104 protein-coding genes, 3 tRNA genes and 1 other RNA gene (2 of these 108 only partly in view) are annotated in these 115,343 nt (G+C 51.8%); 59 read left to right on the forward strand and 49 right to left on the reverse strand.

The genetic code is table 11. The annotated features are described in order from the left end of the window. Both ACJJI5_RS06380 and ACJJI5_RS06385 read left to right on the forward strand, forming a co-directional pair. Positions 1-119, forward strand: partial view of a SapC family protein gene (locus tag ACJJI5_RS06380; protein WP_444958486.1) — the 3' portion only. 589 nt of this gene lie to the left of the window's left edge; the window shows 119 of its 708 coding nt (coding positions 590-708); the start codon falls outside the window, past its left edge; its stop codon occupies positions 117-119. A gap of 139 nt (positions 120-258) precedes the next feature. After that, positions 259-1,341, forward strand: a complete 1,083-nt coding sequence (locus ACJJI5_RS06385; RefSeq protein WP_444958485.1) for a sulfite exporter TauE/SafE family protein — start codon at positions 259-261, stop codon at positions 1,339-1,341. A 118-nt stretch (positions 1,342-1,459) separates the two neighbouring features. Here the strand turns inward: ACJJI5_RS06385 and ACJJI5_RS06390 are convergent. From ACJJI5_RS06390 to ACJJI5_RS06440, 11 genes are all read right to left on the reverse strand, one after another. Beyond that, positions 1,460-1,534 (reverse strand) — tRNA-Gln (locus tag ACJJI5_RS06390). A 39-nt stretch (positions 1,535-1,573) separates the two neighbouring features. Further along, positions 1,574-1,650: transfer RNA gene (locus ACJJI5_RS06395), tRNA-Met, on the reverse strand. 92 nt (positions 1,651-1,742) lie between these two features. Then, a complete protein-coding gene (locus ACJJI5_RS06400; protein ID WP_445355833.1) occupies positions 1,743-2,696 on the reverse strand; it encodes a DMT family transporter in 954 nt (317 codons plus the stop codon). Positions 2,697-2,754: 58 nt separating this feature from the next. After that, complete coding sequence (gene ychF, locus ACJJI5_RS06405; RefSeq protein ID WP_445355834.1) at positions 2,755-3,846, reverse strand: redox-regulated ATPase YchF; 1,092 nt, start codon at positions 3,844-3,846, stop codon at positions 2,755-2,757. A 205-nt stretch (positions 3,847-4,051) separates the two neighbouring features. Then, entirely contained in the window at positions 4,052-4,648 is a 597-nt protein-coding gene (pth, locus tag ACJJI5_RS06410) for an aminoacyl-tRNA hydrolase (RefSeq protein ID WP_444892988.1), read from the reverse strand. Between the two features lie 5 nt (positions 4,649-4,653). Next, positions 4,654-5,274, reverse strand: coding sequence for a 50S ribosomal protein L25/general stress protein Ctc (locus tag ACJJI5_RS06415; RefSeq protein ID WP_445355835.1), 621 nt, complete (start codon positions 5,272-5,274; stop codon positions 4,654-4,656). A gap of 191 nt (positions 5,275-5,465) precedes the next feature. Further along, positions 5,466-6,395 carry a ribose-phosphate pyrophosphokinase gene (locus ACJJI5_RS06420; protein ID WP_108735320.1) on the reverse strand — a complete coding sequence of 310 codons (930 nt, stop codon included), beginning with the start codon at positions 6,393-6,395 and terminating at the stop codon, positions 5,466-5,468. A 340-nt stretch (positions 6,396-6,735) separates the two neighbouring features. Further along, positions 6,736-6,810: transfer RNA gene (locus ACJJI5_RS06425), tRNA-Gln, on the reverse strand. Positions 6,811-6,821: 11 nt separating this feature from the next. Then, positions 6,822-7,745, reverse strand: coding sequence for a 4-(cytidine 5'-diphospho)-2-C-methyl-D-erythritol kinase (ispE, locus tag ACJJI5_RS06430; RefSeq protein ID WP_445355836.1), 924 nt, complete (start codon positions 7,743-7,745; stop codon positions 6,822-6,824). 68 nt (positions 7,746-7,813) lie between these two features. After that, positions 7,814-8,461 carry a lipoprotein insertase outer membrane protein LolB gene (gene lolB, locus ACJJI5_RS06435; protein ID WP_445355837.1) on the reverse strand — a complete coding sequence of 216 codons (648 nt, stop codon included), beginning with the start codon at positions 8,459-8,461 and terminating at the stop codon, positions 7,814-7,816. Beyond that, the gene (locus tag ACJJI5_RS06440) at positions 8,445-10,262 is read right to left on the reverse strand and encodes a tetratricopeptide repeat protein (protein ID WP_445355838.1); all 1,818 of its coding nucleotides are present in this window, start codon (positions 10,260-10,262) and stop codon (positions 8,445-8,447) included. Before ACJJI5_RS06440 ends, lolB begins: the two co-directional genes overlap by 17 nt. A 237-nt stretch (positions 10,263-10,499) precedes the next feature. Here ACJJI5_RS06440 and hemA point away from each other — a divergent pair, with 237 nt between their 5' ends. From hemA to ACJJI5_RS06460, 4 genes are read left to right on the forward strand one after another with little or no spacing between them, the layout of a single operon-like run. Next, positions 10,500-11,777, forward strand: a complete 1,278-nt coding sequence (hemA, locus tag ACJJI5_RS06445) for a glutamyl-tRNA reductase (RefSeq protein WP_444896326.1) — start codon at positions 10,500-10,502, stop codon at positions 11,775-11,777. After that, positions 11,774-12,856 carry a peptide chain release factor 1 gene (gene prfA / locus ACJJI5_RS06450; RefSeq protein WP_444918029.1) on the forward strand — a complete coding sequence of 361 codons (1,083 nt, stop codon included), beginning with the start codon at positions 11,774-11,776 and terminating at the stop codon, positions 12,854-12,856. Before hemA ends, prfA begins: the two co-directional genes overlap by 4 nt. A 50-nt stretch (positions 12,857-12,906) precedes the next feature. Beyond that, the gene (gene prmC, locus ACJJI5_RS06455; RefSeq protein WP_445355839.1) at positions 12,907-13,734 is read left to right on the forward strand and encodes a peptide chain release factor N(5)-glutamine methyltransferase; all 828 of its coding nucleotides are present in this window, start codon (positions 12,907-12,909) and stop codon (positions 13,732-13,734) included. 42 nt (positions 13,735-13,776) lie between these two features. Next, positions 13,777-14,676, forward strand: coding sequence for a cation diffusion facilitator family transporter (locus ACJJI5_RS06460; RefSeq protein ID WP_444892994.1), 900 nt, complete (start codon positions 13,777-13,779; stop codon positions 14,674-14,676). 11 nt (positions 14,677-14,687) lie between these two features. Here ACJJI5_RS06460 and ACJJI5_RS06465 read toward each other — a convergent pair whose 3' ends face one another. The 3 genes from ACJJI5_RS06465 to ACJJI5_RS06475 form a co-directional block, all read right to left on the reverse strand. Beyond that, complete coding sequence (locus tag ACJJI5_RS06465) at positions 14,688-16,154, reverse strand: succinylglutamate desuccinylase/aspartoacylase family protein (RefSeq protein ID WP_444933987.1); 1,467 nt, start codon at positions 16,152-16,154, stop codon at positions 14,688-14,690. A 121-nt stretch (positions 16,155-16,275) separates the two neighbouring features. Next, the gene (locus tag ACJJI5_RS06470; RefSeq protein ID WP_444933986.1) at positions 16,276-17,706 is read right to left on the reverse strand and encodes an MATE family efflux transporter; all 1,431 of its coding nucleotides are present in this window, start codon (positions 17,704-17,706) and stop codon (positions 16,276-16,278) included. Between the two features lie 172 nt (positions 17,707-17,878). Further along, on the reverse strand, positions 17,879-18,592 hold the full coding sequence (locus ACJJI5_RS06475) for an alpha/beta fold hydrolase (protein WP_445355840.1): 714 nt from the start codon (positions 18,590-18,592) through the stop codon (positions 17,879-17,881). Between the two features lie 132 nt (positions 18,593-18,724). Between ACJJI5_RS06475 and ACJJI5_RS06480 the strand changes: the two genes are divergently transcribed. The 3 genes from ACJJI5_RS06480 to ACJJI5_RS06490 all read left to right on the forward strand — a co-directional run bounded on the left by ACJJI5_RS06480 (position 18,725) and on the right by ACJJI5_RS06490 (position 22,314). Then, complete coding sequence (locus ACJJI5_RS06480; protein WP_445355841.1) at positions 18,725-19,354, forward strand: HvfX family Cu-binding RiPP maturation protein; 630 nt, start codon at positions 18,725-18,727, stop codon at positions 19,352-19,354. Between the two features lie 47 nt (positions 19,355-19,401). After that, positions 19,402-20,913, forward strand: coding sequence for an ATP-dependent RNA helicase RhlB (gene rhlB / locus ACJJI5_RS06485; RefSeq protein WP_445355842.1), 1,512 nt, complete (start codon positions 19,402-19,404; stop codon positions 20,911-20,913). Between the two features lie 252 nt (positions 20,914-21,165). Then, the gene (locus ACJJI5_RS06490) at positions 21,166-22,314 is read left to right on the forward strand and encodes a hypothetical protein (protein WP_413663062.1); all 1,149 of its coding nucleotides are present in this window, start codon (positions 21,166-21,168) and stop codon (positions 22,312-22,314) included. A gap of 53 nt (positions 22,315-22,367) precedes the next feature. Here the strand turns inward: ACJJI5_RS06490 and cysZ are convergent, their stop codons facing one another. The 5 genes from cysZ to gatC all read right to left on the reverse strand — a co-directional run bounded on the left by cysZ (position 22,368) and on the right by gatC (position 26,873). Then, positions 22,368-23,198 (reverse strand): sulfate transporter CysZ, encoded by an 831-nt coding sequence (gene cysZ / locus ACJJI5_RS06495; protein ID WP_413663061.1) that lies wholly within the window; start codon positions 23,196-23,198, stop codon positions 22,368-22,370. 43 nt (positions 23,199-23,241) lie between these two features. After that, the gene (locus ACJJI5_RS06500; RefSeq protein ID WP_413663060.1) at positions 23,242-23,538 is read right to left on the reverse strand and encodes a PA4642 family protein; all 297 of its coding nucleotides are present in this window, start codon (positions 23,536-23,538) and stop codon (positions 23,242-23,244) included. Between the two features lie 66 nt (positions 23,539-23,604). After that, on the reverse strand, positions 23,605-25,056 hold the full coding sequence (gene gatB, locus ACJJI5_RS06505; RefSeq protein WP_413663059.1) for an Asp-tRNA(Asn)/Glu-tRNA(Gln) amidotransferase subunit GatB: 1,452 nt from the start codon (positions 25,054-25,056) through the stop codon (positions 23,605-23,607). 11 nt (positions 25,057-25,067) lie between these two features. Next, positions 25,068-26,513 (reverse strand): Asp-tRNA(Asn)/Glu-tRNA(Gln) amidotransferase subunit GatA, encoded by a 1,446-nt coding sequence (gatA, locus tag ACJJI5_RS06510; RefSeq protein WP_413663058.1) that lies wholly within the window; start codon positions 26,511-26,513, stop codon positions 25,068-25,070. Positions 26,514-26,585: 72 nt separating this feature from the next. Further along, positions 26,586-26,873 carry an Asp-tRNA(Asn)/Glu-tRNA(Gln) amidotransferase subunit GatC gene (gatC, locus tag ACJJI5_RS06515; RefSeq protein ID WP_413663057.1) on the reverse strand — a complete coding sequence of 96 codons (288 nt, stop codon included), beginning with the start codon at positions 26,871-26,873 and terminating at the stop codon, positions 26,586-26,588. Positions 26,874-27,230: 357 nt separating this feature from the next. Here gatC and ACJJI5_RS06520 point away from each other — a divergent pair, with 357 nt between their 5' ends. The 7 genes from ACJJI5_RS06520 (at position 27,231) to msrB (ending at position 36,762) form a co-directional block, all read left to right on the forward strand. Then, positions 27,231-28,265 (forward strand): rod shape-determining protein, encoded by a 1,035-nt coding sequence (locus ACJJI5_RS06520; protein ID WP_020412569.1) that lies wholly within the window; start codon positions 27,231-27,233, stop codon positions 28,263-28,265. Positions 28,266-28,404: 139 nt separating this feature from the next. Next, the gene (gene mreC / locus ACJJI5_RS06525) at positions 28,405-29,247 is read left to right on the forward strand and encodes a rod shape-determining protein MreC (RefSeq protein ID WP_413663056.1); all 843 of its coding nucleotides are present in this window, start codon (positions 28,405-28,407) and stop codon (positions 29,245-29,247) included. Next, positions 29,234-29,713, forward strand: a complete 480-nt coding sequence (gene mreD, locus ACJJI5_RS06530; protein WP_413663055.1) for a rod shape-determining protein MreD — start codon at positions 29,234-29,236, stop codon at positions 29,711-29,713. The genes mreC and mreD overlap by 14 nt, the downstream gene beginning before the upstream one ends. 97 nt (positions 29,714-29,810) lie before the next feature. Beyond that, a complete protein-coding gene (locus ACJJI5_RS06535; protein ID WP_413663054.1) occupies positions 29,811-30,422 on the forward strand; it encodes a Maf family protein in 612 nt (203 codons plus the stop codon). Then, a complete protein-coding gene (gene rng / locus ACJJI5_RS06540; RefSeq protein ID WP_413663053.1) occupies positions 30,419-31,906 on the forward strand; it encodes a ribonuclease G in 1,488 nt (495 codons plus the stop codon). Before ACJJI5_RS06535 ends, rng begins: the two co-directional genes overlap by 4 nt. A 36-nt stretch (positions 31,907-31,942) precedes the next feature. After that, entirely contained in the window at positions 31,943-36,145 is a 4,203-nt protein-coding gene (locus ACJJI5_RS06545) for a YhdP family protein (RefSeq protein ID WP_445355843.1), read from the forward strand. A 74-nt stretch (positions 36,146-36,219) separates the two neighbouring features. Beyond that, positions 36,220-36,762 carry a peptide-methionine (R)-S-oxide reductase MsrB gene (gene msrB / locus ACJJI5_RS06550; protein ID WP_413663051.1) on the forward strand — a complete coding sequence of 181 codons (543 nt, stop codon included), beginning with the start codon at positions 36,220-36,222 and terminating at the stop codon, positions 36,760-36,762. A gap of 59 nt (positions 36,763-36,821) precedes the next feature. Here msrB and yjgA read toward each other — a convergent pair whose 3' ends face one another. The 12 genes from yjgA to ACJJI5_RS06610 all read right to left on the reverse strand — a co-directional run bounded on the left by yjgA (position 36,822) and on the right by ACJJI5_RS06610 (position 46,224). Next, the gene (yjgA, locus tag ACJJI5_RS06555; RefSeq protein ID WP_444896341.1) at positions 36,822-37,337 is read right to left on the reverse strand and encodes a ribosome biogenesis factor YjgA; all 516 of its coding nucleotides are present in this window, start codon (positions 37,335-37,337) and stop codon (positions 36,822-36,824) included. 46 nt (positions 37,338-37,383) lie between these two features. Beyond that, positions 37,384-38,751 carry a magnesium transporter gene (mgtE, locus tag ACJJI5_RS06560; protein WP_413663049.1) on the reverse strand — a complete coding sequence of 456 codons (1,368 nt, stop codon included), beginning with the start codon at positions 38,749-38,751 and terminating at the stop codon, positions 37,384-37,386. Between the two features lie 99 nt (positions 38,752-38,850). After that, positions 38,851-39,120 (reverse strand): HPr family phosphocarrier protein, encoded by a 270-nt coding sequence (locus ACJJI5_RS06565; RefSeq protein WP_444918013.1) that lies wholly within the window; start codon positions 39,118-39,120, stop codon positions 38,851-38,853. 19 nt (positions 39,121-39,139) lie between these two features. After that, positions 39,140-40,000: an RNase adapter RapZ gene (rapZ, locus tag ACJJI5_RS06570; RefSeq protein WP_444918012.1), complete on the reverse strand. Its 861-nt coding sequence runs from the start codon at positions 39,998-40,000 to the stop codon at positions 39,140-39,142. A 105-nt stretch (positions 40,001-40,105) separates the two neighbouring features. Next, a complete protein-coding gene (ptsN, locus tag ACJJI5_RS06575; RefSeq protein ID WP_444896344.1) occupies positions 40,106-40,567 on the reverse strand; it encodes a PTS IIA-like nitrogen regulatory protein PtsN in 462 nt (153 codons plus the stop codon). A gap of 3 nt (positions 40,568-40,570) precedes the next feature. Beyond that, a complete protein-coding gene (gene hpf, locus ACJJI5_RS06580) occupies positions 40,571-40,861 on the reverse strand; it encodes a ribosome hibernation-promoting factor, HPF/YfiA family (protein WP_108734230.1) in 291 nt (96 codons plus the stop codon). A gap of 196 nt (positions 40,862-41,057) precedes the next feature. Then, positions 41,058-42,524: an RNA polymerase factor sigma-54 gene (locus ACJJI5_RS06585; protein ID WP_444896345.1), complete on the reverse strand. Its 1,467-nt coding sequence runs from the start codon at positions 42,522-42,524 to the stop codon at positions 41,058-41,060. A 194-nt stretch (positions 42,525-42,718) separates the two neighbouring features. After that, positions 42,719-43,444, reverse strand: a complete 726-nt coding sequence (lptB, locus tag ACJJI5_RS06590) for an LPS export ABC transporter ATP-binding protein (RefSeq protein ID WP_444896346.1) — start codon at positions 43,442-43,444, stop codon at positions 42,719-42,721. 92 nt (positions 43,445-43,536) lie between these two features. Beyond that, a complete protein-coding gene (lptA, locus tag ACJJI5_RS06595) occupies positions 43,537-44,094 on the reverse strand; it encodes a lipopolysaccharide transport periplasmic protein LptA (RefSeq protein WP_413663043.1) in 558 nt (185 codons plus the stop codon). After that, the gene (gene lptC, locus ACJJI5_RS06600; RefSeq protein WP_445355844.1) at positions 44,081-44,647 is read right to left on the reverse strand and encodes an LPS export ABC transporter periplasmic protein LptC; all 567 of its coding nucleotides are present in this window, start codon (positions 44,645-44,647) and stop codon (positions 44,081-44,083) included. Before lptC ends, lptA begins: the two co-directional genes overlap by 14 nt. Continuing rightward, entirely contained in the window at positions 44,647-45,186 is a 540-nt protein-coding gene (locus ACJJI5_RS06605; RefSeq protein WP_445355845.1) for a KdsC family phosphatase, read from the reverse strand. Before ACJJI5_RS06605 ends, lptC begins: the two co-directional genes overlap by 1 nt. 66 nt (positions 45,187-45,252) lie before the next feature. After that, positions 45,253-46,224 (reverse strand): KpsF/GutQ family sugar-phosphate isomerase, encoded by a 972-nt coding sequence (locus tag ACJJI5_RS06610; protein WP_444896349.1) that lies wholly within the window; start codon positions 46,222-46,224, stop codon positions 45,253-45,255. Between the two features lie 409 nt (positions 46,225-46,633). Between ACJJI5_RS06610 and ACJJI5_RS06615 the strand changes: the two genes are divergently transcribed. From ACJJI5_RS06615 to hisD, 5 genes are all read left to right on the forward strand, one after another. Continuing rightward, positions 46,634-47,287 (forward strand): MlaC/ttg2D family ABC transporter substrate-binding protein, encoded by a 654-nt coding sequence (locus tag ACJJI5_RS06615; protein WP_444896350.1) that lies wholly within the window; start codon positions 46,634-46,636, stop codon positions 47,285-47,287. Positions 47,288-47,374: 87 nt separating this feature from the next. Then, complete coding sequence (locus ACJJI5_RS06620; protein ID WP_444896351.1) at positions 47,375-47,608, forward strand: BolA family protein; 234 nt, start codon at positions 47,375-47,377, stop codon at positions 47,606-47,608. Positions 47,609-47,652: 44 nt separating this feature from the next. After that, a complete protein-coding gene (gene murA / locus ACJJI5_RS06625; RefSeq protein ID WP_444896352.1) occupies positions 47,653-48,915 on the forward strand; it encodes a UDP-N-acetylglucosamine 1-carboxyvinyltransferase in 1,263 nt (420 codons plus the stop codon). Between the two features lie 50 nt (positions 48,916-48,965). Beyond that, on the forward strand, positions 48,966-49,604 hold the full coding sequence (gene hisG / locus ACJJI5_RS06630; RefSeq protein ID WP_444896353.1) for an ATP phosphoribosyltransferase: 639 nt from the start codon (positions 48,966-48,968) through the stop codon (positions 49,602-49,604). Positions 49,605-49,618: 14 nt separating this feature from the next. Continuing rightward, entirely contained in the window at positions 49,619-50,929 is a 1,311-nt protein-coding gene (gene hisD, locus ACJJI5_RS06635; protein ID WP_444896354.1) for a histidinol dehydrogenase, read from the forward strand. A gap of 37 nt (positions 50,930-50,966) precedes the next feature. On the opposite strand, the gene ACJJI5_RS06640 is transcribed toward hisD, so the two are convergent. The 3 genes from ACJJI5_RS06640 to ACJJI5_RS06650 all read right to left on the reverse strand — a co-directional run bounded on the left by ACJJI5_RS06640 (position 50,967) and on the right by ACJJI5_RS06650 (position 55,499). Further along, positions 50,967-51,401, reverse strand: coding sequence for a nuclear transport factor 2 family protein (locus tag ACJJI5_RS06640; protein WP_444896355.1), 435 nt, complete (start codon positions 51,399-51,401; stop codon positions 50,967-50,969). A gap of 20 nt (positions 51,402-51,421) precedes the next feature. Continuing rightward, on the reverse strand, positions 51,422-52,564 hold the full coding sequence (locus ACJJI5_RS06645; RefSeq protein WP_444896356.1) for a trypsin-like peptidase domain-containing protein: 1,143 nt from the start codon (positions 52,562-52,564) through the stop codon (positions 51,422-51,424). A 271-nt stretch (positions 52,565-52,835) separates the two neighbouring features. Continuing rightward, entirely contained in the window at positions 52,836-55,499 is a 2,664-nt protein-coding gene (locus ACJJI5_RS06650; RefSeq protein WP_445355846.1) for an RIFT barrel domain-containing protein, read from the reverse strand. A 407-nt stretch (positions 55,500-55,906) separates the two neighbouring features. Between ACJJI5_RS06650 and sat the strand changes: the two genes are divergently transcribed. Continuing rightward, complete coding sequence (gene sat, locus ACJJI5_RS06655) at positions 55,907-57,097, forward strand: sulfate adenylyltransferase (RefSeq protein ID WP_445355847.1); 1,191 nt, start codon at positions 55,907-55,909, stop codon at positions 57,095-57,097. An 88-nt stretch (positions 57,098-57,185) separates the two neighbouring features. Here sat and ACJJI5_RS06660 read toward each other — a convergent pair whose 3' ends face one another. Beyond that, entirely contained in the window at positions 57,186-57,626 is a 441-nt protein-coding gene (locus ACJJI5_RS06660; RefSeq protein WP_282933890.1) for a Z-ring associated ZapG family protein, read from the reverse strand. Between the two features lie 345 nt (positions 57,627-57,971). On the opposite strand from ACJJI5_RS06660, the gene zapE reads away from it, so the two are divergent. The 9 genes from zapE to ACJJI5_RS06705 all read left to right on the forward strand — a co-directional run bounded on the left by zapE (position 57,972) and on the right by ACJJI5_RS06705 (position 66,355). Next, positions 57,972-59,096 (forward strand): cell division protein ZapE, encoded by a 1,125-nt coding sequence (zapE, locus tag ACJJI5_RS06665; protein WP_444918002.1) that lies wholly within the window; start codon positions 57,972-57,974, stop codon positions 59,094-59,096. A gap of 114 nt (positions 59,097-59,210) precedes the next feature. Continuing rightward, positions 59,211-59,639: a 50S ribosomal protein L13 gene (gene rplM / locus ACJJI5_RS06670; protein ID WP_108734214.1), complete on the forward strand. Its 429-nt coding sequence runs from the start codon at positions 59,211-59,213 to the stop codon at positions 59,637-59,639. 15 nt (positions 59,640-59,654) lie between these two features. Continuing rightward, positions 59,655-60,047, forward strand: a complete 393-nt coding sequence (gene rpsI, locus ACJJI5_RS06675; RefSeq protein ID WP_413663030.1) for a 30S ribosomal protein S9 — start codon at positions 59,655-59,657, stop codon at positions 60,045-60,047. A gap of 302 nt (positions 60,048-60,349) precedes the next feature. Then, positions 60,350-60,949, forward strand: coding sequence for a ubiquinol-cytochrome c reductase iron-sulfur subunit (gene petA, locus ACJJI5_RS06680; protein WP_413663029.1), 600 nt, complete (start codon positions 60,350-60,352; stop codon positions 60,947-60,949). Continuing rightward, positions 60,946-63,147, forward strand: coding sequence for a ubiquinol-cytochrome c reductase (locus tag ACJJI5_RS06685; protein WP_444915737.1), 2,202 nt, complete (start codon positions 60,946-60,948; stop codon positions 63,145-63,147). The genes petA and ACJJI5_RS06685 overlap by 4 nt, the downstream gene beginning before the upstream one ends. Positions 63,148-63,254: 107 nt before the next feature. Beyond that, complete coding sequence (locus tag ACJJI5_RS06690) at positions 63,255-63,881, forward strand: glutathione S-transferase N-terminal domain-containing protein (protein WP_108734210.1); 627 nt, start codon at positions 63,255-63,257, stop codon at positions 63,879-63,881. Between the two features lie 25 nt (positions 63,882-63,906). Then, positions 63,907-64,302, forward strand: a complete 396-nt coding sequence (locus ACJJI5_RS06695; protein ID WP_108735312.1) for a ClpXP protease specificity-enhancing factor — start codon at positions 63,907-63,909, stop codon at positions 64,300-64,302. A gap of 134 nt (positions 64,303-64,436) precedes the next feature. Beyond that, on the forward strand, positions 64,437-65,624 hold the full coding sequence (locus ACJJI5_RS06700; protein WP_445355848.1) for a GGDEF domain-containing protein: 1,188 nt from the start codon (positions 64,437-64,439) through the stop codon (positions 65,622-65,624). Positions 65,625-65,731: 107 nt separating this feature from the next. After that, on the forward strand, positions 65,732-66,355 hold the full coding sequence (locus ACJJI5_RS06705; protein WP_413663026.1) for a Yip1 family protein: 624 nt from the start codon (positions 65,732-65,734) through the stop codon (positions 66,353-66,355). Between the two features lie 38 nt (positions 66,356-66,393). Here the strand turns inward: ACJJI5_RS06705 and ACJJI5_RS06710 are convergent, their stop codons facing one another. After that, positions 66,394-68,301 carry a M48 family metallopeptidase gene (locus tag ACJJI5_RS06710; RefSeq protein WP_445355849.1) on the reverse strand — a complete coding sequence of 636 codons (1,908 nt, stop codon included), beginning with the start codon at positions 68,299-68,301 and terminating at the stop codon, positions 66,394-66,396. A 2-nt stretch (positions 68,302-68,303) separates the two neighbouring features. Next, complete coding sequence (locus tag ACJJI5_RS06715; protein WP_444915740.1) at positions 68,304-68,900, reverse strand: LemA family protein; 597 nt, start codon at positions 68,898-68,900, stop codon at positions 68,304-68,306. Between the two features lie 174 nt (positions 68,901-69,074). Here ACJJI5_RS06715 and ACJJI5_RS06720 point away from each other — a divergent pair, with 174 nt between their 5' ends. After that, positions 69,075-70,265, forward strand: a complete 1,191-nt coding sequence (locus ACJJI5_RS06720) for an acetyl-CoA C-acyltransferase (RefSeq protein WP_444915741.1) — start codon at positions 69,075-69,077, stop codon at positions 70,263-70,265. A 70-nt stretch (positions 70,266-70,335) separates the two neighbouring features. Here ACJJI5_RS06720 and ACJJI5_RS06725 read toward each other — a convergent pair whose 3' ends face one another. The 4 genes from ACJJI5_RS06725 to ACJJI5_RS06740 all read right to left on the reverse strand — a co-directional run bounded on the left by ACJJI5_RS06725 (position 70,336) and on the right by ACJJI5_RS06740 (position 73,847). Continuing rightward, the gene (locus ACJJI5_RS06725) at positions 70,336-70,926 is read right to left on the reverse strand and encodes a BON domain-containing protein (protein WP_444893027.1); all 591 of its coding nucleotides are present in this window, start codon (positions 70,924-70,926) and stop codon (positions 70,336-70,338) included. A gap of 3 nt (positions 70,927-70,929) precedes the next feature. Next, a complete protein-coding gene (locus ACJJI5_RS06730; RefSeq protein WP_108734203.1) occupies positions 70,930-71,520 on the reverse strand; it encodes an SIS domain-containing protein in 591 nt (196 codons plus the stop codon). Between the two features lie 64 nt (positions 71,521-71,584). Then, a complete protein-coding gene (locus ACJJI5_RS06735; protein WP_444896363.1) occupies positions 71,585-71,947 on the reverse strand; it encodes a YraN family protein in 363 nt (120 codons plus the stop codon). Continuing rightward, on the reverse strand, positions 71,934-73,847 hold the full coding sequence (locus ACJJI5_RS06740; protein ID WP_444896364.1) for a penicillin-binding protein activator: 1,914 nt from the start codon (positions 73,845-73,847) through the stop codon (positions 71,934-71,936). The genes ACJJI5_RS06735 and ACJJI5_RS06740 overlap by 14 nt, the downstream gene beginning before the upstream one ends. A 39-nt stretch (positions 73,848-73,886) precedes the next feature. On the opposite strand from ACJJI5_RS06740, the gene rsmI reads away from it, so the two are divergent. The 21 genes from rsmI (at position 73,887) to mutT (ending at position 99,065) form a co-directional block, all read left to right on the forward strand. Continuing rightward, positions 73,887-74,729 (forward strand): 16S rRNA (cytidine(1402)-2'-O)-methyltransferase, encoded by an 843-nt coding sequence (rsmI, locus tag ACJJI5_RS06745; RefSeq protein ID WP_444907501.1) that lies wholly within the window; start codon positions 73,887-73,889, stop codon positions 74,727-74,729. Between the two features lie 59 nt (positions 74,730-74,788). Next, positions 74,789-75,145, forward strand: an RNA gene (gene rnpB / locus ACJJI5_RS06750) — RNase P RNA component class A. A gap of 455 nt (positions 75,146-75,600) precedes the next feature. Then, the gene (mraZ, locus tag ACJJI5_RS06755) at positions 75,601-76,044 is read left to right on the forward strand and encodes a division/cell wall cluster transcriptional repressor MraZ (protein ID WP_282933875.1); all 444 of its coding nucleotides are present in this window, start codon (positions 75,601-75,603) and stop codon (positions 76,042-76,044) included. A gap of 12 nt (positions 76,045-76,056) precedes the next feature. After that, a complete protein-coding gene (rsmH, locus tag ACJJI5_RS06760) occupies positions 76,057-76,989 on the forward strand; it encodes a 16S rRNA (cytosine(1402)-N(4))-methyltransferase RsmH (RefSeq protein WP_444907502.1) in 933 nt (310 codons plus the stop codon). A gap of 4 nt (positions 76,990-76,993) precedes the next feature. Next, positions 76,994-77,269 carry a cell division protein FtsL gene (gene ftsL, locus ACJJI5_RS06765; RefSeq protein ID WP_413663017.1) on the forward strand — a complete coding sequence of 92 codons (276 nt, stop codon included), beginning with the start codon at positions 76,994-76,996 and terminating at the stop codon, positions 77,267-77,269. A 188-nt stretch (positions 77,270-77,457) separates the two neighbouring features. Further along, positions 77,458-79,218 (forward strand): peptidoglycan D,D-transpeptidase FtsI family protein, encoded by a 1,761-nt coding sequence (locus ACJJI5_RS06770; RefSeq protein ID WP_444907503.1) that lies wholly within the window; start codon positions 77,458-77,460, stop codon positions 79,216-79,218. Next, entirely contained in the window at positions 79,215-80,747 is a 1,533-nt protein-coding gene (locus ACJJI5_RS06775) for a UDP-N-acetylmuramoyl-L-alanyl-D-glutamate--2,6-diaminopimelate ligase (protein ID WP_444893032.1), read from the forward strand. The genes ACJJI5_RS06770 and ACJJI5_RS06775 overlap by 4 nt, the downstream gene beginning before the upstream one ends. After that, positions 80,740-82,119, forward strand: coding sequence for a UDP-N-acetylmuramoyl-tripeptide--D-alanyl-D-alanine ligase (locus ACJJI5_RS06780; protein ID WP_444893033.1), 1,380 nt, complete (start codon positions 80,740-80,742; stop codon positions 82,117-82,119). The genes ACJJI5_RS06775 and ACJJI5_RS06780 overlap by 8 nt, the downstream gene beginning before the upstream one ends. Next, a complete protein-coding gene (gene mraY, locus ACJJI5_RS06785) occupies positions 82,119-83,204 on the forward strand; it encodes a phospho-N-acetylmuramoyl-pentapeptide-transferase (RefSeq protein WP_413663013.1) in 1,086 nt (361 codons plus the stop codon). The genes ACJJI5_RS06780 and mraY overlap by 1 nt, the downstream gene beginning before the upstream one ends. 8 nt (positions 83,205-83,212) lie before the next feature. After that, entirely contained in the window at positions 83,213-84,595 is a 1,383-nt protein-coding gene (gene murD / locus ACJJI5_RS06790) for a UDP-N-acetylmuramoyl-L-alanine--D-glutamate ligase (RefSeq protein WP_445355850.1), read from the forward strand. Further along, on the forward strand, positions 84,592-85,815 hold the full coding sequence (gene ftsW, locus ACJJI5_RS06795) for a putative lipid II flippase FtsW (protein WP_445355851.1): 1,224 nt from the start codon (positions 84,592-84,594) through the stop codon (positions 85,813-85,815). The genes murD and ftsW overlap by 4 nt, the downstream gene beginning before the upstream one ends. Beyond that, positions 85,815-86,912, forward strand: coding sequence for an undecaprenyldiphospho-muramoylpentapeptide beta-N-acetylglucosaminyltransferase (gene murG / locus ACJJI5_RS06800; protein ID WP_444896371.1), 1,098 nt, complete (start codon positions 85,815-85,817; stop codon positions 86,910-86,912). Before ftsW ends, murG begins: the two co-directional genes overlap by 1 nt. Before the next feature lie 29 nt (positions 86,913-86,941). Further along, the gene (murC, locus tag ACJJI5_RS06805; protein ID WP_445355852.1) at positions 86,942-88,405 is read left to right on the forward strand and encodes a UDP-N-acetylmuramate--L-alanine ligase; all 1,464 of its coding nucleotides are present in this window, start codon (positions 86,942-86,944) and stop codon (positions 88,403-88,405) included. 133 nt (positions 88,406-88,538) lie between these two features. Further along, complete coding sequence (locus ACJJI5_RS06810) at positions 88,539-89,225, forward strand: cell division protein FtsQ/DivIB (protein WP_413665884.1); 687 nt, start codon at positions 88,539-88,541, stop codon at positions 89,223-89,225. Between the two features lie 115 nt (positions 89,226-89,340). Further along, the gene (ftsA, locus tag ACJJI5_RS06815; RefSeq protein ID WP_282933862.1) at positions 89,341-90,576 is read left to right on the forward strand and encodes a cell division protein FtsA; all 1,236 of its coding nucleotides are present in this window, start codon (positions 89,341-89,343) and stop codon (positions 90,574-90,576) included. An 88-nt stretch (positions 90,577-90,664) separates the two neighbouring features. Then, positions 90,665-91,906: a cell division protein FtsZ gene (gene ftsZ, locus ACJJI5_RS06820; protein ID WP_413663008.1), complete on the forward strand. Its 1,242-nt coding sequence runs from the start codon at positions 90,665-90,667 to the stop codon at positions 91,904-91,906. Between the two features lie 394 nt (positions 91,907-92,300). Further along, positions 92,301-93,215 carry a UDP-3-O-acyl-N-acetylglucosamine deacetylase gene (gene lpxC, locus ACJJI5_RS06825; RefSeq protein WP_282933860.1) on the forward strand — a complete coding sequence of 305 codons (915 nt, stop codon included), beginning with the start codon at positions 92,301-92,303 and terminating at the stop codon, positions 93,213-93,215. Between the two features lie 157 nt (positions 93,216-93,372). Beyond that, a complete protein-coding gene (locus ACJJI5_RS06830) occupies positions 93,373-94,308 on the forward strand; it encodes a M23 family metallopeptidase (protein ID WP_413663007.1) in 936 nt (311 codons plus the stop codon). Between the two features lie 163 nt (positions 94,309-94,471). Further along, the gene (gene secA, locus ACJJI5_RS06835) at positions 94,472-97,222 is read left to right on the forward strand and encodes a preprotein translocase subunit SecA (RefSeq protein WP_445355853.1); all 2,751 of its coding nucleotides are present in this window, start codon (positions 94,472-94,474) and stop codon (positions 97,220-97,222) included. Between the two features lie 232 nt (positions 97,223-97,454). Beyond that, positions 97,455-98,657: a bifunctional glutamate N-acetyltransferase/amino-acid acetyltransferase ArgJ gene (argJ, locus tag ACJJI5_RS06840; RefSeq protein ID WP_445355854.1), complete on the forward strand. Its 1,203-nt coding sequence runs from the start codon at positions 97,455-97,457 to the stop codon at positions 98,655-98,657. A gap of 9 nt (positions 98,658-98,666) precedes the next feature. After that, positions 98,667-99,065, forward strand: coding sequence for an 8-oxo-dGTP diphosphatase MutT (mutT, locus tag ACJJI5_RS06845; protein ID WP_444896376.1), 399 nt, complete (start codon positions 98,667-98,669; stop codon positions 99,063-99,065). A 53-nt stretch (positions 99,066-99,118) separates the two neighbouring features. Here mutT and yacG read toward each other — a convergent pair whose 3' ends face one another. The 5 genes from yacG to pilB form a co-directional block, all read right to left on the reverse strand. Further along, positions 99,119-99,334 carry a DNA gyrase inhibitor YacG gene (gene yacG, locus ACJJI5_RS06850; protein WP_445355855.1) on the reverse strand — a complete coding sequence of 72 codons (216 nt, stop codon included), beginning with the start codon at positions 99,332-99,334 and terminating at the stop codon, positions 99,119-99,121. A 304-nt stretch (positions 99,335-99,638) separates the two neighbouring features. Continuing rightward, entirely contained in the window at positions 99,639-100,262 is a 624-nt protein-coding gene (gene coaE / locus ACJJI5_RS06855) for a dephospho-CoA kinase (RefSeq protein ID WP_445355856.1), read from the reverse strand. A gap of 111 nt (positions 100,263-100,373) precedes the next feature. Further along, the gene (locus ACJJI5_RS06860) at positions 100,374-101,258 is read right to left on the reverse strand and encodes a prepilin peptidase (protein WP_445355857.1); all 885 of its coding nucleotides are present in this window, start codon (positions 101,256-101,258) and stop codon (positions 100,374-100,376) included. An 11-nt stretch (positions 101,259-101,269) separates the two neighbouring features. Continuing rightward, the gene (locus ACJJI5_RS06865; protein ID WP_445355858.1) at positions 101,270-102,484 is read right to left on the reverse strand and encodes a type II secretion system F family protein; all 1,215 of its coding nucleotides are present in this window, start codon (positions 102,482-102,484) and stop codon (positions 101,270-101,272) included. 153 nt (positions 102,485-102,637) lie between these two features. Continuing rightward, on the reverse strand, positions 102,638-104,350 hold the full coding sequence (gene pilB, locus ACJJI5_RS06870) for a type IV-A pilus assembly ATPase PilB (protein WP_445355859.1): 1,713 nt from the start codon (positions 104,348-104,350) through the stop codon (positions 102,638-102,640). A 364-nt stretch (positions 104,351-104,714) separates the two neighbouring features. Here pilB and ACJJI5_RS06875 point away from each other — a divergent pair, with 364 nt between their 5' ends. Together ACJJI5_RS06875 and ACJJI5_RS06880 are read left to right on the forward strand one after the other, a co-directional pair. After that, entirely contained in the window at positions 104,715-105,188 is a 474-nt protein-coding gene (locus tag ACJJI5_RS06875; protein ID WP_445355860.1) for a pilin, read from the forward strand. A gap of 75 nt (positions 105,189-105,263) precedes the next feature. Next, on the forward strand, positions 105,264-105,932 hold the full coding sequence (locus tag ACJJI5_RS06880; protein ID WP_445355861.1) for a hypothetical protein: 669 nt from the start codon (positions 105,264-105,266) through the stop codon (positions 105,930-105,932). Between the two features lie 287 nt (positions 105,933-106,219). Here the strand turns inward: ACJJI5_RS06880 and ACJJI5_RS06885 are convergent, their stop codons facing one another. The 3 genes from ACJJI5_RS06885 to imuA all read right to left on the reverse strand — a co-directional run bounded on the left by ACJJI5_RS06885 (position 106,220) and on the right by imuA (position 111,710). Continuing rightward, a complete protein-coding gene (locus ACJJI5_RS06885) occupies positions 106,220-109,393 on the reverse strand; it encodes an error-prone DNA polymerase (RefSeq protein ID WP_445355862.1) in 3,174 nt (1,057 codons plus the stop codon). A gap of 82 nt (positions 109,394-109,475) precedes the next feature. Next, positions 109,476-110,981, reverse strand: coding sequence for a Y-family DNA polymerase (locus tag ACJJI5_RS06890; protein ID WP_445355863.1), 1,506 nt, complete (start codon positions 110,979-110,981; stop codon positions 109,476-109,478). Between the two features lie 21 nt (positions 110,982-111,002). Next, on the reverse strand, positions 111,003-111,710 hold the full coding sequence (gene imuA, locus ACJJI5_RS06895) for a translesion DNA synthesis-associated protein ImuA (RefSeq protein WP_445355864.1): 708 nt from the start codon (positions 111,708-111,710) through the stop codon (positions 111,003-111,005). A 206-nt stretch (positions 111,711-111,916) separates the two neighbouring features. On the opposite strand from imuA, the gene dcd reads away from it, so the two are divergent. The 4 genes from dcd to ACJJI5_RS06915 form a co-directional block, all read left to right on the forward strand. Beyond that, on the forward strand, positions 111,917-112,486 hold the full coding sequence (dcd, locus tag ACJJI5_RS06900) for a dCTP deaminase (RefSeq protein ID WP_282933840.1): 570 nt from the start codon (positions 111,917-111,919) through the stop codon (positions 112,484-112,486). A 33-nt stretch (positions 112,487-112,519) separates the two neighbouring features. Next, positions 112,520-113,728: a BaiN/RdsA family NAD(P)/FAD-dependent oxidoreductase gene (locus tag ACJJI5_RS06905; RefSeq protein ID WP_445355865.1), complete on the forward strand. Its 1,209-nt coding sequence runs from the start codon at positions 112,520-112,522 to the stop codon at positions 113,726-113,728. Between the two features lie 713 nt (positions 113,729-114,441). After that, positions 114,442-115,248, forward strand: a complete 807-nt coding sequence (locus ACJJI5_RS06910; RefSeq protein WP_152454496.1) for a TnsA endonuclease N-terminal domain-containing protein — start codon at positions 114,442-114,444, stop codon at positions 115,246-115,248. 2 nt (positions 115,249-115,250) lie between these two features. Beyond that, positions 115,251-115,343, forward strand: partial view of a TnsB C-terminal domain-containing protein gene (locus ACJJI5_RS06915; protein ID WP_152454495.1) — the 5' end (the start) only. The gene runs 2,052 nt beyond the window's last position; 93 of the gene's 2,145 nt are visible here — the first part of the coding sequence; the start codon lies at positions 115,251-115,253; its stop codon lies off the right edge, out of view.

A 115,343-nucleotide genomic window follows, 5' to 3' on the forward strand; every position in this document is an offset into this window, starting at 1 on the left:
AGTTGTCTGATGAAGACTTCCTGGAGCTGCGTAAGCGTGGAGCCCTGCCGGCAATCTACGCCTCTATGATGTCCTCTATGCAGGTTCAAAACCTGATTCGCAAGAAGCGCTTGAACTAATTGCGCTTTGCCCGGCAGCTGCGGCTGCCGGGCAACCCTCCTAACCGGAATAGGCGAACTCGCCAAATCTTGTCTTGATCCCATCTCACACTCGTACCACTATTGTCTCCCTCTGACGCTTTAGCTCACAAATAATAAGATGAAAAACGTGGCGCGATTCTCTCTTCGCTATTGGTTCGCTTGGTTGGTTCTGTTTTACGGTGTTTGGTTGTTCCTGATTTTACAGGGCGAGAACCTGGCCCTGGCACTCGAGCATTGGTCCATGGCCCTGGCGATGGCGCTGGGTAGCTATGCCGCTGGTTCTACGCCGATGGGAGGCGGGACAGTTGGGTTTCCCGTGCTGGTGCTGTTTTTTGATATGCCGGCAAGCCTGGGGCGCGACTTTAGTTTTGCAGTTCAATCGATAGGTATGGTCAGTGCCAGCTTGTTTATTCTCTGCCGGCGCCAGCAGCTGGCCTGGTCGATGTTGCGGGGGGCGCTGCTGGGCTCTCTTCTGGCGACTCCCGCCGGTATCCTGCTGTTTGCCCCTCTGATACCTGAACTCTGGGTGAAACTCTCCTTTGCCGTCCTCTGGGGCAGTTTTGGCATTTTTCATTTGTATCGCCTCAGCGAAATTACTGATTGTGAGCACGCGGGAGACCCCCAGTGCCCGACAGATTTTCGTGTCGGCTTGCTATTGGGTGCTTTTGCCGGCTTTTGCGTGGTGGCAGTTACCGGTGTGGGTGTAGACATGCTGGTGTATGCGGCTCTTGTGCTGTTGAGCAGGGTAGATCTTAAGGTGGCGATCCCTACATCTGTGGTGATCATGGCATTTTGTTCGGTACTCGGGGTAATAGTGAAGTCGCTGGCGGGAGATTGGCAGCCTGGCGTGTTTGGGAATTGGCTGGCAGCAGCACCGGTAGTGGCCCTTGGGGCGCCTCTGGGCGTTTTTGTGGTTAGCTTGCTGGGACGCAAGCCGACCCTGTTGATTGTGGCCTTCCTGTGCGTTGTGCAGCTTGTGTGGACTTGCATGTCCGAGAGTGAGGCTATGAAGGGATATGGCGGTCCGCTAGTGCTGCTGGCATTGCTGTGCTGCCTGGCGGGCTTCGAGTGGCTGCGGGCCCTGGGTTTGCGCAGGGAGCAAGTGCGAACGCCTGTAGCAACTTCAGGTACTGCTGGCCTGGAGCCCGATAGCGCCGAAGTGACAGTTATGGAAGCTAATGGTGTGGTGCTGCCGGAGTAGTTGATTTTTGGATTGCGTTCGCGGACGAGTTCTGGCGAGCTATTCGCAGAATCAGATAAAAAACGGTTGCGTTTTTGGTTGCTGCCCAGATTTGGGCCTGCTAGATAATTTAGGAAGATGGCTGGGGCGGAAGGATTCGAACCTTCGCATGACGGGATCAAAACCCGCTGCCTTACCGCTTGGCTACGCCCCAGTTTCAAGTTTCACAAAGAATAGTCTCTGTGATTTGAAATGGTAGCAAGGGGGAGACTCGAACTCCCGACCTCAGCATTATGAGTGCTGCGCTCTAACCGGCTGAGCTACCTTGCCATTTCTTTTGTTGTCTCGGCTGTCCCGAGGGCGCGCATTATTAAACGATGGGCCGGGGGTGTCAACATTTTTTTTGTATTCTTTTCAGATAGTTAGCGATTTTTTTCATCTGATGCTCGGGACTGCTCAGAACGGCGCCTGGAACTGATTGCGGCGAGGGCGGAACCGAGTACTACGGCGCCGGCGCCGGCCCAGCTGATCCAGTTGAGCGGCTCAACTGCAATATAGTCGGGCCAGATAGAGCTGATCAGCGTACTGAACAGAAGGGTGATGACTGGCACTAATGACAGGGTTGCGCTGACACTGGATGCCTCCCAGTGCGCTAGTGACTTGCTAAAAGCCCCATAGGCGATCAGCGTATTGGCGGTGAGAAATGCCAAAAGTACCCACTCGAGCCAGCCCAGGTGGGAAACCTTCATTGGCTCCGCCATGGGCAGGAAGAACAGGGTTCCTGCGATATAAATCACTACCAGTAAATCCTGGGGTGTTGCGCGGCTCAATATTTTTTTCTGGAAAAAGCCGTAAATCGCCCAGGTGACAGCGGCGATCAGGATATAGCCGAGCCCCAGCAGGTATTCGCCGCCGGCGCCACTGGTCAGCTCTTCCAGGCGCTGGTTAAAAAATAGCAGTAGCCCAATTACTACCAGTACTACGCCGCTCCACTGACGCGGCGAGAAGCGCTCGCCCAGCCAAAGTACGCTGGATATCAGCAGAAGCAGGGGAGCCAGCTGGATTACAACCTGGGCGGCGCCAGGGGTGATGTAATTGAGCCCGCTGGCGTAGGCAAGGTAGTTCACCAGGAGGCCGGCAACGGCGAGGATGGTGAAAAGCAGCAAGCCGCGACTGAAGAGTGGGCTGAGCTGCAACTTGCGCGCCTGCCCGTAATAGACGCCCGCCAACAACGCTGCACCGGCAAAGCGATACCAGGTAGCGGTACCGGGACTGATGTATTCGAGAAGCCCTTTAAGGGCGATGGGCAGGGTTGCCCACATAAATACGGTAATCAGTGCCAGGGGCAGGCCGACTTTCCAGTTTGATTGAGCCATGGAATTTACACTGGTAGGCGCGCCTCCCCGGGGTGGGGAGGCAAAAAAGGAGAGGCGGTTAGACGTTAAAGCGGAAGTGGATTACGTCGCCGTCGGCGACAATGTAGTCCTTGCCTTCCAGGCGCCATTTGCCGGCGTCTTTTGCTCCGGCCTCACCATTGTTGTCGATGTAATCGCTGTAGCCAATCACTTCAGCGCGGATAAAACCCTTTTCAAAATCAGTGTGGATTTTACCGGCGGCGTTGGGAGCGGTAGCGCCCAGTGGAATGGTCCAGGCGCGAACTTCCTTTACGCCAGCGGTGAAGTAGGTGTGCAGGCCCAGCAGTTGGTAGCCGGCGCGAATCACGCGGTTCAGCCCGGGCTCTTCCATACCCAGCTCTTCCAGGAACTCCTGCTTTTCTTCGTCGTCCAGCTCGGCAATTTCCGCTTCGAGTTTGTTGCAGATAGGTACCAGTACCGCGTTCTCTTCAGCGGCGATGGCTGCCACAGCATCCAGGTGCGGATTGTTCTCGAAGCCATCTTCGTCCACGTTGGCGATATACATGGTGGGCTTGATAGTGAGCAGGCTCAATTCGCGCAGGTCCGCCAGTTCGTCTTCTGAAAGCTCGAAAGAGCGCAGCGGCTTGGCTTCATCCAGGTGGGGCTGGATTTTTTCCAGCAACGCTTTCATCTTGATCGCGTGCTTGTCCTGCCCCTTGGCGGCGCGGGTAAAGCGCTGCAGGGCCTTTTCCACAGTGTCCAGGTCGGCCAGGGCTAACTCGGTATTGATTACCTCGATATCCGCTACAGGGTGTACCTGGTTTGCGACGTGGATAACGTTATCGTCTTCGAAGCAGCGCACAACGTGGGCGATAGCGTCGGTCTCGCGGATATTGGCAAGGAACTTGTTACCCAGACCTTCCCCCTTGGAGGCGCCCGCAACCAGACCGGCGATATCGGTAAATTCCATGGTGGTGGGAATTACCTTTTCCGGTTTGACGATCTCAGCCAGCTTGTCGATGCGGGGATCTGGTACCGGCACGACCCCAGCATTGGGTTCGATGGTGCAGAAGGGGAAGTTTTCCGCATCGATACCCGCTTTGGTCAATGCATTGAATAGGGTGGATTTGCCCACATTAGGTAGGCCGACAATACCGCAAGTAAAACCCATGGTGATATTTTTCCGTTTGCCCGAGGCGCATACAGCGCGCTCTGCTAATTGCGTTTGAGGTCCGGTAGTGGTTGCGCTGGCGGGATTTTGGATGGGCGGGATGTCTCGGCCACCTCAGGGTCCGGGCCAGCCGGGAAAATACCGGCAATTTAGCGCAGCACACTATCGAGATTTCCGCGGCAAAAGGCAAGCCGGCGGGTGGGATCTATTTGTTGGTGTGCAGCGTTTTCATGGCTGCGCCCCAGTCGCCGGAAGCGGCGGTGGGTAGAACGTCGATCGAGCGATCGATCGCATCAGCCAGTGTTTCCTGTTCCGCCCTGGGGGCTCGCTGGAGTACAAACCGGGCCACTTCGCTCGAGCTGCCGGGGTGGCCAATACCGAGTCGCAGGCGCATAAAGTTTCGGTTGTTGCCCAGTGCGGCAATGATATCCCGCAGGCCGTTGTGTCCACCGTGACCGCCGCCGGCTTTCAGGCGCGCGATACCGGGGGCTAGGTCCAGCTCATCGTGAGCGACCAGAATGGCTTCCGGGGGAATCTTGAAGAAGTTCGCCAGTGGGCCGACAGATTGGCCACTGCGATTCATATAGGTGGTGGGAATCAGCAGCCGGATATCCTGGCTGCCGACCCGCACACGGCCAGTGAGGCCGTGATACTTGCTGTCGAGGCTGAGCTGGGTGCCTTGTTGGCGGGCCAGCTCGACAACAAAGTCGGCACCGGCGTTGTGTCGCGTCCGATCGTATTCCGGTCCGGGGTTTCCCAGGCCGACAATCAACTGGATCGGAGTATCCGGTGCCGCAGCCAAGGCGATTACTCTTCGCCTTCGCCAGCTTCGGCTTCAGCTTCCACAGCGCCGCGAGGCTTGTGGATAGAAGCTACAACCAGGTCGTGGTCTGCACCGTGGCTCAGTGCCACAGACTCAACACCTTCCGGCAGTTTCAGGTCGGAGATGTGCAGTACGCCGTCCATATCCAGGTCGGCCAGGTCCACTTCGATGAACTCAGGCAGCTTGCCGGCAGGAGCGTTAACTTCCAGCTCGGTCAGGGTGTGGGAAACGATACCGCCAGCCTTAACACCTTTGCTGCTCTCTTCGTTCAGGAAGTGCAGAGGTACTTTAACGTGTACTTTGGTGTTGGCAGATACGCGTTGGAAGTCGATGTGCAGCAGCAGGGCTTTAGCCGGATGACGCTGCAGGTCGCGCAGAATAACTTTCTCTTCTTTGCCGTCTACGTCCACAGTCAGCATGGAGGAGAAGAAAGCTTCGTTTTCCAGAGCTTTGGTCAGGTCTTTGTGCAGCAGGGAGATAGAAGCAGGCTCTGCTTCACCGCCGTAGATGATACCGGGTACACGGCCTTCCAGGCGACGCAGGCGGCGGCTCGCACCTTTCCCTTCATCGCTGCGGGCAATGGCGTTCAATTTAATATCAGACATGGGATAAACCTCGGGTTGTCTGTCCAGAGTGACCTGCGACCGGACCGCTCTGGCATGGATGTTAAAATTGGGCACTGGGCCCAAAAGTAATTGCCCGGCAGTGCCGGGCGGGCGCGTATTCTACGGGAATCAGCGCTAAAGGCAAAGTGCCCCGGCATGCGGGGCGCAGAGATACCTTGACCGGCAAGCTCCTAGCGGAACATTGCGGACAGGGATTCCTCATTGCTGATACGGCGCATGGACTCGGCCAGCATGGCAGACAGGGTCAGCTGGCGAATTTTTGGTGCCTTCTCCATTTTGTCACCCAGGGGGATGGAGTCGGTAACCACCAGCTCATCCAGAACGGAGTTGTTCAGGTTGGTGATGGCGTTGCCGGACAGTACCGGGTGGGTACAGTAGGCCACAACTTTCTCGGCGCCGTGCTCTTTCAGGGCGTTGGCGGCGTTACACAGGGTGCCGGCGGTGTCGACCATGTCGTCTACCAGTAGGCAGGTGCGGCCGCTGACTTCACCGATAATATTCATGACTTCGGCAACATTGGCGGCCGGACGGCGCTTGTCGATAATGGCCAGGTCGCAGTCGAGGCTCTTGGCCACGGCGCGGGCGCGCACAACGCCGCCGATGTCCGGGGATACTACCACCAGGTTCTGGTACTTCTGGCGCTCGATATCGTCGAGCAGGACAGAGGAGCCGTAAACGTTATCCACAGGAACGTCGAAGAAGCCCTGGATCTGTTCCGCGTGCAGGTCGACGGTTAATACGCGGTCGATACCTACGCTCACCATCATATCGGCAACCACTTTTGCGGAAATCGGCACGCGCTGGGATCTTACGCGGCGATCCTGGCGGGCGTAGCCAAAGTAGGGGACTACAGCGGTAACGCGGCCGGCGGAGGCACGGCGCAGGGCGTCTACCAGCAGGATCAGTTCCATCAGGTTGCGGTTGGTGGGTTGGCAGGTGGATTGCACCACGAAAACGTCGCGGCCGCGCACGTTATCGGTAATTTCTACTGCAATCTCGCCGTCGGAGAAGCGCTTGACCGTGGCTTCACCCAGGGGGATCGCCATATGGTCGACAACCTTCTGTGCCAGTTCCGGGTTTGCGTTGCCGGTAAAGACCATTAAGTCAGCCACTGCGAGTTCCTTTAATTCTGTCTTGAAGTGAATTGAAGTGTAGATGCCTGCATATTTGCTAGCAGTCAGGGTTTTTGCTGCAACACTTTTGCGTTGAGCGGATAAAAACAGGGTTTTGGCCACAGTTTTTTTCCTTGCTCAACGGGTTGCTCTGGGTGCGTGCTCGCACAACCATCGGGCACTTGCATTCAAGTCTGCCTTCAGGATTCTTTAAAAATTGGGGAGTGGCTCTGTAAAGCCCTGTGCGAATGGCCTGGGCCGGCTGGATCAGCGTAGACTGAATCATGTCGGAACCGGTTTTTGACTGTGCCATTGCATATAAAGAAAGTGGCTGGGGCGGAAGGATTCGAACCTTCGCATGACGGGATCAAAACCCGCTGCCTTACCGCTTGGCTACGCCCCAGTAATGTTTCCTCAAAAATCTGAGGAGATTTTCGCTAGCGCTTGATGTGTCGGTGAAACCAATACACCCGCTGCTGTAAAACCCTGCCACGCTTCAGGCAGTTTGGCGTGTGCCTCAATGGCTGCCTCTGCCGTAGGGAATGCCGCAAAAATGCAGCCCCCGGTGCCGGTGAGTTGTGCTGGAGCAAATTGCTCGAGCCATTCTCTGGCATCGCGTATTTCAGGGTAGAGCTTTTCAACTAATGGCTGGCAGTCATTGCCGGAAAATGTTTCCAGTTTTTCGCTGCCGAGTCGCATCTCGTTGGCCCGCTCCTCGCGAAGGGCCGCTAATGTAATTGCGACTGAATCTCTTGTCAAACGTGAATCGCGAAAAATTTTTGCAGTGCTCACTTCGCAACCGGTTGAGACAACCAGATAGTGGTGTTGCTCGGTGGTTATTGGGGTTAATTTTTCACCAACCCCTTCCGCCCAAGCGGTGCGTCCGCGCACAAAAACTGGAACATCGGCGCCTAATTGTCGTCCCAGCTCTGCCAGTTTATCGATCGATAAATTGCACTGCCATAAGTGGTTGAGCCCGAGCAAAGTGGTGGCGGCATCGCTACTGCCTCCACCGATGCCGCCGCCGTGAGGCAACTTTTTTATCAACCGGATAGAGGCGCCGAGAGAATTTTGTCGGTCCGGCTCAGTTTGTTTGCGCAGTAATTGGGCTGCGCGATAAACCAGGTTGTCTTCTTCAGCTACATCCAGCTGGCCGGCATCGACACTGATAATGCCATCGCTGCGCTCACTGAATTCCAATAAGTCGCCGAAATCGAGCAGTTGGAACAGGGTTTGTAACTCGTGATAGCCATCCGGGCGACGGCCGAGAATGCGCAGAATCAGGTTGAGTTTTGCTGGGGCGGGCAGGGTTAGCAGCATGAGGCAAAAAGGGGTCAATCAATTACAAGATCGCCATAATACCTGCATGCTGCGCTTTGGGCATTGATAGAGTTATGCAAAACCCCCTACAAACCCCAGTCTTTAATCACCAGGGTGACGGATACCGGGCCAGTGGGACTGTTGGTTTGTGCTTTGATCCGTGTTGGCAGCATAAAGGGGCCTTCGCTGCGATATTCACTAAAACCCAAGGCCCAGCCGGATTGTCGCAAGCTTTGCAGCTGGCCCTGGGCGTTGCGCTGCTCACCACTCTTGGCGCCGGGCGCAGGAAGACCGCGCACCCAGTAGAACATCTCGCGGGCGGGCAGAGGCCAGCCCAGTGCTTCCTGGGTTAGCTGTGCCGGGTTGCGCGCATAAATTGGCGGCTCGCTACCGCGCACCAAACTGACTCCACCGGCTGAGCCGGTGATGACGGTAGTGCCCGCTCCGAGCGGACCGCTGAGATGCAGGCGAAAATTCTCCGCGCCGCCCTGAAGCCAAGCCAGGTTAGCGCTGCCGTTTTCTTTGGGGGAGCGAACACCCAGCTTGCCCTTGAGATTCCACTGGGTAAATTCAGCGACTGTTTGCGGTGCCGAATTTTGATTTTCAGTGGGGGAACCTGGCTCCGGTTCTTGTTTGGTTTTTTGTCCGGCACAGGCGGAAATCATTATTGCCAGACATGCCAGCCATAATAGATAGAATCTTCGCGCGGTTGTCTTGTCAGCTATCTGATGCATGTTGTTCCAGTGACTCTTCGATTTGTAGGCGCTTCATGGCAGCCGGAATAATTTTGCTGTGGGGATTCAGCAGAAGACCTTTTCTCCACATTTTCATGGCGGCTTCTCTGTTTCCCTGAACCCAGAGTACTTCACCGAGGTGTGCGGCAATTTCGTGGTCGGGCAACTTTTCCATCGCCTGCCGCAGATACTTTTCCGCAGCTTCGTGATTGCCGAGACGGTACTCTATCCACCCCATGCTGTCGATTATTGCCGGATCCTCAGGCTCGAGTTCCAAAGCGCGGCTGATCAACTGGTAGGCTTCTGCGTGCCGGGATTTATCTTCAATCAGTTTATAGCCGAGTGCGTTGAGAACTGTGGCGTTATCGGGATTTCTTTCCAGCAGGTTTCTCAAGTCCTTTTCGAATTGTTGTGCGTTGCCGAGTTGGTCATGCAACAGCGCGCGGGTGTACATCAAGCGACCGCTGGTGCTGTTGGTTTGTAATGCCTCGTCTACTCGCTGCAAAGCCATTCCGGCTTCACCACTTTTGCGAAGTAATTCGACCTCCATCAGGTAAAAATGTTCTTCCTGGGTGGGGTGTTTTTTTCTCAGTTCAGCAAACCACTGCCGGTTAGTGCTGTACTGTCCGAGGCTCGCCAGCAATTCCGTACCGCGAGTAATGGCTTCTACGTAATCACTGCCGGGCCCCACTTCGCGGAAATATTTAATTGCATGGGAAAAATCTCCAGATTTTTCTGCAATGTTGCCCAGGTAAAAATAGGCAGCGGATTCGTGTTGCTGTAATTCAAGTAGTTGGGTGAAGAGGACTTTGGCCTCTTCAGTTTGTTCGGTCTCGTACTGAATTAGGGCCAGCGACAAAATCAGGTTGCCATCTTCCGGGCGCTGCTTAACCAGTTCGGCAAACTGCTTGCGAGCCAGGGCCAGGTCCTCTCGAATCAGCAGGCGGGCGTATTGAAGGCGCAGGCGGCTCTCGGAGGGATGGATACCGACGAGCCGTTCGAGTAGGGATATGGCTTCTTTGCGCTTGCCCTGATCAACCAACAGGTGACTTTCTAGCAGTGGTGCATCCAGTTGGTCGGGATGGTGCTCCTGAACGCGGCGCACCAGGGATAAAGCGCGGGCGAATTCCCTTTCGGTGCGCAGTACCATGGCATAGGCGAGCACGACCTCGTCATCGAGGGGGTAGACTTTTGCCAGCCGGGCAAACTCCCGCTTGGCTTGATCTGTGAGTTGCTCGTGCCCAATAGCGGTTGCTGCGAGAGATTGCATGGGCGGGTTGCCGCCGAGTTCCAGGGTTTTACTGGCGTGAATCAGAGCTGTGTGTAAGTCGCCGGAAAGAGTCAGCTCGGCTGTGAGGGCCAACTGCGCATCGGCATTTTGTGGCTCAAGCTCTACCCATAGCCGGGCTGAATCCAAGGCGGCCTGGCGGGCATTTAAAAAGCGGGCAATGCGTGTAGCGCGGGCGGCAACCCCGGGATCTTTGGTGACCTCCGCCTGGTGGTAGTAATTGGCCAGTGCGACATCGTACTGTTCGCGGATACCGGCGACTTCGGCCACCAGAAGGGTGTAAAAGGTATCAATAGGGAAAGTTTTAGCTTCCGGCCCACCTGACTCAGTGGTTTCCTTACCCTTAAGGTTGCTCGGCTCCAGTGCTGTGCTCGCGATCTCTGCAGAGGGAGCCGCCGGCGTCTGGTGCTGGGTGCAAGAAACAAGCATTACGGATGCTACAAGGAAAGCGGCAAGCTTGAGCAAGTGGCTGGAAATTCGGGCTGGAAGCTGATGTGCGCGAGGTGGGAGCATAGATCGTGTCCATACGTTACGTTGTCGCTGAAAGCTGGGTATTACTGGCGTGTTTTAAACGATTATCGCCATATAATTCTAGTCGTGAATCGGGTTTGGAGCGGTAGTGGGCAGGGGCTCTTGCCAAATCGGCGGGCAATTTTACTGCCTCTTACGCTTGCAAGGGAGACGGCTGCCTATGAAAATGCGCTCCCAGTGCGGTTTCCGCCTTTTAAGATTTAATGCTAACGGAAGTCTATGCCAATTCTTACCCTGGGTATCAACCACGATAGCGCGTCGGTCGAAGTGCGCGAGCGGGTGGCCTTTGCCCCCGAGGTGATGCCCGGCGCACTGGGAGATGCGCGAAAAGCACTGGGGTGCCGCGAGCTGGCCATCCTGTCTACCTGCAATCGCACCGAAATATACGGAAATGTGGAGTCAGAAGCCCTGTTGCAATGGCTATCTGAATACCACCAAGTGCCCCTGGAGCAGCTCAAGGGCTGTGCCTATGTGTACAGCGATGAAGAAGCGGTACGCCATATGATGCGCGTTGCCTGTGGTCTCGATTCCCTGGTGTTGGGTGAGCCGCAGATCCTCGGCCAGATTAAGTCCGCCTATGCGGTGGCGCGGGAATCCGGCAGTGTGGGCAGTGAACTGCACCGGGTTTTCCAGCGGGTGTTTACCGTCGCCAAGAAGGTTCGCACCGAAACTGCAATCGGTGAAAACCCGGTTTCTGTTGCCTACGCCGCTGTTTCTCTGGCTTCGCGTATCTTCACCGACCTGAAAAAGCAGACTGCCCTGTTGATCGGTGCGGGAGAGACCGTGGAGCTGGTTGCCCGACATTTGCTCGATCAGGGAATCAAGCAGGTCATTGTTGCCAACCGCACATTGAGCCGGGCCCAGTTGCTCGCAGAGAGCTTTGGTGCCGAGGCAATCCTGCTTGCGGATATCCCCGAGCATCTGGCGCGCGCGGATATCGTTATCAGTTCCACCGCGAGCCAGCTGCCGATCCTGGGTAAGGGAGCGGTCGAATCGGCGCTGCGCAAGCGTCGGCACAGCCCCATGTTTATGGTGGATATTGCGGTACCCCGTGATATCGAATCGGAAGTTGGCGAGCTGGATGATGTTTATCTGTATACAGTGGACGATTTGCGCGGGGTTATTGATGAGGGCAAGCGCTCCCGAGAGAAAGCGGCGGAGGCCGCTCAGGAAATAGTAAATGCTGCCGCGGCTGAATTTACCAAAGAGAGCCGCTCTTTGGAGGCTGTGGATAGTATTCGCAGCTACCGGCAGCGAGCCCAGGAAGTGAGCACTTCCGAACTTGAACGGGTACTTTTGCAGCTGGAAAAAGGCGAGGACCCTCGTCGACTGATGGAGCAGCTCGCTCGCTCTCTCACTAATAAATTAATTCATGCACCCACCGTCAGTCTGAAAAAAGCCACGGCGGAGGGTGATGTTGAGCGTTTGCGTATCGCTCGCGAGGTCGTTGGGTTGGATGATCTCACCGATATCGATTTAGAGAAAAAGCATCAATGAAAGAATCGTTACTGAATAAACTGGAAACCTTGCTTGAGCGCCACGAGGAAGTATCTGCGCTGTTGGGCGATGCCGACGTAATTGCTGATCAGGATCAATTCCGCGATCTTTCCCGCGAGTATTCTGAGCTGGAAGAAGTGGTGAAATGCTACGGCGCTTACAAACAGTTGCAGGAAGATATGGTCGCGGCTCGGGAGATGCTGGGGGAAGATGACCCGGAAATGCGCGAAATGGCTCAGGAAGAGCTGCGCGAGGCTGAAGGTCAAGTGGAGCCGCTAGAGCGAGAGCTACAGACTTTGCTGTTGCCGCGCGACCCCAATGACAGAAAAAATGTTTTCCTGGAAATTCGCGCAGGAACCGGTGGTGATGAAGCGGCTATTTTCTCCGGCGATCTGTTTCGCATGTACTCTCGCTATGCGGAGAAGCAGGGATGGCGAATAGAAATTGTCAGCGAAAATTTCGGTGAGCACGGCGGCTACAAGGAGATTATCACTCGCGTCGCCGGTGAAGATGTCTACGCAAAATTAAAATTTGAGTCCGGTGCGCACCGGGTACAAAGGGTTCCTGAAACAGAATCCCAGGGTCGTATTCACACTTCGGCTTGTACGGTCGCGGTGATGCCGGAGCCGGATGAGCGCGATGCGATTGAAATTAATAAAGCGGATTTGCGTGTGGATACTTACCGTGCATCCGGTGCCGGTGGTCAGCACGTTAACAAAACCGATTCCGCTGTGCGCTTAACCCATATTCCCACGGGGATTGTGGTGGAGTGTCAGGATGAGCGCTCCCAGCACAAGAACAAAGCCAAGGCGATGGCACTGTTGCAAGCGAAGCTCAATACTGCGCAGGAAACGGCGGCGGCCCAGGAAATTTCCGATGCCCGCCGCAGCCTGGTGGGCAGCGGTGATCGCTCTGAGCGAATCCGTACCTACAACTATCCCCAGGGTCGGGTTACCGATCACCGTATCGGCCTCACCCTCTACAAACTCGATGAGATTATGCAGGGGGCTCTGGGGGAGGTGATCGGGCCATTGCGCACGGAATACCAGGCCGACCAGCTGGCGGCCCTGGCCCAATAAATCCAGATTTTTTACGCCGCCTCGAGCGGCGTTTTTATAGGTTTTTCTCCATGACCAGCGTCAAGGAAAATATCGCACGCTGCGCCCAATTAACCGATAGCGACAGCGCGCGCCTGGATGCAGAGCTTCTGCTCGGCAGTGTGTTGGGGCGCGAGCGCACCTGGCTCTATACCTGGCCGGAATACGAATTGAATGAAGCTGAGCAAGTGCGCTATGAGCAGTTGCTCGAGCGCCGGCAAGCGGGAGAGCCGGTGGCACACCTTATCGGTGAGCGCGAATTTTGGTCCCTGTCGCTAAAGGTGGATTCCTCCACCCTGATCCCCCGCCCGGACACTGAATTGTTGGTGGAGACCGCGCTGGAGTTTTTTCCCCAGGGTAGGTTGCGAGCACTGGACCTGGGCACTGGCACTGGTGCTATCGCACTGGCTCTGGCATCGGAGCGACCGGGATGGGAAATTATTGCAGCGGAGAAATCACCCGCTGCGGTAGCACTGGCAGAGGAAAACCGGCGCTCCCTCAAGCTGCAAAATGTGCAAGTTATCCAGAGCGATTGGTTTTCCAGTTTGGAGCCACAGCTGTTTTCCCTGATCGTCAGCAACCCTCCCTATATCGATGCATCTGACCCGCACTTGGTGCAGGGCGATGTGCGCTTTGAGCCCCGCACTGCGTTGGTGGCAGAGCGACAGGGTTTGGCAGATATTGAACATATCGCTACAACCGCTGGTGATTATCTGGAAAACGGTGGCTGGCTAATGGTGGAGCACGGTTGGCAGCAAGCCGAGAGTGTGCGGGATATTTTTTCTGTGGCGGGATTGAATAAAGTTTCAAGTCGCAGGGATTATTCCGGTTGGGAGCGAATTACCTTAGGGCAAAAATAGTGATACCTGCGGAGCTGCCACAGGGATTTGAGGAGGGAGCCTATGCATGATCATGTCCACCACCGAACTGGCAATGGGGCTTTGCGCCCATTAATTATTGCACTGGTTCTCACTCTCAGTTTTTCCATAGTTGAAGCCATAGGTGGTTGGCTATCTGGCTCCCTGGCATTGCTCGGCGATGCCGCCCATATGCTGACCGATACTTTTGCCCTGGCACTGGGGGCTATTGCCGCAGTACTGGCGAAAAAACCCGCTGATCGGGAATTGTCGTTTGGCTGGGGGCGAGCGGAGGTCTTAGCTGCGGTAACCAACGGCCTGATTATGCTACTGATCGTGGTCGGTATTTCTTTTATGGCCATTGATAGGTTGCGTAATCCCCAGCCGGTGCACGGCAGTACGGTGATGTTGATTGCGGCCATGGGGTTGCTGATTAATATTCTGGCGGCCTGGGTTTTATTAAAAGGCGAGCGCACGCTCAATATTCGCGGTGCGCTTTTGCATGTGATGGGCGATATGCTGGGCTCTGTCGCGGCACTGGCTTCCGGAGCTGTGATTTATTTTACCGGTTGGGTACCCATCGACCCCCTGCTGTCACTGCTTATTTGCCTGTTAATCCTGGTTTCCTGCGTGCGACTGCTCAGGGATGCGATCGATGTATTGATGGAGCGGGTACCCAGGGAATTGAGCCTTCCGGTTGTGGGTGAGACACTGGCGGCGGTAACCGGGGTACGCTCAGTGCACGATCTCCATATTTGGCGCTTGGATTCCAGCACTATTTCCCTGTCGGCCCATATTGTGGTGGATGACTTGCAGGCTTGGCCCAGCGTACTGGAGCGCCTGCGGGAAACCCTGGTCAAGCGCTTCGATATCGACCATATCACCCTTCAACCGGAACCTTTGGCAATGCCCGAAGTGACGGTGATCGATAAAGTCAGTGATTAATAGGTGAGGATTTATTCCTCACCTTCTGTCGGCGGCTGGCGGTTTTCTGGGGTGGCTGGTACTTTGCTCTCTGATTTGTCAGCGACCGATTCTTCCGCTACTACTTCCTGGGGCTGGCTGATTTGTTCCTGGGGAGCCTGGATACCGATATGGTAGGCGGCAAATCCCGGTTGCACGACCTGGTTTAATGCCATGCCGAGAATACGGCCGTTGTGCTCAGAGCGAATTTCTGTGCGCACATTGGTAATAGGATTGGTTACCGTTCCCAGTAAATCGCCTTTACGCACAAACTCACCGAGCTGTACCTCACTAAAGATAACCCCGCCGGTCGATGTCCGCTGCCAGGTGGAGGTGTAGTAAACCGGTTCGGGATCGCCCCAGAGGCGGAATTTACTCACCATACCCAGTTGGTTCAGCAGAGTGCGTATACCTTTCACACTGTGACTTACCGATAGCTCATCCAGCACCATGGGTGCTCCGGCTTCCAGAGTGACGGTGGGGATACCAGCCTCCACAGCGGCGCGGCGCAGGGTACCCTTGGCTCCGGCGCTGTGCAGTACCACAGTGGAGCCAAAACCCTGGGTCATTTTCACTACCTTGGGATTGGTTAAGTCGCCGCGCAACTGTGGCAAGTTGGTGCGATAAAAAGAACCCGTATGCAAGTCCACCACGGCGTTACAGTGGCTGATCACTTCGTGGAAAAATGAATTGGCAATTCGCGAAGCCGAAGAGCCATTGGGATCGCCGGGGAAGTGCCGGTTCAGGTCGCGTCGATCAGTCAGGTAGCGGGAGCCTCGATGGAAGCCTTGCAGATTGACGATGGGTACGCCAATTACCGCACCGCTTAAATGGTCTGCGTCCAGGTCGTACATAACCCGCCGCACAGTTTCCACACCGTTCAACTCATCACCGTGCACCGCCGCAGTAAGGCAGAGAACCGGCCCTGGCTTGGCGCCGTTAACCACCAATACAGCGGTGGGGCTATAGACCCCTTCGAAGTGTTGGCTGGGAGACCAGGCCAGGCGCGTAGAAGTCGCAGGGGGAACCTCTGAGCCTAATAATCGCAGAGGCTTGGCAGTCTCTCCCGGAACCAGGGAGATGGTGCCGGGCTCCGGTAATTCGGGTTGAGGTTTAACTGTTTCGGTTTCTTTATCGGCAGTGGGAGCAGTCTCGGTGGGAGCTGCCGGTTTATCCAGTTCCTGAATAGGTTGGTCCAGCTCCAGATTTTCCGCTTGGGGCAGGGAGATTTCTTCAGAACCAGCATCTGTCGACTGGGATTGCTCCTCAGTAGGGGCAACGTTGGTGGGTGGCCCCAGCTCTGTGATCACCGGTTGGTCCAGCTGCATATTGGCAGCCTGGGGGACCGCTTCTGTCTCTTCTCCAGTGCTGTCATCGGCGCTCAGGGCCTGGGTGGATGAAAGCAGTAAAGCCAGGCTTAGCAGGTGTCGGGTCCTTCGGGAGGATTGGCGCGGGATCATTCGGCACTCCGGTCAACTTCGTATATCTGGGTGTGCCGGAGAGCCTTGTGTCCGGCACAGATTGGGACTTTGGAGCGCCAGTATAGTCAATACGTTCCCGAGGAATGTGATACGCGCCGAATTACGCGTATCCGTAGGTTCGCTCGATGGCTTTGCGGCTGGTTCGCCAAAAGCGAATTCCCAGCAGGATTGAAGCCGTTCCCAAGCCGATACAGACACCGGTCCAATAACCGTATACCCCCCAGAAGCTCTCTCCCAGCCAGTAGGCGGTAGAAAGCCCCACCAGCCAGTAGGAAAATAGCTGTATAAACATGGGAGCACTGGTGTCCTTATATCCGCGCAATGCGCCCCAGGTCATTGCCTGGGTGACATCCACCAGCTGGAATGCGGCACACAGCAATAGCAGGTTGGCGGCCACCGCAATAATTTCTTCATTGCTGGTATAGGCCTGAACAAACAGGGTACGCAGGGTAATCAAAAGTACACCGGTGCCCAGTGCGTAGATAAGGCCGCTACTGATGCCCACTTTGCCACAGAAGCGCGCGCGCTTTGGCCGTCCCTGACCGAGTAGTTGGGCGGTGCGGATACTCAGGGCCTGGGCCAGTGCCAGTGCGACCAAGTAAAAAATCGAGCCCACATTCATGCTGATCTGATGGGCGGCGACAATGGCTGCGCCATAAGGGGCAAGCAAAATGGTAAGACTGGCAAAAAAAGTAACTTCACTGGCTGCCCCCACACAAATTGGCAGGCCAACTGCGAGCAAGTGGCGCAGGGTTGGCCAGTGAGGGCGAGGCGGCAACAGCCTAAGTTTAAGCTTGTGGTAGACCGGATCGGTGTTCGCGTGCCAGAAGAGTGCCAGTGCGATCAGGCAGCTGACCGCTGCGGTAGCCCATCCGCATCCCGCTCCCCCCATTGCCGGTATGGGGCCGGCACCAAACACCAAAAGAATATCCAGGGGAATATTTAAAATTGCGGCGGTGATATAGATGCGCATTACCGGGCGCACTTGTCCCATGCCCTCACAGTAGCCGCGCAACGCCGTGCCGAGTGCAAAAGGCAGGGTGCCGACAGTCAGGGCCAGTACATAGCCCTCCATCACTTTGCGAACAGGCTCTTCCGTGTCTATCCAGTGACTCCAGATAGGAACCGCTAGCAGGGCGGAAAACACCAGAATGCCACCGATCAGTGCGATCCACAGCGCCTGGTGCAGTTGCCTGGCGCAGCCAGCTTCATCGCGGCCACCGCGCAAGTGTGCAACAACCGGGGAGATAGCAGCGAGCAGGCCGATTAGTGTCACTGCGCAAACAGCCCAAATACTGGCTCCCAAGGCGAGCCCGGCGAGACTTACTTCTCCAGCGCGTCCTGCTACCAGAGTATCGACAACTCCCATGCTCACCACAGCCAGGTTACTGACTACCAGGGGGCCTCCCAAGGTGGTTAGGTGCGACAGTTCGGTTTTAGTGGCATTTCGGTAAAGCTTGAACAAAGAAAAACCTGAGCTCTTGTTACTGGTCTCGATAGAGGGTTCTGGGGTCTGGGCTAATTTTGACAAAAAATTAATCCTGCGGGGGATTGTTAACAGGCCCTGGCCTTCGCAAATACAGCTGAAAACGGGCGGTGGGCCAAAATTCGTAGAGGCTTTCAGTCTGCCGGGGGAAGGCAGGGCGGTACTGCAAAAAGGTCCGACATTCTACGGTACAAACGGCGCCTGCGCCCAGTGCTGATTACGGACTTTCCTCAAGTAGTTTGGCCACAATTTCTGCCTTATTAATAATGCAGTCGTGGTTTATTGCTGCCTCCCGATAAACCCACCCGCTTATCCGCTTTGCTTTGCGGCTACTGTAGATGGCTGGCGGGTACTCGGGTTGGGTACAGTGAATAAAAGTGCATGGAGGGCCCTGTTCTGGGGGGCGTTGCAAATGGATCGGGTCCAGTAGTGTTTTGATGGGATGTGGGGTCATACGGCGGTTTAGCCAGCGAATATCATCGGGGTGGGTTATCCCCAGGTCTTCTGGTGGCGGCGGCATAATGCACAGAGTGCCGTCAATATTCTGCGCTTGTTTTAGTCGCTGCTCCTCTATACCGCTGGGAAGTTGGCTGCTGAATGGGCGCCCTGGCTCAGGAACAGCGCCATCCAGGTAGATCAATCTGTGTACCCGTTCGGGTAGAGCGTCGGCGGCACCGGTTGCAGCCATTCCCCCAAAGCTGTGGCCCACAAGGGTGACTTGCTGCAACTCCTCCCAAAGGATTGTATTGATCAGGTCTTGGATAAAAGTATCCAGGCCAACGGAGGGTGAGAGTAGGTGTTTGCGTTCCCCCAGACCACTGTGGGTGGGGGTGAATACTCGATGCCCATTACGCTGCAGGAGGTTGGCGACCCTGCTCCAGCACCAGCCTCCATGAAATAGCCCGTGGACCAGTACGTAAGTTTTCCCCACCAGGTTGCTCTCAAGTTACTTGGGTTCTGCAAGCATAGATGTGCTTTGTGGGGCGCTGAGATAGGGCTGTGTAAGAGTTGGCGATATCACTCGACTAAAGTGAACAAAGACACTGATAAGAGAGTGAGCTAAATGAGTGGAGCTATGAATAGCCTGAGCGGTTGGTACAACTGCTTTTTACATTATGTACGCAAAATAGACTGGCTGGGGCCATTATTACTACGGATTTATTTGGCGCCAATTTTTATCCTGGCCGGTATGAATAAGATGAATAATATCGAAGATGTCGCTGCCTGGTTTGGCAATCCCGATTGGGGCTTGGGGCTTCCAGCGCCGATGTTGATGGCGTGGATAGCTGCCTTGGTGGAATTCTTTGGTGGTATCGCCATCTTGCTGGGCGTAGCGACTCGGTTGGTAGCGATTCCCCTGATGTTTGTGATGGCAGTGGCAGCATTTACGGCCCACTGGGAGAACGGTTGGTCAGCGTTACCGGATAAAACACTGAGTGTGCCCTGGGAATGGCGCAAGGACCTTATTGACGAAGCCTCGGTGCGTAAAGAGAAGATTGTCGGCTTGCTCAAGGAGCACGGCAACTATGAGTGGTTGGTGGAAACTGGAGGGGTGACCATCCTGAAAAATGGTATTGAGTTCGCTGCTACCTACTTCATTATGCTGCTAGCGCTATTTTGTAGTGGGGCAGGGCGGTTTTTCAGTGTGGATTACTGGCTGTGCCGTCACTATAGCGGGCCGAGTGCCACCTAGAGATGGTATACTCGCCGATTATTTGAACATTTGAGCGAGTATTTCACTTGATAGGAAAGTTGTTCCGCCGTTCCTCCTCCAAAGAGGATAAGGGCTCCCGCCGGGGAGAAGAAAGCTCAGGGCGCCGTAAAGAAGGGCAAGAACCTTCTGGTAAGGCTGCCAAGGGACGCACAAAGTCCGCACCGGCGGAGGGGAAGTCGCGAAAGAGCGGTGGCCGTGGCGCCCAGACAGGGCGCCAGCGCAGCAGAAAGCCGAAAGCTCCGGCAGCTGCGCCATGGTCCCTGGATGAATTCCAGGTCCCGGAACAGGAGGGCAAGGTCCGCTTCCACGACCTGGGGCTGCCCAATGAGTTGATGCACGCCATCCACGACCTGGGCTTCCAGTATTGCTCGCCTATCCAGGGTCGCTCCCTTCCCCACACCCTCAATGGTCACGACCTGGTGGGTAAGGCACAAACCGGTACCGGTAAGACAGCGGCCTTCCTGATCACAGTGATTGACGATCTGCTCAAGCACCCGTTTGAAGGTGAGCGCTATGCCGGCGAAGCCCGCTCCCTGATTATCGCTCCGACCCGTGAGCTAGTAATGCAGATTGCCGATGATGCCAAGGCACTGTGTAAACACACCGCGCTGGAAATTCATACCCTGGTGGGCGGTATGGATTATGACAAGCAGCAGAGAAACCTAAATGAGCGGCTGGTGGATATCCTGGTGGCGACGCCGGGTCGCCTGCTGGACTTTGTCAGCAATCGGGATTGCTTCCTGGATCAGGTGGAAGTCCTGGTGATCGATGAGGCGGATCGCATGTTGGACATGGGCTTTATCCCCCAAGTGCGCCGCATTGTTCGTCAGACGCCGCGTAAAACTCATCGCCAAACTATGTTCTTCTCCGCCACATTTACTCCCGAAGTGGATGATCTGGTGGAGCAGTGGACGGATGATCCGGTAGTTGTGGAGATTGAGCCGGAGAGGGTTGCCACGGATACCGTAGAGCAGCATGTCTACCTGTCCGCCAGCGAAGAAAAGTACACCTTGCTTTACAACATTGTGCAGCGGGAAGAGGTGGATAGCCTGATTGTTTTTGCCAACCGCCGCGACCAATGCCGCCGCTTGCACGAGCAGCTTCTCGCTCACGGCATTTCTGCGGGCCTGTTGTCTGGTGAAGTGGCGCAAAACAAGCGGGTTCGCACCCTTGATGACTTTAAGTCTGGTAAAACCAAGGTGCTGGTAGCTACCGATGTCGCCGGGCGTGGTATTCATATCGACGGTATCAGCCATGTGGTGAATTTCACTTTGCCTGAAGAGCCGGAGGATTATGTTCACCGCATTGGCCGAACTGGCCGGGCGGGTAAAACGGGCACTTCTATCAGTTTCGCCTGTGAAGATGATGCCATGCGCCTGGAACCTATTGAGCAGTTGCTCGGTGGTAAGCTCAAGTGCGAAGTGCCGCCAGAAGAGCTTTTGGTTGAACCGCCCAAGGTGAAAGTTCAGCGCAGTCACGGCGATCGCGATGGGCGTCGCGGTGGCTCTGGAGGCCACCGTCGTCCACGTCGGCACTGATTTTTTTTCTTATGCTGCGAGGGAGTTTGTGTCCCTTGCAGCCCCCCAATTTACCAGAGAAAGTCATTGTTAATTCTTACTTTTCAATGCTTTAACTTATTGTGGGATTTGGAATATATATAATAATTACGTTAGTGATTTTATTTCCCCCTAAATTAAAAAAGATATAGTTGATTAGAATCAAAGCTCAGCAGTTGGAGGCTAACTCTGTAGTGTTGGGCTTACAATAAAAAGTTAGTAGATACTCGAATAATGCGTACCCTCTATCTACATATAGGTTTCCATAAAACCGGCTCAAGTTCTCTTCAGTTAGCGATGAAAGAGCAGGAACAAGCTCTGAGTGAAGCCGGGTATGAGTTTTTGTCCTTGGGAAAAAAGGGTAACTCTTCGGGATGTGTGGAAGTCTCTAGCTGTACTGGTCAGCTCAGATTTCAGTTGAATACAAGACTGGATGAATTGCTCGCATCAAGTAGCGGTGAGAAAGCGATAATATCGGCAGAGCACCTCTGTTTTTTGCATCAACGTGAAAGTGTCGAATTGGTTCGGCGTACCTGTGCCAAGTATTTCGATAAAGTTAATGTGATTGTGTATTTACGCAGACAGGACTTGCAGGCGATATCCTTTAAAAAGCAAGGAGCCAGAGGAGCTGTTGCTTACCGCAGCTCTTCCAGTAAATTGTTTGGACATAGTGAAGGTGCTTTCCCAGCTTTCACTAAGGATATCGAGACTTACTATGATTATTTCTCCAAGTTAATTCTGTGGGAGTCTGTGTTCGGCAAGGCTGCTTTAAGCGTTCGCTCTTTTACCCGTGAGGCCCTTCAGGGGGGAGATATTGTCAGTGACTTTCTCGCATTGCTGGGAGGTAACATAGACATTTCAGGAAGGCGGGTCAATGAGGGGGTGGGAAGAAGGGAATTCCTATTGACTCACAAGTTATTGGAATTGGGAGTGGCTGAGTCGGAGCTGCTGAAGCTGAAACCAATGATGCTGGAAGAAAATACTCGGTTGGTACCTTCTGAAAAGGATGCCCAAAGTTTCTTTATGCACTTTAGCGATTCAAATCGCCAATTGAATGATCACTTTTTGAAGAATCAATCTGGCTTGGCATTTGATAGTGATTTTTCAGGATATCCTGAGTGGGGAAATGACCGGATTACAGCGCAGGATTTATTCAGTTGGAGCCCGCAAATCTTGGCGTCTGGAATTCAAAAACCAGAGGGTTTACGCGATGCATTACTGGCTGACAGGATTCGACAAATACGGAGCAAGAGTCTCTCGGGCGAGGTGCTTAACAGTGAGCTGGAGTACTTGGAAAAATGCTTGTCGGCTACAGCTTGTGTTTCTAAGGGTAGGCAACCTTGGTATCGCTGGCTGAAAAAGAAAAAAGCTACAGGCCGCTAATATAAAAAGCCCTCTATTCCTGAGGGCTTTTTTGGGGGGTATTTGAAGTTAGATTACTGAAGAATAGGAGTTTCAGTTCCCAGATCCCCTTCAATACGCAATCTTTCAATCCACAGAGCCGTACCGCCAGCAACTGCCGCAGGCATAATAAAGATATTTAAAATCGGCACCATTTTGGCAAGCATCACGGTCCCACCAAAGGTAAGGCTAGTGAGTTTACGGCGGCGCAGTACCGTTTTTAATTCATCGAATGGCCGCTGGTGGTTATCCAGTGGGTAGTCAACGTATTGAATAGCCATACACCAAGCGCCCCAAACTGCGGTGAGCACTGCGGGGATAATAATGGTCCAGCTGGTGATGGTGGCAATTATAAATACGATCAAACCCCAAAATATAAAGTAACCCAGCTTACGCAATTCCCGGCCCAGGGTACGCCATACCATTTGCATTATCGGCTCGGCAGGAGGAGCTTTACCGGTTAGCAGTTCCTCTACTTTCTCAGCGAGCAAACCGTTAAAGGGGGCGGCAATAATGTTGGTGATGACGCTAAATAAATAGCCGTAAGCAAGGAAAAATAGGAAAAGCACTATCAGTGCAATAATCCAGGCCAGCCAGCGAAAAACACTGGCGGTCCATGCTGCACCCTTGGCCATAATGGCTTCCCACCAGGACATATTCTCCGTATTTACCGGCGTGTGGGAAAGCAGGCTACTTATATAATCGGTAAGCCCTCCGAGCTGTGAAATCATTATGCTACTGATAATAATAAACAGCACCAGATTTATTAGTAATGGCACCAGGATAAATGGGCGTAACTCACGCCGGGTAATCAAGTGGATACCGCGCACCAATGCGTCGATACCGTGAACGGGATTTGAAGTCATACTCTCACCTTTCGCTGGTACGATGCCTAAATTTCCAGAGTTCTCAGTTGGCGCCAGCGGCTTTTAAAATCTCGCTATATTCTCCGCCCTGGCGGTGTTCAGCAATACGTGCCAGCAGAGTTTTTCCATCGGGACCAGGACTGTTCAGATCCAGGCCTTCAGCGAGAAATAATTTTATAAATGTGGCAAAGCTCTCTGCTTTCATACTTCGGTAGGCGCGCTCGAGAAGATGAAAATCCCGGTTTACGCCTGCGGGAGCTTCGCCAATCAAGAATCCAGCAATACGCTCCTCGTCAAAAACTTCTCCGAGTACTTTCTGTTTGTCTTTTTTCAGGCTCAAAACTATATCCTTGCTACATAAATAGGGGGCGGGCGAAGCCCGACCCAGGTCTTGAAATGTTGAGGGTTAAAGCAGTGCGTCCAATTTTTGTTTGAGGATTTTATTAATCATCTGTGGGTTTGCCTGCCCTTTGGACGCTTTCATGATTTGCCCGACGAAATACCCCATCATTTTGGGGCGCTTTGATTCATCGGCCTTGCGGTAGTTTTCTACCTGGGCATCGCTTGCAGCGATCACCTCATCCACCATTTTTTCGATAGCGCCGGTATCGGAAACTTGTTTCAGCCCACGCTTTTCGATGACTTCGTCGGCACTGCCCTCTCCGTCGGCAATAGCCTCGAATACCTGTTTGGCGATTTTGCTGGAAATGGTGTTGTCTTTGATGCGCGAGATTAGTCCAGCTAGTTGGTCGGCAGAAACCGGCGATTGTGAAATAGTTAGTTCACGACGGTTGAGCAGCGCTGCCAGTTCACCGTTAATCCAGTTGGCGGCAAGCTTGGATTCGCCACAGGATTTACTCACAGTTTCAAAATAGTCTGCACTGGCACGCTCCTGTGTCAGCTGGTCTGCATCATAAGCAGATAGCTGGTATTCCGCTTGGAAGCGGGCTGCTTTTGCATCGGGCAGTTCTGGCAGGATGCTGCGCAGTTGCTCGACATATTCATCAGTGAGTACAACTGGCAGAAGGTCAGGGCAGGGGAAGTAGCGGTAATCATTGGCCACTTCTTTACTGCGCATAGAGCGGGTTTCATTTTTGTCCGCGTCGTAGAGGCGGGTTTCCTGGGTAATGGTGCCGCCGTCTTCCAAGATATCGATCTGACGTTCAGCTTCGACTTTAATTGCGCGCTCGACAAAACGGAAAGAATTGATGTTTTTTAATTCTGTACGGGTGCCGAGTTTTTCTTCGCCTTTCAAGCGCACGGATACATTGGCATCACAGCGCAGTGAGCCCTGGGACATATCACCATCGGAAATGCCCAGGTAGGTTACGATGCTGTGAATTTTTTTCAGGTAGGCCACAGCCTCGGCGGCACTGCGCATATCCGGTTCAGAGACAATCTCAATCAGCGGCGTACCTGCGCGGTTCAGGTCGATACCGGACATTCCGTGGAAGTCTTCGTGCAGGGATTTACCAGCATCCTCCTCCAGGTGAGCGTGGTGTAAACGCACTTTCTTACTGCTGCCATCTTCCAGGTGAATTTCCACTTCACCTGGGCCGACAATAGGCTGTTCCAATTGAGTGGTTTGATAGCCCTTGGGCAAGTCGGGATAGAAGTAATTCTTGCGTTCAAAAACGGAGCGCTTGCCGATCTCCGCGTTCATCGCCAGGCCGAACATTACCGCAAAGCGAAATGCTTCTTCATTCGGTACCGGCAAGGTGCCCGGCATAGCCAGGTCCACAGCGCAAGCCTGGGTATTCGGCTCGGCGCCAAAGCGGATGCTAGCGCCGGAAAAGAGTTTTGACTGGGTGGAGAGCTGGACGTGAATTTCCAACCCGATAACGATTTCCCATTCCACAATTTATCTCCTTATACGGCGCTGGCTTTGTGCCAGTCGGTTACCTGTTGGTATTGGTGGGCGATATTGAGCATGCGCGCCTCTTCCAGGTAATTACCGGTTATTTGCAGGCCCACTGGCATATTGTCCACCAGGCCACAGGGTACAGACATGCCAGGTAGTCCGGCCAGGTTGGTGGCGATGGTGTAGATATCCTCCAAGTACATAGCTACCGGGTCAGCGCTCTTTGCGCCAAGCTCGAAAGCGGGAGAGGGGGTCGTGGGGCCCATAATCACATCCACTTTTTCGAATGCTTCGACAAAGTCCTGCTTGATCAGGCGTCTGGCCTGTTGGGCTTTGTTGTAATAAGCATCGTAATAACCGGCGGACAGGGCGTAGGTGCCTACCAGGATTCGACGCTGCACTTCTTCGCCGAAGCCTTCACCGCGGGAGCGTATATAGAGATCGCGCAGGTCTTTGGGCTCTTCACAGCGGTAGCCATAGCGCACCCCATCGAATCGAGATAGGTTGGCAGAGGCTTCAGCGGGGGCGATCACATAGTAAGCAGGTATCGCTAACTCGGTATGTGGCAGGCTGATATCGACCAGTTGAGCCCCCAGCTTTTCAAACGCTCTCAAAGCCTCCTGAACCCGGCTTGCGGTTTCAGGGTTAAGGCCTTCCCCAAAGTACTCCCGGGGTACTCCGATCCGCAGCCCGGCAATCGGGTTATTCAGTTCGGCGGTAAAATCAGAGGGCTGCTGCTTCAGGCTGGTGGAATCTTTCGGGTCGTGGCTGGCCATCGCGGACAGCAGGTAAGCCGCATCTTCGGCGTTGCGGGCGATGGGGCCAGCCTGGTCCAGGCTGGAGGCGTAGGCCACGATGCCATAGCGGGAAATACGCCCGTAGGTGGGCTTCAGCCCGGTGGTGTTTGTCAACGCCGCCGGCTGGCGAATAGAGCCGCCGGTATCGGTAGCTGTGGCGCCGGGTATCAGTTGTGCAGCAACTGCCGCAGCTGAGCCACCGGAGGAACCGCCGGGCACACAGCGGGTATTCCAAGGGTTTTTTACTGGGCCGTAAAAGCTGCTTTCGTTGGATGAGCCCATGGCGAATTCATCCATATTGGTCTTGCCCAGGGAGACGGTTCCGGCAGCGTTGAGGTTATCTACCACCGTGGCATCGTAGGGAGGGATAAAATTATCCAGCATTTTTGAGGCACAGCTGGTGCGCACGCCGTTAGTGCAAATAATATCTTTGTGGGCGATGGGCACACCGCACAGTGCCGGTGCCTCCCCGTTGGCCAGGCGTTGGTCGGCAGCCGCGGCTTGCGCTAGGGCGCTCTCTTCGGTGACGGTAATAAAACTGTTGTAGTTGCTGTCCAGTTGCTGGATGCGGCCGAGTAAATGGCGGGTTAGCTCTGTACTTGAGAACTCTTTGCTCCGCAGTCCACGGATGATCTCGGCGATAGTAAGCTGATGCATGTTATTCCCTTAAAGGCTCTAGACGGGCTGAGGGCTTGGGTATTTAGGTGAACTTAGTCAGTGTTGGGCCGGCTAATCAATTACTTTGGGAACCAGGTAGAGGCCTTCTTCGGTTTGGGGAGCCAGTTCTAGGAAGTCTTTGCGCTTGTCAGCCTCTGTCACTGCGTCGGTACGCAGCTCCTGGACCTCGTCCAATGGGTGCGCCATCGGGGCGATGCCATCGGTATTGGTGGATTGCAGCTGGTCGACCAGTTGCAATACATCGCCGAGGCGGTTGCTGACTTCTTCGATGGTTTCTTTGGATATGGCGATACGGGCCAGTTCCGCGAGTTTTTCTACAGTTTGCGTATCCACTGCCATGGTGATGGACTCCTCCAGCTTGAGTTGCGAGTCGAAAACTGCCCGGATTATTTGCGGCGGGCAGAACCGGCAAATTTAGCACATTGGGGTTATATTCTCACCGGCTCCGGCAGTAATGGATAGTGGGCCTCAAATGAACTCCCTTCAGCCTTGCCCTGATGCCTAGCGGTTGTTAGAGTTTGCCGAATCCTGCCGAGTGATGAGAGACTCCGGTGTTTTGCGTAGAATCCGATTCGAAATGCGGCTCGGAACTCAGAATTATTTTTGCGGACTAATTAGGATTTGTATCCATAAAAGAAGCCGCGCCCGCAGTGCCCGACCTGGGGGCTGATAATTAGTACAAGGTAATCGAATTCCATGTTTAAACGTTTGCGGGGTATGTTTTCCAGTGATCTCTCCATCGACCTGGGAACTGCCAACACGCTGATTTACGTTCGCGATCGCGGCGTAGTACTCGACGAACCCTCTGTCGTCGCAATCCGTCACTACAATGGCCAGAAAATCGTTGAGGCTGTCGGAGTAGAAGCCAAACGCATGCTCGGCCGGACTCCTGGCAATATTACCGCTATTCGCCCGCTGAAGGACGGTGTTATCGCCGACTTCCAAGTGACCGAGAAAATGTTGCAGCACTTTATCAAGAAAGTGCATGAAAATAGCTGGATGCGCCCGAGTCCGAGAGTGCTGGTGTGTGTTCCCTGCCAGTCCACAGAAGTGGAGCGCCGCGCGATTCGCGAGTCGGCCCTGGGTGCAGGTGCTCGCGAAGTGTCACTGATCGAAGAGCCCATGGCCGCTGCCATAGGCGCAGGCTTGAATGTCGAGGAAGCGAGCGGCTCCATGGTGGTGGATATCGGTGGGGGCACCACTGAGATCGCCATTATCTCCCTGAATGGTGTGGTTTATTCCGATTCGGTGCGTATCGGCGGTGACCGTTTTGATGAAGCTATCGTCAACTACGTGCGTCGCAACTACGGCAGTGTGATTGGTGATGCAACTGCTGAACGGATCAAAGAGGAAATTGGCTGTGCTTATGCAGGCAGTGAAGTTCGCGAAATCGATGTGCGCGGACGTAATCTGGCCGAGGGCGTGCCTCGCAGCTTTACCTTGAACTCCGACGAAATTCTCGAAGCCCTGCAAGAGCCTCTGACTGGTATTGTGCAGGCTGTTAAAAGTGCGCTGGAACAATCCCCTCCCGAATTGGCTTCTGATATCGCTGAGCGCGGTATGGTGCTGACTGGTGGTGGTGCTCTGTTACGCGATCTGGACCGCCTGTTGATGGAAGAATCGGGCTTACCTGTGATTGTTGCCGATGACCCGCTGACCTGTGTGGCGCGGGGTGGCGGCAAAGCGCTGGATATGTTGGATCGCAGCCGCCTCTACCTGATGTCTAACTAGTAGACATCGCTATTATGTGACCTGCGAGGGAGCTTGTGGCTATATCCGCAAGCTCCTTGTAATAAAAAAATGCAAGTTATCTTTTGTGGCTTGTACTGTTCTCACCATCTTTGATTGACCTGTTAAGAGGGGATTGCCTGTGAAACCGCTATTTACCCGCGGTCCCTCTGCCGAATACCGCCTGGGCTTTCTCATCATACTCGCGATCTCGCTGATCGTTTCCGATCATTACACCAATTGGTTTCAGCCTGTCAGAGAACGCTTATCAGGAGTTATTGCTCCACTGTACTGGGTTACAGGAGCCCCCGAGCGTGTGGGCGATTGGGCCGATGAGCAGTTTCGCTCGCGCGAAGAACTGCAAGAGGAAAATAGCCGCCTCAAGCGCCAGGTTTTACTGCTGGAACAGCGCAGCCAACTATTGGCGGCCGTAAAAGCGGAAAACACTCAGCTCAAAGAACTGATGAACTCAGCAGAAATGGTCGATGACCGAGTACTGGTGGCTCAGGTAATTGGTGTTACCCCGGACCCTTTGGAGCATGTGCTGCTGATTGACAAAGGCCGCGATGACGGCATTGATATCGGTACCCCGGTAATGGATGCCAGTGGATTGCTGGGGCAGGTGATTGAAGCTGGTGACTCCTACAGTCGTATCCTGCTGATAACTGATTCCAGTCATGCCATTCCCGTCCAGGTTCTACGCAACAGTATGCGCACCGTCGCCGAGGGTACAGGTGATCTGTACCGCTTGAAGTTACGCCATCTTGCTAATACCAGTGATATTCGCGAGGGGGATCTACTGCTCAGCTCCGGCTTGGGTAGCCGCTTTCCCGCAGGTTATCCGGTCGGGGAGGTCATTTCGGTACAGAGAGACCCGGGTAAACCTTTTGCGGAGGCTGAAGTGTTGCCGAGGGGACGGATGAATCGCAGCCGCTTTGTATTGGCGGTCATTGGCAGCGGAGGACATTCTGTTGCAAGCGAATAACCGCTGGTTTATCGCGGTCACTATTCTGCTGTCACTGCTTCTCTCGGTTATGCCCCTGCCACAGCAGTGGCTCTGGTTTCGGCCGGCATTTCCGGCTTTGCTGGTGATATTCTGGATTACCCGAATGCCCCAGACCTTTGGGGTGGGGTTCGCTTGGATGATCGGTATTGCCCAGGATTTGGCTACGGGGGCGAGCTTGGGAACCCATGCCCTGGCCCTATCGGTACTCGCCTATTTCAGCTTACTGACTTATCAGCGCACTCGGGCATTTAATCCGGCCCAGCAATTGTTGTGGGTATTTGTTCTGGTGGGCATTCATCAAGTGGTGGGCAACTGGGTGCACGGCCTTGAAGGTAAATCGGTACCCGGGCTGACGTTCCTTTGGCCCGCCCTGACTACAGCCCTGCTCTGGCCCTGGGTGACCCCGTGGCTCAGGGGGCTTTCCGGGCGTTTACACGTTCGTTGACCGTCTCGTCGGCACTGTAAATCAGTGTAAAAAATCGATCATTTTTCGAACAGTGCCGCTATAATCAGCCGCTGACCCACAGGGAATATGTAATAGAGTGACAACAAGCGCTTCAGAAAATCGACTTCTTTTGGCCTCTGGTTCGCCGCGCCGCGCCGAACTGTTGGCCCAGATTGGGGTGCCTTTCTCCCAATTGTCCCCCGCTGTTGTAGAACAGCGCCAACCTGCTGAAAGCCCTCTTGAGTACATAGAACGCTTGGCCCACGACAAGGCTGTCGCCGGGTTTCAAGCCGCTGACAGCCCGCAGGGACTCTGGTCTTTGGGAGCGGATACGGTGGTTATGGCAGGTGAGAGGCTGCTGGAAAAACCCCAAGATTTTGCTGACTTTGAGTCCATGATGCTGGCGTTATCGGGAGGAGAGCACTCTGTTTTCACGGCAGTGTGCTTGCGTTCACAGGATCGACAGTTTAGCCGAGTAGTTGAAACTCGAGTCAGGTTCCGCCACTTGTCCAAAGTTCAAATAGCGGATTACTGGAGTACCGGAGAGCCTGTCGATAAAGCTGGCGGTTACGGTATTCAGGGTTTTGGTGCCGCCTTAGTAGAAGCTTTTAGTGGCAGTTACAGCAATGTTGTAGGGCTCCCATTGGAAGCTGTAGTCCCCATGCTGGATCATGCGGGCATTCCCTATTGGCAGGAGGGCCAATCTTGAGCGAAGAGCTGTTAATTAATGTTGCGCCGACTGAGACCCGGGTTGCGCTGGTAGAAAATGGTGTGCTTCAGGAGGTCTACCTGGAGCGGAGTGCGCGGCGAGGGATTGTAGGAAATATCTATAAGGGAAAGGTGATTCGCGTACTGCCCGGAATGCAGGCCGCTTTTGTCGACATAGGCCTCGAGCGTGCGGGCTTTATCCATGCCTCGGATATTGCACCTCTCGACGAAGAAGGCATGGAGGCGCGGGATGCCGAGGTGGCGGATATTCGCGCGCTAGTCAGAGAGGGGCAGTCACTGATCGTGCAAGTAGTGAAGGACCCTATCAGCAGTAAAGGCGCCCGGCTGACTACCCATCTGTCGGTTTCTGCACGTTACCTGGTGTATATGCCGCAGACACGCCATATCGGTATCTCTAATCGAATTGAAGACGAGAACGAACGCGAGCGATTGCGCCAGTTGGTTGAAGCAGCTTCTCTGCGTCTTGCAGAGGATGGTTTGTCGGCCGATGGAGGCTTCATTTTGCGTACCGTTGCCGAGGGGGTGAGTGAGGAAGAGCTGCTGAGAGATATCCCCTTTCTGTACAAATTATGGGGGGAGCTGGATGAGCGCATTAAGGAGCGTCCAGTGCCTTCGGTTATCTATGAGGACCTTCCACTATTTATGCGCGCATTGCGTGACCTTGCGCGCCCTTATACCGAAAAGATTCGTATAGACTCCCGAGAGGCCCACGGCCGTGCGGCAGAATTTGCCGGTAAATATGCGCCGGAAATTGCCGGTCGCCTGGAACACTACCCGGGTGAGCGCCCACTGTTTGACTTATACGGTGTTGAAGAGGAAATAAGAAGGGCACTACACAACAAAGTCACCTTGAAGTCTGGCGGCTATCTGATCGTAGAGCAGACAGAGGCGATGAGTACGATTGATGTCAATACCGGTGCTTTTGTTGGGCATCGCAACCTTGAAGAGACTATCTTCAAGACCAATCTGGAGGCCGCTACAGCGATTGCTCGCCAGCTGCGTTTAAGAAACCTGGGGGGGATTATCATTATCGATTTTATCGATATGAAAGATCCCGAGCACCAGCGACAAGTCTTGCGCACCCTGGAAAAGACCCTGGAGCGCGATCATGCCAAGTCCAGTATCACCGGGGTCTCTGAATTGGGGTTGGTGGAAATGACTCGCAAACGCACCCGTGAGTCACTGGGGCAGATTTTATGTGAGCCTTGCTCTGTTTGCAGTGGTAGGGGCACCTTAAAGAGTGCGGAGACAGTTTGCTTCGAGATTTTCCGCGAAATTATTCGAGAGGCGCGCTCTTACGATAGTGAAAAAATTATGGTACTGGCCAGTCAGGTGGTAATAGATCTTTTGCTGGATGAAGAGTCGGCTAATGTCGCCGATCTTGAAGAATTTATTGGTCGGCCGATTCAGTTCCAGGTAGAGCCCATTTACAACCAGGAGCAATATGACATTGTTCTTGTGTAATCCATTATTCACTCGCCAGCAAGCTAAGAGAGCTTATTGTCAGCGCTCGGTCCATGCCTGTTTGGTGGTGAGGGTATAGCGATGGTTGTAATACGCTGGATTGCAAGAAAGTTCTGGTTACTGTCGGTAAGTTTGGTAATTGCACTGGCAATCATCGTGCAAACAGGCCGACTGCTGTCCCCGCAGGTAGAGAACTATCGTCCGCAGATTAGTCATTGGCTTAGTGAGCAGCTAGGCGTTCCTGTACAGATGGATCGTATTTCCCTGCGTTGGGAGGCCCTTGAAGTTGCATTGCAGCTGGATGGACTGCGCCTGGGAGAACACGGTGAGCTGAGAATGGGGCACGGCCTGTTCCAGCTGGATCTACTTTCCAGTCTCTGGAACCGGGAATTGGTCTGGAAAGACCTGCAAATGAATCAGTTTTCGGCCGGGCTCAACCGCGATGAAAATGGCCTCTGGTATTTGCAGGGGTTTCCCGATGCCCCGCTTAAGCTTGAAGGCAGCACTGCACCCAATCCCGAAGCGGCAGATCCGGCCCGCCTATTCCAGTTGAGCCCCAAAATCCAAATCAGTGATGCAGCGATCACTGTGCGTCTTCCCGATGAGCAGCTGGCAGAAATCAATTTGCCTGAAATCCAGCTGGAAAATAGCGGAGATTTTCACCGACTGACTGCACGGGCTTTTATTTCCCGTGAAGGGGAGAGTAGCCAGGTTGATGAAGAGACCCTACGGGTTGTGTTAGAGGGGCGGGGCAATCCCAAAGATAAAGAGCACTTCTCACTGCGCGGCTATATGCAGCTTAATGAGTTGCTACTGGATGAAGACATTGTCAGCTTGCTTCACGAACTCACCCCGTTACCCGACCGGTTTCACTGGCAGGGGAAGAAGTGGGCAGACGGCCGCTTGTGGCTGCATAGTGATGCCGTAAGTGGGTATCGCATAGTGGGCCAGGTGGACTTGGCCCAAGTAGAAAGCCTGACCGATATGCAAAGGGCAGGAGATGATATAGAAGAGCATACACTGGCTCCGTTGCGCGCTTTTTCTGGCAACTTGTCGGGTCGCTGGTTGCCGGGAGAGCACTGGCGATTAGCGCTGCAGGATATTGAAATCGATTGGCAGGGCTTGAAAATGCCGTCGCTGAACCTGCAGGTTAACAGTGGCCAAGAGGGTATAGCCCTGATGGCAGATCTGGTCGATCTCGCTGGTTGGAGCAGTATCTTAAATCGCTTGTCGTTACTAGAGGGAGCTGCAGATGAATGGTTGCGTGCACTAAAACCCCAAGGTCAGTTGCGCAGCCTGCGTCTGCGAGCTGGTGCGGACCGGCAGTTAGAGATCAGCGCAAACTTGGAAGATATTGCGGTCGAGGCGTTTCGAGGAGCCCCGGCAATTACTCAGTTGAGTGGATATCTTCAGGTTAAGGGCGCCAGTGGCCGGGTTGAACTCGACGGTACCCCCCTCGGAGCGCACTTTCCCAGTCTGTATAAGAATGCTTTTGGGTTCGAACAAGCCAGCGGCACCATAGCCTGGGATGTCGATAAGGCGTTGAACGAAGTCAACGTATTGTCGGGCCCGCTGATGCTTGGCGGTGAACTTGGTCAGGTCGGTGGTCAGTTTATGCTGTCACTACCCTTCCACGCCCAAACACGACCTGTGGATCTGGTGCTTTCCCTATCGATAAAAGATGCGGGGGTTATTACCCAGGAAGAGCTGGTGCCATTTGTGGTTAGCGATGATTTGCGCAGCTGGTTGAAAACTGGCCTGGGTAAGAACAATCAAGGGCGTGTTGAGAGTGCTGCCTTTATCTATCGCGGCAGCAGTTATAGCAAAGAGGGTAAAGAAGAATCCCTTAGAGCATTCGCGACTCACCAGAAGCGCAGAACGATTCAGTTGGCGCTCGACTTTTCAAATGCGAGCCTGGACTACGCCAGTGAGTGGCCTGAGGTCAGGGATGTGGATGGCCGTTTGTTACTTGATGATGAAATTGTGCGGGTCAATGCCGATAAAGCCAAGCTCTGGAATATGGATGCTGGAAATATTCTGGTTGCGGTAACCCCTCAGAAGGGTGGAGGCTCACGCCTTGATGTACAAACTGAGGTGGTTGGACCCGCTGCCGATGGGTTGCGACTATTGCGTGAATCACCACTCAGAGATCACCTTGGAAGTGCCTTTGATGATTGGAGCCTGACGGGGAATTTGGATGGCGTTGTATCCTTAACTCTACCCTTGGGACAGTCATCCGTAGTTCCCGAGCAACAGGTTGAAGTCAACCTGAAGCACGGTGACCTTCAACTGAAAGGGCTCCGCCTCGATGCGACTGCGTTGAATGGTTTGGTGAAATACGATAGTGCGACAGGCCTTGAAGGGACCCAGCTGAATGGCAAATTGTGGGGCCGCCCGCTGACTGCTCGTATCCAACATATTGGCGAGGGGGATGCACGGGATACCCAGGTGGTTATCGACGGCAATGCATTGGTTGAGTCGGTACACGCTTGGAGTTCGCGCCCAGAACTGCAGTGGCTGGAAGGAGAAATAGATTATCAAGCCCTGGTGACCATTCCTGCAAAATCAGCGGAAACCCCCTACGCCGCAGTATTTGAGCTCACTTCCAACCTGGCCGGTGTGGCTGTAAACCTGCCTGACCCACTTGGTAAGACGGCGGAAACAGAAACCAATTTTGTATTGCGAGTGCCGATTGGAGAGCAGGGCAGCTTGTTCCACTTGGACTATGGAGAACATTTACAGGGGCAATTCTGGCTGATTGATGGAGAGTTAGATCGGGCTGCAATCGCCTTGAATGCTGAGGCAAATTTGCCCTCCAAACGGGAGTTGACGGTCACTGGAGATATTTCCACTGTTGACCTGTCTCGCTGGCAGTCTCTACTGGATGTTTACCAGTTGTCTGAACCAGCGAAGTCAAGCGCTGCCAGCTCTGTTGCAAGTACCACAGAAAACCAAGGAGAGGCTGAGGATAGTGCCAATGAGCCACTTCCGATTCGCCTGGATCTCAGTACAGACCAGCTTCGGTTGGGCTCTGCAGAAATTGAGCATATCCATGTTACCGGTGAGGGAGTGGGGACAGATTGGAAGCTCAAATTTGACAGTGAAATGATTGCAGGAAGTCTAACAGGCTTATTGGATGGCAGTACACCGTTACGCCTCAAGCTGGCTCATTTGCGTCTGCCTCAGCCAGAGAAACCGGCTGAAGTCAGTGATGGAGCTTTTCCCTCAGACCCCTTTGCGGAGGAGGTAGTAGCGGATCCTTTGGCTGAGTTTGATTTTACTAGTTTGCCTCAAATCGATTTTAGTACTGATAACCTTCAAATAGGTGAAGAGGCCCTGGGTCCCTGGTCATTTAAGTTGAGGACAGCTGCAGATCGTTTGGTGGTGAGTGATATCCACGGCACGGTGAGAGGGTTCCGCATCGAGGGACAGGGCAAACACAATGGCGAGCTAGGTGCAGAATTGGTGTGGATGAGGGATGCCGAGGGGCAGCAATCATCACAATTTATCGGCCGATTGGTGGCTGATGATCTTGCAGATATCCAGCGCAAGATGGGCCATGAGCCGTTGATTGAGAGTAAGTCAGCGATCTTTGAAACTGCTTTGAAGTGGGAGGGGGCCCCGACTCAGGTGAAAGGAAGCCTTCTCTCCGGAGAGCTTAAGGTTGATATTCGCGATGGCCGATTCCTGCGATCAACCGGTGCGACAGGCTCTACCGTGTTGCGTCTATTGTCACTGTTTAATTTTGATACCTGGGCGCGACGTTTGCGTCTTGATTTCACCGACCTTTACAAGAGTGGTATGGCTTTTGATAGGGTGCGTGGTGAAGTAGTCTTTGAAGGCGATGGTCAGCTTTTAATCGCTGTACCCATCCAGGTAGAGGGGCCCACCAGTGAACTGCAGATGGCGGGGCGGGTTAATTTAGTCCGCGAAGATCTGGATTTAACGTTGGTGGCTACTTTGCCAGTTGGGAACAACCTGGCTTTGGTTGCAGCGCTAGCCGGTGGTTTGCCTGCAGCTGCGGGTGTCTACCTGATCAGTAAGGCATTTAAAAAGCAGGTGAAAAAGGTCGCTAGTGTCAGTTACCGAATTAGTGGCGGTTGGTCAGACCCGCAAATGCGATTTGAGAAATTGTTTGATGGAGATGGCGCCAAACGTGAGGGCGCGGTTCTGGACCATGAGGGGAGCAAGACACAGGTTGGGGTCGGCTCTGAAGAGAAGCCCCCACCTGCAGCTTGAGTTTTAATATCCAGAGGCAGCGTGCAATAGCCATCTAATCTTAGTGATGAACCCCTGTAAAAGGAGCACTCTAGATGGCGTTGCATTCATTATTGCCCCTCCTTCTTTTTACAGCCGTCACCCTTTCGGCGTGTTCTGAGGCAGATGACCACCAGCGCGACCAGAATATGACGGTCGCCCAAGCTGAAAAGCATATTGCAGAGGGGACTGATCTCGATCAGATCCCTAAGTCTGTGTGGAAGCAGATCCTGCCAGAGGATCGCTATAAGGTTCTCTGGAAAAAAGGTACCGAGCCCGCTTTTAGTGGCAAGCTTCTGAATAACAAAGAGAAAGGGGTTTATGTCACTGCGGGTTGCCGTTTACCGGTTTTCAGCTCTGAGCAGAAGTTTGAATCCGGTACTGGTTGGCCCAGCTTTTGGGATGTTGCCTACCCACAAAATATTGTCTTAAAGGACGATTACAGCTGGGGCTTGAAGCGGACTGAGGTGTTATCAAAGTGCGGGGAACACTTGGGGCATGTTTTTAAAGATGGCCCGGAGCCCACAGGTTTACGCTACTGCCTAAATTCTCTCGCCCTGGACTTTGTGCCGGCTTCTGGGGATAAGAAAGCGCAATAACTTCTGGTGTCTAGATTGCGGGCGCTGCCAGCCAGTTAACTCTGGAGCGCCCGGAGCCCTTATTCCGCTTCCTGGATAAAGAAGTCGCGAAGATAGCGGAATAATTTTCGTTGATTGGTTGGTGGCTTATTGTTTTTGATTTCTCGATGGGAGTCCCTTATCAGTTGGCGCAGCTGTTGATGGTCGACACCGGGATGCTGGTCAAAGAACTCACCCTGGGCACTATTGCCTTCCTCCAGTAGTCGTTTGCGCCAGTCTTCAGCCATTTTATCGAAACGCAGGTGTTGTTGGTCTCGCTCTTTAAAGCGGCTCAGCACTGTTTCTATCGCTTCTTGGTCGGCACTGCGCATCAACTTGCCGATGTACTGCATTTGGCGTCGGCGAGCTTCATTGGATTTGATCCGATGTAGCGTAGCAATAGCCTCCTGCAAGTCCTCATCTATGGGGACTTCAGCCAGTTGGGCCTTGGAGAGCTCGGTTAGTTGCTTGCCGAGATCCTGCAGCTCGTGCATTTCTTTTTTGACCTGAGTTTTACTTTTCGGCAGGTCGTCATCGTAATCGTCGTATTCGTACATCTTTGATTCGCTTTCGGTAAATAAGGGGGCTTGGTCCAGAGGTGATTTAGCTAAAGTACCAAGTGGCCAAGCCCAGAAAAGACATAAAGCCTACTACATCGGTGACTGTAGTAAGCGCTACCCCGCCGGCCAGTGCCGGGTCTATATTCATGGCACGCAATGCTACTGGTAATATCGCTCCGGCGAGTGCGGCGGTTAATAGGTTGATTATCATGGCGGCAAGGATAATGACCGCAATCCATATATCGCCAAACCACATGGCGGTTATCAAGCCCATCACAAGCGCCCACAAAAGAGCATTGAGTGCCGCCGAACCCAGCTCACGGGAAAGTAGCCAGCTTAAATTACTGCGTCCTATCTGGCCTAAGGCCATACCGCGAATGACCACTGTCAGCGTTTGGCTACCGGCCACGCCCCCCATGCTGGCGACGATGGGCATTAGGACTGCTAGGGCTACCACCTTGTCCAGGGTATTTTGGAACAAACTGATCACCCAGGAGGCAAGCAAAGCTGTGAGTAGATTAATACCCAGCCAAACTGCCCGACGCCGAGCAGTGCGCCCTACTGGGGCAAAGGTGTCTTCCTCCTCATCGAGGCCGGCAAGGCTCATCAGGGAGTGATCTGCATCCTCTCGGATAACATCTACTACATCGTCAATGGTGATTCGCCCCAGCAGGCGGTTATCCTCATCGACTACCGGTGCGGTGATCCAATCATATTTCTCAAACAAGCGCGCGACTTCAGTGTCGGGCATATCTGCGGGTATGGGTTCCACATCGGTATTGACCACTTCGCGAACTGTCACCGATGGATCTGTGGTGAGAAGTTTGGATAGTGGCAAGAGACCGATATATTGGCCCCTCCGGTTAATCACAAAAAGGCTGTCGGTAGATTCCGGTAGTTGTTCATGGCGCCTAAGGTAGCGAAGTACCACATCTAGAGTCAGATTGGGGCGGACAGAGATGGTGTCCGTATCCATTAAACCGCCAGCAGTGTTCTCATCATAGGCGAGAACACTTTCAACCCGGAGACGGTCGGTTTCCGTCATCGATGAGAGCACTTCGGCAACAACCCGCTCCGGCAGCTGCTGAAGTATATCGGCGATGTCGTCGGCATCCAGGCCTTCCATCACCTCCACCATCTCCTCGGTATCCATAGTGGCGAGGATCTGGCTGCGCACATCGTCGGTGAGTTCCTGCAGGACCTCACCCTCTATTTCCCTATCCACCAAATTCCAAAGTACCTGGCGGATACGCGGTGGAGAGCTCTCCAGCAATTGTGCAACACTCTGGGGAGTCAGGGTCTTGAGCATGCGCCGGACTTCTTGTCCCGTACCGCTATCCAGCGCGGCATACAGCTCACCCAGCTGATTCTGTGCGCGGAATTTGATTTCGGCTTGGGGAGAGCTGGGCACAACAAGTCCTTACTGCTAGTGGTGGATTTGGGAGGCGATGTAAAAGCTTAGCGATTTAATGTTTAGAGTGAGCTTTTCGTGGCAATAGTATACTGGCCTCTATTCAGCTTCGCCGAATCGATTGGAGATCAGTGTGCTGATAGCTTCCAGGGCGGCACTTTCATCTGTCCCCTCTATTTCCAGTTCCAGCTCCGTGCCTTTGCCTGCAGCTAGTAACATTAGGGCCATCACACTTTTTCCATCTACGGCTTTACCCTGGCAATGCACTTTAATATTGGAGCAGAACTTGGAGGAAGTCTGCGCGAACTTGCTTGCAGCGCGGGCGTGCAAGCCGAGTTTATTGATGATGGTCAGTTGGTGTTTCTGCATTGCGCTGCTCGACAAAAATCTATTTTTGTTGCTCCCTGTGGCGTATCTGGACGTTATCAAACTCTTTGGAAAATTTCTTTACCAGCTGTTCAACCATATAAACTGATCGATGTCGGCCCCCAGTGCAGCCGATAGAGACACAGGTGTAGCTGCGATTACTTTTCTGGTAGGAGGGCAGCCAGTTTTCCAAAAAGTTGGTGATGTCAGCCTCCATCTTTGCGGTCTCTGGGTGAGAGCGCAAGAATTCAGCGACCTCGATATCCTTACCGGTTTTTTCTCTTAGAGCTGGTTCCCAGTAGGGATTGGGTAGGCAGCGTAAGTCAAAAATCAAGTCTGAATCCACAGGCACGCCATACTTGAACCCGAAGGACTGGAAGAGAATCGCCATGCTGTTTGATTGTTCACCAACAACACGATTTTTAATCAGTTCGCGCAGTTGGTGCAAACTCAGGGTGCTGGTATCAATAACCATATCTGCGATGGTTGAGATAGGGGTGAGAAGCTCTTTTTCCTGATTGAGAGCTTCTAGCAAATGGGTGCAATCATTGCTGAGAGGGTGCTTCCGTCTGGTCTCACTGAATCGCTGTACTAAAACCGGCTCGCGGGCATCGAGATAGATAACATCACATTGAACCCCTGCCTCGCGCAAGGACTCAATAACACTGGGAGCCTGTCTTATGTCTTGCCAGAGGTTGCGGGCATCGACGCCCAGGGCCAGGGGTGTGTTTTCTTTTGGCGGTTGTGCCTTGACCCTCTTAACCAGCTCCGGGAGCAGGCTGGTGGGAAGGTTGTCGATACAATTGAAGCCGACATCTTCCAGTAATTGCAGTGCAGAACTTTTTCCGGAGCCGGAGCGTCCACTAATTATCACCAAGCGCATGGAGAGCCCTTTTCTTTGATCAAGTCTTTATTATTTCGCTTGTTGCACTACCTGAACAATGAGGCGAATGTCAGCTCTGAGACTCAGTTACTAACAAAACCTACTCTAGGCGGCTGCAGTACTATCAATAGCGAGGGCATATAGCTCATCACTACTTTGTGCTTGCCTTAGCTTATCTCTAACCTGGCTGTTGGAAAACAGAGCGGCGATTTCGGCTAGCGTATCCAGATGTTCCTGCTCAGCATCTTCGGGGACCAGAAGAGTAAATAGCAAATCGACAGGCTGGCGGTCGACAGAGTCAAAATCAATGGCGGGCTGGGTGGTACAGAGAACCCCAATGGGGCTATCACAGCCGGGCAGCCTGCAATGGGGAATGGCAACACCATCGCCGATACCGGTGGAACCAAGGCGCTCACGGGCGATCAGTTGGTTAAAAACTGTATCGGAGTCGTGTTGGGGATATTGTTCGGCAATGGCCTGGGCAATATTGAGCAGTAGCTTCTTTTTGCTGCTCCCCGCCAGATGGCAAAGGCTAAGGCGGGGAGAGAGTAATGCTTCCAGTGTCATAGTTCAGCGATGGTTCTGCAACTTCTCTTTGTGTTTTTTCAGTTGGCGGTCCAGCTTATCGGTGAGCGCATCAATTGCCGCGTACATATCTCTGTCTTCGGATCCAGCACAGAGGTCGTGACCGTTTATATGTACCGTCGCCTCAGCTTTTTGGATCAGTTTTTCGACGGATAAAATTACTTGCGCGTTGGTGATGTTGTCGTAATGTCTGGACAGCTTCTCCATTTTGCTTTCGCAGTAGCTGCGCATAGGTGAGGTAACGTCGACGTGGTGGCCACTAATATTGATCTGCATGGATTTCTCCTTAAAGGTGCATCACAAGCCGGCGCTCACCCCCTATCGGGTCGCAACCCTACTAGGAAGTGGGCCAGAATGGAAGGATACACTCAAATTTTGGATTTTGGTTGCAGGTTGGGGGCGGAAGGCGCCAGTGGCGCATGACTGGAGGTGGGTTAGGGGTCAGATTAATTGGCTGTGTTTGGGTTGTGGCTTAAATGAGCCTCTTTCTCTCACTTGAGGAGGGGATGCCCATAGATTCACGGTATTTCGCTACCGTTCGGCGCGCAACCTTGATGCCTTGCTTGTCCAGCTCCTGAGTGATTTTGTTATCTGATAGCGGCTTTCGAGGTACTTCCGTGTCAATCAGCTTGCGAATCAGGGCTCTAATGGCGGTGGATGACGCATCCTCACCGGAATCTGTACTGACGTGGCTTGAGAAGAAATATTTGAGTTCGAAAACTCCCCGTGGAGTCAGCATATATTTTTGGGTGGTCACTCGGGATATGGTGGATTCATGCATGCCAATGGTTTCAGCAATATCTGCCAGAACCATTGGTCGCATTGCCTCTGGGCCTTCCTCAAAAAAGCCTTGCTGCTTATCCACAATGGACGTAGCGACCTTTAGCAGGGTGTCGTGGCGGCTCTGTAGGCTCTTCAAGAACCAACGGGCCTCCTGCAAGTGATCCCGCATGAAATTGTTTTCCCGGGAGTTGTCCGCCCGTTTTACCAAGGAGGCGTAGTGGCCATTAATCCGGATCTTGGGAGTGATCTCTGGATTGAGTTCGACCAGCCAGCGGTGATCTTTGCGGGACACAATAATATCGGGAATGACATAAGCGGGCTGTTCCCCGCTGAACTCCTCACCTGGATTGGGGGTTAGTGTCTGGATAAGGCGGATTACTTCGCCGAGCTGGGCTTCGTTGAGACGTGTGCGTCGGGTGAGTTGCCTGAAATCCCTTTTTCCAAGTAATTCCAAGTGGCGCTCAATGATGGTCTGCGCTTCGTTTAGCCACGGAGTTTCCGCTGGTAGCTGCTTGAGCTGGAGTAGAAGGCACTCTTGGAGGTTTCTGGCCCCACAGCCAGCTGGTTCGAATTGTTGTACAGCTTTAAGGACTGCAACTACCTCATCTTCTTCGAGCTGAAGGGAGGTGGCCATGTCATCAGCGGTGGTATTGAGGAGACCGTTTGGGTCGATGGCGTCAATAAGGTGCTCGCCGATCCATTTATCGTGACTGGAAAGTGCTGTCAGGTTTAATTGCCAGCGCAAGTGGTCTTGAAGTGTGTCGGTGGAAGAGTTGCGCTCAAAATTGGGGTCGTCGCCCTCGGCGGGACCACTGTAGCTGCTGTAAATGTCGTCCCAGTGAGTATCAACCGGCAGCTCTGTTGGAATATCCTGGTTCCATTCAGAATCACCAAGTTCTTTTTCCTCAGCGGCTGTGTGGGTTAAATCCTCCCCTGCAGCGGCTGGCAGCTCTTGTTGTGCGTTGCTCTCAGTATCGGCAGTTACTTGTTGAGCCAGATCTTCACCCTCAGCTTCCAGCATTGGGTTGCTGTCGAGGGCTGCCTGGACTTCTTGCTGTAAATCTAGTGTGGAGAGCTGCAGGAGGCGTATTGCCTGCTGCAACTGGGGGGTCATGGTTAGCTGTGCGCCGAGCTTGAGCTGGAGAGACTGCTTCATAATTTAAAGTTGCAGGCCAGTGCGACAAAGGGTTCGTCAAAATTAACCCGAGATGGCGCAGACTACCTTGACCCTCAAACTATTACAAGCAATAAGCGTGCCGACTATTGCCTGCCAGAAGGTCAATTCCTATGTGGGATATGATATGTTTTTCGAGATTTTGCCTATTTAGTTACGCCTGTCATCATTTGCCATTAAATCGTGAATTCATGTCCCAAATAGACTTCGCGTACCTGTTGGTTAGCGAGAACATCATCGGGTGTGCCTGAGGCAATAATATGCCCCTCGCTGACGATATAAGCAGTTTCACAGATATCCAGGGTTTCTCTCACGTTGTGATCTGTGATCAAAACGCCGATATCCCTGTCCCGCAAGTGGCGAATAATGTGTTTGATGTCGTTCACTGAAATAGGGTCTACACCAGCAAAGGGTTCATCGAGCAACACAAAGCTTGGGTCTGTAGCCAGGGCTCGTGCAATCTCCACCCTGCGCCGCTCTCCGCCGGATAGGGCCATTCCTAGGCTGTTTTCAATGTGTGTGATATTGAACTCTTCGAGCAACTCCTGGGCCTGCACTTCGCGCTTTGCACGATTGAGTCCTTTTCGGGTTTCGAGGATTGCGAGAATATTGTCACGCACTGACAGGCGTCGAAAAACAGAGGCTTCCTGGGGCAGGTAACCGATTCCCTTGCGGGCGCGCCCGTGCATTGATAGGCGGGTAATATCTTCGTTGTCGATTAGGACTTGCCCGGCATCGGCCTGCACCAGCCCTGCGATCATATAGAAGCAGGTGGTTTTCCCGGCTCCATTGGGGCCAAGTAAGCCAACGACCTGCCCACTTGAGACGCTGACAGAGACATCTTGGACAACTTTTCTTTTTTTATATTGTTTGGCGAGGTGTAACGCTTGTAGCGTTGGCATAATGAGTCCTGAAATCTAACCGCGGCCGAGAGGGGTAGCGGATTACATCATTGTAAGTAGCGCTGTTTTACAGGCACTGAAATTTGGATGAATTACTGGTCTGTGTCGGTATTAGCTTCAGCAGGCTCGCTGGTTTCGGTGCTCTCAGGTTTCCAGATCATCTCAACTCTGCCTTGGCCAGGCTGACTGCGAGCGCTCATTTGCTCAGTGGCGAGATCGTAGTCGATTTTCTCCGCAGTTAGGGTGTTGCCATCGCGATCGATATAAGCTTGCCCTGTGAGCTGCAGTTCTTCAGAGCTGATGACATACTCGATGCGCTCAGCACGGGCTTTTACAGGCTCTTCGCTCTCCAATATCTTTTGTTGGAAGTGCGCGGGGCGGCCCACAGCAATCACCCGGCTGATTTCATCGCTGGCCGTGAAGTACACTTCCACGCGATCTGCCTTGATCTGGAGGGAGCCCTGTGTGATGACCACGTTGTCACTATATACCACTAAGTTATTGGCGCGGTCGGCTGACATAGATTCCGAGCCCACAGAGATTCTCTGGGTTCTGTCGTCGGGTAAAGCCTGTGCTGCAGTGGCAATAGCTGCCAGCGCAATTGCAGTAACGGCCTTAAATATTGAGGGATAGCGGTTATTGGGTGTCATAGCTGCTCTTCACGTCGGATAGAATTTCCATCCGGTTTTCTTTCAAGTAGGCGCGCATGCCCTTCCCTTTGGTGTGGTTAGGGCCAGAGCTAATAGTAACAACTTTGTCGGTTTCGGCGAATTCCCTGTCAGGGAAGATCGTAATACGTGACGTCTTTAGTTGGATACCATCAGGGGTGGGGAGTTCATCAATTTGAACTGCACCGCTGAGAACGATGCGTTCTCCGCGATTGAAGGCCACTCCCCTTTTGGACCGAGTTGCCCACTTGGGCTGGTCGTCCGTATAGAACAGCATGCGCGGCTCTTCAAGGTTGGCTCGATCCCGACGTTTAAATTGAAAGTAGGTGATTTGCTCTGCATCCACTCGATAAGCTAGGTTGCCTGTCTGGTCAAAGTGGCGAGTTTCAGCCCCTTTGATAATAAGGTCCGCAGCCCGATTTTGTTGCTGAGGAGTGGGCCTTTTACCTAAGAGCTGTTCTGGCGGACTTTCGGAAAACCAGAGTCCGGCACTTATAAGCAGAATGACCAGTATGAGAGGCAACCACGAGCGCATCATTTTTCTCCGATATAGGGGGCGAGCGCCGCGTCAAAGGTCCCTTGTGCAATCATAATGCGGTCGCAGACTTCGCGTACAGCACCCTCGCCGCCGCAGGCCTCTGTGATCCACAGGGCTCTCTCCCGTACGGGTGGGGCTGCATTAGGTGGTGCAATGGGGCACCCGATCTTGGTCATTACCAATAGATCGGGGTAATCATCCCCGACATAAGCGATATCTTCCAGGCGGCATGACTCTTCAGAAAGTAATTCTTGTAGTGCGACAAACTTGTCCTCCCGGCCCTGAATCAATTTATTGATCCCCAGGTCGTGCGCACGGCGCTCTACAACATTACTGCGTCGGCCAGTAATGATTGCTACGCGCACCCCAGAGTTCTGTAGCATTTTAATGCCGTGCCCATCCAGAGTGTGAAAGGTTTTGAGTTCGTTGCCGCTATTGTCAAAATAAAGCTTGCCATCTGTCAGAACACCGTCCACATCCAGAACAAGCCAGCGGATATTTTTCAGGGAATCATTTAATTTTTGCTCGGGTATCACCGGGGTAATCTCTCTTCGCCTTTGATTGTGAGGGCAAAACCTGCGTATTAATTGTCCGGTATTATCTCAGATAACTCCGGCGCGCAGAATATCGTGCATATGGAGTACGCCGACAGGATGGTGGGCTTCATCTTCTACTACTAATGCAGTGATTTTGTAGTCCTCCATAATTCTCAGGGACTCTGCAGCGAGAGTGTCAGCAGAAACCGTTTTAGGGCGGCGGCTCATCACCTCTTCCATTACAGCTTTGTCGAGTGCGATTTTTTGATCTATTACTCGGCGTAAATCGCCGTCGGTGAAAACGCCGAGTAATTCACCGTCGCTATTTACAATAGTTGTCATACCGAACCCTTTGCTGGTCATCTCTAGCAGGGCTTTTGATAGCAGCGTCTCTGGAGTTACCTGGGGGAGTTCATCGCCCGCATGCATCACATCCTCAACCTTTAGAAGAAGTCGGCGCCCTAGGGCACCGCCGGGGTGGGAGAAGGCAAAATCTTCGGCAGTAAAACCCCTGGCCTCGAGCAGGGCGACTGCAAGTGCGTCTCCCATCACCAGAGTAACTGTTGTCGATGAGGTGGGGGCCAAATTGAGCGGGCAAGCCTCTGTGGCTACTGAGATATCCAAATTGACTTCCGCGGCTTGAGCTAGCGGGGAGTCAGTTTTTCCTGCCATGCTAATTAGTGGAATGCCCAGGCGTTTTAGCAGAGGTAGTAGAGTGAGGACTTCAGCGGAGGAGCCAGAGTTGGATATGGCTATGACTACATCATCCCGGGTGATCATGCCGAGATCACCGTGGCTCGCCTCGCCGGGGTGAACAAAAAAGCTTGGTGTGCCAGTACTGGCAAGCGTAGCAGCGATCTTGCGGCCAATATGCCCAGATTTCCCCATGCCGGTAACTATCGTACGGCCGCGGCATTGCATGATCATTTCACAAGCACGCTGGAATTCGCCATTAACTCTGTTTTCCAGTGCTGCTACCGCTTCGGTCTCCATGCGGACGGTGCGGCGCCCGGCTTCCAAGATCAGATCCTGTGTCATCAACTGCCTCAAATCGCTTACTAGTGCTTAATAGGTGGTAATCAAGCCGTCTTATTATGCGACAGCTTCAATATTTACTTATGCGACAGCGTGAATAATTTTTGTCATAAGATTCCAGTAGTTTGAGGAAAGCTCAGTTTTTTGCTGTCGTGCTAATCTATATTAGCGGGCTGCTGGCGGCTGAAAAAGCCAGTGTGCTTTTCCTGGGTGTCAAATGACACGCTCGTACACCACCACATTACCGGGTGCGGCCATGGTATAGTTTGCCGTCACCGCTGTCAGCTATGTCACTCAATGGATGATCGGCACACTCTCAGTTGGACTGCGGGAAGGTTGGTATGTGGTATTGCTGTGGCACTAAATTGCGCCATATGCGTCCAAGGAATGATTTGCTAATTGGAGATAATTTGTGAACGTATCATTTTGGATTGGCCGGTACGGTTTGTCGCGATGGATTAGGTTTGCGCTTTGTGCTGTTTTTGCATCTGCAATAGTGCCTGTAGCTAATGCTGCCCAAAACCCTTATGTAATGATTAAAGGGGTTTCTGATGAGTTGCTGGGGGTGATCCGATCCAATGCCCAGTATGCAAATTCAGACCCACAAAGATACTACAGTGCTGTTGAGGGGGTTTTGACCCCGGTTGTTGATTTTGACTTTATCGCTCGCGGTGTAATGGGACGCTATGCCAAGCAGGCGACTGCTGACCAGCGCTCTCGTTTTACGGATGCTTTTCGTCGCGATCTTGTAGCGACATTTGCTCGCGGCGTGGCAAATTTTGGCGACCTGGATGTAAAAGTGGTCAATCCCGGCACCACACCTCAAGGTAATCGTGTAAATGTGCTGCAGGAAGTTCGCAGCAAAGAGGGTATAACAAAAGTTTCGTATACCTTGGTGCGCAATCGGGCAGGCCAGTGGAAGTTGATCAATGTGATTCTGAATGGGGTCAACCTGGGTAAGACTTTCCGCAGTCAGTTCTCGCAGTCAATGCAGACTTATGGGGACATCGACAAGGTGATTTCTAATTGGTCAGCGGCAGACGATGCCGCAAATAAAGTGAGTTGATCCGCGAACTTTGGGGTGCGTAGCTGCGCACTCCGCTTGATTCAAGTACACTTGCGTGCTGTTTTTAACCAATCGCAAGTCCCTCCTATGCAACCAGACGAAATCAAGGCCCTGATCGAAGGGCAAATTCCCGACAGCACTGTTGAAGTGGCTTTTGAAGGTAGTCACCTGATGGTCACTGTAGTGAGCAGTTCCTTTGAAGGTCTGAGTCGTTTAAAAAAGCAACAGCTTGTCTATGCCGCTCTTGGTGAAAAAATCGCCGATGGCACCTTGCATGCCGTGCAAATGCAGACTCTGACCCCAGAAGAAGCCAGTCGTTAACTTGCCATTGCCACTGAGGTGTTGGCTATCTAGAAAGAGATTGAATGGATAAGTTGATAATAGAGGGCGGCAGCCCAATTTCCGGGACTCTGCGGATTTCTGGAGCTAAGAATTCAGCCTTGCCGATATTGGCTGCTGCTTTATTGGCTGACGGGCCTGTGCAAATCGATAATTTGCCGCATCTCAACGATATTACCACCATGATCACCTTGCTCCGGTGTATGGGGTGTGACGTCACTATTGATGAAAAGCTGGGTGTTGAGATTGACCCTCGCTCAGTCAATGACCTGACCGCTCCCTATGAGCTGGTTAAGACGATGCGGGCCTCAATCCTGGTTCTTGGGCCCCTGTTGGCTAGGCACGGGGTTGCGAATGTCTCCTTCCCTGGTGGTTGTGCAATTGGCAGTCGCCCGGTCGATATTCACCTAAAGGGCCTTGAGGCAATGGGTGCTGAGATAACTATCGATGGTGGTTTCATTCGGGCGCGCTCCAATGGTCGTCTTAAGGGAGCCAATATTGTCATGGAGAAAGTGACAGTTGGCGGCACTGAAAACCTGTTGATGGCAGCGGCACTGGCAGAGGGAACTACGACTTTGCACAACGCCGCTCGCGAGCCCGAAATCGTCGATTTGGCAGAGTTCCTTATTGCTATGGGGGCTCAGATTGAAGGGGTTGGCACTGACACCCTGCGTGTTCACGGTGTACCTAAGCTTACCCCCTGCAAGTTCACTGTTATGCCGGACCGTATTGAAACCGGAACCTTCCTTGCGGCAGCTGCTGCGGCGAGGGGCAAAGTGCGCCTGCTCAATACTCGTGCCGATATCCTCGATGCGGTTATGGTTAAGTTCGAAGAGGCCGGAGCTCATATCAGTTGTGGCGACGATTGGATTGAGCTGGATATGAAAGGCAATCGCCCTAAAGCGGTGAGCTTCCGTACCGCGCCTTACCCAGCCTTCCCTACAGATATGCAATCCCAGTTCACAGCAATGAATGCTGTTGCCGAAGGGAAGGGAACTGTAGTTGAGACAATCTTTGAAAACCGCTTAATCCAGGTTCATGAGCTGAATCGAATGGGGGCGGATATCACTCTGGAGGGCAATACAGCAATTGTTACCGGGGTGGAGAAGCTTAAGGGCGCTCCCGTAATGGCTTCAGATCTGCGCGCGTCAGCTAGCTTGGTTATAGCTGGTATGGTGGCGGAGGGTACTACTATGGTAGATCGTATTTATCATATTGACCGCGGCTACGAGTGTATTGAGGAAAAGCTACGACAGCTCGGCGCGAATATTCGGCGTGTCCCTGGCTGATTGCTGCCAAGTTAACCTTAAGAGCCAATGACGGACTGGCATAAATCAAAATGACTGCACAAATTACAATCGCACTGACAAAAGGGCGGATTCTTCAGGAGACTCTACCGCTTCTTAAGGCGGCGGGGTTGGAGCCTACTGAAGACCTAACTAAAAGCCGAAAGTTGATATTTCCGACGAATCGCGAAGGGGTACATCTCCTCCTCCTGAGGGGAGTGGATGTACCCACTTATGTGCAGCATGGAGCCGCAGATATTGGCGTGGCGGGGAAAGACACTCTTCTCGAGCATAGTTCTGATGGTATTTACGAGCCTCTCGATTTGGGCATTGCCCGCTGCCGCCTGATGACAGCTGGTGTCAAGGGCGGGCAACTGCCCAGCGGTCGAATTAAGGTCGCTACCAAGTTTGTACAAAGTGCCAAAAAGCACTATGCCTCGATTGGCCGTCAGGTTGACATTATTAAGCTGTATGGGGCTATGGAGCTTGCTCCGCTAATGAATTTGGCCGACGAGATTGTCGATATTGTAGATAGTGGCAATACGCTAAAGGCCAATGGCCTTGAAGCCCGAGAGACCATTGCGCAAATCAGTAGTCGGTTGATCGTCAACAAGGCAGCTATGAAGATGAAATATGCGCCAATCAATAGTTTGATTGAGAAGTTGGCATCGGCTGTAGCACAAACCAAATAGATACCCGAAGCATTATGACGAGCAAAGTAATTCGTCGGCTAAATACGGTCGATAGAGATTTCGATGGCCAATTAAAGCAGCTATTGGCTTGGGAGGCAGTGGCAAATCAAGAGGTTGAAAGTATCGTTGCAGAAATATTGCAGCGTGTTCGCGCTCATGGTGATATGGCTGTTATCGAGTTCACCAACCGCTTTGATCATCGGCGCCTGGAAAGCGCGAAAGACTTTGCTCTGCCGGCTGCTGAGCTTACCGCGGCTCTAGACCGTATAAGTACCGAGGAGCGCGAGGCCCTGGAGGCAGCTGCTAATAGAGTGAGGCGTTACCACGAGCATCAAAGACAGGAGTCCTGGCGCTATACGGAGCTCGATGGAACTGTGCTGGGGCAGCAGATTACCCCAATGCAAAGTGTCGGCATTTATGTTCCTGGAGGTAAGGCGAGTTACCCTTCTTCCGTGCTTATGAATGCAATTCCTGCAAAAGTTGCCGGGGTTGACGCCGTAAATATGGTGGTGCCGGCTCCGAAAGGGGCGCTGAACGACCTGGTGTTGGCGGCAGCGGCAATAGCTGGAGTGGACCAGGTGTTTACGATTGGTGGTGCCCAGGCAGTAGCGGCGCTAGCCTATGGTACTGAGTCTATTCCCGCGGTGGATAAAATAGTTGGCCCGGGGAATATCTTTGTGGCCAGTGCCAAGCGAGCTGTTTTTGGTCATGTTGCTATCGACATGATTGCTGGCCCCTCTGAAATTCTGGTGATTTGTGATGGGCAAACAAATCCTGACTGGATTGCCATGGATCTGTTGTCACAGGCTGAGCACGATGAACAGGCGCAGTCAATTCTGTTGTGTCCTGACTCCAAGTACTTAGATCGGGTTGAGAGTTCGCTGCAAAGGCTTTTGGTCGAGTTACCTCGGGCTGAGATTGCTTCCCGTTCCCTTGCTGATCGTGGAGCGTTGATCCAAGTGGAGTCCATACAGCAGGCGATCGAAATCTCTAATCGGATTGCACCGGAGCACCTGGAAGTTTCAGTAGATAATCCTGAGGCTTACCTTCCTGAGATCCGGAATGCCGGAGCCATTTTCCTTGGGCGCTATACGGCAGAGGCATTGGGGGATTACTGTGCTGGCCCCAATCATGTCCTTCCTACTAGTGGCACTGCCCGTTTTTCCTCACCACTGGGAGTTTACGATTTTCAGAAGCGGAGTTCGGTGATCTACTGTTCTGAAAAAGGTGCTGATACCTTGGGGCGCGTAGCGCATACTCTTGCTCTGGGTGAGGGCTTAGATGCTCATGCTCGCTCTGCCGGGTACCGAGTCAAAGATTCTTGAACGTTGCATCCGGCAGGTTTCTTTCTGCGGGGCTATTTCAGTATTGGTCTATCAGGGGGATATGGGTAGCCTGCCAAGCAAGGGCGCGCCACTCACCCTTCCGTTTTACAAATGTGCCGGTATTAAAATAATAATGTTGCTCATCCTTACTGCTATCGTTTGCAGATAACTTGAATGCAACAATAGCGGTATCGCCCAGTAGTCGGATGTCAATTTCCTCGGCAGCATAGCTCATCGTTATGGGCTCTGTAGGGGGTGTTTGCATCCCTTGCATAATTTCGCTTTTTCCAAAGCGCTTTCCCCCAGAGCTGGTGTATATCAGGTCCTCAGCCCAGAATCGTTGGTGGGCCTGGGAATCAGTGGCGGCTTTTCCGATAAAGTTTGTCAGCAATTGGTGCAAGTCCTCTCTATCCCCAGCCATTGCGGGCGCAGTAGAGGTAATAAAGAGCAAGGCTAATACCAGTGAGCGCATAGAGACATTTCCTTATGAATTTATTCTATCGTCGTCTTTGTTTGGGGTTCTTCTGAAACAGTTGCTTCAACTGTGTAGGGTGCCCCATCGCGAATAAAAGTGATGGAGATAGTGTCGCCGGGGCGCAGGGTGGCCATAGTTGCTTCCCCTTGCTTGCCATCGCCGATGGGTAAGCCATCTAGTTGCGTAATGACATCCCCTGGTTGAAGGCCGGCAATATGTGCGGGGCCTTCGTTGTAGATAGCTGTCACCAATACACCACCAGTGGAATTTAAATTGAACTCCTTGGCCATTTGGGGACTTATGCCGGTGGCCTCAATACCCAGCCAGCCGGGCACGACGCGACCGTAAGCGATGATATCCTGCATTACTTTAAAGGCAATATTGGCTGGAATAGCGAAGCTAATACCGCCGGAATAACCGGATTGATTGAGTATTGATGTATTGATACCGAGCAGGCGTCCACGGGAATCAACCAGGGCGCCTCCTGAGTTCCCCGGATTGACTGCAGCATCCGTCTGCAAAAAGTTCTGTAAGTAGCTGCCGGTACCTGAGTTTTCAAGGTGACGGCCTTTCGCACTGATAATACCTTGGGTCACAGTTTGTCCAACACCAAAAGGGTTGCCGATTGCGAGGACGACGTCGCCCACTTGCGCCCTGTCGGGCTCACCAACAGAAATAGAAGTCAGCCCATCTAGATCAATCTTGAGGACGGCTAAGTCAAAATCGGTATCGCTTCCGACGAGTCTTGCTTGTGCTTCCCGTCCATCAGCTAAAAGAATAACAATGGCATCAGCCTGATCGACGACGTGATGATTGGTTAAAATGTAACCGTTGTCGCTGGCAATGACACCTGATCCAAGGTTGGACTGCATCCTCTGCCTTTGTGGCACGTCCATATTGTCGAATAAACGCCTAAAAAGAGGGTCGTTAAATAGAGGATGCTGGCGTTTAGGCATGGCCATGCGGGTATAGATATTCACAACAGCGGGACCTGCCACATTGACGGCATGGGCATAGGAAACCGGACCTTGGATGCTGTTTACATCTATCTTGGGGGCGGCACCACGCAGTTGAGGGAATATAACCAAGAGCAGGGCGGCCATGGCAAGGCCTATCAGGGCGGGTAGGGCCCAATCTTGTAGAAATCGGTTCTGGGACACTCGTGACTCCTCTTTGCCCTGATTATACACACGTCCTTAGGGAGAATCGCTGTGGACAGCATGAAGAGAGGGAAAATCTCGTCCTCTCTTGTAGAGCTGATGTCACGGTGTAATGGGCAATCTGGAGCTCTGTATTGCTTACGGGTTGTCAATTGTTATGTTTCTGGGAATAGAGCACCTCTAGTTGGTACCTCGTTTAGAACTTTTGTGTCAGAGGAACCGCCACTAGCGCCGTATGGCAAATTGGTGGCGGTTGTTGTTATATCTGCTTCTAGTGGCTGTGCGGGGAGTCAAGGCATTGGGTGGTCATATTTCTAGCGTATTCAATAGCGACAGGCAGGGCGTAAAGCATGTAGGCATTGCGAGAAGGTTCTATATGATATTCGGCCTCGAGTGCCGTGTCGTGGTTGTCTTGTAAATATTGTGATTTAAAAGCAAACCATCCTGATGTGTTGTTCACGGTTGGCATATCATCAATTCTGCTTTTGAAGTCGACATTATGATCTTTCATTTCTTGAAAGAGCGCATCCGCCACACTTAAGTTCCACTCTAAAGCAGCTTTACTCTCCTGATTGCAAGTAGCTTGATAGCCGATGCCATTAAACATGGGCGCCAAACTTTGCGAGACGAAAACACCTGTGTCAAAGGTGGTATCTGACTCGGGTGTTAGATATACATTGGCTAATTGCTGAGGCAGCAATGACAAGTCAAGGTTGGTACTCGATGTAGGCTCAGCATGAAAGTAGTAGTGCGCATCGAGAAGGGCTGACAGCTTGCGATCAAGTTTGTAGTGGACCTTCAGGTCTTTGTGGCCTGGATAGTTTTCTTGCCAGTAATCGGGTGATAAAGCAAAGGCTTCACTCTGACTGTAAAAGTGAGGCAGAAACTCCTCTAAAGCATCCCTTATCTTGGTTTCGTGAACCACTTGCCCATTCTCTATTCTGCCTGTGAGGGCTTTGTGGGTGCTAAGCATCGCAGACATCGAGGGAAAAGGTGTACTGGTAAAGTAATGTATCTTTATGTGCTCCCGCTGTTCTATTGGGGAGGCGTCTGTGGGGTATGGGCGTGGATTCATATGGTCGTAGATGAAATCCTGATAGCCTTTCAATGTGTCGAAACTGGCAAGGTCATCAAAAAGAAAATATTCATACATAATTGAGGAAAGGTCCTCCCCATCACTTATCTGTTGCATAACGTCTAGCTCAGGTCTTGTCCAATAAAAGGGAAATTGTGAGTCCTTACCGCCCAGGTATTGACCTGTGAAGTGGGGGGCATTGGATATATCTGTTTCGAGTTTGTGAGAAAAGTGGAAGTCCCGGGTGTGCCGATTCGCTTTGCGGGCAAAATCTATATATTTTCGGTCTCCAGAGCGGGCCCAGCTGAAGATACTATTGCGAACAATGTGGTAGTGAGAAATGGTTTGCCGATACCAGTTTGGGTAAATATCAAAGTTGCCTTCAGAGTTTTGTGATGGATTTTTCATAAAGCGGTTGTAAGGTACTCTCCCATAATCGTACCAGCCGCTAAGTGGATACCATTCACTTTGCTCTAAATAATGATCAAACCATTGTGAACGCAAATCCTCGAGATTTTTGTTGTAATCGACTCCCTGTAGGTAGGTAGCCATTACTGGAAATACAGCGTTATCAACATGCGTAATGTATTCAGGGTCGATGTAAGCCAAGTGTGGTGAAATTAGGGTTTGAAGGAGATAGTTTTCTATGGCGGTGTTGTCGGAACCTTGGGGGGGAAAGGATATTCGTAATTTGTGAGTGCGGGCAGTGCCTAAATGAAAGGGTTTTTCTGTATAGTGGTTGATCACATCCTCAGGGCTGTTGAAGTCTGTCACCTCCGAGATTGTTTGAACATATGCCTTAGGGAAGCTATCAAAAATGGATCTTAGTTTGTAGTCAACGTGTTGAATGTACTCTTCATCTTCAGTGGACCAAAATATGAATGGGGATGTAGTTAGGCTGCTGTTTTCGGTGGTTAACGTGTTTTCAGCCCGCTCCTGGCTAGATGCAAAGAGCTCAAACTGATCAGTAGGCTCTAACATTATTCCTAGCTCTCTATATTGAATTTCCTCCTTGATGTTAAATAAAGTGTGTTCAATATCGATGATGTCAGAGTTGTGTTTTAGTGTAAATCTGACTTGAGCTTCGGCTAATATAGCATCGCTCTCTGTTACGTAATTTGCTCTTCCGGTGATGATCATTCGTAGAGGACTATCGCGTTCAACCTTCCAGTGAACGTTGTCGATTAACTTGGATGTTGTAGTGCAGTCACTTGGATCGCAGTCCGAGCTATCTTTCAAATAAAAGTGAGGGAGTATGGAGGTGTTTAAAATGGGCACAGAAATTTGACTGCTGGACTGCTCGATGCTCTGAGGGAATAGAGAAGTGTTGTTAAATGCTAGTCGAATTTTCCCTGTGTTAATAGTTATGAAATCATCTTCCATATTTTCAATGGTGATCCCACCTTGTAAGGTATTTTCTCTTGGATTTTGCTGGGGGGTGAGATTTAGTTCACACCCAGAATATTCAGGAGACCACTGGTATTCAACCCAGGCCCAGCGAACACTTCCATCGCTCCAAACATTTTTTACCTCTTGATGAGAGGGAACATCTTCTTCTTGCTCCGCCTGAGTACAAGTTACCCGAGTATTGAGTAGGTCGGATTGACTCATAACACCTTTTCTAAATGGGATGCCAAAACCGAGTATCTCTGAGAAGTTGTTATCAGCTCCCCCTAAGCGTTGGTCAGGCAAGGCTACTTCAATATTGATCTTACTGGGAAGAGGGGTGGATTCAGTTGTGGCAATAGCATTACCGCTAAAGGTGAGTGAGGCTAGTAGCGCCATCCCTGTAGTTGCGATTGTTTTATGTCTTATTGGCAGCACTTTTACATTCATTGGATTCAAGTTGGTGATCTCCATATTGAGTGTTATTTCAAGATCTAGGTGGCCCCCTTAAATGTTGGCTAATCGCCTCTGGGTGCTAGGGGGATTTACCGTGATATCTGATTACCTCTTGCATCAATTGTTGGCACTTATAGGTGTCACCAATTGATAAATAAATAGTAATAATTTGATTAGTGAATTTGGAGTACTGCTGGATTACTGATCATTACGCGTCAAAGTTGGGGGCTTACTAAGTAGGTGGGATTTTCTAGTGCTTAGTGGGTGCTTTGCCCTGCTCTTGGATGCAGGGGCCTAAAGCTTCCCTATCTGTGCGTATAATATGGCCCATGTATCCTTTTGAAATTGGTCGCTTGCGATAGATGCGTATAATGGCCAGTCAAAATTTTAAGACTAACCGGTAACTACTGTTTTTGGAGACCTAAATGTCCCTAGTTCGCCCCCATGGCAGCGTTGAGCTTCAGCCGCGCTTTGTATATGACAGTGAAAGGCATCACCAATTGATGCACGAAGCGGAGTCCCTGCCGTCAATCGTGGTCAGTTCTGCTGCCGCCGCCAATGCGGTAATGCTTGGGGCGGGGTACTTTAATCCGTTGCACGGCTATATGAATTTGGCAGATGCTATGAGTGTCGCTGAAACCCTGCGCACGGTAGATGGTTTATTCTGGCCGGTGCCGGTTGTTAACGTTGTAAAAGATGCCAGTGAAATCGAGGGTGCCTCTCGTATTGCCCTGCGCGACCCGAACGTAGAGGGTAACCCGGTTCTCGCCGTGATGGATGTTGAAGCGATCGAAACCATCTCTGAAGAGCTAATGGACACCATGGCTGAGCAGGTGTTTGGCACTTTGGATGAGAAACATCCTGGTGTTGCAACCTTCAAATCTGCTGGCCGCACTCTGGTTTCAGGGCCGATTGAAGTATTGAACTTCAGCTACTTCCAAAGTGACTTTCCGGACACCTTCCGCACTGCAGTTGAAATTCGCAATGAGTTCAAGGAGCGTGGCTGGAATAAGGTTGTAGCCTTCCAGACTCGCAATCCGATGCACCGTGCTCACGAAGAACTGTGCAAAATGGCCCTGGATGGCGTAGAAGCGGATGGTGTTCTGATCCATATGTTGCTTGGCCAGTTGAAACCTGGCGATATCCCCGCTCCGGTGCGCGATGCTTCCATTCGCAAGATGGTAGAGCTGTACTTCCCGGCAAATACTGTGATGGTTACCGGTTATGGCTTCGATATGCTGTATGCTGGCCCTCGCGAAGCAGTACTGCATGCCGTATTCCGCCAGAACTGTGGCTGTAGCCACCTGATTGTAGGTCGCGATCACGCTGGCGTTGGCGATTACTATGGCGCTTTTGATGCGCAGACTATTTTTGATGAGAAGGTACCCGAGGGTGCTCTTGAGATTGAGATCTTCCGTGCTGATCACACTGCTTATTCCAAGAAATTGAATAAGGTGGTTATGATGCGTGATGTTCCGGATCACACCAAAGAAGACTTTATTCTGCTCTCGGGCACCAAGGTACGTGAAATGTTGGGTGATGGTATTGCGCCGCCCCCAGAGTTTTCCCGTCCTGAAGTGGCGCAGATTTTGATGGACTATTACCAGAGTCTGTAGGTGCCAAATAAAAAAGGCGGGTAACTACCCGCCTTTTTTATATCTGGAAAAACTGTGTTAGTCCCCTGTCTGGTGGACTCAGTCTGTCCTAACTGCTTTCGTGAGCCTCTTTTTCGAGTCCATAGTCTTCGGCAAGAGTACCTTTGGCGCCAGGTTCTTTTGGGGCCCAGTCGCGAGGTGGCTCTATATCCTGCAGCTTTTCATCGTTGTCATTTAATTTCCCACTACCGGCTTTCAGCATTTGGCGACCAATATCCTGGCTGGATAGGCGCAGCGCGCTATTAGAGAGGTATTCGTGAACCTCTTTGTAGCTTTCGGTGAGGTTGTGGACGAGTTGTGAAGTCTGGTCAAAGTGATCGTTGACCTGTAACTGGAAATCTTCGAGCTTGTTGTTGGCCTCACGGAGTCTCTGCTCCAGCTCCTCTGAGCGCTCCACACTGGTACGCCCGCGCACAGCCAGGAATGCCAGGAATGCACCCAGGGTCATACCGAGGACGCCGACTAGAATTAATACCGATGTAGAGTGCACTTACTACCTCCTCAACTTGCTTTTTATTGTACAGATCACCTCGCGAAGAGGTGAGGCTGCCTGTGTTCGGCTTTGCCGGTGTCTGCACTGTGGGCAGCCGATGTTACGTGGCTGTAGCCCCTCATAATAGAGTGGCCAGTATACGCGATTATTACGCTGACAATTCAATGTTGTCGGCTAATTGCGACAGAATGCTTGGCGCCTGGTTCCAGTTTGCAGGGAGGGCTGGCTATTTCGGATGGTTGCACTGGTAATTGAGGTGTCGACTGTCTTGTCCTGTGCGCTGAATGGTTGAATTTGGTAGAGTGCGCGCCAGTTATTCAGTAGTCGAAGAAATTTTCCTCTATGTTGCCCGCCAAACCACTATTTTCTTCTCCTCTTGAGCGCTATGAGAGTGACCTTCAGCGCCCTGACTTTGTTGAGGATCAATCTCAGCGTCAGGCAGTTGAGGAGCTGCAAGATCTTCATCGGCGCCTGGTGGCTCGGTCTGAGCGCGGTGCGATCGTCAGTTTTTTGTCCCGTATTCGCAGTGGCGCTAATGAGCCCGAGAAGGGTCTCTACTTTTGGGGTGGGGTAGGCCGCGGAAAAACCTACCTAATGGATGCGTTTTTTGAGTCCCTGCCGTTCGCGGAAAAACAGCGTACCCATTTTCATCGCTTTATGCGTCGAGTTCATCAGGATCTAAAGGAGTACGCAGGGGAGAAGAATCCGCTGGAGAAGGTGGCGGATAAGATTGCCCGCCGCGCTCGGGTGCTCTGCTTTGATGAGTTTTTCGTCTCAGATATTGCCGATGCCATGATATTGGCCGGTCTGTTGGATGCGCTGTTCCGCCGGGGGGTGGCCCTGGTGGCGACCTCGAATATTGTGCCCAAGGGCTTATATAAAGATGGGTTGCAGAGGGTACGGTTTCTCCCGGCCATCGATCTGCTGGAGAAGTACACCAAGGTGGTTAATGTCGATAGCGGTACCGATTACCGGCTGCGCACCCTGGAGATATTGGAGCTATATCATTCTCCGCTGGGACCTGAGGCGGATAGCAGTCTGGAGCAAAGTTTTTCACAGCTGAGTGTCAGTGGCTGCGAAGCTCGTAGCGAGGTTCAGCTGCAAGTGGAGGGGCGCCCAATTCGAGCCTTGAAAGTAGCGGATGATGTTGCGTGGTTTGATTTTGTGGATCTGTGCGATGGGCCGCGATCGCAAAATGACTATATCGAATTGGCCAGGGAGTTCCATACGGTGCTTCTGGGGTCGGTGGTCAAGTTTGATGAGCGTATGGACGCCCAGGCGCGTCGCTTCATTAATCTGGTGGATGAATTTTACGACCGGTGCGTGAAGCTGGTGATTTCTGCGGAAGTTCCAGCTGAGGAGCTGTACGTCGGCCGGAATCTTAAGTTTGAGTTTGAGCGCACGGTGAGTCGGCTTTTGGAGATGCAGTCCCGCGAATATCTGGAGCGGCCCCATCGCCCTGAATAAGTCTGTCGAGTCGGGGTAAATTCCGCTTGAAAAGCATACACTCCTTTTGTACTATCCGCGCTCTTTTGTGGGACGGCCCCTAATTCTGGGGGTCATATTACAGGTGTTTATAACATGAAGACTTACAGTGCCAAGCCAGAGGCGGTAAAACGCGACTGGTACATTGTTGACGCTGCGGACAAGACCCTCGGCCGTATTGCTGCCGAGATCGCAACCCGCCTGCGCGGCAAGCACAAGCCTGAATACACGCCCCACGTGGACACTGGCGATTACATCATTGTAATCAACGCAGAAAAGGTTCGCGTGACCGGTAACAAGGCCAAAGACAAGATCTACCACAGCCACTCCGGCTACCCTGGTGGTCTTAAATCCATCAGCTTTGAAAAGCTGATTGAAAAAGCGCCCGAGCGCACCGTTCAAAGCGCCGTTAAAGGCATGCTGCCGAAAGGTCCTTTGGGTCGTGCCATGTTCAAGAAGCTGAAAGTATACAGCGGCAGTGAACATCCTCATGTGGCTCAACAGCCGATTGAACTGGCGATCTAAACGGGAATAAATCTGATGGCAACTACTCAATACTACGGTACCGGCCGCCGCAAGACCTCCACTGCTCGTGTATTCCTCACAGCAGGTGAAGGTAAGATCACCGTAAACGGTCGCACCCTGGACGAATACTTCGGCCGTGAAGTGGCTCGCATGATCGTGCGTCAGCCGCTGGAAAAGGTTGAAATGGTCGAGAAATTCGACATCACTGTTACTGTTAAAGGTGGCGGTTCCTTTGGTCAGGCGGGTGCTATCCGTCACGGCCTGACCCGTGCCCTGATGCAGTACGACGAAGCGCTGCGTCAACCGCTGCGCGCCGCTGGTTATGTTACCCGCGACGCCCGTGAGGTTGAGCGTAAGAAAGTGGGTCTGCGCAAAGCGCGTAAGAAGCCGCAGTTCTCCAAGCGTTAAGCTTTCTTTTTGGCCCGGCTTTTGCCGGGCTTTTTTATATTCCCGTATCTGTGGTTATCCAGCGCTCTTATGACTTTTGCTGGATTTATCGCGGTTTCGCCGCGTGATTCCCGACGTTCCCCATAGCATTGCCTTGTATCAAATTGGCATTTTCTTTAACATTGCGCCGATTTGTATCCGCTTGATTTGTGGGGTTTATTCGCGCGGGCAATCTGCCGGGGCGGGACTTCTTTCAAGACTTTTTGGGTTTGGGCCAGCGAATCTCCGGGCTATCGGGGTCGCTGTGATGGGAGAACTACGTCATGAGTGATGACGGTGTAAATGTAGGACGGCGCCGTTTTCTAACCGCTGCCACCTCAGTTGTTGGTGGCGCGGGTGCGGTGGGGGTTGCCGTTCCCTTCGTCGCTTCCTGGAAGCCGAGTGCCAAGGCGAAAGCTGCGGGCGCTCCGGTTAAATACAACATTAGCAAAGTTGAACCGGGCCAAATGGTCACTGTAGAGTGGCGAGGTAAGCCGGTCTATGTTGTGCGCCGTACCGATGAAATACTGCAAGACCTGGAGAAAGTGGAGCCTCTACTGCGCGACCCTAACTCCGAGGAGTCTATCCAGCCAGCTTATGTAGATCCGGAAAACCGCTCTATCAAGCCAAAGCTGTTGGTGTTGGTTGGTCTGTGTACGCATCTTGGCTGCGCGCCTATGTACCGCCCGGAAGTGGGTGCTGCCGATCTGGGTGGCGATGAGTGGATGGGTGGCTTCTTCTGTCCCTGTCACGGTTCCAAATACGATATGGCTGGCCGTGTTTATACCGGTGTTCCCGCGCCTACCAACCTGGAGGTGCCGCCTTATTCCTATGAAAACGACGATGTAATCGTGATTGGCGTAGACCAGGAGGGCACCGCATGAAATGGCTCGCAGATTTCGGTGATTGGGTAGATCAGAGACTACCCATTTACCAGGCCTGGGATAAGCACATGGGCAAGTACTACGCGCCCAAAAACTTTAACCTGTGGTATTTCTTCGGCGTTTTCTCCCTATTGGTCCTGGTCAACCAGCTGTTGACCGGTATTTGGCTCGTTATGAGCTACAACCCCTCCGCCGAGGAGGCATTTGCCTCGGTTGAGTACATCATGCGCGATGTGGAGTGGGGTTGGTTGATACGATATCTTCACTCCACAGGTGCGTCTGCCTTCTTCGTGGTGGTGTACCTGCATATGTTCCGCGGTTTGATGTACGGCTCTTATAAGCCGCCCCGCGAGCTGGTGTGGATCTTCGGTATGTGTATCTACCTGGTGCTGATGGCAGAAGCCTTTATGGGCTACGTACTGCCCTGGGGCCAGATGTCCTACTGGGGTGCCCAGGTAATTGTTTCCCTGTTTGGAGCAATTCCCGGCATTGGCGATAGCCTGGTTGAGTGGATTCGCGGAGACTACCTGATCTCTGGTATTACCCTGACTCGCTTCTTCTCCCTGCACGTTATTGCGCTGCCGCTGGTATTGGTATTGCTGGTAGTTCTGCATATCCTGGCGTTGCACGAAGTGGGTTCCAACAACCCAGACGGCATCGAGATCAAGAAGAACAAGGATGAGAATGGCATCCCCAAAGACGGTATTGCTTTCCACCCTTACTACTCTGTTCACGACCTGGTAGGTATCGCGGTATTCCTGTTTATCTTCGCAACTGTTGTGTTTTTCTTCCCGGAAATGGGCGGCTTCTTCCTGGAGTACGCTAACTTCGAAGAAGCGAACCCGCTGAAGACACCACCGCATATTGCTCCGGTTTGGTACTTCACGCCGTTCTACGCAATCCTGCGTGCGGTTACCATGGATATCGGTCCGCTTACTGCGAAATTCCTTGGCTTGGTAGCCATGGGTGCCGCTATTGCTGTGCTGTTTGTATTGCCTTGGCTGGACAAGAGCCCGGTTCGCTCGATCCGCTACAAGGGTTGGTTGCCGAAGGGCTTGCTGCTTCTGTTTGCTGCAGTATTTATTATCCTTGGCTACCTGGGTGTTAAATCTCCGACCCCGGATCGTAACTTCCTGTCTCAGGTAGCGACGCTGTTCTACTTCGCCTTCTTCCTGACCATGCCGGTTTGGACGAATCCGAAGAGTAAGAAAGGCATTGGCTCCTGGGCTGTTTGTGTCATCTTCGGCGTGCTGTTCTTGTGGATGGCGGTAGCTAATTACTCCGTGAATACTTTCATGGTGGTTGTAACTCTGCTGCTCTCTGCCTTCTTTACTTTGCTGCCCTGGATTACCAATCGCGATGAGGTCTACCCTGAGCCTGAGCGTGTAACCAGCCCGTCTGGTGGTAAAACTTTCGGCATCCTGTTTATCGGTATTATCGTTGTCGGCCTGCTGACCTTTATCCCGATTAAAGCGGTAGGTGCAGAATCTGAAGTGGAGCTGGATCACATCAATATCGACCTGCGGGACAAGCCGTCTCTGCAGCGCGGTGCCAAGTACTTCGTCAACTATTGCATGGGTTGTCACAGTGCCAATTACTCCCGTTGGGAGCGTGTGGCCACTGACCTGGATATCCCGGTTGAGTTGATGATGGAGAACCTGGTTTTGGGTGACGACAAAATCGGCAACCTGATGACGATCTCCATGCGTCCAGATGATTCCAAAGTATGGTTCGGCGCCGCGCCGCCGGACCTGACGCTGGTTGCTCGTTCTCGCTCACCGGAATGGCTCTACACTTACCTCCGCAGCTTCTATAAGGACGACAGTCGTGCTACCGGGGTAAATAACAAGGTCTTCCCGAGTGTGGCCATGCCTCACGTTCTGATGGAGCTGCAAGGCTTGCAGGAGTGTGCCCCTGGTCCTAAGCGCGACCACGGTAAAGTTGTCCGCGATGAGCTGGGCAACCCGATTATGGATGCCGCCTGTGGTAGCCTGGAGGTCGGTAAGGTGAAAGGCTCTATGACACCTGAAGAGTTTGATGGGGCAATGTATGACCTCGTCAACTTTATGGAGTACATTGCTGAGCCGATGGCTGAAGATCGCAAACGTGTTGGCTTCTATGTGCTGGCGTTTATTTTTGTGTTCTTTATCTTCGCCTGGTTGCTGAACCGCGAATACTGGAAAGACGTGCACCACTAAAGCCGTCGCTAGTTTGTCTCTAATGGGTGGTGGGTTTACTCACTGCCCTTTTATATTTTGAATAAATGGTCGGCTCTAGCCGGCTTAAAGTTTGAGGTAGTTTGAACATGGGTGTGCCTACCAACAAGCGCTCCTCGATGACCTTCTTCTCCGATGGTCGCAGCCACTATAGCCACCGAGTACGTATCGTACTTGCAGAGAAAGGGGTTTCCGTCGATATCACCGATGTGGACGCCGATGATAAACCAGCTGAACTCGCTGACCTCAATCCTTACAACTCCCTGCCAACCCTGGTAGATCGCGACTTGGTTCTGTTCGAGACCAAAGTGATGATGGAGTATCTGGACGAGCGTTTCCCGCATCCGCCGCTGCTGCCGGTTTACCCGGTTGCCCGCGCGCAGAGCCGCCAGATCATGCATCGTATCGAGCGCGATTGGTGTCCTCTGGTGGACAAGATCCTTGCTGGTGGTAAGGACGCGGCCTCCGCTCGCAAAGAACTGCGCGACAACCTGGTTGGTATCGCTCCGATGTTTACCGACCTGCCGTACTTCTTTAATGAAGAGTTTTCTCTGGTAGATTGCTGCATGGCCCCGCTGTTGTGGCGCCTCGAGCAGTTTGAAATCAGCCTTCCGAAAACCAAGCAGGTTAAGCCGTTGCTGGATTATATGGACCGCCTGTTTGCCCGCGAGGCATTCCAGCAGAGTCTGACCGAATACGAACGGGAAATGCGTTGAGGGAATACTGGTGAGCAAGCCGGCCATGACATCCAATCGTCCCTACATTCTGCGGGCGTTTTACGAGTGGATAACCGATAACCGGTGCACTCCTTATATTCTGGTTGATACGCACCTCCCCGGTGTTTTGGTGCCGCAACAACATGTGAACGACGATGGTCAGATAGTGCTGAACATCTCGGAATCAGCGGTTGCCAGTCTGACTATGGATAATTACGCCATCAGGTTTAACGCCCGTTTTGGCGGGGTTCCGACAGATATCCAAGTTCCAGTGGGGTCTGTGGTCGGAATCTACGCGCGGGAAAACGGGCAGGGGATGGTATTTGAGGCCGAGGAAACTCCAGAGCCGCCCGAACCGACGCCACCCACCAGTTTGGGTAAAAAATCGGTGAAAAAACCGGCTCTGCGTGTCGTTAAATAGTGCTCCTTTTCGCTGGTAGGGCAGATTTCTGAAGCCCTGCCAGTTCCCTTCCTCCACTTTTGTGACTCGGTTCCGGGTATACGCTTGTCCCAAGTCCGTATAATGTCGCGTTATCTTTTATTGCCGCGAATGTCATGCCGCCGTACCTTCAATGGCTGCGCTTTATTTGGCTGCCAGGGATGCTTCTGGTGCTTCTCGTTGCGCAGTATCTCCCCTGGATCGATCTGACCCACTTATACAGTCAGCAGCTGCCTGTGTTGCTATTGGCTATGGCGGCATTGCTCAGTTTTGGTTTTCGCTCAAGCCGGGTTGCGCTTGCAGCGCTGCTTATCATGGCCCTATACATCGCGGCTCACTCCCAGTTGCTCCCCAGCTTGCACAGGGATCTCCCGCTATATCTCTCACTGGTTGCGGTAAATCTTGTTCTGTTCACTTGCAGTCGTGATCGCAGTGTCTTCAGTATTTTTGGGCTGCTGTGGGGCCTGTTTTTGCTGGCTGAGGGGGTGGGTTTTGTCTTGCTCTACGATTGCTGCGCGCCGCTGAAGCTGGCATTTCCGGTCGAGAATTTGCCCAGGGGGTTGTCCGGGTTTTTACCCGACGCATTTTCGTTGCCACAATTGATTGGCAGTGTCTCCGCTCTCGGTGCTTTTGCCTTACTTTTTCTCTACCCTGGCCCCACCGCTATGGGTCTGTTTAGTTGTTCTATTTTGCTGCTGTGCGGTGTTTGGTTGAGCCTTCCTCTCGAGTTTACCGGGTCTGTAGCGGGAATATTGTTGGTCGCTTCGCTGCTTGGGGCCAGTTATGAATTGGCGTTTCGCGATGAACTGACTGGGCTTCATTCCAGGCGGGCCTTCCGCTATCAGATGCTGACGCCAGCATGGAATTACAGTCTTGCCATGGTTGATATCGATCATTTTAAGAAGCTGAATGATCGCTATGGGCACCAAGTGGGTGATCAGGCTTTGCAAATGGTTGCGGCTCAACTCGCGCACCACTCTCACGGTACCGTGTTTCGCTATGGCGGCGAGGAGTTTGTTATTTATCTTCCGGGCCGCAGTCGCGAGGCGAAAGAAGCTTTATTGGAAAAAATCAGGGAGAAAATCTCAAGCTACCCACTGCGCCTAAGGTCATCGGGGCGTCTTGCCGCAGGGGCCTCGCTCAGGGGGAAGGGTGGAGGGAAGCCAGTAAAAGTTACTGTGAGTATTGGCGTTGCCCACCGCAATAAAAAACTAAAGAAACCCGAGAGTATCCTTAAAGCGGCTGATCAAGCGCTTTATAAAGCGAAGCGCAGCGGGCGAAATTGCCTGTCTGTCCACAGCTGATATAAATCAAGTAAATTTGAAAGTGACGCTTAATTCCCTTTTGGCATTGGTCAATCTGTTGTGCGCCACCGATACTGCAAAGCAGGGTATTGGAAGGGAGATTTGGTGTGCGGATACTCAGTCATACAATAGGTATTCTTACCAACCCGGAAAAAGAGTGGAAAGCGATACGCGCTGATCGCCATTCTTTTTTTGAGGTGTTTGTAACTCATGTGCCGCTTCTGGCGTTGATTCCTACCGTGGCCGGTTACTTTGGGGTTACCCGGGTAGGCTTTCAGGTTGGGGGACATCTAGCAAAGCTGACACCTGAAAGTGCAGCTGTTCTGTCGGTTGTTACTTACTTTGCATTACTGGTTGGCGTCTATTGCCTCGGAGAGTTTATTAACTGGATGGCGCGATCCTACGGGGTTGAGGGCGATGAGCCCACGCGCCATTATGAAGGGACGGCACTTGCGGTGTTTATTACTACGCCAATCTTCCTGGCGAGTATCGTCGTCCTTTATCCACACCCCTGGCTCACGATGGCGTCCGTAGGCATTGCCGGGATGTATTCTATTTACCTGGTCTTTGCCGGCATTCCGATCCTGATGAATATGAATAAGGATCGAGCATTTCTGTATGCCTGTGCAGTATTAACCGTTGCCCTGGTAATGATGGTTACGGTGCTTATTGGCTCCGTCATTTTGTGGAGTGTGGGCATCGGGCCGGTTTATCAGCACCATGCCCATTAAAAGTCCGCAGCGCCAGCATTTCTGCTGGCGTTGTGCGGCTATCTAGCCTTATGGATAATCGGTGGCATAGGGCAGTCCAGGCTGTCAGCGATGGCCCTTAACAATTCGATCTCCTCCGCTTTAATTACCCCATTGTGATTCAAGGTGATCACAATCGCTTTTAGTAAGTCGGGTTTCTCCAGGGGCGGGATAAGGCTGGCGATTGCAATGGCCTTGTCCAGTCGTGGCAGGGTGATATCAGCGATGCCGGGTAGCGGGGTTATTTCAAGGCTGAGAGCATTGAGTCCCTTCTCATAAGCACGTTTTGCTGGAAGGTATTGGCTGTTTCCTGCATGGGCGATGGCTGCAATGATAAATCGTGAAGCATCTTTGTTGGCATGTTTGCTGTGGGAGAGGCGCTGTCGATCTGGAGCGCCGTCGAGCGCGTGCATTAATACCCGGTACAGGGCCCATTCCCAAACTTCAACTTTCCCATCGCTGTGTAGAAGCTTGATAAGATTTCGTTTAAAGATCTGGTACTGCTGAGGGACTAGGGCGCGCAAGGCCGGGATACATAGGTCAATCAATGCGAGGCGAGCGTTGCTCGGCAGTGATTCTATATGTGGTGTGAGTTTTTTCATCTCGCGGATAACAGCGGGATGGGCAATTTTCTCCAGGAGGTTTAGCTGTTTGTCTCGCTCGGTTTTATCCTTGTGCAGAAGAAGGTAGTAAACCAGTGCCCGGGCGGTAAAAGGTTCGTGTGCAGCCTGCTGGATCAGAGGTGGAATAGAGCTCAGTAGTTGATATCCAAGCTCAACTTGATGTGTATCTGGTTTGGCAATGCTGTTGTCCACCGCATCCAGAGCAGCCTGGAAAGGCGTCGTAGGAGCGGCCATGGCGAGCTGCGGATTTTGCAATTCACTGGGTTTTACAGTCTGTGCTTCACTTTTTACCTGTTCTTCCGTATTGGCGAATAGGCCGTTCCAGGCGGGTTCTAACCTCTTTATGCGCACCGGTAGTGGAGGGTGGGTGGCAAAAAGGCTGAGCAGGGAGCGTTTTACCCCAACCGCGAACAACATATGGTTAAACTCTGCTGCATTGGGGCTGCTGAGTTCTGAGCCTAAATCGTGGCCACCGATCTTTTTCAGCGCGTTGGCAATACCGAGGTTGTTGCGAGTAAATTGTACTGCGGAGGCATCGGCAAGAAACTCCCGTTGCCGACTGACAGCGGCCTTGATCAGGTTGCCGATCAGCGTACCGGTGTAGCCGAGGATAATCAGAGTTATTCCCAGGCCTAGTAGCGGATATCTTATGGGGGTTACGCGCCTGTGGGGTGCTGGGCTTCTGACAAGGAGCTGCCCCAAAAGTCCAATAATTAAGATTCCATGTAGTAGCCCGGTGATTTGGGTGTTTAGACGAATGTCTCCATTGAGAATATGACTGAACTCGTGGGCAACAACTCCTTGTAGCTCCTCCCGGGTAAGCTTTTCCAAGGAGCCCTGCGTCAGGCCAATAACGGCGTCGGTAGGGTTTTGGCCAGCGGCAAAGGCATTGATGGTGCTGTCCTCAATGATGTAGACATCGGGTACCGGAATACCTGTTGCAATAGCGATCTCTTCCACAACATTGAGTGCTCTATTTTCCCGCTCAGTTCGCGCGGAAGTATTAAGCTTGCGCCCTCCTAGGGATTCCGCCACAGCCTTTCCCCCGGGGGATAATTGATGGAACTTGTACAGACTGCCCAGGATAACGACGGTACCGATAACAAAGGCTATTGAGCCAAGGGTCTCCCAGCCCAGAAGTTGCGCAACGTCAAAGGGAGTAAATGGTTGGCCGCGGGACAGTGACACCATGGCTGCCGTAGCCAGGGTGCTCAAACTGATTAGGGCAATGAGGGCCAGGCTGAACAGGAAAACCAGCAAACGACTGCTGTGCTTGGCTTTGTCCTGGTGAACGTAAAAGTTCATATTTAAAACTCGATACGTGGCGCGACTTGAAAGGTTTCTGAGTCTGCAAACTCAAGCAGTTGGGCGTTGGCTCTGTGGCCAAAAAAGCCGGCCAGAAATACTGGGGGGAAGCTCTGCTTGTAGATGTTGTAGCTGGTGACGCAGTCGTTAAAAGCTTGGCGTGCAAATGCCACGCGGTTTTCGGTGCTGTTTAACTCCTCGTTAAGTTCGCGAAGGTTCTGGTCGGCTTTCAATTCCGGGTAGGCCTCAATCACCATATTCAGGCGGCCCAGAGCGCTGTTGAGAAGGCCTTCTGCGCGGCCGAGCTTATCGATTGCGGCGGCATTAGTGGGGTTTTTAGCGGCGGTTTTGAGATCTGACATTGCACCATTGCGCGCGCTGATAACCGCTTCCAGGGTGTCTCTCTCATGGTTCAGGTAGGCCCTGGCGCTCTCCACCAGATTTGGCACCAGATCGTGGCGCCGTTTTAACTGTATGTCGATCTGCGCAAAAGCATTTTCACTGTGGTTTTTCAGTGAAACCAGTTTGTTAAAGATACTGATAATGAAAAAGAACAGTGCGATGACCACCGCCAGCACAACAAGTCCCGTAGATCCCATAACGCTCCCCTATTTATCCCTGTTGGTGGCGTAAATAGTAACACGATGGGCTGATACTGCTGCGCACTGGTCGCACCCCTGGCGGAGCGGGGTGGGGCTTCGGCTATAATGCGGCGACATTAAAACAATTGCCGCCACCACGGTGATGGCGGCACAGAACTTGGAGCAGCCAGAATGAGTGATGTAACTTCGGACCCAGTAGTGATTGTCGGAATGTCGCGTACGCCAATGGGCGCTATGCAGGGCAGCCTTTCAGCCCTCACTGCCCCGCAGTTGGGTGCTGCGGCGATTCGCGCAGCCCTTGAGGACGCGGGTGTGGCACCTGCCGATGTGGATGAAGTGCTGATGGGTTGTGTGCTTCCGGCAGGTGTTGGTCAGGCTCCGGCACGTCAGGCATCACTGGGTGCTGGCATCCCGGTCGGCACTCCTTGCACCACTGTTAACAAGGTGTGTGGCTCTGGAATGAAGACTGTGATGATGGCCCGCGATGCCCTGCTGATGGGTGAGGGTAAGGTTATCGTTGCTGGTGGTATGGAAAGTATGAGCAATGCCCCCTACCTGCTGGCCAAGGCCCGCTCTGGTATGCGCCTCGGTCATGGAGAGGTCAAAGATTCCATGTTCCTGGATGGCCTGGAAAATGCTGCAGATGGCAAGCTGATGGGTACTTTCGCCGAATCTACTGCCGATAAGTACGATTTCACCCGCGAAGAGCAGGACGCTTTTGCCCTGGAATCTCTGGCGCGTGCCCAGGCTGCGATTGAAGGTGGTGATTTTACTCGTGAAATCTCCCCGGTCACGATTGCCTCTCGCAAAGGTGAGATTGAGGTGAGTGTCGACGAGGCCCCAGGTAATGCCCGTCCAGACAAAATCCCTCAACTGAAGCCAGCGTTTCGTAAAGACGGCACTGTAACCGCTGCGAACTCCAGCTCTATTTCTGACGGTGCTGCGGCGCTGGTGTTGATGCGCAGAAGTGAAGCTGAGAAGCGCGGCTTGAAAGCTCTGGCTGTTCTCAAGGGGCAATCCCAGTTTGCCCGTGAGCCCGAGTGGTTCACTACGGCTCCGGTCGGCGCTATGCACAAGCTGCTGGAAAATGCCGGTTGGTCTGCGGCGGATGTGGACCTATTCGAGATTAACGAGGCATTTGCGGTAGTGACTATGGCTGCAATGCGTGAGCTCGATTTGCCCTGGGAGAAGGTCAATGTTAACGGTGGTGCCTGTGCCCTCGGCCACCCGTTAGGTGCTAGCGGTGCCCGTATCCTGGTTACCCTGTTGGCAGCGATGGAAAAGCGCGATGCCAAGAAGGGCGTGGCAAGCCTGTGCATTGGTGGAGGTGAGGCTACAGCGGTTGCTATAGAGCGCGTATAAGTTACAGACTTGAGTGCTAACAAAAACGGAGGCAGTTGCCCCCGTTTTTGTTTGTGTAGTGCGGGAAATATTAGTTGATGTATTCCACTGCTTTCACAACCTTCTGTACCCCGCCTACCGAGCGGGTCACTTCGGCTGCCCGTTCCGCTTCGGCAGGAGTTAGCAGTCCCATCAAATAAACAACTCCATTCTCGGTCACGATTTTGATGCGACCACTGTCTACTTCCTTATTGGCAAACAGGTTGCTTTTCACCTTGGTGGTTAGCCAGGTATCGCTGGTGCTAGCCAGTAAAGTGACTTTACCGCGCACCTGAATTTCGTTGTAGACCTGGCGAACATTCTGTACTTGTTCCGCCGTGCGTCCGGCGAGCAGGCGCAGTTCCTGGCTGGGCACCTGGCCGGTGAGCAGTACAACACCATTAAAAGAATTGATATTGATATTCGAGGTTTTCAGGTCCGGGTGAGCTTTGTTGATATTGACTGTGGTCACCGTCTCGATGCGCTGGTCGTCAATATAGGTGCCAAAAGATCGCTCGCCGGGGTCCTGTTGTATGGGGCCGTCATGGGTGGCCTCCAATACAGTGCTGCATCCCGCTAACAAGGTGGTTGCCGCGAAGGCAGCCAGGAGATATTTCCCCAGGGTCAACTTTTTGTTGTTCATCGTTTATTCCTCGTAGCCACCAAACAAACTACTGTCGATTAGGTCGCACAGGCAAAAAATTGTCAGAAGATGTACTTGGTGTACCTCTGCTGCGACATCGGATGGCACCCGTAGTTCAATATCATGGGTATCGAGCAGGGCGGCGCAGTCGCCGCCATCACCGCCGGTCAGTGCGAGTATGCCCATATCCCGGTCCCGAGCCGCACGCATGGCCTGAACCAGGTTTGAGTCGCGCCCATCGCTACTGATGATTACGAGAAGATCACCGGGTTGCCCCAGGGCGCGAACCGGGTGTGCGAAGGTGTCTGCACCGCCGTGGTTCGAGGCAACGGTGCCCATGGAGACGCCGTCGCTGTTGAGGGCCATAGCCGGTAAGCCGGGGCGTTCGCGCTGGAAGCCGCCGGTCAGTTGCGAGCTAAAACTTTGCGCCAATGCGCCACTGACACCATTGCCACAGAGCAGGACTTTGCTCTCTGCCAAGAGTGTATGCACCACCATTTCGCTGGCTTCTGCAATCAGCGGGGCCAGTATCTCGCCAGCGTTCATTGTGGCTTCAAGACTGTGGTGAAAAAGGGTTACGACTCGCTGTTCCATTGTGTCCTTAATTCAGGTGAGCTCGAACTCACCATAACTTGACAGGGTAAATCTCGGTTTTGCCTCAGGCTTCGAAGGCGCTTTTAATCCACTGGATGTTTTGTGCATCGCCATCTATGGCAAGGACATCGAAGCGGCACGGACAGTCCAGTTTATGTTGCTGCAAATAGCGGCTGGCAGTGGCCAGTAGCTTAGCTTGCTTGCGTGAATCCACGCTGGCTGCGGCCCCGCCGAATTGGCTCTTACGGCGGAAGCGCACCTCCACGAACACGACAGTATCGCTTTCACGGGCGATAAGGTCTATCTCTCCGTGTGAACTGCGATAATTGCGCTCCAATAAGGTGAGCCCCGCGCGCTGCAAATAGCGGGCTGCGGCAGCCTCCGTTTGGCTGCCGACAGTACCGCTTGAGCCCTTAAAAAGCCTCACGATTCCCACTTAATTCAATCGGCTCCCGCTGCGGCAACTGGGGCTCGACGGTAGTGATGGGCACCGGCACCCCTTTGTCGATTCGCGCCCACATTTGTTCGCGCACTATGCGGCCATCAGCGCTCAGGCTCAATGCGCCGGTGAGACCGTGTACTTTCTGTTCCGGGAACTGGCGCAGCATCGGCAAGCGCGGGTAGAGGCGGAAGGCATCGGCACCTAGGGCATACAGTCTGGCAAAAGCCGGTGCGGGCGACGCCTGCTCCTCGATATCTTGCTTGGTTTGATTGCTTTCAAACAGCCAGGGCAGGGCGGTAAAGCGAATACCGTTCATATCCCTGTCGCGATTGCGGTTGATGCTGCCACCAAAGACATGAGAGGTGGCGTATACGGGCAGGTCACTGGCGTAGTAGTAGGTCAGCATGGGGTTGAGCTGGCGCGCCTGCTGGGGTTGTGCTGCCAGGAATACCATATCGACATCGTCACGGCGTCTGGGGGTAAATTCCAGCTTTGCCGCCAGGCGACTCTGCAATTCCTTCTTGCGCGCGTTGCTGGCGGGAATTAACAGGGCATCGCTGACCAGGGCTGAGAACTTGCTGTTGTCCTTAAACGTCCGGCGAATGCTGACTGAGCCACCGAGGCGCAGCCACTCTTCTTCAAATGCTTCAGCGCCGCGCTGCCCCCAGCTATTGTCAGCGGTGAGGACCATTGCCTGTCGCTTGCCTTGCCGGTAAGCGTGCTGGGCAATTTGCCGCGCTTCATCTTCAATTGCCAGGCCAAACTGGACCAGGTCTGTGGTCAGGCGCCCCTCATCGCCGTAGTTGAGGGCGAGAGTAGGCACTGGCAGCTTTTCTGTGGCAAGCAGGTTGGCTACCTTGCTCTTATCCAGTGGGCCAACAATCATCTGCGCACCGGCATCTACGGCGCTCTGGTAAATTTCCTCAAATGGCTGATCGGAACCGGTGTCGTAAACCATCACTTTCGGAGTTGCGCCGCCAGCATTCAGAGCGGTGTAGTGGGCGGCCATAAAGCCATCCCGGATTGCCCTGCCGGCGTTGCCCAGGGGGCCGGACAGTGGCAGGAGCAGCGCCACGCGGTCTGCCCGCTGGGCGGCCAAGCGCTCTAATAGCTGCAATGCCTGTGGCGGATGGGAATTGGCACTATGGGCGGGCCAGCGCTCGCGCCAGCGGCTGAGGGCGGTCAGCTGTGAGCTGATATCCGTCTGGGTGTCGCGGCCCAGCAGGGCGAGTTGATACCAGGCGCGCATCTGGGTGTCATTGCTTTGGGTGGCGCGAGCCTGCAATTCACTGGAGGGCAGCTGGGTCAAGAGATGCCAAAAGCCGTTGTTATTCTCTGTGATCGCTTCGTCGGACTGGGCGATATAGGAGATTTCGCGCCGCTCACTAATAGCGCTGTCGAGATTTCCCAGAAGTCCCCATAGGTCAGCGCGCAGGCTGCGTAGAGGTAAGGCAGTCTTCTGTGGCAACTCCGACCACACATTTTCCAGGCGTGGAGAGGCTGCCAGGTCGAGGGCCTCAAAGAAGTCGTCGTCTGCGGCAAGTAGGCTGCCATAGACCTGTGCATAGCTGGCGAAGAGGTTGTCGTCCAGCTGTTCGGGCGTAATTTTGATTACCGCCTCTTTTGCCGTCTCTTTATCTCCCAGCTCGTATAGAATAGCGGCCGCTTGCAGGCGCTGTTGATCCCGCGCCGGTGCCGGCAGGGTGTCGGCACTGCGCAGCATACGTACAGCTTCACTGCGGCTTGCGGTGTGGCCGGCCGAATAATCCGGCTGGTAAACGTTTGGCCGGGAAGCCGGTGTCTGGCAAGCAGCCAGTGCGACTGCCAGTGAGGCAGCTGCCATTCTGGTGATTACAGTAGAGGTGCGCCGGGAAGAGGCGGACATAATCTTCTCCCGCAATATTTATATTTGGAGTGAACAGCTATGGGGCCGGATCAGGCGCTGCTTTATATTGTCGCTACGCCCATTGGTAATTTGGCCGATATGGTACCGCGAGCGATCGAAGTTCTACAATGTGCCGATCTGGTTGCGGCGGAGGACACACGTCACAGTCAGCGATTATTTTCCCATTTTGATATCGATACGCCATTGATGGCATATCACGATCACTCGGATAACAAGCGCACAGAGCAGATTTTGCAGCGTTTGGAGCAGGGCCAGACCATTGCCCTGATTTCCGATGCGGGCACCCCACTGATCTCAGATCCCGGCTATCGCCTGGTACGTGAAGCCCGGGAGCGTGGAATCAAAGTCTCCCCGATACCGGGGGCTTGTGCTTTCGTCTCCGCACTGAGTGCCGCTGGACTCCCCAGTGACAAGTTTAGTTTCGAGGGATTTCTGCCGGCTAAGTCCGGTGCCCGTGAGCGAGCCCTGCAGGAATTGGCCAGTGATACCCGTACCCTGGTGTTCTACGAGGCCCCGCATCGGGTTGCTGATACTCTGGAAGCAATGGCTGTCGTATTCGGCGGTAATCGAGAGGCGGTGATAGCCCGCGAGGTCAGCAAGGCCTTTGAAACTTTTCAGTTGATGCCTCTGGCTGAGTTGGTTGAGTGGGTCCGAGCTGACAGCAATCAGCAGCGCGGTGAGATTGTTTTGATGGTGCGTGGTGCAGAGCGCTCTCGTGACAGTGAGCTGGATGGGGAGGCACAGCGTGTAATGTCGCTGTTGCTGGCGGAGTTGCCGCCGAAAAAGGCGGCGGCGATCGCTGCCGAAATTACTGGAGTGAAAAAGAAAGTCCTGTACAACTGGAGCCTGGAGCAAAAATAAGGCACTGATTGCTGCAATTGCCTGTTGCAATCCGTCTGTCGCCTCTTTACTCTTCGCCGCGAGCTGGCCGGGCAATCGCTGTCGCCTTGTGCGATGGAGGAAAGTCCGGGCTCCATAGGGTGGAACGCCAGGTAACGCCTGGGGGGTGCGAGCCTACGGAAAGTGCAGCAGAGAGTAGACCGCCGATGGCTCCTTTTTTGGGAGTACAGGTAAGGGTGAAAGGGTGCGGTAAGAGCGCACCGCGCGGCTGGTAACAGTCCGCGGCATGGTAAACCCCGTTCGGAGCAAGACCAAATAGGCCCTCTATAGGTGTGACCCGCACTGAGGGCGGGTAGGTCGCTTGAGGTGTCTGGTGACAGGCATCCCAGATGAATGATTGTCCTCGACAGAACCCGGCTTACAGGCCAGCTCAACAATTTCAAAAGCCCGGCATTTGCCGGGCTTTTTTGTTTGCCTGATGTGGTGGTCCCGGCTCCGGTAGCCCTCTTTGTATTCGCCTATTTCTTCTCGTTTAATTTCGGCTAAAGCCTCTTCTTGGCGCAAAAAAATTGATTAACTGTTAAGGGGGCGATCGTGCCAGATAGTGCTGTTCCGACTAGTTTCAATGTGCCAATATGCGCCACATCTCTGGAGGCCGCGATTTTACAAGGGGTTATGGGGACTTTGGGGTCGAATTCCTTGACTTTGTGTCGACCAGTTTTATAGTGTCGAGAGTGGGAAAAAGTGGAAAATCGTGGAAATTTGTGGTTTATTCGCGATAAGTAAGTGGGTGTTCACACCGCCAGGTTAAAGTCGAACATCTTTCTCCATTGACCTGCCATATGGGAGTGAGTCGCGAGAGGCGCGATCTCCAAAGCGAGAACCACTAAACGTGTATTTGGGCAGCCACGCAATCAATATGGACGCCAAGGGGCGTCTGGCAATACCGGCTCGCGTCCGCGATAGGCTATTGGATGAGTGTGCGGGGTGCTTGGTGGTGACTGCCCATACAGAGGAACGCTGTTTGTTGGTGTATCCGTCGCCTCAATGGCAGCAAATTCTCCCGAAGATTGAAGCATTGCCCAGCTTTAACAAAGTGGCTCGGCGCGCTCAGCGCCTGCTGATCGGGTATGCCTGTGAGCTGCAGGTGGATGGCAATGGCAGGGTATTGATTCCGCCAACTCTGCGTGAGTACGCGGGGCTGGAAAAGAAATTGATGTTAGTGGGTCAGGGGAAAAAGCTGGAGCTCTGGAGTGAGGAGCGCTGGATGTCCTGGCTCGATGATAGTGAAGACGAAGAGGGTATGCCTGAGGAAATGGCATCCCTCTCTTTATAAGGGGAGTACCGGGTGTCTCAAGAATTGCATCGCAGTGTGTTGTTACGCGAGGCCGTAGACGCTCTGGTGACTGAGCCGGATGGGTTTTATATCGACGGCACCTTTGGCCGGGGTGGGCACAGCGCCTCAATCCTTGAGCATTTGGGGCCCAATGGCCAGTTGGTAGGGGTGGATAAAGATCCCCAGGCTGTTGAATTTGCAGAACAGCGGTTTTCCGGTGAATCCCGTTTTTCCATTTGGCATGGGTCTTTTGCCGATATGGATAAGGCTGCCGGGCAAGCTGCCGGTAAGGTCAGTGGAATATTGCTCGATCTGGGGGTGTCTTCGCCGCAACTGGATCAGGCCGAGCGCGGTTTCAGTTTTATGCAGGATGGCCCCCTGGATATGCGTATGGATACCAGTCGAGGTATCAGTGCAGCGGAGTGGGTCAACACTGAGGCTGAGGCCGAAATGGCCCGGGTGTTTAAAGAGTACGGCGAGGAGCGTTTTGCCCGCCGAATGGCTGCTGCCATTGTAAAGCGCCGGCTGGAAAAACCATTTGAGCGCACCCTCGATTTTGCCGAGGTTGTGAAAGAGGCGAATCCGGCTTGGGAAAAAGGTAAACATCCCGCTACTCGAGTCTTTCAGGCTATTCGTATTCATATTAATGGCGAGTTGGATGATCTGCAGAGTGCGTTGGATAAATCCCTGCAGTTGCTGGCACCGGGTGGGCGTCTGGTGATTATCAGTTTCCACTCTCTTGAAGACCGAATGGTGAAGCGTTTTATTCGGGAAAAAGAGCGCGGTCCCCAGTTGCCTCGTGGCCTTCCGGTTATGGATAGTCAGATAGCCAAGTCACTGCGTTCGGTGGGCAAGGCAGTGAAAGCCAACACGGTTGAAGTGGATGAAAATCAGCGGTCCCGCAGTGCAGTAATGCGGGTGGCAGAAAAGCTGGCGGGAAGCTGAGTTTATGTCTGGCAAGGCTCTACTTGGAGTGGGGGTAATGTGGATAGCGGTAATACTGTCGTCGCTATCTGTTATTCATACCACCCAACAAAGCCGAGAGTTAACTGCTGAGCTGGGTAAGGCACAAAAAGCCCACGATGAATTGCGCTATGAGCAGGAGCGCCTCCTTTTGGAAAAAAGTGCCTGGTCTGCCTATAGCCGGGTCGAACAGGTCGCTCGAGAAAAATTAAAAATGCATATGCCAGCACCTTCGGAACAGGTATTGGTAGTGGCGGATTAAGTTTTAACCGCCTTGGATGAAGACGTAAGTACCCCACTGCTTGCCCGGTGGGGTTTCTGCGTTTGGGGGCTTTGGCCTTTAAATAATTATAAAGAATTTTGCGTTAATTGAGTTTTGGAGTTCAGGCCCTGGAGAGTGGCATGCTCAGCCGGGATGCAAAATAAATAGATAACGCCAACTGGGAAAACATGGGCGCAGTCAAAAAAAAGGATATTCAGCCGGGTATAGCCCGCTGGCGCTTTGCGCTGGTGGCGGTCCTGCTGTGCCTGCTCGCTCTTACCCTTGTGTTCCACTTGGCCAAACTGCAGGTAGTGCCTGCTGCTGAGCGCGGATATCGTTTCCTGCAAGACCAGGGCCGGGCCCGCACCTTGCGCACCGAAGAGATTGCTGCCTATCGGGGCTCAATAGTCGATCGAAACGGTGAGCTTCTTGCTGTCAGTACACCGGTACACAGCCTGTGGGCCAATCCCAAGCTGTTGAGTGAAATAAGCGATGCGAATTTAGTGCGCCTGGCTCGCGCGCTGGATTTACCGTCTTCCAAACTGGGCTCTCGCCTGAAGAAATACCGCAATAAAGAATTTATGTACCTGCGCCGGCACCTGTCTCCAGAAGAGGCTGAGAAAGTGCTGGACCTGGGTATTACAGGTGTTTTCAGTAAAAAAGAGTATCGGCGCTTCTATCCTGCTGGGGAGGTCGTAGCCCAACTTCTCGGTTTTACCAACATCGATGATCGCGGCCAGGAAGGAATGGAATTGGCCTACGACGATTGGCTGTCCGGACAGCCGGGATCACGTCAGGTAATTAAAGATCTGAAAGGGCGCACGGTAAGGGATTTGGCAATTCGTCAGGAAGCGCAACCGGGCAGGGATCTGCGTTTGTCTATCGATATGCGCCTGCAATATTTGGCCTACCGGGAATTAAAGCGGGCGGTGTCGGAAAACGGCGCCGCTTCCGGCTTTATGGTGATTCTCGATACTCACAGTGGCGATGTGTTGGCCATGGCCAACCAGCCTTCATTTAATCCCAATGACCGCAAAGGGGTTAAGTCGGCGGCTATGCGCAACCGTGCGCTGATCGACCAATTTGAGCCGGGCTCTACAGTGAAACCCTTAACAGTATTGGCGGCTTTGGAAACCGGGCGCTACACCCCAAGAACAGAAATAAACACCAGTCCTGGATATATTCGCGTGCCGGGAAAAACCCTGGTGGACCCGGTTAATTACGGAAAAATAGATCTCACCAAGATTATTACCAAGTCGAGCCAGGTGGGAATTACAAAAATTGCTCTCGATTTGGAACCAAATTCTCTGCGGGGACTCTTTTATCGCTTGGGTCTGGGCGAGGCTGTGGGCAGTGGCTTCCCCGGTGAAGCACAGGGGATCTTGCCCAGTCGCAGCCGCTGGCACCCAATCGAGCGAGCTAATTTCGCCTTCGGCTACGGTTTAACAGTTAACGCCGTGCAGCTGGCACAAGCCTACAGCGTACTGGCGAATGAAGGGGTTAAGCGTCCTGTTTCCCTGGTTTTATCCGGTGACAAAGTACCGGGCGAGCCTGAGCAGGTTATTGAGCAGTCCTTGGCTGGGCAGGTTACTGCGATGTTGGAGACGGTGATTGGTGCTAAGGGTACCGGACGCCTTGCCGCTGTAGAAGGTTATCGTGTCGCCGGCAAGACCGGTACTGTGCACAAAGTTGGCAGTAGTGGCTATGCGGATAATCGCTATCGCTCAGTATTTGCGGGCTTTATCCCCGCTGATAATCCGCGCCTTGCCGCGGTAGTTGTTATTGATGATCCCAGTCACGCCAAATATTACGGTGGTGAAGTTGCTGCACCGGTATTCGGTGCGGTGATGACTGGTGCTATGCGCCTGTTGCAGGTTCCGCCGGAAAAAATTAAATCGGCGGAGGGGCAATTGGCCGCGCAGTTAAGCGAGAGGGGTTCAAAATCGTGAGTCAGCGCGAAAAACATTCTGTTTCTATCAAAGAGTTAGTGCCGGGTTACGCCGGTATTCCCGATATTTCTGTCACTGGTATTGCCCTGGATAGCCGCAAGATAAAAGCGGGCGATGCATTTATGGCCTTGCGCGGTTCTGTGGTCGATGGTCGGGAATATATCGATGCGGCAATTACTGCAGGTGCTGCGGTAGTGCTTGCTGATGGTGACAAGTTGGAATGTAAAAGCCGTGGTGATATCCAGGTGGTCAGTGTTCCCGGTCTGGCAAAGCGGGTAGGGGAAATTGCCGCGCGCTTCCACGGTAACCCCAGTGGTGAAATGCACTTGGTTGGAGTGACTGGCACCAACGGTAAAACCACTTGCGCCTATTTGACTTCCCAATTACTGGCTCGCCACTATGGCAGTGCAGCATTGATAGGCACCATTGGTAATGGGGTCTGGAAAGATAACCAAATCGAATTGCAGGAAACGGGTTTAACAACGCCTGACCCGGTGAGTTTACAAGCGGACTTTGCAAATTATCGCGATAGTGGTGTTGCCGCTGCCGCAATGGAAGTTTCTTCGCATTCCCTTTCTCAGGGACGTGTGCATGGGCTGATTTTTGATACGGCAATTTTTACCAATTTGAGCCGCGATCATTTGGATTATCACGGCAATATGGCCGCTTACGGCGCAGCCAAAGAGAAACTTTTCGGACTGCCAAAATTGAAGCGAGGAGTCATTAACCTGGATGATCCGTTTGGCGCCCAGTTGGCAGAGCGCTGCAAATTGCGTGGCCTGCGCGTTATTACTTATGGGCTGCAGGCGGGTGATTTATATGTTGCAGACCTGCGTCGCCATGAGCGCGGTTTTTCTGTAAAACTTAATTCCCCTTGGGGTAGCGGTGAGCTGCACGCACCCTTAATTGGCGATTTTAATATTCACAATGCCTTGGCTGTCGTAGCTGCTGCAGCGGCAGAGGGCATGCCTTTTGAAGATATTCTTGCCGCTTTCCCCACTATCAAAGCGGTGCCGGGGCGTATGGAGCGTGTCCTGGTTGAGGGTTCCGATGATGTGGGTGTATTGGTGGATTATGCCCATACACCAGATGCTCTTCGCGCGGCTTTAGCAGCAGCGCGCCCTTACTGTCGCGGTAATTTGTGGTGTGTTTTTGGTTGTGGCGGCGACCGGGATACGGGTAAGCGCGCGGCGATGGGGCGTATTGCCTCCGAGATGGCGGACCGTGCCATTGTGACTAGCGATAATCCGCGCAGCGAAGAACCACAAAAAATTATCGACGATATTCTCGAAGGGGCTGCCAGTAATATCGAAGTTGAAATTGATCGCGCGACAGCGATATCTCAGGCGGTATCTGCAGCACAACCGGGGGATATTGTATTGATCGCCGGTAAAGGGCACGAAAATTACCAAATTATCGGCAGTGAAAAAATTCACTTCTGCGATCGTGAGCAAGCTGCTGCAGCTCTCAAAGCCCGCGTGGATGAATCGGGCCAGTCAAGTGAAGGCAAGGAGAGCCAAGGTGATTAATTCCCTTACGTTGCAGCAACTGCAAAGCCGTTTTGGTGGTGAGTTAATCAATGGCTCTGTGGAGTTTGAACTGGTTTGCACGGATACCCGCAAGCTGGACCCCAAATCTTTATTTGTTGCTCTGGTTGGCGAAAATTTTGATGCTCACGACTTTGTCGGTGAGCTGGATGGCCAGGTATTGGGGTTGGTTGTCGATCGTGAAGTGCCCAGTTGCAGTTTACCGCAGTGGCGCGTTGAAGATACGACGGTCGCATTAGGACAAATTGGCTTACTGTGCCGTGAACAGTTTGACGGTCCGGTTGTGGCGATTACAGGGTCCTGCGGTAAAACTACCGTTAAGGAGATGCTGTCTGCAATTTTTTCCCAGAGTCATACACCCTGTGTAACCGAGGGAAACCTGAACAACCAGTTCGGTTTACCCATGACTTTGTTTGGGCTGACAGCGCAACACGATGTGTTGATTCTCGAAATGGGAGCTAACGGCCCTGACGATATTGGCTACCTGTGTAGTATCGGCAAGCCGCAGGTGACGGCGGTAAATAACGTAATGCCAGCGCATGTCGAGGGCTTTGGCTCTGTTGATGCTATCGCAAAAGCCAAGGGCCAAATTTATACCAGTTTGGATGTATCGGCGACGGCGGTGATCAATACCGATGATGGCTATGCGAATTACTGGTTGGAGAATATGCCCGAAGGGGTAAAGACTCTGGGTATTGGCTTATCTAATGAGTGTGCTATCCATGCGGATAATATTGTATTGAATCCTAACGGTTGCCCTTCATTTGACTTGGTAATTGAAGGCGTTGCTCACCCTGTTAGCCTGAAATTGCTTGGTGAGCACAATGTTCACAACGCTCTGGTTGCTGCTGGATGTGCTTTTGCTGCGGGAATACCTGCGGTGGAAATTATCAGCGGACTTAACACGGTGACCGGGGTTGCTGGGCGCTTGCAGGAGCAGGCAGGTATAGCCGGTGCAACCGTTATTGATGACAGTTACAACGCGAACCCGGGTTCAGTAGGTGCGGCCATTGAATTGCTGTCACAGCGTTCAGGTAAAAAAATTCTGGTGCTGGGGGATATGGCGGAGTTGGGGCCGGACGCGGAGGAAATGCATAGAAGCGTTGGAGCTTTGGCACGAGAGCGGGGCTTGGATGCGCTGTTTACATTGGGGCCGCTGGGTACTGCCGCCAGCATGGCCTTTTCTGCGGGGAGGCAAGAGTCGCTGCGCAATTATCGCGAGAGAGAACCCCTGGTTACTGCTCTCACTCAACAATTGGATGAACAAACCACAGTTTTGGTTAAAGGATCACGCAGCGCCCGTATGGAATTGGTAGCGCAGGCACTGCTTGGCAATAGCAGAGGGGAGAAGTAATGCTGCTTTGGCTAGCGGAGCTATTACAACAACATGTCAGCGGATTTTCGGTATTTAACTACCTGACAGTGCGCGCAATTCTTGCTGCGTTGACGGCTCTGGGTATTTCACTACTTGTGGGTCCGCGCATGATTCACTGGTTGAACCATTTACAGGTGGGGCAGGCTGTTCGCGATGATGGTCCACAAAGCCATTTGAGTAAATCTGGCACCCCGACTATGGGCGGCACCTTGATTCTCGCCTCAATTTTTGCCTCAGCCCTACTCTGGTCTGACCTCAGCAATCGTTACGTGTGGGTTACTTTATTAGTTACCTTTGTTTTCGGTGCTGTGGGCTTCGTGGATGACTATAAAAAAGTCGTTTATAAAAACCCCCGTGGCCTTATTGCTCGCTGGAAATATTTCTGGCAATCCGTTGCCGGGTTGGGTGCAGCTATTTATCTGTATATGAGTGCTTCAAGCCCGGCAGAGACCCAGTTTTTTGTTCCCTTTTTTAAAGATGTTGCGATAAACCTGGGACCGATATCTTTTATATTGCTGACCTACTTTGTCGTTGTTGGCTCCAGTAACGCGGTTAACCTGACTGATGGCCTCGATGGCTTGGCGATTATGCCTACTGTGATGGTGGGTGGAGCACTTGGGGTGATTGCTTATTTATCCGGCCATATGGAATTTGCTGACTACCTGCATATTCCCGCAATTCCAGGAGCTGGGGAGTTGGCGGTGTTCTGCGCTGCCCTCGGTGGTGCCGGACTTGGGTTCTTATGGTTTAACACTTATCCGGCCCAGGTGTTTATGGGGGACGTGGGCGCTCTGGCACTGGGGGCGGCGCTGGGAATTATTGCGGTAATTACCCGTCATGAAATTATTCTGTTCATCATGGGCGGTGTGTTTGTGATGGAAACGGTTTCCGTAATTTTGCAGGTGGCATCCTTTAAATTAACGGGGAAGAGAATTTTTCGCATGGCGCCTCTGCACCACCACTTTGAGTTAAAAGGGTGGCCGGAGCCTCGAGTCATTGTGCGCTTTTGGATTATTACCGTCATTCTGGTCTTGGCTGGTTTGGCAACACTGAAAATTCGATAAATAGATAAATGAGCCTGATCGCGACTTCTTCACAGCAGAAAGTGGTAATAGGTCTTGGCGCTACCGGAAAGTCGGTGGTGCGCTACCTGCTGCGTCACGGCCATACGCCGGTCGTGGCAGACAGTCGCGATAACCCGCCGGGGCTCGAAGCTTTCCGTCAGGAGTTCCCTGAGGTTGCGGTGGAAACAGGTCCACTGCGCCCGGGGACAATACTCGCTGCGAGCTTGATTACTGCCAGTCCGGGAGTTGCGCTTGCTGAACCCGTATTGCAGCAGGCGATTGCGGATGGGATTCCTGTGGTTGGGGATATTGAGTTATTTGCCCAGGCCCTGACTCGGATGCAATCGACAGCAAAGCTCGCCGCGATCACCGGCTCCAACGGAAAGAGTACAGTGACCACACTCCTGGGGGAGATGGTTGAAGAGGCAGGGCTGACAGTTGGTGTGGGTGGCAATATCGGTGTGCCGGTGCTGGATTTACTTGAGAAACCTCTGCCGGACATCTTTGTTTTGGAGCTTTCCAGTTTTCAATTGGAAACCACCTACTCGCTGGCACCTACCGTAGCCACCATTTTAAACATGAGTGCGGACCATATGGACCGCTACCCCAGTATGGTGGAGTACCACCGGGCCAAGCAGCGCATTTATCGCGGAGCGGATCAGTTCGTGATAAATCGCGCGGACCCCTTATCCCAGGGGCCTCTTTCCCGAGAGAGACGGGAGTGGAGTTTTGGGCTTGATCAGCCGGATCTCAATCAGTTTGGCCTGCGCTTGCATGAGGGGCAGAACTGGTTGGCTCGAGGCACAGAAGTTTTAATGCCTGTGGCCGATTTGGCTATGGTGGGTAAGCATAATATTGCCAATGGTTTGGCAGCCCTGGCAATGGGTTATGCACTGGGCCTCCCCACTGAGGCGATGCTAAAAGTTTTACGCAACTTTCGCGGGTTGAAACATCGCTGTGAGCGCGTGGCTGATTTTGAAGACGTTGTTTATGTTAACGATTCAAAAGGCACCAATGTAGGAGCAACCCAGGCGGCATTGGATGGCTTGGCTACGGCATCCAGTAAAATAGTGCTTATTGCTGGAGGGGATGGCAAGGGTGCTGATTTTGCTCCCTTACGAAAAAGTGCAGGAGCACTCCGGGCCCTGGTTTGTATCGGTGTAGATGGAGACAAAATAGCCGGTGTCTTTGATGGCCTGTGCGAGATTCGCAGGGCTAGCACAATGGCAGAGGCCGTCGCTGAGGCCAGACAATTAGCCAATGGCGGTGACTATGTATTGTTATCACCGGCATGTGCCAGCTTTGATATGTATAAGAATTTTGAAGCCCGCGGTGATGATTTTCGCCAGGCCGTTTTGAAATTATGCGATACCGCTGGAGGCTCCCAGTGAGTGCCCAGGTAATCAAGGCTCAAGGTAGTGAATGGCAGGATGGGCTGCTGCTACTCAGTGTTCTGGTTCTGGCTAGCATTGGTGTGGTGATGGTCGCTTCAGCATCTATCGCTTTTGCTACGGATATTTATGGTGATCCCTGGTATTTCCTTAGGCGTCATTTGGCTTTTTTGATGTTTGGCGGATTAGCTGGGTTTGTCGTTAGTCAGATTCCCCTGTCAATTTGGTCGCGACTGTCCTGGCCATTATTACTGTTTGCCTGCCTGCTATTGATTGCCGTGCTTGTGCCGGGGATTGGACGGGAGGTGAACGGTAGCCGGCGTTGGCTGGTATTTGCAGGTATAACTGTGCAACCTGCGGAAGTGGCTAAGTTCTGTCTGTTAGTTTTTTTTGCCAGTTTTTTAACTCGTCGAAATAAGCAACTACGCCACTGGACCAGCTTTATGGTGCCAGTGGTGATTCTCGCAACGGTTGCTCTGTTATTGCTTTTACAGCCGGACTTCGGTTCTGTGGTTGTAATTTCAGGCACCGTGTTGGCAATGGTTTTTTTGGCGGGAGCGCGTCTTCCCCATACTTTTTTATTGGTAGCTGCGGCTGCGAGTGGACTGGCGCTAATGGCACTGATGAGCCCCTATCGCTTACAGCGATTGCTGACGTTTCTGGATCCTTGGGGGGATCAGTTTGCCAGTGGCTACCAACTAACCCAGTCCCTGATTGCATTTGGTCGCGGAGAGTGGTTTGGAGTTGGTTTGGGCAATAGTGTGCAGAAACTGTTTTACCTGCCTGAGGCCCATACGGATTTTATTTTCGCCATTCTGGCAGAGGAATGGGGAATGTTGGGAGGCGTAGTGCTGGTAGGGCTTTTTGTTGCTCTCACCTACTCACTGCTCCGCCTGGTAAAAGAGGCCCTGGTGCAGGAGAAGTTTTTCGCTGCACTTCTAGCTTTTGGTATGGCAGTGCTATTGGCAGGACAAGCTTTCGTGAATATGGGTGTTGCTTCAGGCCTGTTGCCGACTAAAGGGTTAACGCTGCCATTTGTCAGCTCTGGTGGCAGCAGCCTGATTGTATGTTGTGCATTACTCGGCTTGGCGATGCGGATTCGGGCTGAACTAAAAGAGCCTGTTGAAAACGGAAGCGGGGGGCTTGAGCTTTTGCGTCAGCTGCCAATATTCCATTCACCCAAGTCCAGTGTGAAGGGCAGCAACGGAGAAACGGTTTGATGTCTGAAGTAAATAAGCGTTTTTCTGGAAAGAAGTTTTTGCTGATGGCCGGTGGTACCGGCGGTCATGTCTTCCCAGCGTTGGCTGTGGCTAAAGCGTTGCAAGAGCAGGGAGCTGTTGTCGAGTGGTTAGGCACTGCCCGTGGGATTGAATCCCGATTAATACCTGCGGCGAATATTCCTTTGCACTGCATTAAAGTGGAGGGTATTCGGGGGAAGGGAAAGTTGGCCTTACTCAAGGCCCCGCTGCAAATTTTGCGGGCAATTGCTCAGGCCAGGACAGTTGTTAAGCAGGTACAACCTGATGCAGTACTCGGCTTTGGCGGCTTTGCGACCGGCCCAGGGGGTGTTGCAGCCCGTCTCGGGGGGATACCGCTGATTATTCACGAGCAAAATGCTGTTGCCGGAACGACAAACCGCTTGTTAGCGCGGATTTCCAGCCAGGTGCTTGAAGCATTTCCCAGTGGGCTACCCGGTGCCAGGCAAGTGGGCAATCCAGTGCGCAAAGAGATTGCAGAATTGCCTGAGCCAGAAACTCGAATTGGCAGCCAGTCGTCTCTGCGCCTTTTGGTATTGGGCGGTAGCCTCGGTGCTGTAGCAATTAATGAGCTGGTTCCTAAGGCAATCGCATTGCTGAAACCCTCCCTGCGCCCGGTAGTGGTCCACCAGGCTGGAGAGCGCCACCTTCAGGCTGCCAAAGACGCCTATAAAGAGGCTGCAGTAGAAGCAGAGGTGGTCCCTTTTATTGCGGATATGGCTGAGGCCTACCGCTCTGCGGACCTGATTATTTGCCGTTCCGGAGCTTTGACTGTTTCTGAAATTTCAGCTGCGGGAGTCGGTGCAATTATGGTGCCTTTCCCCTTTGCAATTGATGATCATCAAACGCGTAATGGCGAGTGGTTGCAAAATGCTGGCGGAGCGATTGTTATGCAGCAGCGGGAAATGGACGAGCAGAAGTTATCCGGCTTATTACAAAGCCTGTTAGAAGATCGCCAGAAACTATTACAAATGGCGACCTCCGCGCGGCGCGCGGCAAAAACTGATGCGACCGAGCAAGTAGTAAATGCTTGCAGGGAAGAGCTGGCCTCGGCCAGGTAACAGAGAATAAGTGGGCGAAGGTTAAAGTAATGTCTTCAGTGCAGACAAACGAAGATAAAAGTTATGCGGTACCGGCTATGCGCCGTATCCGCCGTATCCACTTTATCGGTATCGGCGGTGCCGGTATGAGCGGTATTGCTGAGGTATTGCAGAACCAGGGCTACGAAGTCTCAGGTTCTGACCTGCGTGAATCTGCGGTAACTGACAGGTTGCGCAAGTTGGGTGTTAAAGTCCAAATTGGGCACAGTGAGGAAAATGTTCGCGGCGTTGATGTTGTGGTTAATTCCTCTGCGGTACATGGCGATAACCCGGAGCTTATTGAAGCGAGAGAAAAGAGAATCCCTATTGTACGCCGTGCCGAAATGCTCGGTGAACTAATGCGCTATCGCTATGGCATTGCTGTGGCGGGAACCCACGGAAAGACCACCACGACCAGCTTAATCGCCTCAATCTTTGCGGCAGACAAAAAAGATCCGACCTTTGTTATCGGTGGCCTGGTCAACGCTGCCGGTGCCAATGCTGCCTTGGGCGAAAGTCGTTATTTAGTGGCTGAAGCTGATGAAAGCGATGCGTCTTTTATTCACTTACAGCCGATGGTGACGGTGATTACCAATATCGATGCGGACCATATGGAAACTTATGGTGGCGACTTCGAAAAGGTGAAACAGATCTTTATTGATTTTGTACACAACCTGCCCTTTTACGGTCTGGCGGTAGTTTGCGGGGATGATGCCAATGTTCAGGAAGTCATCCCCAAGTTTTCCCGCCCAGTTCTGACCTATGGATTTGATGAGGGTAATGACTACCGCATCGTTGAAGTAAAGCAACAGCCACTGCGCAGCCATTTCACGGTACAGAGACCCAAGGGTGATCTATTGCAGGTTTCTGTGAATACACCAGGTATTCACAATGTTCTCAATGCGACTGCAGCAATTGCGGTAGCTAGTGATGAAGGCGTTAGTGATGAAGCAATTCGTCAAGGCCTGATAGGCTTCCAGGGCGTTGGTCGTCGATTCCAGATTTACGGTGATTATGCCGTTAGCGATGATACCGAAGCTGATAAGGTGATGTTGGTAGATGACTACGGTCACCACCCACGTGAGGTAGCCGCTACCGTAAAGACAGTTCGAGATGGCTGGCCGGATCGTCGCTTGGTAATGATTTATCAGCCCCACCGTTATACCCGTACACGGGACTTGTTTGAAGACTTTGTTCAGGTCCTCTCTGAAGTGGATAAGTTGATTTTGCTGGATGTATACAGTGCGGGTGAAGCGCCAATTGCCGGTGCCGATGGCAGAACGCTTGCGCGAAGTTTACGCAACAGGGGACAGGTAGATCCGATTTTTATGGAAACTATCGATCAGGTTCCCCCGGTATTAGCTGATCTGTTGGAGCCAGGTGATATTGTCCTGACCCAGGGAGCTGGCAACGTCGGAGCACTTTCGCAAAGGTTGGCTGATTGGCGCTTGGGCGAGCGTAGTGGCGAGGGCTAAGTAGCTAGTGAAAGGAGCTGGAACGAAATCAGCCGGGAGAAAAAAAAAGACAGCTCGCGGAGCGAGCCCTCTTGGAACCGATGATCCCGAGAAGCTTCGTCTGAACTGGAAGCGGTGTTTTTTTTTATTGGTGATGTTCGCAGGCTTTAGTGCTTTGCTCTATGGTGCAGTCTGGTTATGGCGATGGGTGCCATCGGTTGAGTTGAGTAATGTTGATGCCCTAGAGCAAGTTGAAGTACGCGGGGCTTTTAATGCGGTAACTGAAGAAGAGTTAAGAGAGGTGCTTCTTCCTCACTTGAAAGCGGGCTTTTTTTCAGCGGACATTCAGGCGATGCAGCAGACATTACTGTCTAACCCCTGGATAACTTCCGCTTCGGTGAGCAGGCGTTGGCCGAAGGGTGTTGAGGTTGATATCACTGAAGCGCAACCTCTCGCGACCTGGGGTAAAGATAAATTGTTGGTAGCGAGTGGGGATCTGCTGCCGCGTCCGTCACATATGGGGGTTCAGTCCCTGCCCGAGCTTGCCGGGGATGAAGAATTGGTAGAGCGGATTATGCTGCAATACCGCGCGCTTGCGGGGTTACTGACCACGCGGGATATGGAGGTTAAGCGGTTGTCATTTGACGACCTAAGCGGTTGGCATCTGGAGTTAGTGTCGGGAATTGAATTAAAACTTGGCCATGATGCTTTATTGGAGCGGGTACACCGTTTTCTGTATTTGAGTCGGGGTGTACTGGCGCCGCACTTGCAAAAAGTTGTCAGCGTCGATACGCGCTATAGCAATGCGGTAGCGGTTCAGTGGAAAGACGAAGAAAAGTAAACATCGAGGCAGCCCGGGTGGCTGTTTTATAGATAAAAGTTTAAAAGCGAATGCTGTGTTCTGGTCCGATAACAGAACCTGAAACAGAATGCAGCTCAGCGAGGTTGGCACGAAAATGACACAGGTATCCGATCAGCGCATGATTGTTGGACTGGATATAGGCACCTCTAAAGTAGTCGCTATTGTCGGTGAAGCTTCCGGTGATGGGGAACTTAATATTGTCGGTATCGGCTCTCATCGTTCCACTGGAATGAAAAAGGGCGTAGTGGTTAATATTGAATCAACCGTGCAATCTATACAGCGCGCTGTGGAAGAAGCTGAGTTGATGGCGGGTTGTGAAATTCACTCTGTGTACGCAGGGATTGCGGGAAGTCACATTCGCAGCTTGAACTCTCACGGTATAGTTGCGATTAAGGATCGAGAGGTTACCCAGCAGGATCTCGATCGTGTTATTGATGCTGCCAGGGCTGTCGCTATTCCTGCGGACCAGAAGATTTTGCACACGCTTCCGCAGGAATACCTGATTGATAATCAGGAAGGGGTAAAAGAACCTCTCGGAATGTCTGGTGTTCGCCTCGAAGCAAAGGTCCATTTGGTCAGCGGTGCAGTGAATGCTGCACAGAATATTGAAAAGTGTATTCGTCGATGTGGTCTGGAAGTAGAAGATGTCATTCTTGAACAATTGGCTTCAAGTTACGCAGTCCTGACCGAAGATGAAAAAGAGTTGGGAGTATGCATGGTAGATATTGGTGGGGGAACCACCGATATTGCTGTGTTTACTGGTGGATCTATTCGGCATACCGGTGTGATACCGATTGCTGGAGACCAGGTTACCAATGATATTGCCATGGCTTTGCGCACACCGACACCGCACGCAGAAGATTTGAAAATCAAATATGCGTGCGCGTTGGCAAAACTCGCTCGCGAAGGTGAGACCATTAAGGTACCGAGCGTTGGTGATCGCGCGCCCAGGGATTTATCCCGACAGGCATTGGCCGAGGTCGTTGAGCCGCGCTACGACGAATTGTTTACATTAGTACAGGCGGAGTTACGTCGCAGCGGCTTCGAAGATTTGTGTGCGGCGGGTGTAGTACTTACCGGCGGCTCTTCAAAAATGGAGGGCGCGGTTGAACTGGCTGAGGAAATTTTTCATATGCCGGTTCGCCTAGCAGTGCCTCAGGGTATTGCAGGTTTGACGGATATCGTCAGCAACCCAATTTATTCCACTGGAGTTGGATTATTGATGTATGCGATGCAGCAGGAAGAGGCTCGAGAGGGCAAAATACAGCCTGTGCGCAACGATAATCAGTGGTGGGACAAGGTAAAGCACTGGTTTCGCGGAAATTTGTAATAGAGTGCAACCAGATTTAGCCATCCGGTGAAGGATTTTTTTTAGGCATGGCTGTAAAATTCGACATGAGCAAGAAAGGGGAACAGCAATGTTCGAACTAGTTGATAGCGTACAGGATAAGCCTGTCATCAAGGTGATTGGTGTCGGCGGCGGTGGTGGTAATGCTGTTAAGCATATGATCGCCAATGATGTTGAGGGTGTAGATTTTATCTGTGCAAATACAGATGCACAGGCCCTCAAAGATGTTGAGGCCCGCACTATCCTGCAACTGGGTAACACAATTACACGCGGTTTGGGCGCAGGGGCAAACCCGGATATTGGCCGTCAGTCCGCACTTGAAGATCGCGATCGCATTGCTGAGGTATTAACCGGTGCGGATATGGTATTCATCACTGCCGGTATGGGCGGTGGTACCGGTACCGGTGGTGCGCCGATTGTCGCTGAGATTGCAAAAGAACTGGGTATCCTTACCGTTGCTGTGGTTACTCGCCCATTTAAGATCGAAGGGCGCAAACGCACAGTTGTAGCTGAAGAGGGTATCCTCGAGCTGCGTGATAAAGTTGATTCTCTGATTACTATCCCCAACGATCGTTTGCTGGAAGTACTCGGTAGCAAGATCACAATGAAATCTGCTTACAAAGAGGCAGATAACGTTTTATTGGGTGCTGTACAAGGCATTGCCGACCTGATGATTCGTCCGGGCATCATGAACGTGGACTTCGCCGATGTGCGCACCGTAATGTCTGAAATGGGCATGGCGATGATGGGGTCCGGTTCTGCCGTCGGTGAAAACCGTGCGCGCGAAGCGGCTGAGAAAGCCGTGCGAAGCCCGCTACTGGATAACGTCAACCTGGCAGGTGCTCGCGGTATCCTGGTGAATATCATCACCGGTAGCGAAGAGGCGGGCTGTCAGGAACTGACCCTGGGTGAGTACTCTGAAGTAGGTGAGATTGTCCAGGAAATCGCCTCCGATGAAGCTACTGTGGTTATCGGTACAGCGGTAGATGATAAGCTCGGTGATGAGATGCGGGTTACCGTTGTGGCCGCAGGTCTTGGCGAGGGTACTCCTGCAGCGCGTCCGGCGAAGGTGGTGGATAATACTCGCCGCCCAGAGCCTCGCGAGCCTGTTCGTGAAACCCGTGAGGTTCGCGATAATCACAGCGCTCACGCTGGCCACAGCTCTGCGGGACTGGCAAGCCGCGAGGCCATTGATCCGCGCCCTCGTGCTGAAGCGGAGCGCCCCAAGCGCCCGGCTCCTGCCCTGAATCCCGCTGATGCGGATATGGAGTACCTGGATATTCCAGCCTTCCTGCGCCGTCAGGCAGACTAGGAAACGGTACCGCAGAGGCAGAACACCGCTCATGTCTGCCCGGCTCCGGCTGGGTATTGCCGCTGCGGTGCGGCTTTTGCTCGGGTCTACCTTGTCGAATGGGTGGGCCCTTGCCCCGTTTGTGTAGATTTTGATCAGAACTGGTGAGTCGCAATAACTATCTAAAATAATTAACAATTATTAACAGCGCTTGCGGAGCTTAGGATCTTAGAATGCTGTCATAGCGACATGCGTTGGCGCTGCAATCTTTGCTTGATCTATCCTCATATAGGTAGGTGGTGCACAGTTGTGGTGACCACTCGCCCAGAATTGGTATTGGCGTCGCAATTGTGCTAGTATCGATGGCTTGCTGCGCCTTAGGGGCGTAGTCCACCGACGGGGAAAAGATAGTTTCATGATCAAACAGCGCACGCTTAAGAATGCTATTCGCGCCACTGGCGTAGGTCTGCACACTGGCAAGAAAGTTGTACTTACCCTTAAACCAGCGCCCGTAGACACCGGTATCGTGTTCCGTAGAACCGATTTGGACCCGGTAGTTGAAATCGAGGCTCGTGCGGAAAATGTCGGCGACACTCTCCTTTCAACCACCCTGGAAAAGGGTGATGTTCGCATTGCTACGGTAGAGCACCTGCTCTCGGCAATGGCGGGCCTTGGCATTGATAACGCGGTTGTCGAGTTATCCGCTCAAGAAGTGCCTATTATGGATGGCAGTGCCGGCCCATTTGTATTTCTAATTCAATCTGCAGGTATCCAAGAGCAAGCAGCTCCGAAGAAATTCCTGCGAATCAAGAAGCCAGTAACTGTAGAGGATGGCGATAAGGTTGCCAGCTTCCTGCCTTTTAATGGCTTTAAAGTATCCTTCACAATCGACTTTGACCACCCGGTTTTCCAGGGGCGTAACCTGAGTTCATCCGTGGACTTCTCCAGCACCTCTTTTGTTAAGGAAGTGAGTCGCGCCCGTACCTTTGGCTTTATGCATGAGATCGAGTACCTGCGCTCCAAAGGCCTGGTTCAGGGGGGGTCCGTTGATAACGCAATTGTGATTGATCAGTACCGCATTCTGAATGAAGGCGGGTTGCGTTATGAAGACGAATTTGTGAAACATAAAATTCTGGATGCGATTGGCGATCTCTATCTTCTGGGGACCAGCCTGATTGGTGAGTTCAAGGCCTTTAAGTCTGGCCATGCGCTGAACAATAAATCCCTTCGCAACCTGATGGCTCAGGAGGATGCTTGGGAAATGGTCACCTTTGAAGGTGAGCAGGAAGAAGCACCGATCTCTTATATTAAGCCTATTTTGGCAGTTTGATACTTTCGCAAGAAGCCGGCATTATAGTGCCGGCTTTTTTGTATGATTGTTTCACAGAGAAAGCCTATAGATTTTTGGTATCCTTATTGGTTTGGCACCTCGGCTTGTGAGCTGGGGACTAACGAAAATTAAAAATGTCGAACTCCTCACAGTTCCTATGAAAGTAATCCTGGTTAATGAGCGCGGTGCGACTCGCAGCTTTAATTTTGGCAGTTTGAGCAAAGCCCTGTTGGGGTTGTGCTTGCTGAGCCTTCCTGTGGGTGCATTTCTGCTGGGGGCGAATTTACCGGTTACTAAAACTGACCTATTTGATTCCCGAACGGCCAAGGCCTGGAGTCGCGCACTGCGCAAACAGCAGGAAGAAATTGCTGAAGCAGATAGAGAGGCGCGGGAGCAACTGGCAGCTCTTACCGTTAAGCTTGCAGAGTTGCAGGCGCGTTTAACTCGCCTTGATGCACTGGGTGAGCGTTTAACCTCTGTTGCCAACCTTGATGAAGGAGAGTTTGAGTTTGGCAGTGCACCTGCTATCGGTGGGCCGGAAGACCCCGGAATCGCAGGTGCATCGGAGTTGCCGTATCAGCCACCGGAATTCCTGGATGTTATTGGAGATCTCTCTCATCAGATTGAAGATCGCCAAATGCAGCTGAACACACTCGAATCCCTGATGGCGAACCTCAAACTTGAGGACGAGCAGTTTTTGGCGGGCCGCCCGATTAGCAAGGGGTGGATGTCTTCCCGTTATGGTTATCGCACCGATCCATTCACTGGCCGTAGAACCTGGCATAAAGGTGTAGATTTTGCTGGCAAGATGGGCTCCGATGTTGTTTCAGTAGCCGCAGGTGTTGTCACCTGGGCTGATGAGCGCCATGGCTATGGTCAGTTAGTAGAGATTAATCACGGCAATGGTTATTCAACCCGCTATGGGCACAATAGTGAGCTTAAAGTGGGGTTGGGTGACGTGGTCAAGAGGGGGCAGACTATTGCCCTGATGGGTTCCAGTGGTCGCTCTACCGGGCCCCATGTTCACTTTGAGATATACAAGAACAACCGCACGGTTGATCCGGCTAGCTATATCCGCCGCACAGGCAGATAAGAACTATCCTTCCTTTACGCGTAATTGTTGGTAGCTTGGCATAAGAGTTGCCAGCGCTTGCGCCTTCCTGTTTACTTGCACCCCTCGCATAAAGGAGCGTCGGTGCATCGATCTGCCCGATATTAGCGCCGACAGCGCAAATAAGATAAGTGGTTTCTAGATAATGATTGGCAAACTGATTAAATCGGTCTTTGGTTCAAAAAATGACCGCGAGCTGAAGCGCATGCGACGCGTCGTGGGAAAGATCAACGCTTTGGAAGAGGATTTCCAGAAGCTTGACGATGCAGGCCTGCGGGCTAAAACGGATGAGTTTAGGCAGCGACTCGCTGACGGGGAAAAACTCGATCAAATCCTGCCTGAGGCGTTTGCGGCGGTGCGTGAAGCGGGTCGCCGGGCCATGGGTATGCGCCACTTCGATGTTCAGCTGATCGGCGGGATGACCCTGCATGAAGGGCGTATTGCAGAAATGCGTACCGGTGAAGGTAAAACCCTGGTTGCAACCCTGCCGGCCTATCTGAATGCACTTGAAGGCAAGGGCGTTCATATTGTTACGGTGAACGATTACCTCGCTTCGCGGGATGCCAATTGGATGCGCCCGGTATATGAGTTCCTGGGCATGACGGTGGGAGTTATTGTTTCCCAGCAGCCACCGGAAGAAAAGAAAGCGGCCTATGAGGCTGACATTACTTACGGCACTAATAACGAATTCGGTTTTGATTACCTGCGTGACAACATGGTGTTGCGCAAAGAGGACCGCACCCAGCGCCCTCAGAACTTCGCTATTGTCGATGAGGTGGATTCCATTCTGATCGATGAGGCGCGTACTCCGCTAATCATTTCTGGAGCCGCCGAAGACTCGTCCCACCTTTATATGGCAATGAATAAGTTGGTTCCCCAGCTGGAGCGTGCCGAAGAAGGTGGGGAGGGGCACTACACCGTTGATGAAAAGACTCGCCAGGTTGAGCTGACGGAACAGGGCCACTTGTTGATCGAAGACCTGTTGTCACGCAGCGGGTTGATGAAGGAAGACCAGTCCCTTTACGCCCCTGGGAACCTGGGCCTGTTGCACCACGTGCACGCCGCCCTGCGCGCGCATGTACTGTTTAATCGCGATGTGGATTACATCGTGCAGAATGGCCAGGTGGTGTTAATTGATGAGCACACCGGCCGGACCATGCCGGGTCGCCGTCTCTCCGAAGGCCTGCACCAGGCGCTGGAAGCAAAAGAGAGTGTGCAGATTCAGAGTGAGAGCCAGACCCTCGCTTCTACAACATTCCAGAACCTGTTCCGCTTCTACCCCAAACTTGCGGGAATGACCGGTACAGCGGATACAGAAGCGTTTGAATTTCAGCAAATTTATGGCCTGGACGTGGTGGTGATCCCCACCAATAAGCAAATTCAACGTGACGATCTCAATGACCTGGTTTACCTGAGCCAGGAAGAGAAGATGGAAGCGATTATTGAGGATGTGAAGCACTGTCGCGAAAAGCAGGCTCCAATCCTTGTAGGTACCGCTTCTATCGAAACCTCTGAAGAAATGTCCCGCAAGTTGCAAAAGGCGGGCATTAAGCACCAGGTTCTCAACGCGAAATACCACGAGCGCGAAGCACAGATTATCGCCCAGGCGGGTCGCCCGGGTGCAGTGACTATCGCTACCAATATGGCTGGTCGCGGTACCGACATTGTTCTCGGCGGTAATTGGGAGGCTGAAGCGGCAGCCCTGGCCCAGGAGAAGGGTAGTGAGCTGACCGAAGCGGAGCTCGCACAAGTCAAGGAAGATTGGAATAAGCGCCACGAGCAGGTGATCGCTGCGGGCGGTCTGCATATTATCGGTACTGAGCGCCATGAGTCCCGCCGTATTGATAACCAGCTGCGAGGCCGTGCAGGTCGTCAGGGTGACCCGGGTGTTACTCGTTTTTACTTATCCCTGGAAGATAACCTTATGCGCATCTTCGCCTCTGACCGGGTGAAGAATTTTATGCAGATGCTGGGTATGGAGCGCGGTGAGGCGATTGAGCACCGCATGGTTTCCAACGCTATCGAAAAAGCCCAGCGCCGTGTTGAAGGTCGAAACTTTGATATTCGCAAACAGTTGTTGGAATACGATGACGTGGCCAATGACCAGCGCCAGGTGATTTACGGCCAGCGCAATGAGCTGCTGGAAGCTGAGAGTATCAGCGATACGATCTCTGCCATTCGTGAAGATGTGGTTGACGGCATTGTCTCCGGTTCTATTCCTCCCCAGAGCGTAGAAGAGCAGTGGGATATTCCAGCCCTTGAGCAGCAGCTCTCTGGCGAATTGGGTATCCAGTTGCCGGTTCAGCAGTGGCTCGATGAAGATCGCACTCTGCACGAAGAGAGCCTGCGGAAAAAGATTACTGTCGCCGCGCAGGAGGCTTATGCGGCAAAAGTTTCCCGCATTGGTGAATCTTCCGGTGATGCCAATCTGATGCCGACTATCGAGCGTCAGATTATGCTGCAAGTATTGGATCAGTTGTGGAAGGAGCACCTTTCCAGCATGGACCACTTGCGTGCGGGTATTGGTTTGCGGGCTTACGCCAACAAAAACCCCAAGCAGGAATTCAAGCGCGAGTCTTTCCATCTGTTCCAGAGCATGCTGGAGAACCTCAAGCATGAAGTAGTGCGCATTCTTGCCCACGTAGAGCCGATGACTCGTGAGCAAGCGGAAGAGATGGAGCAGCGTCGCTTGGAAGAGCAGCGCAGGCAGCAGCTTGAGCTGCAACACGCTCAAGCTTCGGCGCTTCCAGAAAGTGAGCCCAAGGAGCAGCAGCCGGCTACCCCGGCACCGGAGCGTCGCGGTCCTAAAGTCGGGCGCAATGATCCCTGCCCCTGTGGTTCCGGGAAAAAGTACAAGCAGTGTCACGGCAAGCTGGCTTCCTCTACCCAGAGCTAATTTTCTACCGCTTGGATTCAGAAAGTGCCCCGCTTAGCGGGGTATTTTTTTAACCGGTAGAAGAATTATCTGCGGAAAAAAATTTTAATCCCGCAGATAAGTTTATTTTTGGCTTGCCTTACTGAGGTTCGGCTTTGATAATGTCGGCCGCTCATTTATTTCCGCTATTCCGTTTGGGTGAACTGGGGTCTAGGTTTACCTGCAGCTGTGATAGCCCAAAGTCGTTATTCTTATGCCTGAATTATCCATACCCGCTGTCGAAGGGGTTCGCCTCGCCAGTGTGCCTGCCAGGATCAAAGACTGGGAACGCAATGACCTGTTGTTGGTTGAGCTTGCTGAGGGAACTTCAGTTGCAGCCACTTTTACCCAGAATACTTTTTGTGCGGCTCCAGTAACGGTGGCCAAAGAGCATATCGCCAAAGGAGAAGTGCGAGCCCTGGTGGTTAATGCCGGCAATGCTAATGCCGCTACTGGGGTAAGGGGACTGGCGGATGCCCGGGCTACTTGCGAGGCGGTGGCAGATGCACTGAAGATTTCTGCTGAACAAGTATTGCCTTTTAGTACTGGTGTCATTGGTGAGCACTTGCCGATGGAGAGGTTACTCACTGCTATCCCGGGGTCTGCTGGACAGCTTGATCCCGCCGGATGGGAATTGGCGGCCGAGTCCATTATGACTACGGACACCCGGCCAAAGATTGCGAGCCGCAAGTTAATGATTAATGGTGAAGAGATTGCCGTTGTCGGTATTGCCAAAGGTTCCGGCATGATCCAGCCGAATATGGCTACCATGCTCGCCTATGTCGCCACTGATGCCGGTGTGACGCAGCCCCTGCTAGATCAAATGGTGCGCGAAGTTGTCGGGGCCTCATTTAATCGAATTAGCGTAGATGGAGATACCTCGACGAATGATGCTTGTGTTTTGATGGCCACAGGTGCGCGGGGGGAGATGATCAGCAGCTCTGAGAATACTGGCTACCTGGAGCTGTATAGGGCAATTTCGGAAATACATATAGAGCTGGCCCAGGCCATTGTCAGGGACGGTGAGGGAGCGACCAAGTTTGTTACCGTACAAGTGGATGGCGCGCTCAGCAGTGAAGAGGCCTTGGAGGTAGCTTTTGAAGTCGGTGATTCTCCGCTGGTGAAAACTGCACTTTATGCCTCAGACCCCAACTGGGGTCGGCTGGTGATGGCGATCGGCAATGCTATCCAAGGCGAATTAGACACCGATAAGGTGGAGATTTTCCTCGATAATGTGCAGGTAGTAAGTGCCGGTGGGCGCGCATCTGGATATCAAGAGCAGGCTGGAGAGCAGGTATTTTCAAAACCTGAATTTACTATCCGTATAGAGCTGGGTCGCGGTGCCAGCAGTGAGCACATCTGGACCTGTGACTTCTCTCACGAGTATGTCACCATCAACGCAGAATATCGGACTTGAGGTAGTAGAGTGAGTAAGGTTGTCCATGTTGCTGTCGGTGTAGTAACCCGAGGGGACGGCAAGATCCTGATTGCCCGCCGTCCCGACCATTTGCATATGGGGGGGCGCTGGGAATTTCCCGGTGGCAAGGTGGAAGCTGGTGAGTCTGTGCAGGAGGCGCTCTATAGGGAGCTACTTGAAGAAGTGGCTATTGAAGTACAGGAGTTGCAGCCTCTGGTAGAAATTCGTCACGATTACCCTGAAAAAACCGTGCTGCTGGATACCTGGCAGGTAACGCAGTTCACGGGTGAGGCTCTTGGACTAGAGCAGCAGGAAATCAAGTGGGTGTCTGCTGGGGAGCTGGATAACTTCCAATTCCCCGATGCCAATCAAGCAATTATTGAAGCGGTAAAAGGGCGTTTCTCCTAAGCTTCATCTTGAACAGCTGCTTGCAGGCAGCTGTTCAAGTGGGTTGGATGGCCTTAATGGCGGGGCTTGTTCGGGTCCAGGTTATCACTCAGCACATCGTCATACACTGACTCCCCGGGAATCTTGTGTCCCTCACTAGCCCATTCGCCGAGATCAATCAGCTTGCAACGTTCGCTACAAAAAGGTTTGAAGGGAAACTTATCGCTCCACTCAATGGGCTTTTTGCAGGTAGGGCAGTTGAGTGTCGGCGTTACGCTGGATTTAGGCATAAGTTAGCTTGGGCTCTAAAGTGATCTGAATCGGAATTGTACTCTAATTAACTTACGGAGCCTCTGAATAACTCCGTGATACCTCTGGCATGCAGAGCGGTTCACAATCAAGGCGCGGCTTCGCAGGAATGTCTAGACCTTTCAAGAGGTCGCAACGCAGAGTGTGAATCGCTCTGCAAGCCCCGAAGGGCGGGCCTTGAAGGCCACAGCTGCTGCGTTGCAGCTCTAGCAAAGGGCTGCGGCCATTCGCGGCGAGCTGCGCCTAACATCTGCAACCCTCAAGGCCCGCAGAGGCATTACGGAGTTATTCAGAGGCTCCTTGGCTCGATTGTTCCAGCCGAGCAATCCGTAAGTATTCCCGGTGGAGCTGCTCTACTTGAGCTTTGAGTGAGGCTAAGTCACTAGCGTTATCCAGTACGTCATCCGCCTTCTCTAGTCGTTGTTCCCTTTTTAGCTGGGCCGCCATGATTTTGCGAATCTGCTCCCGCTGACTGTTATCTCGTGCACTGGCGCGCTCAAGCTGCAAAGCCTCGGGTAGATCGACTACACAAATCCTGTTAACGAGCTCATATTGGCCTGACTCAATCAGGAGGGGGGATTCCAATATTGCGTAGGGCCCCTGACTTGCGTTCAGTGAGGAAGTTATTTCTTCTCTAATCAGTGGGTGTAATAGACTTTCCAGCCATTGCCGTTCGCCCGGGTCGTCAAATATCAGTGTGCGCAGTTTGCTCCGGTTTAATTCGCCACTTTCCAGTAAGACATCGGCCCCGAAGTGACGGGCTATCTGTTCCAGGGCGGGCTTTCCCGGTTGTACCACAACCCTTGCCGCCCAGTCTGCATCTACTACATTAATTCCCAGGCCACGGAAATACCCAGCTGCTGCTGACTTTCCGCTACCGATCCCGCCGGTTAAGCCTACGGTAAACAATGGCTGTCCTCCCCAAGAATAAATAAGGTTGCGGTATAAATAAAAACCCCGGCCAGATAGCTGGCCGGGGTCATAGTAAAGCAAATAGGCGGAGAATGGTGAGTTGGTCGCTTAGCTGCTGAGACCAGAGATATTGAAATACCAGTTCATAATGCGGTCCCCCCACAGCATAGCGATCCAGCCGGCACCAGCGAGATAGGGGCCAAAAGCGATGGGCAGGTTGCGATCTCGTCCTACGGCGATACTCCAGGAAATGCCAGCAGCTGCGCCAACAGCAGCGGAAAGTAGGATGACCATTGGCAGCACTTGCCAGCCAAACCAGGCGCCAATGGCTGCCAGGATTTTAAAATCTCCAGCCCCCATACCTTCCTTGCCGGTAACAATCTTAAAGATGTGGAACACCAGCCAAAGAGATAGGTAGCCGGCGATAGCTCCGATTACAGCGTCCTGCAGAGAAGCAAATGCTCCCCAAATATTGATTAGCAAACCGGCCCAGAGTAACGGCAGAGTAATACTGTCTGGAAGCAGCTGCTTGTCAAAATCGATACCCGTTAAGGCGACCAAGGCCCAGGTAAAAAAGCATCCAGCCAGTGCCTGCCAAGTGAAGCCCAGCTGCCAGACAACGACAGCGGTCAGAATGCCGGTAATCAGTTCTATCATTGGGTAGCGCTTGGAAATAGCGGTGCCGCAGGAGCCGCACTTGCCACGAAGCAAAAGGTAGCTAATGATGGGGATATTTTGCCAGGGCTTGATTTCCACTTTGCACTTGGGACAATGGGAGTGAGGAAGTACCAAATTAAAGGGCTTGCCTAGTTCACGCTGCTCCTCACTTGAGGGTTTTATGCCAAAGTAGTTGTAGAAATCCCGCTTGTAGCTACGTTCCATCATTACCGGGAGGCGCAAGATTACAACGTTGAGGAAGCTGCCTATTAGGGCGCCAAAAATAAAGGCGCTAGTGAGAAGTAGCGCCGGATATAAGGATAGATTCTCGAGCATTAAAAAGTTTCTTATACCACTTGGCCAAGCTGGAAGATAGGTAAATACATGGCGATCATTAAACCACCAACGAGTATGCCGAGCACAGCCATAATCATGGGTTCAAGTAAGGTGGTAAGGTTGTCGACCATATTATCTACAGCCTCCTCATAAAAGTCGGCGACTTTTCCAAGCATTTCATCGAGTGCGCCAGATTCTTCACCAATAGCAGTCATTTGTATTAGCATGGTGGGGAACAGCCCTGATGAACGCAGGGCAGCATTAAGAGGAATACCAGTTGCTACAGCGTCCCTAATTTTTAAAGTTGCTTCTTCATAAACACTATTACCTGTAGCTCCGGAAACTGATTTTAGGGCATCGATTAAAGGAACGCCTGCGGCAAAAGTTGTAGAAAGGGTGCGAGCAAAGCGAGCTGCTATTGAATTGTAGGTTATTTGTCCAAGGATAGGTATTTTAAGTACAAGTCTATCAATAAATTCGGCAACGCTTTTATTGCGTTTTTTCGCTTCAAGTAGACCGCCTATTCCGATGACAGCAGCGGCTAGAAGAATAAGCCAGTTACGTTGCATCCACTCAGATAAGCTGACTACAAACTTGGTAAAGGCTGGTAAATCAGCGCCAAAGCCTGAAAATGTCTCAGCGAACTGAGGAACTACCTTAATAAGCAGTATAGAAGTTACAACTATCGCTACTACTATAACTGCAATAGGGTAAGTCATTGCTTTCTTAATTTTTGCTTTTAATGCTTCAGTTTTTTCTTTATAGGTCGCGATCCTATCTAGCATTGTTTCAAGTGCGCCAGATTGCTCACCAGAGGCTACTAAATTGCAGAAAAGATTGTCGAAGTACAAAGGATGCTTACGCAGGGCATCCGCAAATGTAGTTCCTGAGGCGACATCCTCCTTGATTTTGAGTATTAACTCTCTAACCCCCTGATTATCTAAGCCATCAGCAACAATTTCAAAACTCTGCACCAAAGGAACACCGGCTTTCATCATGGTGGCCATTTGGCGAGTAAAGAGTGCGATATCCGCTGGTTTTACTTTCTTCTTTCCACTACCAAACAGAGCCTTTGGTTTTTTTTGCACCCGATTGGCAATAATACCTTGCTTTCGCAACTGGGCTTTGACTAAGGCCGGGCTGGTCCCGCTAATCTCCCCTTGCACCTTGGTACCCTTGCGATCTATGCCTTTATAGATGTACTCAACTGCTGTGGCATTAGCCATGGTTACTGTTCCTGTTTTCAATCTCTCATAAAAGGCTGTCAAACTTGCAAAAGATAGCCTTTTATTCTTAGCTTATTCTAGTAATAACTCTAAAGTGGGGCTAAAAGGTTCCCTGCAAAATTTCAAGTACGCTATGCGTCTCCGAAGGCTCTGCTAGTCCTGGGTGACCCTATTTGCCTCTTCCAGGCTGATGACTCCCATTACAACTTTTCTTAAAGCTGAAATCCTTAGGTTATTAAAGCCCTCCTTAAGGGCTTGGTCGGCAATCTGTATTGAGTTACCGCCTTCCATTATAATTCTGGAGATACTGTCTGTAATGCGAACTACTTCATATACACCTACGCGACCCTTGTAACCCTTAGAGCAGTGTTCGCACCCAACCGGCTGAAAAATTGTCCACTCCTTTTCAGGGATAGTGACTGTAGAAAAACCTTCAGCTTTTAGTACCTCACCTGGCAATGTGATTGGTTTTTTACATTCGCCACATAGTCTGCGAGCCAGGCGCTGTGCAATAATTACACTTACGGATGTGGCGATATTGAAGGTGGGTACCCCCATATTCATAAGTCGAGTTAGGGTTTCGGGGGCGGAGTTGGTATGTAGAGTTGATAATACTAGGTGGCCCGTTTGCGCTGCTTTAATTGCAATTTCAGCAGTTTCTAAGTCCCTGATCTCCCCCACCATAACAATGTCGGGATCTTGTCTTAAAAAGGAGCGGAGTGCTTCGGCGAAATTGAGCCCGACCTTGGTTGATACGTTAACTTGGTTTATGCCTTCTAGATTGATTTCAACAGGGTCTTCCGCGGTGGAAATATTGCGCTCTGGAGTATTTAGAATATTTAGGCCAGTGTAGAGAGAGACCGTTTTACCTGAGCCGGTGGGCCCTGTAACCAGAATCATCCCTTGGGGTTGTGCAAGGGCATCCATGTAGAGCTTTTTCTGCGCATCTTCATAGCCTAGAGCGTCAATACCAAGCTTGGCCGAGGATGGATCTAGTATACGAAGTACGATTTTTTCCCCCCAGAGGGTGGGTAAGCTGTTTACTCGGAAGTCGATAGCCTTGGTTTTCGACAGTTTCATTTTTATTCGGCCGTCTTGAGGAACCCGACGTTCGGAGATATCCATCTTGGACATCACTTTTAGGCGAGCGGACAAGCGTGTTGCCAATTGTATGGGAGGTTTGGCAATTTCATGTAGAATCCCGTCAGTGCGAAAGCGCACACGAAAAGATTTCTCGTAGGGCTCAAAGTGAATGTCCGAAGCGCCGGTTCTTATTGCGTCAAGTAAGACCTTGTTTACAAATCTGACGACAGGGGCTTCGTCACCGCCGGGTTCACTGTCACTGTTTTGTTCGGTCTCCGTATCATCTACATCTAATCCATCAAGGGCTTCGTCGTCTATATCACCGAGTCTTGAGCTAATATCATCACTGCCAGATAAATAGCTCTCTATAGCTTTGGCTAGTTTATCGGCTTCAACAAGGACTGCATCGGTATTTAGCCCGGTATTAAAGTTGATCTCAGTGAGGGCAGAGAGGTTGGCGGGATCAGCAACCGCAACAAATAATCGACTCCCACGCCTAATAAGCGGAAGAGTAAAGTGTTTGCTGATTAATTTTTCATCCACGATATTCTTGGGGATAAGATCAAAGTCATAACTGCCAAGGTCAAAAAGTGGACATCCAAAGGCTTGCATGGCAATTTTTGCGAGCTCTTTGCTACTAAGAAGCTTGGATTCAACGGCATGCTGCGCAAAAGTTAGGCCTTCTCGTTTAGCGGCCTTAATAGCCTCCTCTGCTGTACTTTCCTCCAAAATCTGGTCTGCTACTAATCGCTTGGCCAGTCCGCTTAACAAGGGGGTTGTCATAGTTAATACTGCCGCATTTAGTTTCGCTGGGGAGCGAAGTCGCCAATCCCTGCACTTGAAGTTTTCGCCATTATAACAGTGGATGCAAGGGAAGGGAGTAAGAGGACCGTGGTGTATGGAGTGTATGGGCAGGTTGTGAGATAGCGCCGATTAATGCAGGGTAGTGACAATTTTCGTCACTACCTATTGGAATTTGTCAGCATCTGTGCTTTCTGCGTGAGCTACAAGGTAGCGCGCTTTTAAAGCACAGCTTGAAATTGGCAGTGGTATTGGAGCTTGTCACTCTTGGCATGAAGCTTGTATATTGTTCCGCGACTTCCTCACGGAATTCACTTAATTAAAAGTCTGTATGGAGACGGTTACAATGAAAAAGCAACAGGGTTTTACTCTTATTGAATTGATGATCGTGGTAGCGATCATTGGTATTTTGGCGGCTGTTGCGCTGCCCGCCTATCAGGATTACACCTCGAAAGCAAAAGGTACTGAAGTAATTCTGGCAGCTTCCTCGTGCCGTACGGCAGTGACTGACGTTGTTCAAAATTCACTCACGGCGGATGTATCAGCAGTTTTGCCTAATCTTTGTGAGTTCAAGGCAACAAAGTATGTTAAGTCAGGATCCGTTTCAGCAGATGGTGTGATCACCATTGTTGGCAATGATGCTACTCTCACTGGGCTGACAGCCTCTACCAATGAAATTGATTTGACCCCTTATGTTGATGATAAAGGAACTGCTGTTACAGGTAGCACTGACGGTGGCAAGCAAATCTATGAGTGGAAGTGTGGTCCTGGTACTAATGCATACCCGCGTAAACTTCTGCCGGGAACCTGCCAAGGCTAAGGCTTAGAGTACTTAAAGGGCGTGATTTCACGCCCTTTTTTTTGTTTATTTTTTAATTCTATATTTGTTAGTTAAGTGAAAGATCGTTTACAAGCATTCTCTATACATCTCGCTATTAGCTTTCTGTTATTTATTATACTTGGGGCTTTTATTCGCTGGGTTTGGTTTCCAGGCTTTTTATTTGAGGTGGACGGTGGCTGGCAAGGCATAAAAATAATTGCCGGTGTGGATTTGATAATAGGTCCGTTATTGACGCTACTTGTGTTTAATAAAGCTAAGGCGAGTTTGCGTAAGGATTTGGCAGTTGTTGGTTGTTTACAACTTTTATGTATTGTTGGTGGTATGTGGGTTGTTGGAGATAGCCGCCCCTTGGTAGTTGCTTACTATGATGGAAGCTTCTCGACCGTCAATAAATACTCTTTTGAAAATAATAATGTCCAGCACGAAGATGTGGTAGGGCATATCTCTTGGCTTGGGCCAACTTGGGTTTCTTTGGAGTTGCCGGATTATGCAGTTGATCGAGAGCTCATCTTGTCAATGTGGGACTTTATGGGGGAGGATATTGCTACTAATGTAAATTTATATGCTCCTTACGGGAAGAATAGCTTTGAGCGGGTAGAGGAAATTCAGCAAGATAAAAAGGACTACTTGAAAGTCCATAGTTACTCAGCGCGGTATTATCGTGGAGAGCTATTGGTTGATGTTCGTTCGGGAGAGGTTGTTGAACTGCTTTCTAAGCTATAGCACTCGTAACACATGCTCGCACTAGGTAGCTAGTATAAGTGGCGCTCGTATATCTGCTGGAATTTTCATTGGGTTCATGTGAGGTTTTTAGGTTGTTTGCGTGGAGGCTAACCGGCCCGGAGCCCGCACGCCCTCCTCTTTTGCTTGTGCGGGTGTAGCAGTTGTCTGGTGCTTGTTTGGGGTTATTTTATTATGAGGTCATTTTCATAAGATCCAGTATTTCCTAGGTATGCCAGGGGATAATGATCTTCAATTTCCTAGTAGAGTCGGTGAGTATTCATTTGCGGTTAGAAAAAGTCTCTAGTCTTTTGAGTGGTTTCCCATTTTAAGCTTTCTAGTTTATGTCCAACCAAGTGTATTGTTTTATAAGTATTTTGATCGCTGTTATTTATCGACTGCAATAACCCGCTAATCAATAAAACTTTCCTGCTTATGATTTCGGTTCTGTATTTTTCTTGTAGGGCTTTGTGAAGTACCACATTGACAGAGCCAGTTTCATCTTCAAGCGTTAAAAATATAACCCCTGAAGCACTTCCTGGCCTTTGTCTGCAGGTAACTACTCCTATTGCACTAATATATTGGTTGTCTCTGCAATGAGGAAGGTCCTTGGCAAAAGCACACTTTTGAAAGCGTTTCTTCCTGCGCAAAATCGCAACTGGGTGCTCTGCTAAAGATAGGTCAATGCTCTGGTAATCACTATCGGTGTTATCTTTTATTGTGGTTTTAGTTTGAAAATAGAGCTCACGATCAATTTTCTTGCGGCCTAAGGAGGCCCAGCTATCTCGGTAGCGGTTTTGACCAAATGAGGCAAAAGCATTGGCTCTGACTAGATGAGTAAGTTGATCCTTTTCAATGTTTGTGCAACTTTGTACCTGTGCCAGGGAGTGAATTCTTTCTTTGCTTCTTAATTTTCTAATAGTTTCTGCTGTAGTTTCTTTGAGCCCTTTAATTAGACGCATACCTAAACGAACGGCAGCTACTGTGGACCCATTGCTTATTTTTTGACTGGATGCCAAAGATGAATTATTGGTTTGTTGTTTGTCTCTATTCTTATAATTTATAACAGGTAGGGTATGTGAAAAAGAAGAACCTAGTACTTCTACGTTATGGTCCCAAACGCTATAGAGCACATCAATGGGTAGTACCTTAACCCCATGTCGCTGGGCGTCATAAACCAGTTGCGCCGGGGCATAGAAGCCCATAGGTTGGCTATTGAGTAGTCCGCAGTAGAAGGCCGCTGGGTGATGACGTTTTATCCAGGCGGAGAAGTAGGCTAAAAGTGCGAAGCTAGCAGAATGAGATTCTGGGAAACCGTAAGAGCCAAATCCTTTCATTTGATTAAATAATTGTTCAGCGAAATCTTCCCTATAGCCATTGCTCTGCATTCCTTGGACTAATTTATCTTTAAATCTATACAAGTCCCCATTTTTTCCCCAGCTGGCCATGGCTCGGCGAAGCTCATCCGCTTCACCGCCGCTAAACCCTGCTGCGACCATCGATAGTTGAATAACTTGTTCTTGAAATATAGGAACACCGAGAGTGCGCTCAAGCACTGGACGTAAACTGTTATGAGGATAGCGCACGGTCTCCAATCCCTGCTTGCGTTTCAAATAGGGGTGTACCATGCCGCCTTGAATTGGCCCGGGGCGGACAATGGCGATTTCTATAGTAAGCTCATAAAAATTTCGAGGTTGTAATCTTGGCAACATGCTCATTTGAGCGCGAGATTCAATTTGAAAGACTCCAACGGTATCGGCCTTGCACATCATTTCGTAGACCTGTGAGTCTTCGCCGGGAATATCCTGCAATCGCAATTTGGGGCCGTATAGAGCAATATAATTCAGGGATTTACGCAGTGCAGTCAGCATACCCAGCGCGAGCACATCGACCTTCATTAGTTTTAAATCTTCGATATCCTCTTTGTCCCATTGGATTAGGGTGCGATCCTCCATAGCGGCATTTTCAATTGGAACCAGCTGGTGTAATGGTTGTTCTGTAATAACAAAACCGCCTACATGTTGCGATAGATGTCTTGGAAAGCCATATATTTGCTGCAGTAACTGCGGGAACATTTTTCCTATTGCACTGCTCGGATCTATTCCCACTTTCTGCATTTGTTGGGGGAAGCTATCTAGAGTGTCCCACCAGGCGCGTTCAGCAATAAGTTGTTCTATTGTGGCAGCGTTGATACCAAGGGCTTTGCCGATATCCCTTACGGCGCTTTTAAAGCGGTAGGTGATCTTACTAGCGGTAAGTCCAGCTCTTTCGCGGCTATATTTTGTGTAAATATACTGAATAACTTCTTCACGTCGTTCGTGCTCAAAGTCTACATCAATATCTGGGGGTTCATTGCGTTCCCGTGAGATAAACCGTTCAAATAGCAATCCAATTTTATGAGGATCTATCTCTGTGATGAATAGGCAGTAGCAAACTACTGAATTGGCTGCGGAGCCACGTCCCTGGTACAAGATATGATTTTCGCGGGCAAACTGGATTATATCGTAAATGGTTAGAAAGTAATGCTCATATTGCAGTTCTGCTATTATTGCGAGTTCTTTATTGATAATCTCATCAATTCTCTTTTCAGGACCCTGTGGCCAGCGAGCAGCCCTTCCTATTTGTACTAGCTTTTTTAAATAGCTGCTCGCATTACTTTCTTGAGGGATAACTTCTGATGGGTATTCGTAACTGAGTTCGCTCAAGCAAAAAGTACACTGTTTGGCAATGAGGTTGGTATTGTCTATAGACTCTTTGGAGTGTAACGACTGGATATCACCTAAGCTGCGAAGATAACGTTCAGCATTTTGCTCAATACGATACCCTAGATTATCCAGGGTACAGTTATGGTAATTTGCGTTGAGTACATCTTGTAGTGGCTTTCGGCTATAGCAGTGCATCAAGACATGATTGGTTGCAACCAAGGAAATATTCTCTCTTCTTGCAAGCTCACTAATTCTATTGGACTTAAGGCTTTCCTCTGCGTGTAGGTGATTGTTGATGGCAATGTAAAGCCGTTCGCTGAAGGTTTTCTTGATTTCTTCAGGTATTTCTATCTTATTAAAATTTGGAATCCAGATGGCAATTAGGTTTTTGCATAACTCTACCAGGTCACTTTGATAAGTAATGTAGGTTCCTTTTTTTGCCCTTAAGCGTGATTTTGAAATTAACTGGCATAGCTCGCTGTAGGCAGTTTTGTCCGGAGCCAGTAGAACTATTTCTATGCTGTTATGGAGCCGGAAATAACTGCCAAAAATTAGTTTAAACTCGGGATTTTTAGAGTCTGTAGACTTGATGGTTTCAAGTTCTTTATAGGCTCTAACGGCTCCGGAAAGGGAGCATTCATCGGTGATAGCAAGGGCTGTATATTGCAGGTTGTAAGCAGTGTGGACTAATTCCTGCGGATGCGATGCCCCCTGCAGAAAAGAAAAATTGCTTTGACAATAGAGTTCGGCGTACCTCATGCTGATTCTCTCGGCGTCTATCTGTTGATTGTGATGGGATTTGGGTTTTGGTGAAGATCAGTATTAAGAAAGGGGTTTAGGCTTAGCTATAAACGCCATGTAAAAACCACTCTTCGGTTGTAAGATCCTGAAAGACCCAGTAGAGCTCATCTCTTTTATTTCTTGCGATATAGTAATCCCGCCCATGACGCCCGTGCTGCCACCAATAGCCATCAATTCGCTCTGGCCCCTGTAATAGTTGTAGCTCTCCCTGATAAAATAATTTGTGCTCGCTACTTTCCAGTTTGGTTGGATGAGCTAATAGCCAATTGGGGCGCGGTGCTTGGATGGGCTTAATTTGCTGTCCCTTAGCGTTACTTTTAATTATCAGGGTATCTGTATTTTGCCAGGCCTGCTCTGGTAGGTAGCTTTCTTTTAGGCCAATTCCCGAGAGTGCTTGATGACCGAGGCGGGCTTTTAATTTGTCTAATAGCTGTTGACTGCGTTTATGTTGGCTGCCTTCACCAAATAAATCTTCATCCAGTGATCCCTGCTCCAAGGGGAGTAAATGCTTGCAATTTAAGCTGATGGACTGCACTGGCTGATCAAGAGTTACTCTTTCCATTTGCAGCTTGGTTAGTGCTATTAGGCGTTGAGGGTCCAACTGCGGAGTGGAGAGTTCTACGGTTATTTCCTGAGATTTATTTTGGCCGAAATCCATATGCCAATTTAACTGTTGTGTGTAAAGCTGGCGTCGCTGCAACTGGGAGCATAATTCCCTTAGTAGGCGACCGATAGGAAATAGCAGCTGTTCGCTATTATCCAAGGGGCTGGGGAAAAATAGCTCGCTGCGGAATTGTGCTGGGGGCTGATAACTACAGACTGGATCTTGGCGAGTTCCGTTCAGGCGTGCCAGGTAGTCCACAAATGGGCGACCAAAACGAGAGCCTACCTCAGAGAGTGGAATAGCGAGCAGCTGGCTTACTCGCTTGATACCACATGCGTAGAGCTTGGAAATAGTTTTGTTGTCGCAACTAAGGAGCTTGGATGGGGCAAAGCTAATCCACTGTTTCCACTGCTGAGGGCTGGGCGGAGAATCTGATTGCGCAAGCCAGTGCCGGTGTTCGGTCAGTTGGCTTAGCATATGAGCTGCACTGGGGCTGTGGCCGAGGCCCATCAGGCTGTGGATTCCCATCTGCTCAAGCTCATCGCTCAGCTGCTGTATCAATGCCTTGAAGCCACCGCTGGCCTTTAGGCAGCCGCTCAGCTCCAGGAAGAGGTGGGCGGGAGTGCTCTCACCATTGCTCATAGGCCCTGCGGACTGAGGTGATACAAGTGGTGTAAAGCTGTATGCCCACTGGGCCAGATGCTGTAACTCTTGTTGTTCCCGCTGGGAATCGCGTTGTAGCAGCTGTAGGTCTGCACAGAGAGCAGACGCAGTGGCAATACTGAGCCCGGTCTCAACGCCGCATTGGGATGCCGCTGGGTTTCTATCAATCACCAACTGTTTTTCAACCACAACTTGGGGTAGAGCCTCTTCTCCTTGTTGCTGAGCGCGGGTCAGAACTTCTAACGGAAGCCTGGGGAATTGAATACAAAGCCATAGCATGGAGTTACCCCTTGAAACCGTTCAGTGCATTGGTTGGTCCCGTCGGACCAGTTTTGCTGCTCTTGCCAAATAGAGGTTTTGGCCAGAGTTTCCACCCAATTGTTTTAAAAGCCTTAGCGCCAGCTCTCCTTCCCTGGGTGTGAGCTGTAGGCGCAAGCTCGCGGGTGAGGGGTTTGCTGTTTCACACTGAGGGCGAAAGTGGAAGTGCAGACAGTCCCCATTGCGGGCAGCGAGTTGCAGGCGACGAAGATCTTTATGGCTCAGGGATTGTCGCCCCTGCCAGCTGAGTAAGGCACCACAGCTTCCGGACTGTAGGGACTGCTCGATCGCCCAGAGAGTATCCTTGGGGCCTCGGGGGTGCAGGATCAGCAGGTTCTCAAGGCGGATACCACTGTTGGCCAATGAGGGCGCATAGGGGATATGGGGTGGATTGACCAGTATGACCATTTGCCCCCTCTGAGTGAGATTTGCCAGGGCCGGAAGTATCAGGGTGAGTTCACCGATACCCATCTGGTCTATGAGTAGCTCAGTAGTGGCCCCTCTTGGCCAGCCGTGGTTCGCTAGGAGGGCATCGAGGCTTGGATAACCACTGGCGATGCCGTTTCGCTGTCGTCGGGGTTCATTCGCTGCTTGCCAGATGTCGGCTCTGGTGAGTAGCTGTGCCAGTTTCTGGTGTTTTGCCTGGCTGTCTAACTGATTGTTTTCAATGAAGTTTTCTGCGCTGCCCACGATTCCACCACTGAATTTTAGTCCGATCTGGCCACTATCTTCGTCTTAAGCTGTATGTGTATACAGTGATGCTGTCTATTTATACAGTATCTATCCAGTGGCAACAAGTGAGAATTCATTGGATAGGCACTTTTTTGCACAGCCTAAACCGGCTATGATTCCGCCTCTTTAATTGAGCACTAATTATTCTATTCAGGGGGGACGGAGTGAGTATCAAGTCCGACAAGTGGATTCGCCGCATGGCAGAGCAGCACGGTATGATTGAGCCTTTTGAGGCCGGTCAGGTGCGTCATAACGATAATGGCGATCGACTCATCTCCTATGGCACCTCCAGCTATGGCTACGATGTTCGCTGTGCTCGTGAATTTAAGATTTTTACCAATGTTCACTCAGCGACAGTTGATCCCAAGACCTTCGATGAAAACAGCTTTGTGGATGTTGAAGGCGACCACTGCATTATTCCGCCAAACTCCTTTGCCCTGGCGCGTACAGTGGAGTATTTCCGTATCCCGCGCTCTGTATTGACGGTTTGCTTGGGTAAATCCACTTATGCCCGTTGCGGTATAATCGTCAATGTGACGCCACTGGAGCCGGAGTGGGAAGGTCATGTGACTTTGGAGTTCTCCAATACCACTAACTTGCCTGCGAAGATCTATGCCAACGAGGGTGTGGCACAGATGCTGTTCTTCGAATCCGATGAAGTTTGTGATGTGTCCTATGCCGATCGTGGTGGCAAATACCAGGGCCAGCGCGGCGTTACCCTGCCTCGCACCTGATCACCGGTCTTACTGCAGTACTATTTCCTACCTATGACAGAGGTTTCTACCAGCCAGCTACCTGAAAGCGTCGATGCATTGGTCATTGGCGCTGGGGCAGCTGGACTAATGTGCGCGGCTACAGCGGGCCAGCGCGGGCGCAACGTGTTGGTCCTGGACCACGCCAACAAAGTCGGAAAGAAAATCCTGATGTCTGGTGGTGGCCGTTGCAACTTTACCAATCTCTACACCAGTGCAGAGAACTTCTACAGTAACAACCCCCATTTCTGTAAGTCCGCCTTAGCTCGCTATAGCCAGTGGGACTTTATTGCATTGGTGGAAAAGCACGGGGTTGCCTATCACGAGAAAACTCTCGGTCAGCTCTTTTGCGACAATAAATCAAGGGATATTGTCGACTTGTTACTAGCGGAATGCCGTGCGGCTAAGGCACAGATCCGCACGCGCTGTAGCATTACTCAAATTCGAGCTTTGGGGCAGGGGTATAGGGTCGAAACCAGTATGGGGACGGTTACCTGTGAATCCTTGGTCGTGGCTACTGGAGGCCTTTCTATTCCCACCATGGGGGCGAGCGGGTTTGGATATGAGATCGCTAAGCAGTTTGGGCTTGATGTAGTCCCAACTCGAGCAGCGCTAGTGCCATTCACCCAGCATAAACGGCAATTAGAGCGTCAGGGTACCCTGCCCGGCACCTCTCTATCAGTGACCGCTTCTTGCGCTGAAGGTAGTTTCCAGGAGCAGATGCTGTTCACTCACAGGGGGCTGAGTGGGCCAGCGGTTTTGCAAGTTTCCAGCCACTGGCGAGAAGGTCAAACGGTAATATTTGACTTGGCTCCAGAGAAAAATCTGGCAAAGTGGTTACCGCTGCGCCGACATCAGAGCCCGGATAGCCACTTGCACAGCGTTTTGGCTGAGGTTTGGAGCAAAAAGTTGGTACAGTTTTTCCTGCAGCGAGCGCAAATTACCAGCCGCCCCCTAAAACAGTTTGGGGAGGGGGAATTACAGCAAGCTGGGGAAAAGTTGCAAAGCTGGAAATTGGTACCGGCGGGCACTGAGGGTTATCGCACTGCTGAGGTAACATTAGGTGGAGTCGATACTGCACAGGTCTCTTCCCGTACTATGGAATGTAAAACCCGGCAGGGGCTTTATTTTATTGGCGAGGTTCTCGACGTAACCGGCTGGCTCGGCGGGTTCAATTTCCAATGGGCTTGGGCTTCAGGTCATGCTGCAGGAGAGGTGGCTTAATGGTGTGCCGGTACAATAAAGTTTGAACACTGTAGAAAAAGTTTGAACACTGAATAATAAAGTTTGAACACTAATTATAAAGTGTGAATATTGCCACATCTGCGAGTGCACTCAGCGGGAGAGGTAGTCGTGCAGCCTATGCAGCAGGAATAAATGAGGATGAATATAACAATATATCCTTCGTTACTAGTTCAAAATCGATAACAAACCAAATCTTATATATAGATATTAAGTGCAAACTGTTGATTTGAATGCCACCTTTTAAGGCCTTCCGTATTTTAAGCCAAGCTCAGAAGTTGTGTAAGGCTTTATATGGCTCACAAAATACTCATTAAATGAGTCATAGAGCCTATTTCTATGACTCACAAAATACCCATTAAATGAGTCATAGAGCCTATTTCTATGACTCATAGTAGATTTACTTTGGCTGAAAATTTTATGAGATATTTTCTTTTTATAAGAAATTATCAAGACAATCCTTAAATCATATAACATAAAAAAATCAGATTTATAATAGGTAGAAACACTCTACGGTTTAGGCGTAGCGGTCCTACGAATTTGTAAGATCTGCTAAATTTCATAATGTTTGAATAAGGATGAACACAACCACTTAAATATGACCTCAGTATGTATACTATAGATACCGGATTAATAAATCTTACAGACCTAAGATGTTAATACTTTAGTCATAAATCAGATTGGGGTGAAAAGTTTTGGCGCGACACAGAAGGTTAGAGAGGCTAACTGATTTTCAAAGAGCTCTGAAAAACAAGTATGGGCTGGGAGCTGGAGAAGAATACAAACCCTGGCTGAGAGTTCAGGATGTTAAATCTAAGGGAAATAGTGGAAAAATTCAGGGTATTAAAGTTAATAGAGAGCATCATACCCTCTCAGAAAACGAAAGCTGTCTCTTCTATCTGGTTGAAAACTGTGATTCAGTAATCGATATAAGGGAACAGTTTCCCCTTCTCCCCCTAGACTTTTCTATCAAGATTGCAAAGAATCTAGATATAAATCATCCAAAAGTGCCTGGTTCTGGATCATACAATGTCATGACTACAGACTTTGTTTTGACTTGCACAGATAAACACGACTTTTGGTATGAGGCTATCTCTGTTAAATCAGCCCAAGAACTATCAATAAAGCGTACAGCTGAAAAATTAGAAATTGAACGTATTTGGTGGGAGCTTCTGGGGGTAAATTTCCATATATATACTATGAATGAAATATCGGTTATTCAATCTAAAAATATTCAGTGGTTTACCTCTGCATATAGACAAGGACGTAGATTTAAGGAAAGTATAGAAAAGCAAGCCATAAAGACATTACATGTCGGGATCAATTTGATCGAAGATATATGCAATGGATTCTGTAAAAATGTAGATGTTAAGAACGATGAAGCTTTAGTACTTTTGAAGCATTTAATCGCTATTAAGAAAGTTGAGGTAGACTTAAGTAAACCGATAGCAGAGTCTGGAGTTATAGATATAACAAATATTCTTTCATCAATCGGTAGGTAAGCATGCGAGTTGAACGAAACAGTGTTTGGAGTATAACTGATATTGATGGGGTTGATAGTGGTGTGTATCGTGTTCTTGAACTTTTTTATGATATA

It is taken from the genome of Microbulbifer maximicatervae (SeqCode) (genome assembly GCF_052467955.1).

Bases quoted from the DNA above. Each gene is read 5' to 3' on its own strand.
- mraY (WP_413663013.1), top strand. From the start codon at position 82,119: ATGCTGCTTTGGCTAGCGGAGCTATTACAACAACATGTCAGCGGATTT.
- ACJJI5_RS06610 (WP_444896349.1), bottom strand. From the start codon at position 46,224: ATGACACAGGATCTGATCTTGGAAGCCGGGCGCCGCACCGTCCGCATG.
- ACJJI5_RS06400 (WP_445355833.1), bottom strand. From the start codon at position 2,696: ATGGCTCAATCAAACTGGAAAGTCGGCCTGCCCCTGGCACTGATTACC.
- murA (WP_444896352.1), top strand. From the start codon at position 47,653: ATGGATAAGTTGATAATAGAGGGCGGCAGCCCAATTTCCGGGACTCTG.
- yacG (WP_445355855.1), bottom strand. From the start codon at position 99,334: ATGCCTAAATCCAGCGTAACGCCGACACTCAACTGCCCTACCTGCAAA.
- ACJJI5_RS06640 (WP_444896355.1), bottom strand. From the start codon at position 51,401: ATGCGCTCACTGGTATTAGCCTTGCTCTTTATTACCTCTACTGCGCCC.
- lpxC (WP_282933860.1), top strand. From the start codon at position 92,301: ATGATCAAACAGCGCACGCTTAAGAATGCTATTCGCGCCACTGGCGTA.
- prmC (WP_445355839.1), top strand. From the start codon at position 12,907: ATGACCAGCGTCAAGGAAAATATCGCACGCTGCGCCCAATTAACCGAT.
- ACJJI5_RS06620 (WP_444896351.1), top strand. From the start codon at position 47,375: ATGCAACCAGACGAAATCAAGGCCCTGATCGAAGGGCAAATTCCCGAC.
- lptB (WP_444896346.1), bottom strand. From the start codon at position 43,444: ATGCCAACGCTACAAGCGTTACACCTCGCCAAACAATATAAAAAAAGA.
- ACJJI5_RS06685 (WP_444915737.1), top strand. From the start codon at position 60,946: ATGAAATGGCTCGCAGATTTCGGTGATTGGGTAGATCAGAGACTACCC.
- ACJJI5_RS06385 (WP_444958485.1), top strand. From the start codon at position 259: ATGAAAAACGTGGCGCGATTCTCTCTTCGCTATTGGTTCGCTTGGTTG.
- ACJJI5_RS06490 (WP_413663062.1), top strand. From the start codon at position 21,166: ATGCGTACCCTCTATCTACATATAGGTTTCCATAAAACCGGCTCAAGT.
- ACJJI5_RS06415 (WP_445355835.1), bottom strand. From the start codon at position 5,274: ATGTCTGATATTAAATTGAACGCCATTGCCCGCAGCGATGAAGGGAAA.
- ACJJI5_RS06725 (WP_444893027.1), bottom strand. From the start codon at position 70,926: ATGAACAACAAAAAGTTGACCCTGGGGAAATATCTCCTGGCTGCCTTC.
- ACJJI5_RS06860 (WP_445355857.1), bottom strand. From the start codon at position 101,258: ATGCTCGAGAATCTATCCTTATATCCGGCGCTACTTCTCACTAGCGCC.
- petA (WP_413663029.1), top strand. From the start codon at position 60,350: ATGAGTGATGACGGTGTAAATGTAGGACGGCGCCGTTTTCTAACCGCT.
- ftsZ (WP_413663008.1), top strand. From the start codon at position 90,665: ATGTTCGAACTAGTTGATAGCGTACAGGATAAGCCTGTCATCAAGGTG.
- ftsL (WP_413663017.1), top strand. From the start codon at position 76,994: ATGTCTGGCAAGGCTCTACTTGGAGTGGGGGTAATGTGGATAGCGGTA.
- ACJJI5_RS06585 (WP_444896345.1), bottom strand. From the start codon at position 42,524: ATGAAGCAGTCTCTCCAGCTCAAGCTCGGCGCACAGCTAACCATGACC.
- rplM (WP_108734214.1), top strand. From the start codon at position 59,211: ATGAAGACTTACAGTGCCAAGCCAGAGGCGGTAAAACGCGACTGGTAC.
- ACJJI5_RS06690 (WP_108734210.1), top strand. From the start codon at position 63,255: ATGGGTGTGCCTACCAACAAGCGCTCCTCGATGACCTTCTTCTCCGAT.
- hisD (WP_444896354.1), top strand. From the start codon at position 49,619: ATGACGAGCAAAGTAATTCGTCGGCTAAATACGGTCGATAGAGATTTC.
- zapE (WP_444918002.1), top strand. From the start codon at position 57,972: ATGTTGCCCGCCAAACCACTATTTTCTTCTCCTCTTGAGCGCTATGAG.
- ACJJI5_RS06520 (WP_020412569.1), top strand. From the start codon at position 27,231: ATGTTTAAACGTTTGCGGGGTATGTTTTCCAGTGATCTCTCCATCGAC.
- ACJJI5_RS06740 (WP_444896364.1), bottom strand. From the start codon at position 73,847: ATGTCCGCCTCTTCCCGGCGCACCTCTACTGTAATCACCAGAATGGCA.
- ACJJI5_RS06810 (WP_413665884.1), top strand. From the start codon at position 88,539: ATGTTCGCAGGCTTTAGTGCTTTGCTCTATGGTGCAGTCTGGTTATGG.
- pilB (WP_445355859.1), bottom strand. From the start codon at position 104,350: ATGACAACCCCCTTGTTAAGCGGACTGGCCAAGCGATTAGTAGCAGAC.
- ACJJI5_RS06715 (WP_444915740.1), bottom strand. From the start codon at position 68,900: ATGGGATCTACGGGACTTGTTGTGCTGGCGGTGGTCATCGCACTGTTC.
- ACJJI5_RS06865 (WP_445355858.1), bottom strand. From the start codon at position 102,484: ATGGCTAATGCCACAGCAGTTGAGTACATCTATAAAGGCATAGATCGC.
- ptsN (WP_444896344.1), bottom strand. From the start codon at position 40,567: ATGACACTGGAAGCATTACTCTCTCCCCGCCTTAGCCTTTGCCATCTG.
- rsmI (WP_444907501.1), top strand. From the start codon at position 73,887: ATGGGGCCGGATCAGGCGCTGCTTTATATTGTCGCTACGCCCATTGGT.
- ACJJI5_RS06465 (WP_444933987.1), bottom strand. From the start codon at position 16,154: ATGATCCCGCGCCAATCCTCCCGAAGGACCCGACACCTGCTAAGCCTG.
- secA (WP_445355853.1), top strand. From the start codon at position 94,472: ATGATTGGCAAACTGATTAAATCGGTCTTTGGTTCAAAAAATGACCGC.
- ACJJI5_RS06440 (WP_445355838.1), bottom strand. From the start codon at position 10,262: ATGCTCCCACCTCGCGCACATCAGCTTCCAGCCCGAATTTCCAGCCAC.
- ACJJI5_RS06565 (WP_444918013.1), bottom strand. From the start codon at position 39,120: ATGCAGAAACACCAACTGACCATCATCAATAAACTCGGCTTGCACGCC.
- murC (WP_445355852.1), top strand. From the start codon at position 86,942: ATGTCTTCAGTGCAGACAAACGAAGATAAAAGTTATGCGGTACCGGCT.
- yjgA (WP_444896341.1), bottom strand. From the start codon at position 37,337: ATGTACGAATACGACGATTACGATGACGACCTGCCGAAAAGTAAAACT.
- sat (WP_445355847.1), top strand. From the start codon at position 55,907: ATGTCCCTAGTTCGCCCCCATGGCAGCGTTGAGCTTCAGCCGCGCTTT.
- lptA (WP_413663043.1), bottom strand. From the start codon at position 44,094: ATGACACCCAATAACCGCTATCCCTCAATATTTAAGGCCGTTACTGCA.
- murD (WP_445355850.1), top strand. From the start codon at position 83,213: ATGAGCCTGATCGCGACTTCTTCACAGCAGAAAGTGGTAATAGGTCTT.
- ftsA (WP_282933862.1), top strand. From the start codon at position 89,341: ATGACACAGGTATCCGATCAGCGCATGATTGTTGGACTGGATATAGGC.
- hisG (WP_444896353.1), top strand. From the start codon at position 48,966: ATGACTGCACAAATTACAATCGCACTGACAAAAGGGCGGATTCTTCAG.
- ACJJI5_RS06905 (WP_445355865.1), top strand. From the start codon at position 112,520: ATGACAGAGGTTTCTACCAGCCAGCTACCTGAAAGCGTCGATGCATTG.
- ACJJI5_RS06650 (WP_445355846.1), bottom strand. From the start codon at position 55,499: ATGGAGATCACCAACTTGAATCCAATGAATGTAAAAGTGCTGCCAATA.
- msrB (WP_413663051.1), top strand. From the start codon at position 36,220: ATGGCGTTGCATTCATTATTGCCCCTCCTTCTTTTTACAGCCGTCACC.
- ACJJI5_RS06875 (WP_445355860.1), top strand. From the start codon at position 104,715: ATGAAAAAGCAACAGGGTTTTACTCTTATTGAATTGATGATCGTGGTA.
- hpf (WP_108734230.1), bottom strand. From the start codon at position 40,861: ATGCAGATCAATATTAGTGGCCACCACGTCGACGTTACCTCACCTATG.
- ACJJI5_RS06720 (WP_444915741.1), top strand. From the start codon at position 69,075: ATGAGTGATGTAACTTCGGACCCAGTAGTGATTGTCGGAATGTCGCGT.
- ychF (WP_445355834.1), bottom strand. From the start codon at position 3,846: ATGGGTTTTACTTGCGGTATTGTCGGCCTACCTAATGTGGGCAAATCC.
- ACJJI5_RS06830 (WP_413663007.1), top strand. From the start codon at position 93,373: ATGAAAGTAATCCTGGTTAATGAGCGCGGTGCGACTCGCAGCTTTAAT.
- rapZ (WP_444918012.1), bottom strand. From the start codon at position 40,000: ATGCGCTTGGTGATAATTAGTGGACGCTCCGGCTCCGGAAAAAGTTCT.
- cysZ (WP_413663061.1), bottom strand. From the start codon at position 23,198: ATGACTTCAAATCCCGTTCACGGTATCGACGCATTGGTGCGCGGTATC.
- ACJJI5_RS06420 (WP_108735320.1), bottom strand. From the start codon at position 6,395: ATGGTCTTTACCGGCAACGCAAACCCGGAACTGGCACAGAAGGTTGTC.
- lptC (WP_445355844.1), bottom strand. From the start codon at position 44,647: ATGCGCTCGTGGTTGCCTCTCATACTGGTCATTCTGCTTATAAGTGCC.
- ACJJI5_RS06695 (WP_108735312.1), top strand. From the start codon at position 63,907: ATGACATCCAATCGTCCCTACATTCTGCGGGCGTTTTACGAGTGGATA.
- murG (WP_444896371.1), top strand. From the start codon at position 85,815: ATGTCTGAAGTAAATAAGCGTTTTTCTGGAAAGAAGTTTTTGCTGATG.
- ACJJI5_RS06885 (WP_445355862.1), bottom strand. From the start codon at position 109,393: ATGAGGTACGCCGAACTCTATTGTCAAAGCAATTTTTCTTTTCTGCAG.
- hemA (WP_444896326.1), top strand. From the start codon at position 10,500: ATGCCAATTCTTACCCTGGGTATCAACCACGATAGCGCGTCGGTCGAA.
- argJ (WP_445355854.1), top strand. From the start codon at position 97,455: ATGCCTGAATTATCCATACCCGCTGTCGAAGGGGTTCGCCTCGCCAGT.
- gatA (WP_413663058.1), bottom strand. From the start codon at position 26,513: ATGCATCAGCTTACTATCGCCGAGATCATCCGTGGACTGCGGAGCAAA.
- ACJJI5_RS06710 (WP_445355849.1), bottom strand. From the start codon at position 68,301: ATGAACTTTTACGTTCACCAGGACAAAGCCAAGCACAGCAGTCGTTTG.
- ACJJI5_RS06770 (WP_444907503.1), top strand. From the start codon at position 77,458: ATGGGCGCAGTCAAAAAAAAGGATATTCAGCCGGGTATAGCCCGCTGG.
- lolB (WP_445355837.1), bottom strand. From the start codon at position 8,461: ATGCATCAGATAGCTGACAAGACAACCGCGCGAAGATTCTATCTATTA.
- ACJJI5_RS06890 (WP_445355863.1), bottom strand. From the start codon at position 110,981: ATGCTATGGCTTTGTATTCAATTCCCCAGGCTTCCGTTAGAAGTTCTG.
- prfA (WP_444918029.1), top strand. From the start codon at position 11,774: ATGAAAGAATCGTTACTGAATAAACTGGAAACCTTGCTTGAGCGCCAC.
- ACJJI5_RS06700 (WP_445355848.1), top strand. From the start codon at position 64,437: ATGCCGCCGTACCTTCAATGGCTGCGCTTTATTTGGCTGCCAGGGATG.
- ACJJI5_RS06730 (WP_108734203.1), bottom strand. From the start codon at position 71,520: ATGGAACAGCGAGTCGTAACCCTTTTTCACCACAGTCTTGAAGCCACA.
- ACJJI5_RS06480 (WP_445355841.1), top strand. From the start codon at position 18,725: ATGAGTGGAGCTATGAATAGCCTGAGCGGTTGGTACAACTGCTTTTTA.
- gatC (WP_413663057.1), bottom strand. From the start codon at position 26,873: ATGGCAGTGGATACGCAAACTGTAGAAAAACTCGCGGAACTGGCCCGT.
- ACJJI5_RS06460 (WP_444892994.1), top strand. From the start codon at position 13,777: ATGCATGATCATGTCCACCACCGAACTGGCAATGGGGCTTTGCGCCCA.
- rpsI (WP_413663030.1), top strand. From the start codon at position 59,655: ATGGCAACTACTCAATACTACGGTACCGGCCGCCGCAAGACCTCCACT.